The organism is Neptunomonas sp. XY-337 (assembly GCF_004959845.1).
GTDB lineage: Bacteria > Pseudomonadota > Gammaproteobacteria > Pseudomonadales > Balneatricaceae > Neptunomonas > Neptunomonas marina.
The window spans coordinates 505207-600440 of sequence record NZ_SPLL01000003.1 but is presented as its reverse complement, the minus strand read 5'-3'; the positions used below and the strand labels follow the sequence as shown (position 1 = coordinate 600440).

The following is a 95234-nucleotide window of genomic DNA, read 5'->3' as shown; positions in this document are numbered from 1 at the left end:
TCCAGCTCCAGCTCCAGCTCCAGCTCCAGCTCCAGCTCCAGCTCCAGCTCCAGCTCCAGCTCCAGCTCCAGCTCCAGCTCCAGCTCCAGCTCCAGCTCCAGCTCCAGCTCCAGCTCCAGCTGTTGTGGAAAGCGCCGCCCAAAAAGCACCAACTAAGACTAGCTCTAAAGTCGAACAGACAAAGCTGGATGTAGTTAAATATCCTGATTTGAAGGATGATTCAGATAAAATCAAGGGCATAAGTCCCTGGTTGAAGGAAAAAGAACTGCTTAATTGGCCTGCGTCGGCTTTCACATTGCAGGTGCTAGGTGCCAGATCAGAAGAAAGTGTCGAAAAATTCATCGCCTCACTCGATAGTAGAGACCGCCTCTACTACTTCAAAACCGTCTTAAGCGGTAAACCTTGGCATGTTGTGGTCTATGGCCAGTATGCGAGTAAAGCGGCTGCATCCCGCGCAATTACTGGACTTCCGGAAGAGCTGCGCAAATTAGGACCATGGCCGAGAAGCGTGAAAGGGGTTCACCAAGACATACAAAAGAAATAGCTTTTGGTCTTTCGAAAAAACAGTAAAATTTATTAAAAAAGCGGCATTTTGCCGCTTTTTTTCTGTCTTAGGTCACTTTTTGATCGCTTAAAATTTGTCCCAATTTGCTCCTGTGTGTAGAATGTCCGTCCATTTTTGCCTGCTAAGATATTGTTCAGGCAACAGGATATGATGACAAGTATCTGATTTACAAAGAACTTTTTGAGTGAGAATGACTTATGAGCACAGGTCTGTATCGCCCCGGTGAGTTTAAGGATAACTGTGGCTTTGGTCTGATGGCGCACCTGGAAGGGGAAGCCAGTCATGATCTATTACAAAAAGCAATCGAAGCACTCGCTTGCATGACCCATCGTGGCGGTATCGCTGCGGATGGTAAGACAGGTGATGGCTGTGGATTGTTGATGCAAAAGCCAGATAGTTTCCTTCGTTCAGCAGCTAAACAAGAGTTGGGTATTGAGCTTGGTGAGCTGTATGCGGTGGGTATGGTGTTCATGTCCCGTGAACCAGAGCAGGCAGAAGCCGCTCGTCAAACCCTGAACCGTGAACTATCAGCACAAGGACTTTCAGTCGCCGGTTGGCGTATTGTTCCGACCGACGAGTCGTGCCTTGGCCCGATTGCAAAGGATACATTGCCACAAATTGAACAGGTCTTTGTTGAGCCAACTAGCCAATCTGAGCGTGAGTTCCAAGTTAGCCTATTTACAGCGCGTCGCAAGGCTGAAATCGCACTTGCAGGCGATACCGATTTCTACATCTGTAGTTTGTCCGATAAGGTCATCTCCTATAAAGGTCTGACGATGCCGGTTGACTTGCCGGTCTTCTACAAAGACCTTGCCGATGAAAGCCTGACAACTGCGGTTTGTACATACCACCAGCGTTTCTCTACGAATACGGCACCGCGCTGGCCGTTGGCTCAGCCATTCCGCTTCCTAGCGCACAATGGTGAGATCAACACTGTCGAGGGTAACCGCAACTGGGCGCGTGCGCGCTCACGCAAGTTTGCGACAGACATGTTGCCAGACCTTGATGCGTTGCAGCCAGTCGTAAATACAACCGGTTCTGACTCTTCAAGTATGGACAACATGCTTGAGTTCCTAATGGTCGGCGGCGTCGATATCTACCGCGCTGTACGCATGATCGTTCCGCCTGCGTGGCAGAATGTTGATACGATGGACACCGAGCTACGTGCGTTCTATGAGTACAACTCGATGCACATGGAACCATGGGACGGCCCAGCAGGTATGGTAATGACCGATGGTCGCTTTGCCGTATGTATGCTGGACCGAAATGGTCTGCGTCCATCGCGTTGGGTGATGACTAAGCAGGGTTATATCTGTACAGCGTCTGAGATTGGCGTCTTTAGTTACCAGCCAGAAGATATTGTCGCTCAAGGCCGTGTTGGTCCGGGCCAGATCTTGGCAATCGATACGCAGTCTGGTGAAATTCTTCACACGGCAGATGTCGATAATAAGCTTAAAAAAGCGCAACCATACAAAAAGTGGCTGAAAGAGAATGCGCTGCGCCTAGAGCAGACGATGAACCTCAAAGAGGAGTCGCAATCCTTCCGCGACATGTCTGCGGACGAGGTCAAAACCTGCATGAAAATGTTCCAGGTGACCTTCGAAGAGCGTGATCAGATTATCCGTCCACTCGGCGAGTCGGGTATGGAAGCGGTTGGCTCGATGGGTGACGACAAACCGATGGCGGTTTTGTCGAACCGCATCCGTGCACCTTACGATTACTTCCGTCAGCAGTTTGCTCAGGTAACAAACCCACCTATCGATCCGCTGCGTGAAGCGATCGTTATGTCGCTAGAGACATGTCTGGGGCGTGAGCAAAATGTCTTTGAAGAGACGCCACAGCATGCTCGCCGTGTGATCTTAACAACGCCGGTTCTCTCTGCGTCTAAGTTCCGCCGCTTGCGTGATAATACGGTTGAGGGCTTTGAGGTCGCGACGATCGATCTTAACTATGACCCGAACGAGAAGAGTCTCAAGCAAGCCATTGAAGCGGTTGCTGATGAAGCTGAGCAGTTGGTTCGCGATGGCAAGGTTATCATCATCCTGTCTGATGCTAAGCTGGAACAGGGTAAGCTGCCTGTTCACGCGGCGATGGCAACAGGTGCAGTACACCACCGTCTGGTAGATACGGGCTTACGCTGCGATGCCAACATCGTTGTAGAGTCTGGCACCGTGCGTGATCCGCACCATTTTGCTGTGCTATTCGGATTTGGTGCGACAGCGGTCTTCCCATACTTGGTATACCGTGTATTGAACGACCTATGCGCCTCTGGCGAGATCAAACTTGAGCCGCTTGATAGTCACGAAAACTATCGTAAAGGCATCAATAAAGGTCTGATGAAGATCCTATCGAAGATGGGGATCTCGACAATTGCCTCCTACCGTGGTGCACAGTTGTTCGAAGCGGTTGGCTTGAGCTCTGAGATCGTCAACTTGTGCTTCAAGGGGGTCATGAGCCGCATCGAAGGTGCTCGTTTTGAAGATTTCGAAACAGAGCAAGCGTTGCTGGCCAAAGAAGCATGGACGGCACGTAAGCCAATCCAGCAGGGTGGTTTGCTGAAGTACATGCACGATGGTGAGTACCACGCATACAACCCAGATGTTGTGCGTACTATCCATGAAGCGGTCGAATCCGGTGATCCAGCCAAGTACCAAGAGTACGCGGATCTGGTGAATAACCGCGGTGTGGCAACGATTCGTGATCTGTTAGCACTGCGCACTGATCTACAGCCTATCTCGATCGACGAAGTTGAGCCGGCATCTGAAATCCTAAAACGCTTCGACTCTGCTGCGATGTCGCTTGGCGCGTTGTCTCCTGAAGCGCACGAAGCGCTTGCCGTTGCGATGAACGAATTAGGCGGCCGCTCTAACTCCGGTGAGGGTGGTGAAGATCCAGCCCGTCACGGCACCATGAAACGCTCTAAGATCAAGCAGATTGCGTCGGGCCGCTTTGGCGTCACGCCAGAGTACTTGATGAGTGCTGATGTCATGCAGATTAAGGTGGCTCAGGGTGCGAAGCCGGGTGAAGGCGGTCAGTTACCAGGTGGCAAGGTAAACGATCTTATCGCTCGTTTACGTTACTCGGTACCGGGTGTGACGCTTATTTCACCGCCGCCGCACCATGATATCTATTCAATCGAGGACTTGGCTCAGCTCATCTTCGATCTTAAGCAGATCAACCCTGAAGGTTTGGTGTCGGTGAAGCTGGTATCACGTCCTGGCGTAGGTACGATTGCGTGTGGTGTTGCTAAGGCCTACGCGGATCTGATTACTATCTCCGGTTACGACGGCGGCACAGCTGCATCGCCACTGACGTCGATTCACTATGCGGGATCGCCATGGGAGCTAGGCTTGGCGGATGCACATCAATCTCTGCGCGGTAACCAATTGCGCGGTAATGTGCGTTTGCAAACAGATGGTGGTTTGAAAACGGGCCTTGATGTCGTGAAAGGCGCAATTCTGGGTGCTGAGAGCTTTGGCTTCGGTACAATGCCGATGGTTGCCTTGGGTTGTAAGTATCTACGTATTTGCCACTTGAATAACTGTGCGACCGGTGTAGCGACGCAGAATGAGAAACTGCGTGAAGAGTACTTCCGCGGTACCGTCGAGATGGTGAAAAACTTCTTCACATTCGTTGCTGAAGAAGCGCGTCAGTGGATGGCTCAGATGGGCGTTCGTTCCATGGAAGAGCTTGTTGGCCGCGTTGATCTGCTGGAAATTGCTGAAGGTAAAACACCGAAGCAACGCAATCTGAATCTTGAGCCAATTATCAGCACCGCAGGTATTGCACCTGAGTATCCAAATACGTGTCAGAAACCGAAGAATGATCCGTATGATGCCGGTGACCTAAACACGAAGATGGCAGAGCTTGCTAAAGCGGCTATCGACGCAAAAGAGGGCGGCATGTGGGATCTCGAGATCACCAGCTGTGACCGCTCTGTGGGTGCACGTACGTCGGGTCTGATTGCTAAAGCACATGGCAACTTGGGCATGGAAGATCAGCCAGTTACCTTTAACTTTAAAGGTCATGCTGGTCAGTCGTTCGGTGTTTGGAACGCGGGTGGCCAGAACTTGATCCTTGAAGGTGATGCGAACGACTACGTCGGTAAAGGCATGGCTGGTGGTCAGGTGGTGATCAAGCCATTCAAAGAGGTGACGTTCGAGTCGAATAAAACATCGATTCTGGGTAACACCTGCTTGTACGGCGCGACGGGCGGTAAGCTATTCGCGGCAGGCCGTGCTGGTGAGCGCTTCGCGGTACGTAACTCAGGTTGTCACGCCGTTATCGAAGGTGCGGGTGACCACTGTTGTGAGTACATGACTGGCGGTTTGGTAACAGTACTTGGCCAAACAGGCTACAACTTTGGTGCGGGCATGACCGGCGGTTTTGCTTATGTTCTGGATCAGGACAACACCTTTGTTGATAAGTACAACCATGAGCTGGTTGAGATTCACCGTATCCACACGGAGCAGATGGAAATTTACAAAAACCATCTGCGCTCAGTGATCATTGAATTCACAAAAGCGACGAACAGTGCTTGGGGTTGGGAGTTGATCGAAAACTACGAAGACTACCTAGCACGCTTCTGGCTTGTGAAGCCAAAAGCAGCATCGCTGAATGATCTACTGAATAGTGTTCGCATCCGTCCAGAGTAAAGACGCGCGAAAGAAGTTTAACGTGCGCCCGCAGTGCGGGCGCTAAGAACGAGGTGGGGACCATGGCTGAACGTCTTAACAACGATTTCCAGTTCATCGACGTATCCCGAAAAGGGCCTGAGAAGATCGAGGCCAACGTTCGTAAGCAGCAATTTGCTGAAATCTACGAGCCTTTTGAACAAGAAGATGCATCCGACCAGTCACATCGTTGTCTGGAATGCGGTAACCCTTACTGCTCTTGGAAGTGTCCTGTACATAACCATATCCCCAACTGGCTTAAGCTGGTGTCGGAGGGGAATATCCTGAAAGCCGCGGAGCTTAGCCACCAAACTAACTCTCTGCCAGAGGTGTGTGGCCGCGTTTGTCCACAAGATCGCTTGTGTGAAGGCGCATGTACACTGAATGACGGTTTCGGTGCAGTCACCATCGGGTCTGTGGAAAAGTACATCACAGATACCGCATTTGCGATGGGCTGGAAGCCTGATATGTCTGCAGTGCCGGAAACAGACAAGCGTGTTGCCATTGTTGGCGCAGGGCCTGCGGGCTTGGCGGCAGCGGATATTTTGGTACGTAATGGCGTAAAGCCGGTCGTCTTTGACCGTAACCCCGAAATTGGTGGCTTGCTGACGTTTGGTATTCCAGAGTTTAAGCTCGAGAAAAATGTGATGTCGCGTCGCCGTGAGATCTTCACGGAGATGGGTGTTGAGTTCCAGCTTAATATGGAAGTCGGTAAAGATGTCACGATGCAGCAATTGGTTGATGAGTACGATGCTGTATTCCTTGGTATGGGTACTTACACCTACATGAAGGGCGGCTTCCCAGGCGAAGAGCTCGAAGGCGTTTATGATGCGCTGCCATTCTTGATCTCAAACGTAAATCACTGTTTAGGGTTCGAGAAAGATCCGTCTGAGTACATCAGCATGGAAGGGCAGCGAGTTGTTGTGCTGGGTGGTGGTGATACCGCGATGGACTGTAACCGCACATCGGTACGTCAGAGCGCGCAAAGCGTGATCTGTGCATACCGTCGTGACGAGGCAAATATGCCGGGTTCTAAGCGTGAGGTTGAGAATGCACGCGAAGAGGGCGTCCAGTTTATGTTCAACCGTCAGCCTGTTGAGGTGGTCGGTGAGAATGGCAAAGTGACCGGCGTTAAACTGGTGACAACGCAGATGGGGGCGCCGGATGAAAACGGCCGCCGCCGTGCTGAAGTTGTAGCGGGCTCTGAAGAGATCCTGCCTGCAGATGCAGTATTGGTTGCGTTTGGCTTCCGTCCTAGCCCTGCGCCGTGGTTTGCTGATTTTGGTATCGATATGCACGATGATGGCCGCGTAAAGGCGCCGGAAGCGGGCAGCTATCCATTCCAAACAACCAATCCAAAGATCTTTGCTGGTGGTGACATGGTACGTGGCTCCGATCTGGTGGTAACAGCGATTGCTGAGGGCCGCAAGGCTGCTGAAGGTATTCTTGATTACCTAGAAGTTTAAAAGTAGTCACTTCGCTGTAAAAAAGCCGCGCTTATGCGCGGCTTTTTTGTGCGTGCTGGACTAGATCCTTGATGCTTGGTAAGCGCGATAGAGACGAGCAACGCCGGCGGTTATTTGCTCGGCAGTGGCATGGGTGAAATTGAGCCGAGCCGCATCACTGAACTGCTCTGCGTTTGGGCAAAAAGCCTTGCCCGGCACAATCGCGACACCTTCCTCTAGGCCCCGTTTTGCGAGAATCTCGGTATCACAATGGTGAAAGACAACCCAGAGAAACATGCCGCCACTGGGAACAGTAAAACGGACCTTGTCGCCAAACGTATCTTGCAGTGCATTGACGAGTCGATCACGTTTATTCGCATACGCTGCGCGAATGGCTGGTAGGTGCTGGCTTATCGTCGTTTGGCTTAACGTGTTGAGCACCAGTTGCTGCATCGGTAGGCTGGAGTGCAGGTCGGTCGCTTGCTTGACGCGTAACAGAGCCTTGTGGCTTTCTGGATCGCAGACAACGTACCCGATACGAACGCCGGGGGTGACCGTTTTTGAGAACGAGCTGAGAAAAAAATGTGGCCCAGAGCAGAGCGATGTCACGCTTGGCAGCAACTCGCCGTCGTAATTTAGCTCGGCATAGGGAGCATCCTCAATTAAGCGAGTATGGCTGTGGCTTAGTATCCGTGCGACTTGTTGGCGTGTCTCCGCCGGCCAGCGGTTACCCGTTGGGTTATGAAAATCAGGAACGGCGTAGAACAGCTTTGGCTGGTGCTCGTCGATCAATTTGGCAAGCAGCGCGGTATCAATTCCGCTATCTGTTTGCGGTATCAGGATAATTTGGGCTTCTGCGAGCTGGAACACCTGCAATGCGCCAAGGTAGCTTGGGCTTTCGACAAGCACTGTATCGCCAGGGTTTAAATAAGTACGTGCGATTAAGTCCAGTGCTTGCTGCGAACCTGTTGTGATCAGCACATCGTTATTTTTACCGCAATGATGGTGTTGTTTAATCCAGTCGCGCAGCGGCTCTAGGCCTGCACTAACACCGTATTGAAAGGCGGCTCTATCGTCAGCTAGCTGTGTTGTTGCTAGCCCCAACTGGGTCATTGGAAACAGGCTCGCATCCGGTAAGCCGCCCGCAAATGAGATCATCTCCGGCTGCTGTGTTGCTTGCAGTATTTCGCGGATATAAGATGGTTTTAACCGCTGTGCTCGTGTCGAAATCATATCTTCCCTCCTTTTTGAACCAAGATACGGGCTTCTGGCTTTCGATACTGTTGGCTGTGTGCGGGCTTAGTTGTCCATTTGTGCGAAATCTTTACAGGGCGGGTAATGACGGTGTCGAGAGGCCAGCAGTTACATCAAGGGCGCATCAATGAAGTGCTGTATAAAATTCATCAGGACATCCGTGTTGCACATACTGCAAAGTCTTTAGCGGATGTAGCCGCGTACTCGCCGTTTCATTTTCAACGGGTGTTTAAAGAGGTCACTGGTGAGAACTTAAACGACTACCTACGCCGCACGCGCTTAGAGCAGGCGGCGAATAAGCTCTTATTTGAACCGGAGAGCAGTGTCGCTGATGTGGCGCATAGCTGCGGCTTTCTATCCCATGCATCCTTCAGCCAAGCCTTTAAGCGCCACTTTGGCGCCTCGCCAAAAGTGTGGCGTAGCGGTGGTTATGCAGGGTTTACCCAAGCTAATTTTGATACACAGCAGCGTGATATTGCCGCTGCCGGAGCGCAAGTAGAACTGCCTAACATGCAGCTGCGTCAGATGCCAGAGCGGCGCGTGGCGTATGTGCGCCATCAAGGTTACGATCGCAGTATCAGTATTGCATGGCATCGTCTATTGCAGTGGGCAAAGACTGAGGAGGTCGATACTCAAACGGCGACTATGCTAGCGCTGCACCACTCTAATCCAAGCTTGGTCGCGCTGGCGGATTGCCGATATGTGGCATGTTTAGAGGTGCCAGAAAATGTATGGCGTAAAGGTTCCGTGGGGATTTTAACCATCCCGGGAGGGTTGCATGGTGTTTTTTCAGCGCGTGGCCGTATGGGGGATTTGCTGCCGTTAATTTACGCGTTTTATCATCGCTGGCTACCCGGCAGTGGATATCATCTTGCCAATACGCCTGCTTATGCGATCTATCAACGAAACCAGTTTTTAGACCCAGATGAGCGATTTGAACTGCAGTACGCAGTGCCACTCTCAGTGGTGTAGGGGGAGAGCGCTAGCCCGCACAGCAGGCCAGCGCGGATGTTCTTACAGCTTGCTTAAGTAGCTATCAAAGCGCGCTTTGATTGAGTCAGAAGGCTCGCTGGTTGCCAAGCTAACCACCACAATCGCCACCGTTGCGAAGATCATACCTGGTACGATCTCGTAGAGATCAAACAGGCCGCCGCTCAGCTGCTTCCAAACCACAACCGTGATACCACCGACCAACACACCAGCCAGCGCACCGAAGCGGTTCATGCGTTTCCAGTACAGGCACAACACCAGCGTCGGGCCGAAGGCCGCACCAAAGCCTGCCCAAGCGTAGGACACCAGCCCCAGCACAGAACTGTCTGGCGTCATCGCCAGCATCAGCGCAATAATCGATAACAGGATGACAGCAACACGGCCAACCAGCACGATCTCTTTTTGGGATGCGTCTTTGCGGAAGACTTGCTTGTAGAAATCTTCAGCAAGCGCAGAGGACGATACCAACAGCTGTGAGTCCGCTGTACTCATGATTGCTGCCAAGATAGCAGCCAGCAGAATACCTGCCACAACAGGGTGGAACATGGCGTTTACCAGCACCATGAAGATCTTTTCGCCATCGCCTAAGTCGCCACCCAATTGGTTGTCGACATACAGGATGCCCACTAAGCCAACGAGCATCGCACCAGCCATGGAAAGGCCAGACCAAACCACAGCGATACGGCGAGCTGTACCGATATCTTGGTTGCTACGTACCGCAGCAAAACGCGCCAAGATATGCGGCTGGCCAAAGTAACCTAAGCCCCACGCGGCCAACGAAATAATCGCAATTGCCGTTAGAGGTTCACCACTTGCGTCATTCCAGATGGTTAAGAGTTCAGGGTTTTTCGCTTCCAAGACAGCAGCCAAGTTACCGAAACCACCCTCGGTTTGGATTGCGATGATCGGCACCAATAGCAGTGCCGCAGCCATCAGCAGGCCCTGCACTAAGTCAGTCCAGCTAACAGCGAGGAAACCACCAAACAGCGTATAGGAAACGACACAAACTGTGCCGATGATCACGGCCAACGTGTAATCGAGACCAAACACTGTTTCAAATAGCTTGCCGCCAGCAACTAAGCCAGAGCTGGTGTAGAACAAGAAGAACAGCAGGATGAAGAAGGCGGAGATCACCTGTAGCAGGTTGGACTTATCTTCGAAGCGCTTGGCGAAGAACTCCGGCAGTGTCAGTGCATCATCTGCTTCAATACTGTAAGTACGCAGACGTTTGGCAACTAACAACCAGTTCAGCCATGTGCCTAGCAGCAACCCGCCGCCTAGCCAAATTGATTCCATACCGGATGCAAATGCATAGCCTGGTAGACCCAAGAGTAGCCAGCCACTCATGTCAGATGCACCCGCGGATAAAGCCGCTGGCCAAGGCCCTAGGGAACGGCCACCCAAAAAGTAATCAGATGAGTTTGCGGTGCGTCGATACGCGTACACACCGATGGCCAACATCAGCGCCAGATAGACGAGAAAGGTGCCAATAATGGCCACGTTGTTTTCGATCATGGTGATACCTCATGCTTATTTTTAGAACTGATCGGGTGGGTAACAGGGTGGAGCTCCCGATCAAAAAGCGCCAAAGGTTATACGACTTTTGGCTAGTGTGCGAGCCGCTTATCCCACTCAAAAAAAATGGCACCGAAAATCCTCTTCGGTGCCAGCGAGTGAAAACTTAAATATCCTCGCGGCCTCCCAGCTCCAGAAGAGAGGCGTTACCGCCCACAGCGGTGGTGTTGATAGTGATGGTTGCTTCGGTGACAAAGCGCCATAGGAAGTCTTCGGTCAGTTGATGCGCTAATGGCTCGTCAGTGGATAGCGCAACCAGTTGGGCAAGACAGCCGTCGCGCTGCGCTAGGTTGCGATTCAAAGCCAGAGTATCGCGTGGCTCGCCACAGAACGCGTACAAGCTGATCGGCTCACACGCAGCAAGCGCCTCAAGAGGGGCTTCTACCGCGACGAGTACATCAGCGAAATCGGCTGCAGTGAGTGCCGCTTGCAGGTGCTGCACCACGGGGTGGTCAACAGCCGCCAGTACCACATTGCCTGTTAGCAAAGCGGTGACGAGTTGGGCGATCAAGGCATCATCCGCGCCCTTCGTTTGTGCACACACCGCTACAACGCCACGGCCTTCCCAGATCAGTGTATTTGATTCACCGGTTGGGCCGGGCAGCTCAATGCTGGGCGTCATTACATCCAGCGCCTGCTTGATTAACCAAGGAGCCACTGGCTGTTGCAGCGTTTGAGTCGCTTGGCGCAGAATTTCGGCGCGCGCGGCGATTCCGTGTTGGTTCCAGCGCTCCCATGCAGACAGGGCGCGTTGACCTGCTTCGATCAAGTTAGAGTGCGTCATGTTGAGCTCCTTAGTCATGCTTGGGTGACACGAACGGTTTTCGTGAAACGCTTCAAATAGTGCGGCCCGCCCGCTTTCGGTCCGGTGCCGGATAAGCCCTGACCACCAAATGGCTGTACACCCACAACCGCGCCCACTTGGTCACGGTTGACGTACATGTTGCCGGCGCGCACGCGCTGGGTAATGTGCACCGAGGTGGTTTCATTACGTGAATGGATGCCCAGCGTAAGGCCGTAACCTGTTGCATTGATACGATCAATAATTTGGTCTAGCTCGCTGGCCTTGTAGCGCACCACATGCAAAATTGGCCCAAACTGCTCGCGGCCTAGTTGGTCGATGCTGTTGATCTCAAAGGCTGTTGGCGCGACGAAGGTGCCCTGTTCTGCGTTATGTGGCAGGGGCGTTTGGGCGATCAGTGTCGCTTCTTGTTGCATACGTTCGATGTGTGCCAGCAAGCCCGCTTGTGCCTCACGGTCGATCACCGGGCCGACATCCGTTTGGTGTAGGCTCGGGTCGCCAACCACTTGCTCAAGCATCGCGCCACGAATCATTGGGATAACACGTTCGGCGATATCTTCCTGCACAAAAAGAACGCGCAACGCCGAGCAGCGCTGCCCCGCTGAGGCAAATGCAGAGCGTACGACATCGCGTACCACCTGTTCAGGCAGTGAAGTGGAGTCGATGATCATGGCGTTTTGGCCGCCCGTCTCAGCGATCAGTGGTGCCGGTGCCGTGTTGCGGTTTGCCAGCGATCGGTTGATTAGGCGGGCTGTCTCGGTCGAGCCTGTGAAGGCAACACCCGCAATACGCACATCGCTGGTGAGTGGTGCGCCCACTGTTGCTCCATCGCCCGGCAGCAGTTGAATTGCACCTGCCGGTACGCCTGCTTCAAGCAACAGCTCGATGGCGCGGTAAGCGATTAAACTTGTTTGCTCTGCAGGCTTCGCAATCACAGTGTTACCCGCTGCTAACGCTGCTGTTACTTGACCGAGGAAGATCGCCAGTGGGAAGTTCCATGGTGAGATACAAGCAAATACACCACGGCCTTGGCGTTCAGTGACAAAGCTTGTGCCATTGAAGTCTTGGCTCGTGTGCGGCGTGGTTAGGTGCTCTTGAGCCTGTACGGCATAGTAGCGGCAGAAGTCGACCGCTTCGCGGATCTCATCGATGCTGTCTTGCAGGGTTTTACCCGCTTCACGATGGCAAAGCGCCATCAACTCACCGTAGTTTGCTTCGAGCAGATCGCCCAACTTCGCGATCGCGGCAGCACGCTCTGCAACGGGCGTTGCACGCCATGTTGGGTAGAAGTCGGCAGCGGCGGCAATGGCTGTTTGTACGGTATCTGCATCGGCCCAGTAAACCTGACCCACGGTTTCGCTGTGCTGGTAAGGCGCAGTTACGCTGTGCTGTTCACCAGTCTGGCATAGCTGGCCATTCACGATGGGGCCTGCCTGCCATTGGGTGCCCATAAACGGCTTGATGATGGCAGCGAACGCTTCCCAATCGGCTTCGATATCAATATTAACGCCTTGCGAGTTGGTGCGTGTATCACCGTAAAGCTGCCCAGGCAGTGGAATATAGGGATTTGCTAAGCTTTTACGAGCGCTCAAGACGTCCACGGGATGGTGGACAAGATCAGCTACCGGGCAGCGTGCATCCACCAAACGGTGCACGAATGAACTGTTGGCGCCGTTCTCAAGCAGGCGACGCACCAAGTAAGGTAGCAAGTCTTTATGGTTGCCAACCGGAGCATAGATACGCACGTTAACATCGTGCTGCTTGATAACCGTGTTGTAGAGCGCATCACCCATGCCGTGTAGGCGCTGGAATTCGTAATCATCGTGCGCTGTCATGGTAACAATGGCGGCAACGGTGTGCGCATTATGGCTGGCGAACTGTGGATAGATATTGCCGCGAACATCTTCACTCAACAGGAAGCGTGCACAGGCCAAGTAAGCGGTATCAGTGGCTTCTTTGCGTGTATAAACCGGATAGCCCTGCAAACCCCGTTGCTGACAATTCTTGATCTCGCTATCCCAGTAGGCGCCTTTTACGAGGCGCAAAGGAATGCAGTCACCTTGTGCTTTCGCAAGAGCGGCTAGCCAAGCAAGTACTGGCAGTGCCCGTTTTGAGTAAGCTTGCACGACAAGGCCAAACTGCCCCCAGCCCTTGATTGCGGTGCTGGTATAAAGCTTTTCGAATAGCTCCAACGATAGTTCGAGGCGGTCGGCTTCTTCTGCATCAATGGTGATGCCCACATTCAAAGCACGTGCTTTTTCTGCCAGTGCGATGACCTGTGTGTACATCTCTTCCATTACGCGTGCTTTTTGCGCCACTTCATACCGTGGGTGCAACGCCGAGAGTTTAATGGAGATCGTTGGTCGCGGAGCGTCGCCGGTGAATGTGTTGTTACCCACCGCTTCGATCGCGCTTAAGTAGTCATCGAAGTACTTCTTCGCATCAGCTTGGGTCAGTGCCGCTTCGCCTAGCATGTCAAAGGAGTAGGTGTAGCCTTTCTCGCGATAGCTCTTACCGCGTTTCAGGGCTTCATCGATTGAGCGGCCCAGTACAAACTGGTGACCCATAATTTTCATCGCTTGGTACATCGCCTTACGGATCATAGGCTCCGACATCTTGTTAACCAAGCGGTTGATCGCACTAGACGCATTGCCCTCGGTGTCTTTGTCCATCGAGACAACTTTACCGGTCAGCAGCAATCCCCATGTGGATGCATTAACAAAGAGCGAGTCTGATTTGCTCAGGTGAGCTTTCCAGTCAGCCACTGATAGTTTGTCGCGGATCAGAGCGTCGGCGGTATCAGCGTCTGGGATACGCATCAAGGCTTCGGCAAGACACATCAGCAGAATACCCTCTTGGGTATCAAGGCTGTATTCTAGTAACAGCGCATCCACCATGTGAATAGCGTCATCGTCTGCGCGAACCTGTTCGATTAGGGCCGTGGCACCTTGTGTGATGGTGTTGCGCTCGTCGTCTGAAGGTGCGGCAAGCGGCAATAACTCTTTCAACCAGGCCGATTCATCCACCGCATAAAGAGGTGAAATTTTTTCCCACAACGTATCGCGTGGCTGGTCGATATATCCCGGTATTAGGACATCAGTGGCTTTGAACATAGCTATGCTCCCTAAACAATCGTGACGGCGTACGATGCGCGGTCTTCGTATTTGGACTCGACACTGTAGGGGAGTGTTCAATGAGCGTCTTACATGATCCTCTGGTTTGTTTGCGAAATACTCTGATTTGGCGAGTATTTGAATAATTTTCATGATGCTGTCATCAATTTCCTGACTCAAAAAGCAGCTTTTTCCGCAGCGGAGGGGTGCGTATTTTTGCGTGAGAACAGGCGAACGCGAGCTAGTTTTTTGCTACAATGCCGCTTTGCTATTTTCAAGCCCCAGCGAGCGATCATTCGATGCTGTGCCGGGCCTACCGTAAATTGGATTGACGTTATGCAAGCAAGTGTTGCCATCATCATGGGTTCTAAAAGTGATTGGGAAACCATGAAACCTGCCACCGAAATTCTTGATCAACTGCAAGTGGGTTACCACGTGGAAGTTGTGTCGGCGCATCGCACGCCGGGTAAGTTGTTCAGTTTCTCTGAAACCGCAGCTGAAAATGGCTATCAAGTGATCATTGCTGGTGCTGGTGGCGCTGCGCATCTACCTGGCATGGTTGCTGCGAACACGCGTCTTCCTGTGCTGGGTGTTCCGGTACAAAGCAAAGCCTTAAGCGGTATGGACAGCTTGCTATCGATTGTTCAGATGCCAAAGGGCGTTGCCGTTGGCACGCTTGCGATTGGTTCGGCAGGTGCTTTTAATGCCGGTTTGCTAGCGGCTCAAATGCTGGCTAACCAAGATGCTGAGTTAGCAGCGCGTATCGAAGCTTTCCGCGCTGCTCAGACTGAAACTGTTCTTGAAAATCCAGATCCACGAGAAGCTTAATGAGTAAAGTTTGGGTATTAGGCGCCGGTCAACTCGGTGCAATGCTACGACATGCGGCCATGCCTTTGGGTGTTGACGTCGAACCGGTTGATATTGAACAACCGTTCGCTGTTGAGATGTCACCAAATGATGTTGTGACAGCGGAGCGAGAGCAATGGCCAGAAACTGGCGCAACGGTCCAGTTGGCGAATCATCCGCACTTTTTGAACCGTGAAGTATTTCCGCGTCTCGCTGATCGCTTTACACAAAAGCAGCTACTGGATGAGCTTCAGATCGCAACAGCGCCATGGCAGCTGGTCGGGCAGGATACCCAAGCGGCAACACTTTACGAACGCCTCGGTGATACGGTGCTGTTGAAGCGCCGTACGGGCGGTTACGATGGCCGTGGGCAGTTTTGGCTCAAGCAGGCTGAAGGCACCAAAGTGCCTGAAGGTTGGCACAATGAAGCGATTGCTGAGAAGAAAATTCCGTTCGATGAGGAAGTATCGTTAGTCGGTGCCCGTGATGCCGAAGGTAATCTGTACTTCTATCCGCTAGCGTTGAATCTACACGTCAACGGTATTCTGATGGCGTCCGTGGCGCCACTCGCACGTCTGGAAGCGCTGCAAAGTGAAGCTGAGCAGATGCTGGGTAAGCTGCTTGACTCATTGGATTACGTGGGTGTGATGGCAATGGAGTGCTTCCGTGTTGGCGATCACTTGATGGTTAACGAGCTAGCACCACGCGTACACAACAGCGGGCATTGGACGCAAGCCGGTGCGAGTATCAGCCAATTTGAGTACCACGTGCGCGCAGTTGCAGGTCTGCCGATGGCGCCAGCTATCGTGAAGGGCCAGTCTGTGATGATCAACCTGATCGGCGTTGAGAAGCAGGATGCTTGGTTATCAGTACCGAGCGCAGAGCTTTACTGGTATGGGAAAGAGGTGCGTGTTGGCCGTAAAGTGGGGCATATCAATCTGACTAATTCAGATCTACCGGCGCTACAGCAGTCATTGCAGGCACTTCAACCGATGTTCCCTGTGCCGTATCCACAGGTCTTTGAATGGGTTGAAAATGCGTTGAACAACGCCACCTAAACGCCCTTGGTTTGGTTAATCAGCCTCTGCTTGTGCAGGGGCTTTTTTATGGGTGGCCTGAATGCCCAACCAGAACGTATAAGAGGTGTTAAAGCCTTGCGCAAGGCGATAGGCAAGTTGGTAGTTAAGCGCCTGCTGACCCGAAAGTATCGCTTCAAACACAGCGCAATCTAGACCGCATAAGTCAGCGGCTTCTTGGGCGCTCATCTGAGTGGGGTGCAGATACATTTCACGAATAACATCACCTACGGTAGGATGAGACGTAAATTTTTTCATAGCGTTAACAGAGAGTAGCTCGCGTGTCAGAAACAGTTATCTACAGTTTAATAGCGATAGGTGTGATCGCCATTATCGGTTTGTCGATCTATATATACCGACAGTACCGCTTTATTAAAACGAAGCAAGCGCAACAACGTGAGCAGCTCGCGCGTTTGGAAGCTCAGCGCCAAGAAAAGTACACCTATGTTGTGGATAGCCTAAAAATTCTTGCGCATGCGCTGCAAGAGGAGCAAGTGGGTCCGGTTGAGGCCTCGATCCGCATTCGCTCGCTGCTCGATTACTATGATGCGTCACTTCATCAGCAAGCTGAATATCAGGTATTCGATGAGGTTTTCCGAGAGACCGAACATATTCCAATTCTAGAGGCCTGGAAAGCGCTGGATCGTAAGACACGACGCAAATTTGAGCGTGATATCGAGCAGATTGAGCAAGCACGCGGTGATGCCGTCAAAGCCGCGGCGAAGCAGTTACTCGTGCTATTGAATCAGCCTCGGCATTAATCGCTGATCACGCGGCAAGAACGAGGAGAACCCAATGGAATTTATGCTGGTGTTTTTTGTGTGTCTCGTCGTTATGTTGGCGTTAACAGGTGCGCTTCTGTTTGGCCGTGCGCCTGTGTATCGGCCTAAGCGCGCTGATATCTATGAGATGATGCAAGCACTGCAAACCGGTCAACTTGAGCATGATCGCTGGTCGTTGTTTATTGGCATTCCTATCGTCCATGATCCTGACTTGGAAACGATTCGCCAGCGGTGTTACGACCTAGAATTGGAGGCGGAGGAGGGTAGCGGTGAGGTGCGTTTTGGTATTGGGCGATGCCGTTACAACCCTGCAGGTATGGCACAGCTACAGCGTATTGGTGAGCGGCTCAAAAAACTGATCGATACATCGCCTATTGTGCGCACGTTTTAGCTTTCTACCTCTGTCCCTTCAAAGCGCTCGTTGATATGTCCTACGATCGCCTCATCAGAACCTTTCAACAGGCGCTTCAAGCGCCAGCTTAGTTTCCATAATTCAGACCAGTCGACCGGTGTCGCATGGACAATCGTATGGATATCTGCGGTGCAGCACTCCACCTCTGGCAGCTCGTACAACCCCGCCAATCCCGCTAGTTGGTGGTTGGTTTCGCGTAGGGCAATTTTATCCGTGCGTATCACCGCCGCTTCTAGCTGGTTTGCTAAACGCAGCAGCTCTTCAACCAGTTGGTCTTTCAAGTCGTATTTAGCGACATCGAGTACCGGTGCGGCAGGGGTATTTTCCAGGTGATCTAGGTGTTTTGGTCGATCCCGCTCCTGCTCTTGTGTGCGGCTTACGGTGGTTTCGATATGTTTAATGAGCTGCTTATCATTGATGGGCTTGAGCAACACTTTTGATACGCCTGCGTTGTAAAGCGAGAGATGTTCACTCTCTATAACGTTGGCCGTCAGCGCGATAATGGGCAGCTTTGGTAATATTTGGCGAATGCGAGTGGTGGCCTCTAGACCATCCATGACCGGCATATGCACATCCATCAAGACAAGATCCGGTACTTCACTCTCGGCCAGCTGAATCGCTTCAAGACCATTGTTAGCCGTGATGGTTTCCATATGGTGTGCGTTGAGAATTTTGCTAATAAGGAGCTGGTTATACTCATTGTCTTCAGCAATCAGGACGCGTACTGTGCGCCTGATTGTGGGTTGTGGTGCAGTGCGCTGGGGGGTAGGTGATTGCGCCAGTAGCTCCAGCAATTTCTCGAGCCGTGCAGGCTTGGGTGTTGCAACGGCGTTCGTCAGGTGGGTAGGTAGCTCGTAGCCACAGGGTGTTAGGCAGATTAAACGTGTTTTAGGTTTGATGCCGGCCAGTGCGTGGGAGACCTTAGGTTCACTAAATCGATCCACGGGAATACCCACCAGCGCTACATCGTAGTGTTCCGCTAAAGCTAGAAACTCATCGAGATCATGCGTGACTTTGATGTTATCCCGCGAGGAGGAGAACAGGTGCAAGGTTGACTCTGCTACAGCGGGGTCTTGGTCAAAATAGAGCAACGGCCGGTCTAATTCAGGCGCCCGTTTTAGTAGATTACGAGTTTGTTCAGACATACGCAGAGGAATGGATACCTCCACCTGCGTGCCCTGATTAACCTCGCTATACATCGACAGCTTACCGCCCATCAGCTCTGCGAGCTTTTTCGATATCACCAGTCCAAGGCCAGACCCGCCAAAACGCCGGGTAATTGATGTATCGGCCTGCATAAAGGCTTGGAACAGTTGGTCGAGGTGATCCTTTGGAATGCCGATGCCGGTATCGCTCACATAGATAGAGAATAAGCTCTGCTGGGAGTTGATACGCTCGACGCCCAACGTGATGTTGATATGCCCTTTTTCCGTGAACTTAATCGCATTAGATACGAGATTCGCGATGATCTGAGTCAGTCGAGTTGGATCCCCTACGACTCGTGTATTGGCTTTTGCAGGCAAGTTTACCAGTAGCTCTAACCCCTTATCGTGGGCATGGGGGGCTTGCATCTCGAGTACGCTATGGATGCTCTCTTCAAGGTTGAAGGAGATACGTTCAAGCGCAATGGCGTTCTCTTGTAACTTGGAGAAATCTAAGATGTCATCGATGATCGACATCAGCATTTGCGCAGTTTGGTTGATGATACGAATATGCTGTAGTTGATCGGCAGTGCAGGGCGTTTGGCTTAATAAACGCGCGAAGCCGACCACCGATGTCAGTGGTGTACGCAGCTCATGGCTCATGCGTGCAAGGAAGTCATCTTTCGCCTTGTTAGCATCATCAGCGTGCTGGCGGGCTTTGGCGAGCGCCTCATTTTGTTGCTCTAGGTGGCGCAGTGTGGCGGTGAGTTTGCGCGTTGATAGGTCAATGCGTATCGCTTGGTTCTCCAGCGATTTTTGTACCGCATCCGCCAGTTTATTTAACCCCTCGGCAAGATCACTGAACTCCGCGGAATATTGCTTACCCAAACGGTAGTGCTGATCACCGGCTTGGATACGCTGCATCGCTTCGGTAAGTTCCAGTACGGGCGTACTGATCTGTTTACCGAGTCTGCGCGCCATGAGGAAAGTGATTAAGAAACCAACGAACAGTAGTGCGCAGCTGGTAATCACGATCTGCCGCTCTTGAGCGATCTTCTCCGCGTCCGATATCACCACAACCGCCCAGCCAATGACATCCTCAAGTGCCTCGGTATTTTGGTACTCTGGGTTATCCACAACGCTCAAGCCAGTGCGTTTGATCGGTTGAGAGAAGAACCATTTGCCTTCGCTTTTAAACAGCGGTTGGCGTGTGACTTTGTAAGGATCAAAGGGAAACTGCGCATTGCGCAGCAGCAGTTTCAGCTCATCATTGAGGAAGATGGCATCTTCGACGCCTTGCTCCATAAAGGTGCCTTTACTGATCTTTTTAAGCTCGGCGTTGTTATTGGTGAGATAGATAAACTCGGTTGACGATGCCATGAGCCGTGCTAGTAGCTCGCCATGTTCGGTTAAATGGCGTTCCGTATCTTGGAGGCGGGTGTAGATAAAGTAGCTACCAAGTAAGAGCGAAATCAGCAGCAGCGGGATCAGCGTTAATAGCAGAATGCGTTGGCGGATATCGAGGCGATGAAACAGCGAGGGCGTCATTGCATCCACTCCTGTAGCTGACGCGTGAGCTGCTCGGCATTGGGTATCGGCCAGCCAATCAAGCGCGCAGTACTGTCATTGATCTTGACCGTAAAATAGCGCGGATGGGCTGGCGCTGGGAAAATTCCGTTTTCGAGGTAGTTGTCCACAGCTTCCGCCGTTTGTCGTCCGATCTGCTCCGGGGTTGAATACACCGCCGCCAGCGCGCCGGCATCAACATATTTTTCTGAAAAACCAATGAGCGCTTTGCGAGCGCGTAAAGCGATAAATAATGACCATTTGGCGCTTGCTCTATTAAATGCCGATTGATCAGGTATCGCAAGAAAAAGATCAGACTGCTCGATAATGGGCTGCAGAACAGCAATCGGGTTGTCGTCTGGGTTTAAGGCAACGGTATGCAGTTCTAAGTCTTGTTCGTAAGCGGCACTATAAAGGCGCGCGCTGTCTGCTTGCGAAGAGGGACCAAATACTGAACCAATGGTTTTAGTGTGCGGCGCTAGCTGCTTAATCAACCGTAGCTGGAGCGCCATCGATTGATCTAAGTAGACGGCACTGATATTGCCGTTATGGTTAAAGGATTGCTGAGTTTCTTCGTAACTACGGCGCGGTAAAAAACTGGCCAGCATGGGTTGTTGTAGATTTCTCTGCAGGAGCGTTTTGAGTGCTTTGGTGCCTATTGCAACAAGCAGGTCATCCTCAGGTAGTGCTGCTGGTAACGTATCGGCTTGCCATTCATGCAGCGATACTGAGGGGGCTAGCTGTTGTTTAATCGCTTCAGCTACGGTGCTGTAGCTGGGGTGCTCAGAGCTAAGAACCACCGAGACCCCAATCGCATGGGCTGGCATTAAAGTGCTCAGCCACACCAGCAGCCAAACACCCAGCCAGAGGCGCAGTGTAAAGCTGATGAGTGGTTTGAGCAGGCTATCCATGCGTTGGCCCGATGACTTAGAAGTCTAAACTCAGGATTAGGTAGATTTTTCTCTCCTGCGCATTGTTGCGGTGGAACTCTGAATATTTAGCATCCCAGAGATTTTCGATCATCAGTGTTGCACTCACGCGCTCTCCGCTGGAGGTCGGGAATTGTTGAGTGAACTTGACATCTAATGATGTGAAATCGTCGTGTAGGCTTGAACCTTCCCACTGAACTTTGGACATATGGGTCAATATGAAGCCCGCATCAAATGTTGGGCTGAAGCGGCGATTATAGAGCAAGCTTAATGTATGCTTTGGAGCGGCAGCAGAGAGGTCACGATCTGGCTTGTGGTCGCGAATATCGCCGCGCTGCAGCACACCGCTAATATCGTTATAGCTGTAGGCTAGGTTGATAAGATCTTTCGGTGTCGGTTGTAAGAACGTCTGTACTTCAACGCCGCGGTTGCGATAGTCCTTCGAGTTGCGCAGTTGTCGCTCCTCATCGGGATAACCTTGCGCCAGCGTGGCAAGGTCCAGATCGCTGTAATAGAACCAGCCTTCAATGCCATCGCGCGAGTCCTCAAAAAAGAGCTTAATATCAGTAAAACCGTGCAGAGTCGGGTGCTTTAAAAAGAGGCCCAGCTCAACGGCATCGAGCTTCTCTGACTTGAGCTGATCACTTTTCTTCAACTGATAGTCAAACGGAACACCTTCTGGAAAAACATAGGCTGTCTCGGCGTTTTGCTCCAATAACGAGGGGGTGCGGAATGCCTGAGTCAGTGATGCGCGAACGGTGGTGGTGTCATCAATATGATAGTTGGCGCCGCCACGAACCGAGATGGCGGGGTCATCCGTCGTCGTTTTGAACTCCGCCATGACGCCTAGGTTCCAGAGTAATTTGGCTGTTTGCTGCCACTCGATATTTGAAAACGCGTAGTAGTTCTCTTCGTGTACACTTTTCGCTTCGGGAATAAAGCTATCGCTGCGTGCATCTTCGTAACGAAAGCCGACACCTGACGCTAGGGTAAGCTCAGTGGTTGGGCGCTGGGTGAGTTGTAGCTCGCCGCCGTACACATGGACGGAACCGTTCTCGCCCTTTGTTAGGGTGCGAAAGTCGGAAACATGACTGCTTGGGAACGGGTATGCGTCACCGTACTGTTGCTCTAGATACGCGAGTTGTGCATTGAGCTGCTGTAAGCCCGGGTCGCCCAATAGGTCTGAGGCCCAGTAACTCGGTGTTTTGAGGCTTAGAAAGTTATGAAAAAGTTGCAGGGTGTATTCGTTGAAAGGATCGGATTCATGTTTCCACTGTAAATGTTGATAGCTGGAGATATGGTCACGATCATCGTATTGGGATAACTCGCCTTGCCCAGTAACGATAGAGCCTTGACTGAAACCTGCACTGAAATCGAACGTGTCATAGAGTGTTGGTGTTAATGTGACCTGCAAGCTGCCCTGATACACCTCTTCGCCATCGCGCTGGAAGTCGAATCCGTTGTTTTTCTGCCCTGATAAACTCAAGCGGTATTGAGCGTTTTCATGCTGGTTACTCAGTGTTGCGGTGTAGTCGCGGCGTTTATCGGGGCCTGCGGTAAACGTCACTCTATTCTGCGGTTGGCTAATGGGTGATCGCGTGACGATATTGATCGCGCCCATCAGCGCATTTGATCCATAAGAGGGTACATTCGAGCCGCGTACGACTTCGATATATTCGATGTCGTCCAGCGTGATGCCAAGAGAGTTCCAATCCACAGTGGAGAGCATCGGCACATAGACTGGGCGGCCATTAATACGCACTTCTAAGTCATTGGGAAACTCAGACGATTCGCCGTGGTAGGTCACGGCATACTTATTGTGGTTGGTTGGGTAGACCTGAAAACCTGGCACTAAACGCAGCAATTCGGGAATTTCTATCATCCCGGACGCCTCTATCATCTGACGGGTGATCAGTGATGTGGCGACGGGGACATCGTCCAGCGGCTGGCTGATACGTGTAGCAGAGGCGACCTCGGGGATATCGCTAAGAAAGTCCTCTTCGCTAAACGCACTGGCATACGATGACAACAATGTGGCGGCGATTGCGAAGGCAAAGGGAAAATAGGTACAAGGCAGTGTTGGCATGACTAATCCTTTACAAGCAACTGTCTTTCTTGATTTTAGATACGTGTTCCAACGTAAATAATGATGGCTAACATCACGATTGCTTCGATGATGAAGCCGTTCGTACTGAGAATCCAATCAAGCATAAAGATAATATTTTAAGGTTTAGGATAATGAATTTTAGAGGTGCAGAGTAGCAGTGCAGAGGGCCGCTGCAAAACGCTATTTGATTTGTAGCAAGAAAGGGTTGGATCGCTTGTGTAGAGGAGTGTGCAAAGCCGATATCAGCGATCGGCTTTGCTGGGAGCGGGTTCAGATCTTCTTCGGCGCAAGAACCGCGAACGCTGCGAAAAGCCCACCTAAAACGAGTGCGACAAGCATCGCAGAGGGTGTGGCAATTAAAGCGCTGTACTCACCTGTTGCCGCAAGTGTTACTTTGCCTCCACCAATGGGACTGAAGAGCCAACTATCGGCGATTGCGCCATAGCTTAACGTGTAGAGAAAAGCGCCAGCTAAACCGCCGAGTACATAAACAAAGGCATCCGGTTTCCCTTCACCCATGGCTGCAACACCGGTACCGGGGCAGTAGCCAGCAATTGCCCAACCTAGCCCGAGCAGCATACCGCCCACAATAACACCGTTGTAACTGCTCTTAACCGAGAGGTGGCCTGCGTCGATAATGCCGATGCTCATACCGGCAAACAGCACGATTGAGCTTACGCCTATGGCAAAGAGTATCGCTTTTGCCAGATGTAGATCTCGAAGCGTTAACATGCCCCAAATTTTGCGTGAATCTGTGGCACCAACGCGTTGTAAGACAAAACCGAAGAGCGTGCCAAGGATGAGTGCGAGAATAATTTTCATCTTAAAGCTCCTTAGCGACGGCCATATAGAAAGATTGCAGTAGGTACAGCAACCGCGAAGGCACCTGCTGCGAACAGATAACCGCTGAGTGATGTCTGCATCATTCCACTCATCATATGGCCACTCGTGCAGCCGCCAGCAAGACGCGCACCAAACAGGACAATCGCACCGCCAACAAACGCCCGCAGTAAGCGTGCTGAGCGTTGATCGCCTAATCGACAAACCGGTTGTGAGGCAGTATCGGCGGGAGTGGTTGGGCGGTTAAAGCGGCTCGCTAACCAAGCGCCAAAGATCATCGCTAAGACGAATAAAAAGCTGTAATTAATGGGATTTTCAACAGCGGCTGCATACTTACCACCGCTTTTACCTAGGTAAGCGTTGGTACTTGCATAGCCAGACTTGCTGTCTGTATCGGTTGTGATCAAGCTGTCATCAAATAATGACCACAAAACACCATCGGCGATCACAAACTGGGTTGATACACCGATTGGTTTGACAAGTATGACCGCCAGTAAAAAACAGATTGCCAGCGTGGTACCGCTGGTTATCCAGCTCCAGTATTGCCTCATAGTCCCACCATATTAGTAATTATTTATATAAGTAAATATTAATATAGTAATGGATGCCGGTAAAGCGTACTGCCTGGAGTGTTGCTACTTTTAGTAGGGTAGCGGTATGCAATCAGTTTTTTGCAGTGCAAAAAAGTGGTACGGTGGAAGGACTGTCGGCATGTAGATAGATGTGCCATTTTAGGATCGAAAAGGGGAGCTTTTGAGCATGTTAAAAGGTAAAAATGCACTGGTTACAGGATCAACATCAGGTATTGGTTTGGCGATGGCGCGCGCGTTGGCGGAGCAGGGTGCGAATGTCATGATCAACGGCTTGGGCGACCCTGCTGAGAACGAAGCGATCCGCGCTTCTATTGAAGCGGACTTCGGCGTGAAAGCGCTTTTTTCGCCAGCTAACATGCTCAAAGCAAATGAAATTCAAGCGATGGTCCAAGAAGCTCAAGCGCAGTTTGGTTCGGTGGATATTCTGGTTAATAACGCCGGTATCCAGTTCGTATCGCCGGTTGATGAGTTCCCTGAAGAGAAGTGGGACGCCATTATTGGTATCAACCTGACGTCGGCCTTCCATACCACGAAGGCTGTGCTGCCAGGCATGAAAGAGAAGGGCTGGGGCCGTATTATCAACACAGCATCGGCTCATGCGTTGGTAGCGTCGCCATATAAATCAGCTTACGTGGCAGCCAAGCATGGTATCGCAGGTTTAACAAAAACGGTGGCCTTAGAAGTTGCAGAGCAGGGAATCACTGTCAATGCCGTGGCTCCGGGTTACGTTTGGACGCCGTTAGTGGAAAAGCAGGTTGGCGATACTGCTCGGGCGCGTGGCATTACTGAAGAGCAAGTTAAGCAGGATGTCATGCTTAAAGCGCAGCCAACGAAGCAGTTTGTAACGGTTGAACAAGTGGCCGCCGTAGTGACCTTTTTGGCTGGTGATGCTGCTGCATCTATCACGGGTGTCACTATGCCTGTTGATGGTGGCTGGACTGCCCAATAACTCAGCTGTCTAAAATCGAAGAAAGCACACACTTAGTGTGCTTTTTTTTTGCATTAGCCGCTACACTTATAAACAGAACTGATGGTAAAAACATACATTTATTCAGAGCCGAGTTAACCTTGTAATACAACTGCCACTCGGCATGAGAGTACACAACGCGCAAGGATGTCGTGTGGGAGATCAGTCAATGCATAAGCATAAGAGGTGGATAGCAGGGAACGTCCTTATATTATCATCAACCCTGTCAGCGGCAGGCTCTACGATAGATACCTACCAGCAGACCTTGGTGTTGGGCACAGAGCGGTTTACGGTAACCGTCCCGCAAGGCTATCAGCTATCGGTGTTTAGCACAGATATACCTAGCCCGCGGATGCTATCGCATGGTGAAGTTGCTGGTGAAGTCTTAGTCGGCTCAGGTGCCGGTGCTATCTATCGCTTAACGCCTCCGGATTATAAGGCGCAGCGTATCACGCCGCAGTTTCGTTACCCCCATAGCGTGCTTTGGCATGAAAATGCGCTTTGGGTGGCCTCTAGTGAAGGTGTTTATCGTACCCAGCTCAACCGCCAGGAAAATCGGCTCGAAGCGATAGAAAAGGTATTTGCGATGCCCGCGAGTGGTGGGCATAGCTCACGTACGCTGGTAGCCGGACCTGATGGCAGCCTTTATGTCAGTATTGGTATCAGTGGTAATTGCTCGAACCAATACCTGAGTGAGACCTATGCATTTAATGAACGCCGTGGCGGCGTTTGGCGCTTGCAGAAAAAAGCAGGCCGCTGGCAAGCTGACGTGTTCTCAAGCGGGTTACGCAACCCGGTAGGCTTAGCGTGGTCGCCACATGAGCAGCGGCTCTATGCAACCAATAATGGCCCTGATCATCTGGGCTTTGAACAGCCCCCGGAACAACTTGTTGCGCTCTCTGCAGGCTCTTTTCATGGTATGCCATGGTATCAATATGATGGCGAGCAGGTGTTTCGTGATCGTTGTCAGCGCTCGCAGCCGCCTCAGCGTAAAGATCAGGTGGAACACCCTGTTACAACCTTTCCCGCACGACAAGCACCGCTGGGCCTCGACTTTGTTCCAGAGCAGTCTGTTTATGGGAGCCTGAGCGGTCAATTGCTGGTGGCGTTTCATGGCTCTTGGGCGGTGGATGCAACAGGCTCTGCTGCAAGCCGACGGCCCCCAAAAATAACTGCCTTACATCTAGAAGATGGTGCTGTTATTACGCAGCAGGATATTGTTTCGGGCTTTCAGTTAGATGATGGGCAGCGTTGGGCGCGGCCTGTGGATCTGCTGGCATTGCCCGATGGGAGAATTCTGTTTAGTAGTGACGGGCCAACATCTGCCATTTTTAAATTAACACCTATTCCGTAGTTAGCGTGAGATTCTGCCCTTTCATGGGCTGTGTGAGTCCGTTTAGCTTATTAGTATCTGCCTTTGAGGTTTTAGACAGAGTATGGCTCGGTTAGCTTATCAACACCTTCCATCCGCATTTGGTGCATTGAGCGTCAATAACTCGTTAAATCGTAATTTGGAAGCGGTTTTGAATGTTGTGCAGGGACGTTACCGCGATATTGTGCGCATTAACTTTGTGGGCTACGAAGCACAAACAAACACGCTGAAAGCGTATTTAACAACCGCGGGTGCAGAGGAGCCCATGTCGCACCATGAGGCTAAGATGACGGCTGACAACCCGCTCTACCCGCTCATGCAGGACCCCGCAGCGCGCTTGATTCGCGAGCTAGACGAGCTGCCACACAGTGATAGCGCCCAACGGTTACTGAAGCTGGGTATCAAAAGTAGCTATGCCGTACCGATCTTTGATCAGAAACGCTTTCTGGGGCTGCTCTTCTTTGCTTCCTCGATGCCTAAACGCTTCTCCTCGGTGGTGATTCGTACTCAGTTAGATGTGATCGCCAAACTTATGGAGGTGGTATTAATCGCAGAGAGCTATGCCGTACAGGGTGTTATTGGTACCGCTAAAACACTGAAAGATGTCGCTTCTCTAAGGGATAACGAAACCGGCCAGCACCTTGAACGTATGGCGCGTTATAGCCGAGTGATTGCGCGTAAGTTAGCACGGGATACGCCCCTTAGTGATGAGTATATCGAGGATATATTCACCTTTGCGCCCCTGCATGACATCGGCAAAATTGCCATTCCAGACAGCATCTTGCTGAAGGCCGGGCCGCTCACGGAAGAGGAGTACACCACCATGAAGGAGCATACGGTGCGGGGGCTCGAAATTATCGATCAAGCACTCACAAACCTGCGCTTGGAAGAGAAAAGCTACAGCCAAATTTTGCGCCATATTGTGCATCTGCATCATGAAAACTGGGATGGCTCAGGTTATCCATGCCAGTTGGTTGCGGAGGCGATCCCTTTAGAAGCGCGCATTGTACGTGTGGCAGATGTCTACGACGCACTGACTAGCGAGCGCCCCTACAAAGCAGCTTGGTCGAGCGAAGATGCCCTTGCATTCTTGCGCCAAGAGAGTGGCATACAGTTTGATCCTGCTTGTGTGGCAGCGTTAGAAGCCTCCATCGAAGAGGTGTTAGAGATCGCGAAAAGCTTTGCAGATGAAGCGGATGCCACCACAGGGTGTGTTATTTCATAAGCGCTTTTACCCTGATCAACAGGGAGCGTATGACAGCCTGTAGCAACGATCTTTGCATCCCCGGCTTGCACTTTGCCTTAAACTGCATAAAAATACTGTATAAATAAACAGTATTTGTTGGTGCGTTATGGGTACAACATCGCTCAATCAAATGATCCACTCCGGCGTGCTATGGCAAGGCCAGCAAGCATCGGTGGATAACTTTGTGAGTACTGGCTTTCAGCAGTTGGATCAGCAGCTAGGTGGCGGCTGGCAGCTAGGGAACTTGGTGGAGTTGCTATGTCAGCAACCCGGCTGCGGCGAGTTACGGCTCTTGCTGCCGCTGCTGTTAGAACGCCAAACGCCTGAAAAATGGCTGCTCTGGGTGGATCCTCCATGGTTGCCTTATGCGCCGGCACTGCGTGCTTCGGGGCTGAATCTTGATCACATTCTCGTGGTGCATACACGTCAACTTAAAGAAACCGGTTGGGTACTCGAGCAGGCCCTGAAAAGCGGCTGCTGTAGTGCGGTACTCGGTTGGCTCCCCTCAGGGCAGGAAAAAATGGTGCGCCGATTACAAGTGGCGGCAAATGAGACCGGTACACTCGGCTTTTTATTGCGTCCTTGGGCTGCGCGTGAACAAAGCTCTGCCGCACCCTACCGTTTACAGCTGGAGCCGGCTTCGCAGGGTATTTCGTTAACGCTACTCAAGCGCAAAGGCGGTTGGGCACAACCAGAGATCAACCTTGCGGTGGGCGAAGATCAGCTCTTGCCCGCGCTACAGGCTGTACCCACACTTCATGCAGTAGGTTAGCACGATGGCTGGGTCACTGTGGTGTTACCTGCACTTTCCGCTACTCCCGCTGGAGGCGCACTATACCGATCAAGCATGTTCGCAAGCGGCAGCACTGCTAGATGAACGCGGTACCCACGTGTTGCTGTGTAATGCGGCAGCGACGGCGCAGGGCGTCTCTGCTGGGATGGCAATAGCGACCGCCTACAGCTTAGCGCCAGAGCTACGTTGTTATACGCGTCACCCTGAGCAAGAGCCGAGTAGCTTAGAGGCACTTGCCATGTGGGCCGGGCGGTTTAGTGCGCAAATTAGCCTCTATCCGCCCTATGGCCTTTTGCTAGAGGCCGGTTCAATGCTGCACTATTTTGGTGGTTTATCGCCCTACTTAGCACAGCTGCACAGTGCGTTGGATACGCTGCACTGGAGTGCGGAGATCGCCACAGGGCATACACCTTTAGCGGCTAAAGTGTTGGCTGAAACAGGAGGTTTTACCGCTGAAGAGGCAAGCGCGCATTGTACACGCCTTGAGCGCTTACCCATTCGTGGATTGAATCTTGAGCAGAAGGTGGTACAGCGCTTAGAAGGGATGGGTATTCAACATGTGAAGCAATTGCGCGCGCTGCCAAGCGATGCATTAACACGGCGTTTTGGTAAAACGCTACCGCGCTATCTGGCGCAGCTGTTTGGTGAACAGCCAGATCCACCGCGCTACTTTACGCCACCGAAGCATTTCACCCGCCATCTTATCTTGCCCCATGAGCTTGAGCATAGCGGTGGTTTGCGCTTTCCGCTGCGACGCCTGCTTGCCGAGATGGAGGGGTATCTACGCCAATGTCAGTTATCTGCGCAAGAGACTACACTCACATTGCGCCTGCGTGACCTTGAGACTCAGGAACTTCAAGTGCGGCATAGCCGTGCGGAGTTGCAAGCGTCTGTGTGGATGTCGTTGTGGGAACTGCGCCTAGAGCGGGTACGTTTAACCCAGCCGGTTATCGAGATCACCCTGCGTGCACAGGGTTTGGCACCACTCGAGGTGATGACAACTGACCTGTTTAATTCAGCCGCCGCAGTGGATACCCCTGAGCACTTGGTGAGTAAACTACAAACCCGTTTAGGGATTGATGCTGTGCAACGGATGGTGATGGTGGCAGATCACCGCCCTGAAAAGAGCTATCGTTGGGTGCTACCCGACAGCCGTTGCAAAGAGGTCCACCTTCCCCCTTCAGGGGCTAGGCCGCACTGGTTGCTGCCCAAACCCGCAGACTTAGCGGCAGCAGAGATCACCCAGTGGCAGCCATTATGTGGCCCTGAGCGTATTGTGGGAGGCTGGTGGGATACTTTGCCCGTCCGGCGTGATTACTACATCGCCCGCAGCCCCGATGGACGTTTGGGGTGGATCTTCCGTGATGCGAACCGCCAATGGTATCTGCATGGGTGGTTTGGCTAGTGGTGGCGCCATTTCCCTATGCTGAACTGCATGTGCTGAGCAATTTTAGCTTTCTGCGTGGTGCCTCCCACCCTGAGGAGCTGGTCGCACGGGCGGCTGAGTTGGGTTATCAAGCGCTTGCCTTGACCGATGAGTGCTCTGTCGCAGGTGTGGTAAGGGCGTGGGAGGAAGCCAAAGCACAGCAGATTAAACTCATTATTGGCAGTGTCTTTCGCCTCGATGATGAGCAAGTGATTTTGCTGGCATGTAACCGGCGCGGCTACGGGCAGCTATGCGAACTGATCACGCAAGCGAGGCGCCGTGCAGAGAAAGGTAAATATCAGGTCACCTGGGATGATTTTGTTCACCAATCTGACTGCCTCTTACTCTACTTGGCAGGTGATGACTTAAACAGCGCGCGCCGGCGTATGGCGCATCTGAAAACGCTATTTCCCAAACGTCTTTGGTGGATGGTCAGCCGTTTACTGAGCGGTGATGATCAGTGGCGTTTTCAGCAGCAGTGCCGTATTGCCAATCAGCTGGGTGTGCCGCTGGTATGTGGGAATCGTGTTGAGATGCACAACCCTGCACGTCAGCCGCTGCACGATGTATTAGCGGCTATCCGCGAACAAACGTCTATCCAGCAAGCCGGTTATCTTTTAGCAGCCAATGGTGAGCAGCATCTACGCTCGTTTAAAAAGCTCACCTCGCTATATCCGGCGGATATGCTGGCCTCCACGGTAGATATTGCCGCCCGCTGCTGCTTTGAGCTCTCTGAGCTGCGCTATGAATACCCTGCTGAACTTGTGCCTGAAGGGCGCAGCGCTGCTGAACATCTGCGCGCTTTAGTGCTGCGTGGCCAACAACTGCGCTTTCCTGAAGGGGTACCAGATGCCATTGCACAGCAGATTGAGCGCGAACTTCACCTGATCGCTGAGCTGGGCTATGAACACTATTTTCTAACGATTGAAGATATTGTGCGCTTTGCTCGCCAGCAGGGCATCCTCTGCCAAGGGCGCGGTTCAGCGGCGAACTCAGTGGTATGTTATTGCTTGCATATCACCGAGGCAGACCCGCGGGAGGTTAGCTTGCTAATTGAGCGCTTTATCTCCAAAGAGCGTGATGAGCCGCCCGATATCGATGTGGATTTTGAGCATGAACGCCGTGAAGAGGTGATTCAGTACATTTACCAACGCTATGGCCGTGAACGAGCAGGGCTGGCAGCCACGGTAATTAGCTACCGTGCCAAAAGTGCCATTCGTGATGTGGGTAAAGCACTAGGCATGGATGAGAGTTATCTGAGCTGGATTATCGCTCAGTTAGAGCGTCGCGAAGGGCGTGAGGTTTGGCTAGCGCAGTTGGCTGAGCTAGGTGGCGAGGAGCCATCGCCCTTATATCGCCACTTTGTCGCGCTGGTGGAGGAGATTCTGGGATTTCCGCGCCACTTGTCACAGCATGTGGGCGGTTTTGTGATTGCCGCGCAGGCGCTTTGCCAATTGGTACCGATCGAGAATGCTGCGATGACAGACCGTACTGTGATTCAGTGGAATAAGGATGATCTGGAGTCGCTAGGGTTGCTCAAAGTGGATGTGCTGGCGTTGGGAATGCTCACGGCGATACGCAAAACGCTATGCCTGCTGGCAAAGCAAGGCGAGCCCGTGACACGGATTCAGGATATTCCGCGCGGCGATAGCCATACCTATGACATGCTTTGTCGTGGTGACAGCATGGGAGTCTTTCAGGTGGAGTCGCGGGCGCAGATGAATATGCTGCCGCGCTTGCGGCCACGCAGTTACTACGATCTAGTGATCGAGGTGGCGATTGTGCGGCCAGGCCCCATTCAAGGGGATATGGTGCACCCCTATCTAACACGCCGCCAGCAACAAGCGCCGATTAGCTATCCAAGCCCTGAGGTGGAGCAGGTGCTAAAGCGCACGTTAGGCGTGCCCATTTTTCAGGAGCAGGTGATTCAACTGGCGATGGTAGCGGCCGGTTTTAGCGGCGGTGAAGCCGACCAGTTACGCCGCGCGATGGCTGCATGGCGGCGCAGCGGTTATATCCGCGAGTACCAACAAAAACTGATGGAGGGGATGCAAGCACGTGGTTATGAGCGCGAGTTTGCGGAGCGTATCTGCCGCCAGATTGAGGGCTTTGGCGAGTATGGCTTCCCTGAATCACATGCAGCCAGCTTTGCCTTGTTGGTGTATATCTCAGCGTGGTTGAAATGCCACTATCCCGTGCAGTTTTGCTGTGGGCTACTGAATAGTCAGCCGTTAGGTTTCTACTCCCCTGCACAGTTAATACAGGATTTACAGCGCCACGGCGCAGAGGTAGAAGGTGTCGATATTAACCTGAGCACTTGGGATTCGTCGGTTGTGGTGGACGGAACCAAGCTGCGGCTAGGCTTTCGCTTGATTAAAGGGTTGCGTTATGACGCTGTGGCAGCGTTATTAAGCGCTCGGGAGCAGGGGGCATTCCGGTCATTGCAAGACGCACGCCGACGCTGCCAGTTGCATCAGCAGGATTGGGATGCGCTGGCAGCAGCGGGGGCGCTGAATAGTATTGCGGGCCACCGTTTTCAAGCTCGTTGGGAGTTATTGGCGCCGCAACATGCTATGGCATTAGATCCGCTGACTCATGTGGCCGAGTCCCGCTTGGCATTGGCTGCACCGGATGAAAAGCAAGATGTTGAGGAGGACTATCGTCACCTTGGTTTAAGCCTTGGCCGCCATCCGCTAGCGCTATTACGGGCGCAAGGTGAGCTACAGGGCTGCAAGCAAGCGGAACAGTTAATGGCATGTCGGCATGGCCAGCTAGTGACGGTAGCGGGCTTGGTAACAAACCGCCAACGGCCGGGTACAGCAACCGGCGTTACCTTTGTCACGCTTGAGGATGAAACGGGGCAGATGAATCTTGTCGTGTGGCGGGATACGGCCAAAGCGCAGCGCAAAGCGCTCCTGACCGCCCAACTGTTGCAGGTGACTGGCGTGTTGGAGTGTGAAGGTGATGTGATCCATGTGGTGGCGGGTAAACTACGGGATATTAGCGAGCAGTGGCGCACGTTAACGGTGAAATCGCGTGATTTTCACTAGCTGATGTCTACTAGTTCACTATGAGCACGGGGCTGTGTATCAGCATGAAACGCGTGATCCCTACCCGCAGCTTTCGCTTGATAGAGCGCCTTATCTGCCGCTTGTAGGAGCTGTTTGTAAGGTATGCGCTCGTCGCTTTGGCGTGTTGCGATACCAATACTGAGGGAGAGACGGTGGCCATGAAAAGTGTCTAGTTGACGCACACGATCTTGCAGCCGTTTAGCAAATGACAATGAATCGTCGCGGCCTAACTCGGGACATAGAATTAAAAACTCATCGCCGCCCCAGCGGCCAATGTGATCGTATGCTCTGGTGTGCTCCAGCAAGTGATGTGCGACGATCTTAATGGCTTCGTCGCCTTGTTGATGGCCTAGCGAGTCATTAATCTGCTTAAAATTATCGATATCAATCAACATCAGAGATAGCGGTGCTTTCATCCGATTACTGCGCTCAAACTCCTTGGCTACGATCGCCTCGAGTGAGCGGCGGTTATAAACTGATGTCAGATGGTCGCGCTCGGCAAGGTCCTTCAGTTCATTTTGCTCCGTTAGGTCGCGCAAGATGCAAACACAGTGCATCTGGTTATTGATCTGACGTGTTGAGATTGCAATATTTAACTCAATAATACAGCCGCTCTTCGTCTGACCGCGCATGGCGGGGCTACGGCTGCTCATATGGCGGGTTTGCTCGCGTTGTGAAAAGTTATGTCGATAGTGACAGTGATTTTCACGCATGCTTCCCTCCATCAAATCTTCTACGCGAAGCGTCCTCAATTCACTCCTCGAGTACTCAAACATATCGGCAGCGGCTTGGTTGGCGCGCAGGATGTGACCGCTTTCATCGATAAATAAAATGCCATCCGGTGACATATTAAAGATGGTGGCATACTCGGTTTTTAGGTGCGTAATCGTGTTGATTAGACGCACTGAAAAGATACTGGAAAGGATAAACGTCGGCAGAAGAACGAGCGCTGCGGCCACGGTGTTGGTTTTGTGTTGTGTGACCAACTCGTCAGTGATTGATGCACTTTGTTCAAGCTGCGGAAGAAGCTTCTCACGCAGCATGATGAGTGATAGTTGGGCGGAGGAGTCATCCACACGTACTGTGCTGTCCAGCGCTTGTGTTGCTAACTGATCATAGTTCTCTCGCACAACATGCAGCTTTGCATAGTAGTCATCTAGCGTGCTTTGAATGAGCTTGGTGTGTGCAATATCTTCTGGATCCTGCGCTTGTGCTTGGAACGTTTGGAGCAGCAAGCTGGTTTGCTGGTAGCTTTCCTCAGCTTGCTGGTAATAGAGGTCAGTGCCTCGGATGACATAGTTTTTAAAATGGTGGATAAAGCCGACATAGCCCATGTTGCGCTCTATCTCGGCCAATTTCGTAGCATGGTTGATGTTTTTAGTGGCTAAGCCTCGCCATGTCTCATCAATGACCTGAATACCAAAAAAGAGCTTGGCAACAAAGAAGAAGAGTAGGGCGTTAACCGCTATTGCCCAGATGATAATTGCTAGCTTAGCGCTTTTAGGGTCTCGGCTTCGGAGCATAGAGAATCCGTCTCAGTTCGAGTCACTACCTGTGTTACATCTTTAACAACGAGGATATTTCAGTGGTACGGCTTATGTGAGCCTATAAAGCAAAAGCCAGGCAGCGTAAGCACACATCTCTACACTTAGTCTAAATGTAGCTGAAATGGCCGTCGAATCAAAAAATAGGTATTTCCAGTCGCGGGCATTCTAACGGAAATATTCACAAAGAAGATGCCTGTTAAGGAGCGTTGAGTGAAATGTTTGCGCTAGCGCAAGTTTCGTTAAATGCTCACGCTATGGGGCGCTGATGTCTGTTTGTATCTGCGTTAATATGCGTGCCGCAACAGCTAAAAAACTAAAGGATGAGTAATGAAGTTAACAGCTTTCACAAGGACTGTGATGCTGGCGCCTTTGTTCGCGAGCTCGCTCGTGCATGGCGCAGTGCAGTCACATAGTTTTACGCTCTTAGGGAATAACGGTGAGGTCGGAAGTGGCTCTTTTACATGGGATGATGTCACTGTGCCCAACGGTGGGAGCGTCGGGTACGACGATCTCCTTTCTTTCTCGCTGACTCTCAATGGCGGTAATGTTGTTGGTGGCAGCGTGACATTTGAGAAAGTCGACTGCGACGACGTTTTATTGCTACCCGCCCCTGATTTTACAACCTCCCTGAATGTGTCAACATGTAGCAAAGGCGGGAATTCGCTGATGGGGGAAACACCGCTTGAGGGTAGGCTTGCAGGTATGGGACCTAGTGTTATCTCCTTTTATCCGGGCTCCACATCGCTGGTAAATACGTCAACTTCCAACGCTCAGTCTATTCCTACGTTGCCCTTTATCGGGCTTGCTTTGCTAGGGGGGATGCTGGGGGTTAGCGGTACGCGAAAGCTACAGCAACCTCTTCGTTAATATAAGTCTGCCACTAACCTTGCGTCGTGCAGGCGTTAGTGGCAGTGACTTTAAACGCTGAACAATCGTTATCTTCTCCTTCCCGAATCCAACCCCTATCAATGGCAGAAATGTGCTGATCTAACAGCGTTGTCTATTAGGTCCAGGCCTGAGCTAGAGCCATGTAACGAAGCGCTCGCTGTATCGCGTGTTAAACATCGAGTGATGATGCTTTGCGTAGCCATCAGTTCCGCTAAGGGAATGGCTGGCTGTTATGCACCATGTTATGTGATGTTCAGTCGATAAGGCGGCTGCGTACTTTTTACTGACCCGGCCCAGCAAATCACTGTGGAGTGCCACTCTACTATCGAAAAGGTATTGATAAATCTGTAGCCATTCTGCAGCATTACTGTCTTTTGCGAGGCTCCAGTGCTTTGTAAAACGGTGGTAGCTGTCAAGGTACATCGCGTGATGCATCGCGCTTTGAACTTGTGCTGTTTTGCGATGTGAATAAATTTTACGCAGATCAAATAGCCCAGAAGGATATTCAGCAACCCAGCAATGACGGGTGAGGTAAGTCCCAAATCATGCAGAGAAATGGCTTTACGCTCATTGAGTTAATTGTAGTAATTGCGCTATTAGGCGTGCTATCGGCGGTGGCTCTGCCGCGTTTGTTAGATCTGCAACAGTCGGCTCGCGTAGCTTCTATAAACAGTATTGCCGGCTCAATGGAGAGTGCTATAGCGCAAGTGCGATCCAAAGCGTTCATTGAAGGGCTAACGCCCAGTGCGCGCAACCCAAGCGGTTCGGCCCAAGCAGACTATCTCATTGATTTTGGTTTTGGATCAGTTGAGGTTGATTGGGGGACGTTATGCCCCGAAAGCCGAGGAGAAGTAGGGGATGCACTATCTATGTTCGATTTTCTCAACCTGACATCTGCAGGCGAGCTGACGACTGCCTTTGGAAATCGCCACACTGTGATTGGTTATCAGCATGCGTTTACGAATGGGCAGTTGGCAAGTCAGAGCTTAACCACGCTACCATCTGGCTGTTATGTGATCTACGATTCGTTCGGGCGATCTGGTAGTACATGCCCTGCGCAAGGATGCCAGTGCACGGTGAGAGTGGTCACAGACGGTTGTTGAGACGCTATCTAGGCAAGACAGTATCACTAGACCCAACCTAAACGCTCAGCATCTCGTGATATAAAAAGGTGGTGGAGGTGGCGGGTTTCGAACCCGTTTCTTTAAATAACTATTATTAAATATTTAATATAAACAAAGGTTTATGGTTTGTTCTGGTACGCATTTTCTAATGGTTACTAGGCTGCGTTATCTTTTCGTTATCACTTCACCATAGGATTTAGGGTTAAAACCTCTGATAAATGGTCGGGTGCAAGGTGTGCATAGCGCATTGTCATCTTCAAGCTCGAATGTCCCAATGCCCTTTGTAGAGTTAAGATGTTTCCACCGTTTATCATAAAGTGGCTAGCGAAGGTGTGGCGCAAAACATGGCTTGCTTGCCCATCAGGTAGTTCTATCGATGTTTTTTCCAATGCGCGCCTAAATGCAGATAGAGAAAATCCAAAAAGCTGGCTTTTCGGAATGGCTAATAGCTCTGCTTCAAGCTCTGGGCTGATCGGAATATTGCGGTTCTTGCTGTTTTTCGTCTTGGTAAAGTGAATCTGACTATTTCTGATTTGGCGTTTCTTTAAGCTCTCGGCTTCTCCCCACCTGCAACCGGTTGCTAGGCATATTCTAGCGATTAGGTTTGCATCATGGTGCTCAATGGCAGATAGCAATTCCGTGATCTGGTCATGCGTTAAATACGCGAGCTCAGTTTCATCGACCTTTAGCGGCTTAATAGAAGCCAAAGGGTTGTCATAATCGATAATCTTGAGGCTTCTTAATTCATTGAATAGCGATTTTGCGTACGTCAGCTCGTTGTTGCAAGTTTTCGGTTTGATCCCATCGCTCATTCGTTTGGAACGGTATTTAACGTATTGGCTAGCATCCAGTTTCTGGCCTATAGGGTTTCCTAAAACGTCGCAAATCGCGGTTAATGCCGTTCTTCTCCTGAGTCCATCTTTGAGGCTTTTTCCGTGATTGTCATACCATAGCTCGATTAGGTCTTTTAATCGGGTCTGGTCTTGGTGTGGGTTCCACTCCCCGACATTAGCGGCGTTTAAAATCCAGTTTTTGAAACGTGTAGCTTCGCCTTTGGTTTTGAAAGTCTTTCTAACCTGCTTGCCTGTTCGTCCCCCAGGCTTTACATAGACTCGCCACTCTCCTTTTTCTGTCTTGGTGATGCTCACTTCAAAAACCTTTGCTCAAACGCTTCGATATACTGGGAAACTTTGTGATCATGCTTCCATAACGTATGGATGAATTTTCCAGAAACGAAGTTAAGCGCTAACGAGATCATGAAAAGGTAAAACCACTTATTGGTTCTCCTCGATCGGCTGGGTGGTTTTCCATTACCTTCTGCGTTTACAAACTTCTGAGCATCCCACTCTCCAACCCTGCCGTATTTCCGGTCTCTATTTTTTCTATCTTCCCAGTACCAGTCTCTGTCTTGAATTCCCATAAAAGCCTCCTTGCTAGCGCTCCCTCACACGTACCACGCATCCCGTATCCTTTGCGCTATTTGGTATCCGTCCCTGTTTTTCCGTAGTCGCCTGCTATGTCTTCGACCTCTGGGCTAATTTGGCCTGCTTCTGGGCATACTTTTCCCGTCATCAGCCACAAAGTGTACTTTTCAAGCCTTGGGTTGCTTGTTACCAGATGCAAGTTTGGGCTGCTTATTTCCTTTTCTCTGTGTTCGTAGCCTTTGATCGTATTGATTGATATTCCGGTTAGCTCGGAGAAGTCTTTCTGACTTAACCCCTCACTAATCCTGATTAATTTCACTTTCTCACTGAAAATTATTGACATGGTGTCTCATGGGATACTAGTATCCACTCCAGTGTCTTGCAGGACACTAATATTTAGTTTTTCGGTAACTCATCAATATATCAGGTGTTTGATATGAGTAAAAAGCAGCAAACACAAGAAAAGCTCCTGCCTCTCTCGTCTGACGCCCTGTACGCAATAGAGCGGGCAATTCTTGTTGAATCGCCTTTAGTTACTCCTGCTGAGTACGCCCGTCGCTCTGGTCGTACTCTTTCATCCGTTCGCAATCGCATCGCTACTGGTGACCTTCCTGTATTTCGTGAACACCCGTCATCAGCACCAATGGTCAACATGATGTTAATTGCTAAGCGTGCGCTTGAGGCTGAGTAATGACACCTGCCGTTATCTATTACGAAATCATCAACGGCGAGTTCTACGCCAGCTTTGAAGATGGGCTTTTTAACTATCCATCTTACGAGGCGATGGTTTTTGATTTTGATAGCGGCGTTCAATTTGAAGAAGTTACGCCAGATACATGGCAGCAACTTTTTGAGCAGGGAGCGTTTAACTAATGCAGTCTAGCTTCTCTAAGGTTTTCCATGATTATTTCTCCTTCACTTGGGTTCCTGAAGAGCTTCAAAGCCTTAAAAAGCTCGCTAAGTTCCATGCAACACAGGCGGGTGCAGCTCAGTATGTTCAACAAGCGCTAGATAAGTATCGTTCTGGCGGCTCTCGTACACCTGAGCAGATAGAGAAATTCAGCCAAGAGCTGCTTAAAAAAGAGCATATCGGCCGTCGCACCACGTTTTCTAAATACCTTTCCAACGAGAAAACCACTGAAGAAATCCAGCTTTTGGACGAAAACTGCCGCCAAGTGGTGTTGGAGTTTTTAACTACAGCAGCTAAGCGATTTTTCCCTGATGATGAGCTACTCGACGCCTTTGATGATGTGCTTCAAGTTAAAGATCGCGGCGCAGGTCTCTTTAACTATAAAAACTCATGGGACATCATTTTTTCTAGCCGCAAAATCGGCGTTTGTGCCTCTGGTGCGCGCAATGGTGGTTGTTACGTTAGTTTCACTGGGCAAGGCTGCGAACTGCTTGATCTTGAGCGTCTGCACGGTGCGTTATCTGAATTGCCTAACGTCAAAATTACTCGTGTCGATCTCACGCTTGATAGCTATGAGTCTCCGTTCTCTTATGACTGGGCCATTGATCAATACGAATCAGGGCGTTTCTCTACCGGTGGCCAATATCCGTCATTCCATGAACACATTTCTGGCCGCTTAGTTCGTGAAATCAACGAATTCGGCGTTGTAAAGATGGTTCGCGATAACTCAGAAGGCCGCACTTTCACTGTTGGAAAGCGCCACAACGGCAAGTGTATGCGCGTCTATGAGAAGGGCAAGCAACTAGGCGATCCTAACAGTCCTTGGGTGCGTTATGAGGTCGAGCTACGCGACAAAAAGCGCCACATCCCATTAGATGTTTTGCTCAACCCAGCGGACTACTTCGCCGGTTCTTATGACGTATGCGCTGACGTGTTAGCGGCTTCTAAAGAAGCTGTTAATCCCGTTCGCGTTCGCACTCGAACCAAAGTGGTTCAACTCACTTATGACAGTGCAGTTCAGAATTCAAAACGCATCGTCGGCGCCTTGATCAACGTCATGCGCGGGGCGGTGCAACTTTCAGATACGGAAATCGTTGATGAGTTAATAGGGCATCCAGACAGTTGTCCTACTCGCCTGCGGCGTTCCGTCGTACCAACACCAAGGGAGTACATAAACCATGCTTAAGGTAGAAATTACATCAACGGAATTCGACCAGCGCTCTGGAACGTCTAAAAAGACAGGCCAACCGTGGGAGATTCGCACTCAAGCCGCCTATATCCATAAACAGGGCCAGCCATACCCTGAAAAGGTAGGGCTTACGCTTCAAGATGGGCAGCTACCGTATCAGGTCGGCGTTTATACCTTAGACCTCAACCAGTGCTTCAAGGTTGGTGATTTTGGCCGTCTCACTCTTGATGAGCGCAACTTTGTGCTGAAGCCATACGTTAAGCAGCAATCCACCGCTAAACCTGCCGCATAGGTGTAGTCATGGAATTAAGCCAAGGACAGGCCCGCGATATGGGCGATACAGCAAAAGCCGACTTTCTGCACTGGTGGTATAGCGTCCCTGTAGTTACCCGAATCGTGCTGGCCGTTAGCTTGGTTTTAATCATTTTCTCGTTGTACGGCTCGCTCGTCGCTCCGTACATCGGCTGGGAGCTTCCGCTAGTTTTCGGGGCGTTCCTTCTCGGCAAGAAATACACGGACAGTTCCAAAAATGTTTTGGATTGAAGTGGTTGCATTCTATGTCTTTGCTTCGTTCGCACTCTCGGGTCTCGTCGTATTTGCTATTTACATGCTGGATTTATAGGTGATTTTTATGGGTCAAGCGAAGCGTCGAGGTTCTTACAACGAAAGGAAAGCAGCAGCTATTTCTGCCAAACGCGAACAGGAGCGTTTAGATAAATGGTTTCTTGATCGAGAACCAGCACCCAAAAAACACCCATCAGAGTTACTGGCTTATGCAGTTTTAGTGGCTGGTTTAACCTTCCAGCCTTGGGGCAGTTTTAAATGACTAAAGATTTTCTGGTTCAGGTGTGTAATCCCGATCAAACGGTGTGCAACTGGGTACGCCTTGGCGATCTGCCTTACACAGCTTTACCAGAATTAAAAATCGATGATGCTTTGCTGATCTCTGGGGCGTATGCGCTCGTTATGGCTACGGCTTGGGGTTTCCGCAAACTTCGCGATGTTAACGACACTATAAATCCATAAAGGAGATTGGATATGTCTTTCGATGCAGCAGATGTAGTAACCGTAATTGCAGCGGTAGGTGTAGCAGCAGCAACAATTGGTGCGGCTGCGCTCGCACTTGATGCGGGTATCAAAGGCTGGAAACGCATGCGCTCTGCGATGTAATTCAGCTGGTTACACAGAGGGGGCTTCGGCCTCCTTTTTTATTTGGAGGATAAGAGGTGGAAGGATGGCTCGTTTTATTTTGTTGCTTCTCTGCAATCTGGTTGCTTTTCAAGTAGAAGCAGGGCAGAGCAGGCATACTTGGCACCGTCTCGATAAGGTCGATTCAGGGCGGGAAACCTATGATGATTACTTCTATGAGTTCAGGAAGCGGCGCAACTCTGGCGATCTGCCGGGGGGGCCTGTTTATGACACCATTCCTGATAACTTTCGCGTCATTCCTCATCCAGCCCCGCATAAAGAACGCTGGATCGATAAGCTCAAGAGATATGATTTTAAGCCGGGCAAAGTTGACGGTTTAAGTATTGCTGTAGGTGTTGCCACAACTGCGGCCGGTTGGATCATTGATGAGCTGACTGATCAGGTAATGAACCCTGTTTCTGTTGATTCAGAAGGAGACTATTACTATCACGCAGATCGTGTTTCTCGCCAAGTTACAGGTGTCGCGCCTTCAGGGTCTTCTGTCGTTCCAGAGCATACGTGTTTTGCCGGTTCTGGTCGTGGTGCCCCATCGGGTTATGCGGTTTCTGATGGCGTTGAAACGCCCGGTGGTTACGGTGTTTTCTGTCAGGGTGCTGTTCAACAGGGTAGCTGTAAAGCTCCTCATAATGATAATGCTAAGTCTATTTGTCAGGACAATTACTTAGAGCCAGTTCCTTGGCCTGATGTTGCCGACGAGATGTGGAACAACCCTGTAACGCCTGACCCTGACGGTTCAGTTATTCGTGAACTGTTTAAGAACGATCAGGGTGATTGGGTTTTAGATCAGGAAGCCTTCGATAAGTACAACCAGTGGCTAGAGGAGTGGGCTGCTAATACTCCGGGTTATGATTTTGATCCTGATAACCAGCGGCTTACATATACTGATCCGAATGGTGGGACGGTTGTTGTAAATCCTGACGGCACGATGTCACCTTGGGAAAATCCAGATGATGGTAGCAACCCAGATGACGACACAGGAAGTGGCACTAATCCAGATGATGGTACCGGCACAGGTACTGACACTGGAACCGATACAGGTAGCGGCACCGGCTCGGGTATTGGTTCAGGCTCGGGCTCAGTCACCAATATCACCAATAACTACAACACCACCAATAATAACGCCGCTGAGCTTCCTGCCTTCTGTCAGTACGCAGAAAAGCTGTGCGAGTGGATCAACTGGACACAGGAGGAGTTTGAAGAACCTGAGCCAGAAGAGTTCCCCACTAATGAGGTTTCCGCTCTTTCGTATTACGAAGATTGGGACGCTGGCTTAGGAGGCGGTGCTTGTCCACCCGATTTGAATATCTCTTTTATGGGTAAAACAGTGACCGTTCTTCCTTCTGAACCTATCTGTGTTGGCCTCAAGGATTATGTAAAGCCGGTAGCGATTCTTTTAGCCAGCTTTATAGCGGTGGCTATCTTGGCTGGGAGGAACATGACTAATGCTTAATGCTTTTTTCGTTATGCTCCAGCACGTAGCCAAGGGCGGAATTACTAGCTGGATGATTCAGGCGGGCTTGGTAGCTACTGTTTTAACAGGCGTTGATCTGCTTGTATCGCAAGCACTTAACTACGTCGTAAGCACAGCCAACGGTATTCCTCAAAACGTTCTCAATTACTTTTTGCTCGGCGGTCTCAGTGAGTGCCTCTCTATCATTGGCTCCGCCATGCTAACTCGCGTTGCCATTACCACAGCTATGAAAACCTTAAACATTGGTTTATCCAATAAGGCGGTATCATGATCTATCTGATAACGGGTGTCCCTGGTTCGGGCAAGACGCTATACACCGTTAACCTTTTGCTTGAGTGGATCAAGGAGAACCAACGCATTCTTCAAACGCCAGAAGAGGAGAGGAAGGAAGGGGAGTTTGTTCGTGATATCTATGTTGGTATCGATGGTTTTGATCATGATCAGCTCGGAACTCAGGAACCGCCACAGGATTGGAGAGATACACCAGACGGCTCAATCGTCGTTTATGATGAGTGCCAGAAATTCTATGGCCCTGATGGCAGCTCTCGTGCTAAGCGAGAGGATATTCAAGCGATGGAAACGCACCGCCACAGCGGCCATGATTTGGTTTTGATCACCCAGCGCGAACGCCTCTTACATCCAAACATTCGAGACCTCGTTAACCGGCACTATCACATACAACGCCTCCATGGTTCACATAACGTGAATATCTTCACTAAGGAGGAGGTGATTAACACGTCCTCGGCGACGGTTCTCAATCGCTGTGATCGAGACTCTTGGCGATACGACAAAAAGCTATTCAAGTACTACAAGAGCGCTACGGTTCACACTCACAAGCTCAGCTTGCCGAAGTGGCTTAAAAGGCTCTTCGTTATGGCTCTTTTATTGCCGCCGCTGATCTTCGGAGGCGCTTACTTTGTGTACGACAAGTTCTTTGTCGTCTCTGACGTTGGTGCCGTTGAAACACCTCCAGATCGTCAACCTCAACAAGCTTTTGAGCCAGTGCAGCCGCCTAAGCCTGTTGTTTATGAGCATTCGGGCGTTATGGGGTGTGTCGTTTGGAAGGAAGGCCAAGCCTGTCGATGTTACGGCCCAGACCTCCAGATCCTAAAGCAGCCATTGGCCGTTTGTCTCCAAGCTGCTGACCAACCCGTTTTTACGTTAACGCCACAAAGTGAGTTGGATGATGCGAGCAAGCGAAGCGCGCGCGGCAACCGGCTCACTGGTGGCGCAAGTTCCTAGGGATAAGCAAAGGAGATAGACTATGGCGCTTTTGATTTTGCGTTATGTATGGATACCGATAGTTGCATTCGTTTTAATCGGCTTCTCGTTGGACTCGAATGCGCAGACAAAGCTACAGCGTTGCATCGAGCTGGAAAAAAAATCGATTGAGGTCACGTTTCTTAAGCGGCAGCGAATCACTGCCCAGCAGCAAAACCGCTTGCGTAGAGAGCGTAAATGGATACGTGATCAGCAAAGCGACAGCCAGTGTTATCGATACTTTACGCAGGTGAGGAAAGCGACGCGCTACTATGATCCGCGTAAGAGTCGGCACTAGAACCGCACAGCCTGTCATCTGACGGGCTTTTTGCTTTTAACGCTGCAGCGTTGATTACCAGTCCTGTAGACCTTGTGTCGGAAGGAGTAGCCCTTTGGGCTATCGGGTGTGAGCGAAGCGAAGGAAGGGCGGCGCCCTTGATTACCTTTACACCCGAATACTAAAAGGGGGGTAAAGTTTTAACCTTGAAATAGGCTTTTTCCTGACTGGTGTTATCACTTCGTTATCTCTTAAAGATCAATGCTTTTCTATCTCATTGATTTTCAAGATTAAAGTTGGTGGAGGTGGCGGGTTTCGAACCCGCGTCCGCCAATCCGCTGCCCTAAGATCTACATGCTTAGACACCTCTATTGAGTTAACCCATAACGGCCCGAGGGTCAGGGCGTATAGGGCGAGCCTTTTTAGTTTTAACCGTTCAGCTTAAGGCGAAGCTTCCGGGCGATCCCATCTCATATGACACCGCGAACCTCTGAGTTATAGGCACCTCTGAGTGCGGCGTAGCAGACTTATGCTGCTAGTGCGTAGTTATCGTCGTTAGCAACTATAACTGTGTAGTAATGGATTTACGTGATTCACTACACTCACGACATGCACCTAAGGTTTTGTAACCGGCGTCGAAGCCAAGTCACCCCCCAAGTAGCCCAATAGTATGCGGCTTATTACCTGAAATTAAAAGGCTTTATGCGAAATATAGATTAATGAGCAGCCATTACGCGTTGCTTTTGGCGATTCCAGTCGCGCTCTTTTTCAGTCTCGCGTTTATCATGGAGCTTCTTACCTTTCACAAGCGCTATCTCGCATTTGATGCGGCCTTGCTTCCAATACAGAGAAAGCGCCACGCATGTGTAACCTTTCGCTTCTGTCTCGGCGGTGAGGCGTTCGATTTGGCGCTTGTGCAGTAGGAGCTTTCGATCCCGGCGCGGCTCTGTGACAAAGTGAGTGCAGGCCTGTGTTAGCGGGGTGATGTTCGCGCCGACTAGCCAAGCTTCACCATCCTTGATTAGGACGTATGAGTCCACAAGCTGAGCACGGCCCTCTCGAAGGCTCTTAACTTCCCAACCGGATAACGATAGCCCCGCTTCGATCTTCTCTTCAATATGATATTCGAAACGCGCGCGTTTGTTTTGGCAGATAGTACTGCTGTTATTCTGTGCTTTTTTCTTTTTAGCCATAGCGACGGATTATAGCGATGGCTGACCATTGCAAACAAGCATTGTTCGTTGGTGTGGCACATTCTGTTGCGGTAAATGCGATGTGATTAAAACTTTACGAAAAATCTGAGCTATGACGTTGTCAGCGCTATGAAATGTGTGAACAATGCCGTGCTTTACAGCGAACTTGAGTGTTAAGAGAGCAGTTATGCAAGAAAAGTTATCCATGCATGGATCTTGGACGAGCCGTTGGATTTTCGTATTAGCGGCGACAGGGTCGGCAGTTGGACTGGGTAATATCTGGAAGTTTCCTTATATCACGGGTGAAAACGGCGGTGGTGCGTTTGTGCTCGTTTATCTTGTATGTATCTTGCTGGTAGGCGTGCCGATCATGATCTCTGAAGTGCTGATCGGTCGTCGTGGTCGCCACAGTCCGATCAATTCGATGAAAGATGTCGCCGTTGAGTCCGGGCGCAGTCCGCGTTGGTCCGCAGTGGGCTGGGTTGGTGCTCTAGCTGGGGTGATGATCTTCTCCTTCTATTCGGTTGTGGCCGGTTGGGTGCTCCACTACATTGCCGGTATGGTGCGGGGCGATTATATCGACATTGGTAGCGCCATGGCGTCGCGCCAGTTCGAGGCCTTATTGGCTGACCCTAAAGTGCTGTTAATGTGGCACTCGATCTTTGTTGTCATGGTTTTGGTTGTTGTCGCGGGTGGCGTAAGTAAAGGACTAGAGCGTGCTACGCGAGTGATGATGCCTGCGCTGTTTGTCTTGTTATTTGTCTTGTTGGTATACGCGATGACAACCGGTGCATTCATGCAAGGCGTTGAGTTCCTGTTTGCTTTTGATCTTTCCAAGCTAACGATGGAGGCTATTTTAGTCGCCCTTGGCCATGCATTCTTTACGTTGTCATTGGGGATGGGCGCGATCATGGCATACGGCTCCTACATGCCGAGTAAAGCCAGTATTGGTAGCACGGTTTTAATGATTGCAGCGTTGGACACGTTGGTGGCTCTGGTTGCCGGTTTAGCGATATTTCCGATCGTATTTGCGAATGATCTGGACCCCGGTGCAGGCCCAGGCTTGATGTTTATTACACTACCGGTGGCGTTTGGGCAGATGCTTGGTGGCCAAATCTTTGGGTTTTTGTTCTTTCTGCTGATCGGTGTGGCGGCTTGGACCTCCGCAATCTCGCTGATGGAGCCTGCAGTCGCTTGGTTGGTGGAGAAGTTTCCGATATCGCGGGCCAGTGCATGTATGATGCTCGGTTTGCTTGTGTGGCTGCTGGGTATCGCTTGTTTGGGGTCTTTCAACGAAATCTCAGATATGACCGTTGCGGGGATGACTCTCTTTGACTTAATGGACTTCGCCACCGCGAACATTATGCTGCCCTTAGGAGGGTTGATGATCTGCCTTTTCGCTGGCTGGCGTATGAAGCGCGTAGCCCTCGAAGAGGAGTTGTCATTATCCAAGCCGTGGCTATTTCTTGCTTGGTATTTAGCGATTAGGTTTGTCGCCCCGGTCGCGGTTGCAGCAATCTTCGTTGTAAATTTGTACAATAAGTTCGCAATCTAGAGCGGAAGTTAAGCATGACTCAAGTTGATCGCAGCGCATTGGTTCTTCACAGTGCGCAGCAAATGTTCGATATCGTGAACGATGTGAAGGCGTACCCGGCATTTCTGCCTTGGTGTGAATCGACAGACCTATTATTTGCCGATGACCACAAGATGGAGGCAACGCTGCATCTTGCCAAGGCGGGGCTGAGGTACAGTTTTTCGACACGGAACGCTTTGCAGCGTCCTGAGCGTATCGAAATCGAACTATTAGAAGGCCCGTTTTCCCGTTTATCGGGTGTATGGACGTTTGAGCCTCTAAGCGATGAAGCCTGTAAAGTGAGCTTGAGCTTGGGCTTTGAGTTTGCCAACAAGCTTACCGGCATGGCGATGAGTAAAGTCTTTAACCAGGTGGCCACGACAATGGTGGATGCCTTTGTACAGCGAGCAGATGAAGTTTATGGATAATCCAATAACCGTTGAGGTAGCTTACGCCCTACCTGATAAGCAAAAGATTATCGCCGTGCGAGTTGAAGAGGGCTGCTCAGTTTATGATGCGGTGATCGCTTCAGGTATTACGAACGAATTTCCTCAAATTAACCCTGATACCGATCCGATGGGCGTTTTTGGTAAAGCGGTAAGAAACCCGCGGGATCAAGTACTTAAAGCAGGGCAGCGGGTAGAGATTTATCGCCCGCTGATTGCGGATCCGAAAGAGGCGCGTGCGCGCCGTGCTGCGAAGATGAAAGCCAAGAAAGATGCGGAGCAAGGGTAGATAACGCTCCGCACTGGCGTTTTCATGCAGCTAAGTGCCGCATTCGTGGGGCTGCAAAGGTTTAGTTACTTGGCGATGGGCGATAGTCGCCAGATACCTTTACCAGTTTGCCTTGTTCAAAAAATACCGAGAAGCGCTCACGGGAGTAATCGCCGTTACCTTTCTTGATTGTGTAGACGTAGTCCCAGCGGCCATCGTGGAAAGTATCGGTGATTAACGGTGTACCAAGGACGTAGCGCACTTGGTTGTGGTTCATGCCGGGACGCAGTTGATCAACCATTTCTTGTGTTACGATGTTGCCCTGTGGAATGTCTATCTTGTAGACGCCCGGAAATTCAGAGCATCCCGAGATCACTGTAGCCGCGATAATACTGATAAGAACCTTTCGCATCTTTATTTGGCTTCACTTTGTGGTGTAAATAACGATAATTAGAGTCTAACATTCACTTGTTGGAATCAATAGAGAAAAGATCATGTCCCTCGAAAATCAAGAGTTAAGAAAGGCTGGCCTCAAGGTTACGCTGCCGCGCGTTAAGATTTATCAGATTCTGGAGCAGGCAAGTGAGGGAGATCACTTTAGCGCAGAGGATATCTACAAACTCCTTATGGAGATGGGTGAAGATGTCGGCTTGGCAACGGTTTACCGTGTCCTTACTCAATTTGAAGGCGCTGGCTTAGTATCGCGTCATCACTTTGAAGGCGGCCACTCGGTATTTGAGCTAGCCCGCGATGAACACCACGACCACATGGTCTGCGTTAAGTCTGGCGTTGTGAAAGAGTTTAACGATCCGCGCTTGAACGAACTGCTTAATGAGATCGCAGAGACGATGGGCTTTGAGATTACTGATCGCACGATCTACCTATACGGCGAATACAAAGGGACTGATAAGTAATTCGCGCTTTGGTACGCCCGGTGTTAAGCCGTGTGCGTACCGGCTCTAGCCTAACCCTAGCATTTCTCTTGCATGCTCTCTGGAGCGCTGTGTCACATCAATCCCGCCTAACATACGGGCGATCTCTTCAATTCGATCCTTCTGCTGTAGCGCATTTATCTGAGTTTGAGTATTAGAGCGGCTGGCTTTCTTGCTAACGAAAAGATGCTGATGCCCTTGTGAGGCCACCTGTGGTTGGTGCGTTACGCACATCACTTGTGAGCGTTCGCCAAGTTGGCGTAATTTCTGGCCTACCACTTCTGCAATGGCTCCCCCGATACCCACATCCACCTCGTCAAAAATGAGTGTTGGCGTGGTTGCTGTTTGAGCGGTAATAACTTGTATTGCAAGGCTGATACGGGACAGTTCGCCACCTGATGCGATCTTGCCTAGAGCGCGTGCGGGTTGACCTCGGTTGGTGGCGATTAAAAACTCAATCTCCTCTAAACCATAAGGCGTTGGTTTAGCGGCTTCATTCAGTGTGGCGATGAATGACGCTGCAGGCATACCCAGTTCGCTGAGTTCTGTATCGATCAGAGCATTGAGCTTTTTGGCAGCTTTTTGGCGCGCCTTGCTGAGCTTATCGGCATGTTGCTTGTAGCGTTCAAAAAGCGCTTTCACCTCGGCTTCTAGTGATGCAATTGCCTCATCTGAGCTATTAAGTGATGCTAGCTCCTCGGCTAACTGAGTATGCAGCCTAGGGAGTTCTTTGGCGGATACGCGGTGTTTACGTGCCATCTCGTAGATGCTTGATAGGCGCTCTTCAACTTCGGTGAGCCGAGCTGGGTTGATATCGACACGGTCTAGGTAGTGGCGTAGCTCCTGATTGGCTTCTTCGATCTGAATTTGGGCGCTACTGAGCAGGTCAATAACTTGCTCTGTCGCTGCGCCTTTAGGAAGCTCGATGAGCTGGTGAATCGCTTGATGCAATAACTGATAGCAGTTGTCTTGCTCACCATCGGCTGTAAGCGATAGTGCATGATGGCCATTTTGTAAAATCTGCCCCGCTTGGCTCAGTTCTTGGTGTTCCACCTCGAGTGTGCTCAGCTCGTCATCGCCAAGTGCAAGTTGGTTGAGTTCCTCAACTTGATAACTCAGCAGTTGTAAGCGCGCTTGTGCTTCATCATCAAGTGTTTGCAGGCGTTCAAGGTGCTGCTTTTGCTCATGCCATTGGGTATATAGTTGGCGCACTTTAGAGGCCAAAGACTGTTGTTGCGCGAACTGGTCGAGCAGCTCGCGATGGTGCTCTTTCTTCATCAGGCGCTGATGTTCGTGCTGTCCATGAATCGCGATCAGGTGCTCTCCTAGCTCTTTAAGACTGCTAAGTGGGCTAGGTTGACCGTTGATGTAACCGCGAGAGCGGCCCTCTTTGGTGATCACGCGGCGGACAATGCAGTCCCCATCCAGATCTAGCTCTTGCTCTGTTAACCACTGATGGGCGCTTGGTAACGCTGAGATATCAAAGCTGGCAATGATCTCAGCGCGTTCGGCGCCTTGCCTTACGCTGCCACTATCGGCGCGATCGCCCAAAGTCAGCCCTAGCGCATCGAGCATAATCGATTTGCCAGCACCGGTTTCACCACTAATGGCGGTCATACCTTGGCTAAGTTCAAGGTCTAGCGATTCAACGATGGCGTAATTGCGGATGGTCAGCTGAGTTAACATATGCAAGCCCGTATCTGTGTTTTTATACAGTGTTTTATGTATAGGTTATTTCTGTACGCGATGCAATCAATTCGTGGTCGAATAATTTGAAAAAATCGCCTTCGCAGGGGTTGAATAGCCATCCCTATATCCCCATTTACCAAGCAGTTATTTTTTATTTTTGGCAGCGCTAATGGGAGATATCTCGATGTCATCTGAACACACTCAAAACGAACAGGTTGAATCACCTGAGGCAGAAGCAAAACAGGTTGAGGCCGCACCCCAGGAAGAGATCTTAGATGAGTCTGTTGAGACACAGGACGAAGCCGGGCTCGAAGCAGAACTTGCCGCAGCACAGGACGAGGTTGCACAGCTAAAAGATCAAGCGTTGCGTGCCGCAGCAGAGCTGCAAAATGTACGTCGCCGCGCAGAGCAAGACGTCGAGAAAGCGCATAAGTTTGGTCTGGAAAAGTTTGCTAATGAGATGCTGCCAATCGTGGATAACCTCGAGCGTGCCATTGAGTCGTGCGGCGATGAAGAGGCAACAAAGGCGATCCGAGAAGGCGTTGAGATGACGTTGTCGATGTTCTTAAGCGGCCTTGCGAAGTTCGACATTGAGCAGCTTGATCCGCAAGGTGAAGCTTTTGATCCAGCGCTGCACCAAGCGATGTCGATGGTGGAGGCGCCTGATGCAGAGCCGAATACGGTCGTAGCGGTTATGCAAAAGGGTTATAGCTTGAGCGGCCGCTTAATGCGCCCTGCAATGGTTATGGTCGCTAAAGGTTAAAAAAACCTTATTAAAAGCCTTGAAATTGCAAAACATGCAGCCATTAACAAGGCAAGTAGTTAAAAAACAGATTTTTAGCCCGTCCGAGCGGGTAACAAATATCGGAGTAGACAGGCATGGGTAAAATTATTGGTATCGACCTTGGCACAACGAACTCTTGTGTCGCGGTATTGGAAGGCGAAAAAGCACGCGTTATTGAGAACGCAGAAGGCGATCGCACAACTCCATCTGTAATCGGTTATGCAGATGATGGTGAGGTATTGGTGGGTCAACCGGCAAAACGTCAGGCGGTGACAAACCCAGACAATACGCTGTTTGCGATCAAGCGTCTGATCGGTCGTCGTTTTAAAGACGATGTCGTGCAAAAAGACATCACAATGGTGCCGTACAAAATTATCGAAGCAGACAATGGCGATGCTTGGGTAGAAGTTAAAGGCCAGAAGATGGCTGCACCGCAGGTATCTGCTGAAATTCTTAAGAAGATGAAGAAGACAGCGGAAGATTACTTGGGTGAGTCTGTATCAGAAGCGGTTATTACCGTACCTGCTTACTTTAACGATGCGCAGCGTCAAGCAACTAAAGATGCCGGTAAAATCGCGGGTCTAGATGTTAAGCGTATCATCAACGAGCCAACAGCTGCGGCATTGGCTTACGGTATGGATAAGTCGTCTGGCGACAAAACAATCGCTGTGTATGACCTAGGTGGTGGTACATTCGATATCTCCATCATCGAAATTGCAGAAGTTGACGGTGAACACCAGTTCGAGGTTTTGGCGACTAACGGTGATACTTTCTTAGGCGGTGAAGACTTCGACCTGCGCTTGATTGAATACTTGGCCGCTGAGTTTAAGAAAGAGTCTGGTATCGATCTGCACAATGATCCACTGGCGCTACAGCGTTTGAAAGAAGCTGCAGAGAAAGCAAAAGTTGAGCTGTCTTCTGCTCAGTCAACTGACGTTAACTTGCCTTACATCACTGCCGATGCGACAGGTCCTAAGCACCTTAACGTTAAAGTGACACGTGCGAAGCTGGAGTCTTTGGTTGAAGATTTGGTAACTAACTCTATCAACCCTTGCCGTACTGCGTTGCAAGATGCGGGCTTGAGCACATCGGAAGTTGATGAAGTGATTCTTGTGGGCGGCCAAACACGTATGCCGCTGGTACAGCAAGTGGTTGCTGACTTCTTCGGTAAGGAAGCACGCCGTGACGTGAACCCTGATGAAGCGGTGGCGATGGGTGCAGCGATTCAAGGCGCGGTACTGTCTGGCGATGTGAAAGATGTCCTGCTATTGGACGTAACACCGCTAACGCTAGGTATCGAAACGATGGGCGGTGTGGCAACACCGGTTATTGAGAAGAACACTACCATTCCAACGAAGAAATCGCAGATCTTCTCTACGGCTGATGACAACCAAAACGCTGTAACGATCCATGTTGTTCAAGGTGAGCGTAAGCAAGCATCACAGAACAAATCTCTGGGCCGCTTCGACTTGGCTGATATTCCGCCAGCACCACGTGGTGTGCCGCAGATCGAAGTAACATTCGACTTGGATGCCAACGGTATCTTGAACGTATCAGCGAAAGACAAAGCGACAGGTAAAGAGCAGTCTATCGTGATTAAAGCATCCTCTGGTTTGAGCGATGACGAGATCGAGCAAATGGTACGTGATGCTGAAGCTAACGCTGATGCAGATAAGAAGTTCGAAGAGCTAACCAGTGCGCGTAACCAAGGCGACGCGATGGTTCATTCAGCGAAGAAAACGCTGAAAGAAGCAGGCGATAAAGCTACAGAGGAAGAGAAAACGAGCATTGAAGCGGCGATCTCTGCACTTGAAGAAGCACTGAAAGGCGACGATAAAGACGCTATCGAAGCGAAAACTGAAGCCTTGACTGAAGCGATTTCTGGCTTGGCTCAGAAGATGTACGCCGAAGCTGCTCAAGCGGAAGGTGCTGCACCTGAAGGAGCTGATGCTCAGCAGCAAGGTCCAGCAGACGACGCAGTTGATGCTGAGTTTGAAGAAGTGAAGGATGACAAGAAGTAAGCTTCGCGCTTGCCCTTATCATTACTGAAATGTGGCAACGCGGGCGCTAGCCCGCGTTGTCGTGTCCGGCTCCCGGCGGGAGCTAGCCGCGGAACGAAAGAAGAACCGGATATATGTCTAAGAGAGATTATTACGAAGTACTAGGTGTTGATCGCGGCGCTAGTGATCGCGACATTAAAAAAGCATTTCGTCGTATGGCGATGAAATACCACCCTGACCGTAATCCAGACGACCAAGAAGCCGAAGATAAGTTTAAAGAGGTGAATGAGGCCTACGAAATCTTATCGGATGCCCAGAAAAAAGCGGCGTATGACCAGTACGGTCACGCTGGCGTTGACCCCAATTCGGGGATGGGTGGCGGTGGCTTCGGCGGTGCTGAGGGCTTCTCTGATATCTTCGGCGATGTTTTCGGGGATATCTTTGGCGGCGGAGGCGGTGGCCGACGTCGCAGCTCGGTGCAGCGTGGTGCAGATCTGCGTTACACCATGGACCTCACTCTGGAAGAGGCGGTGCGTGGTGTCGAGAAGAAGATCACCGTACCAACGCTAGTGGGTTGTGAAGTCTGTGATGGCAGCGGTGCGAAACCGGGTACGAGTGTTAAAACGTGTGGCACATGTGGCGGTGTTGGTCAGGTACGCATGCAGCAAGGCTTCTTTGCCGTACAGCAAACGTGTCCGACGTGTCGTGGTGAAGGTACCGTTATCAGCGATCCTTGCGATGCTTGTCATGGCCAAGGGCGTGTCGAGAAGACCAAGACACTATCCGTTAAGATCCCAGCAGGTGTGGATACAGGAGACCGTGTTCGTCTGTCTGGCGAAGGTGAAGCGGGAACGCATGGTGGCCCTGCGGGTGATCTGTATGTGCAGGTTAACGTACGAGAACACGCAATTTTTGAGCGCGATGGTCGCCATCTATATTGTGAAGTACCAATTAGCTTTATCGATGCGGCGTTAGGTGGTGAGCTTGAAGTGCCAACCTTAGATGGCCGTGTTAAGTTAAAAGTACCCGCTGAAACACAAACCGGTAAACTGTTCCGCTTGCGTGGTAAAGGTGTTGCACCGGTGCGGGGTGGCGGTGCTGGGGACTTGATGGTTCGTGTCGTGATCGAGACGCCAGTCAACCTCACCAGCCGACAAAAAGAGCTGCTGCGAGAGTTCCAGCAAACCACCGACGAAGGTCAGAAGAAACACAGTCCTAAAAAGGATTCTTTCTTCGACTCGGTGAAAAAGTTCTTTGAAGACTAGTTTAACGGGCCGCGATGCGGCCCGGTTTTGTTTACCGTGGAGCGTCCATGTTGAGAGAAAGATGTATCGCGTCGGATGAGTTGTGGGCTAGCCTGCAAGAGGAAGCTAAAGCTGAAGTGGCTAAGGAGCCATTCTTAGCGAGTTTTTATCATTCGAGCATTATCAATCATGCTGAGATCAAGGCGGCGCTATCTTACATTCTCGCTAATAAACTAGCGGACGATGTTATGCAGCCGGTGTTGCTACGTGAGCTAATTGAGCAAGCGATGGATGCGGACCCGCGCATTATTGATGCGGCCTGTTGCGATATTCTCGCAGTCAAAACTCGTGACCCTGCGATTAGTCTCGCCTCAACCGTGTTGCTTTACCTGAAAGGCTTCCATGCACTGCAAGCTCATCGCGTTGCGCATTGGATGTGGCAAGAGGGTCGACGTTCTATGGCGCTCTATATTCAAAGTCGCGTGAGTTGCGTTTTGCAGGTGGATATCCATCCAGCCGCACAGATTGGCCAAGGCGTAATGCTTGATCATGCGACAGGTGTTGTGATCGGCGAAACCTGTGTGATCGAGAATGACGTTTCCATTTTGCAGAACGTCACGCTGGGCGGTACCGGTAAAGAGAGTGGTGATCGTCATCCTAAGATTCGCGAAGGTGTTTTGATCGCCGCCGGTGCGAAGATCTTTGGCAACATTGAAGTCGGTAAAGGTGCCAAGGTTGGCGGCGGTAGTGTCGTATTAGATAATGTACCACCACATACCACCGTGGTTGGTGTGCCTGCTAAAGTGGTCGGTGCTGCGGGTTGCGAAACCCCCGCGTTCGATATGGATCACAAGCTGGGCTAAATGATTTTGCAGGAGAGACAAATAATGAGAGTTGCGGTAATGGGCGCTGCTGGGCGCATGGGTAAAACACTAGTTGAAGCGGTAACCCAAGCGGATGGTGTCGAGCTAACAGCAGCGACGGTCTTGCCTGATTCTAGCTTGATTGGTGCTGATGTGGGCGAGCTTGCCGGCGTAGGCAAGTTGAATGTCGCGTTGGCTGGCTCTTTGCAAGATATCGTTGACGATTTTGACGTGCTGATTGATTTTACGCAGCCAGAGACAACGATGGAAAACCTGACGTTCTGTGCTGAGCATGGTAAAAAAATGGTGATCGGCACAACAGGTCTAACTGATGATCAGAAAGCGCACCTAGCTGCGTGTGCTGAAAAAACAGCGGTGATGTTTGCGTCCAATATGAGTGTGGGTGTGAACTTATGTTTCAAGGTGCTCGATATGGTGGCTCGCACACTTGGTGATGACTATGACGTTGAGATCATTGAGACACACCACCGCCACAAAGTTGACTCACCATCAGGCACAGCGCTTAGTATGGGTGAGGCGGTAGCGGGTGCCTTAGGTCGCGATCTTAAGAAGTGTGCCGTCTACGGGCGTGAAGGCCAAGTGGGTGCACGGACGCGTGAAGAGATCGGTTTTGAGACGATTCGTGCCGGTGATGTGGTTGGTGATCATACGGTGCTGTTCGCCAATGAGGGTGAGCGGATTGAAATTACCCACAAAGCGAGCAGCCGAATGACGTTTGCTAAAGGTGCAGTGCGCGCATCCAAGTGGCTCGAAAGCCACGATAAAGGCTTGTTCGATATGCAGGATGTGTTGGGCCTGCGTTAATTGGTACTTGTGCCGAACGCTTGATAAAAAGCCGCTTTGAAGCGGCTTTTTTGTTTTCGCGACATGAGTCAGGTGAGGCTGACTTTTCTATTTGCTTTGCCGAGTATTTCAGCTAGTCTGCGTTATACTTTTGTATATAACGAAACGCTATTCAGGAGCAGTAGGGCTATGTCAGAGGAAAAATTCCCCACATTAACTGAAATGGGTATTGAAGAACCTAGCGATATCGAACGTTACACTTCGCGCATTGAAGGCGATGTTGATGTCCTAAAAATCTACTTCCATCGCCACCAAGGTGAGTGGATGGCGAAGAGCAAAAAGTTCAAGTTCAAGCGCATGCACAAGAATATGCGTGTGAACGAAGGGCGTGTGCCGTACATCGCGACTACAGAGTCATCGCCTTATTTCTTGCGTGCAGTTGCAGAGCTGGATAGCTTGGTTGCCGCTGAGCGTACGAGCCAAGATCATAAGCAGCGGCTGCTTGATGACATTGAGCATCTCGAGAAGGTTGTTTCACGTAAGATTGAGGATATGCGTCGCCAGATCGAAGAGATGTAACGCTCTATTTAGTGATATTTTTGATCGGCTCACGATGTTTTGCCGCCTTTCATAAGGAGAGCTAAGTGTATAAATTAGCGTTTTTTGTCCCTGAATCTCATCGTGAGCTTGTCAAAGAGGCCCTTTTTGCTGCCGGCGCTGGTCGAATAGGTGACTATGAGGCGTGTTGCTGGCAAACCTTAGGCGAGGGTCAATTCCGTCCTAATGAACAGAGTCAACCGTTTATAGGCCAGCATGGTCAGCTCGAGACCTTACCTGAGTGGAAGGTCGAAATGGTTTGCAGCGATGAGCTCATCAAATCTGTCATCGCTGAGCTACGTCATACTCACCCCTATGAAGAACCCGCCTTTGACGTATGGAGACTTTCTGACTTCTAAATCAGTATATAGAATATTGTTTTTCTATTGGTCTTACTAAAGAACTGATATAGTAGGCGCCTTCAAAAGTGTTGTCGCTTTATGCAAACAGGTTTTGGTTTGTAAAGGCAGATTTGGCCCTGATTGCAGAGGGCTTTGTTGGTGGGAGTCGTTTGTAACCCGTTATGTCACTCAACATTGATACGCAATCTATCCCGCGTTACCTAACAGCAGGTATGCTAGGTGCAGTATTATTACTGCTCGCGACAACAATCGTTTTCTTTTTCTCTCGACTCTATGATGACACATCACGTTTGGAAGAGTTGCATGTCGATGTGGTGGAAGCACAGAAGAAGCGTCTAACACACGAGTTAAACTCCTTGCATGATTATATCCGCTTTACGTCAACACAAGCGGAGATGGAGTTGGAGCAACAATCGAAAGAGGTTGTTGATCTTGCCTACCACCTTGCCCATTCCTTATACCAACAAAATCAGCAGCGTCTAACGGAGGCGCAGCTCAAAACTCAGATAATTGAAGCGTTGCGTGGGCCGCGTTTTTTTAGTGGGCGCGGTTACTATTTTATTGATGATATGGCCGGGCAGTGCATATTGTTGCCGACTGCACCCGACTTAGAGGGGTCGTCGCTACTCGATAATCGTGACGATACTGGGCATTACATCATGCGTGGTCTGATTGACGTAGTAGAGCAAAGTGAAACCCACTCGGGGTATAGCCGCTATCGTTGGTATGCGCCGGACTATCCCGATCAGATGCGTAATAAAATTGCTTACGTGCGCTTATTTGAGCCGTATGGCTGGATTATTGGCGCTGGAGACTACCTATATCAATTCGAGAATGATCTCAAAGAGGTTGCTCTCACACGGATACGTTCTCTGAGATTCGGCGATAATGGATATTTTTCGGTACTCGACCGAGAGGGAAATGTTCTCTATGCACCTAAATCGAGTGCGCAGTTCCCCGTTCATGTGGACAACATCCCATCCAAAATGGAGCGTGATGTTGTGCATAAAGTGTTGGCGGTGGCTGAACAAGGCGGCGGCTTTGTGCAATACGATTGGTTCACGCCCAATACTGATGAGCCGCGGATAGCACGCAAGCTCTCGCTGGTGCAGAACGTTGATGAGTGGGGTTGGGTGCTGGTCGCTGGGGTGTATCCCGAAGAGATTGAAGCCGTATATCGTGATCTGGTGTTACGCCAGAAAGAGAATGACCGAAGTGACTTTATCAAGCTGGTGATCGCACTGTCTGTGATCGGGGCGGGTGTGCTGGTCTGTGCTTGGTTATATGGCAGTTGGCTGAAACGTTTGTTCTATGCCTATCAGAAGAGTATCGAAACGCAGCAGTCCAAAATTGAAGGTGATGCCAAGGCGTTACGGATTGCATCGCGTGTTTTTGACACTGCGAGCGAGGGTATCATCGTCACGAACCCCGATAACCAGATTGTAGCGGTTAACCGATCCTTTACTGCCATTACTGGCTACCAAGAGGAGGAAGTGGTAGGGCGCTCGCCATCCATTCTCTCCTCTGGAAAGCACACACGCGAGTTCTACGACAGCATGTGGCGTGTGCTGCAAGATGAAGGACGATGGGCGGGTGAAATCTGGAACCGGACCAAGTCAGGAGCGGTTTACCCCGAGCAGCTATCTATCGCAGTTTCGCGCGATGAAGATGGCAACGTCGTGAACTATATTGCGACTTTCAGCGATGTGTCGGATCAAAAGAAAGCGGAAGAGCAGCTACGTTATATGGCTGATTATGACGAGCTGACGGGGTTACCTAATCGACGCCACCTGATGGCGCAGGTTGCGCGTCTTATCAATGAAGTGGATCAGAGTGAGTTGCACCAGTTCCACCTGCTATTTATGGATCTTGACCGTTTTAAAGTGATCAATGACTCCTTGGGCCACTGGGTTGGTGATAAGGTTTTGCAGGAGATCGCGCAGCGCTTACGTCAAGATGTGACTGATATCGATATGATCGGGCGCTTGGGCGGTGATGAGTTTGTTATCTTGTTGAGAGAACGGCCTGAAATAACAGAGAGTGCCGGTACTTATGCCCAGCGCTTGATACACATCGTTGCCGAAGCGATCAAAGATAAAGACTTTGACCTCGTTATCACGCCAAGCATCGGTATCTCATCTTACCCCGATGATGGGGCTGACTTCGGCGAGTTGGTTAGCAGTGCTGATGCAGCGCTTTATCACGCTAAATCTCAGGGGCGCAACAACTATCAGTTTTATCGCCGTGACCTTAATGCGAAAGCGTCTCGTCGTTTATTGATGGAAAGCGCGTTGCGTATGGCATTAGAACGCGACGAGTTAGAGCTCTATTATCAGCCGCAGTACAACTTACTAGATCGCAGCATCGTTGGCTGCGAAGCCTTGCTTCGCTGGAAACATGATGGTCAGTTTATCTCGCCTGCGGAGTTTATCCCGCTGGCAGAGGACTCTGGACTCATCCTCTCAATCGGTGATTGGGTGCTGGAAGAGGGCTGTCGCCAAGGCGCTGAGTGGTTAAAGCAAGGGTTTGATCTGCCCTGTGTGGCGATTAATGTCTCACCGGTGCAATTCCGCGAAGGCTTCTTCGAAACCGTAATGGATATTCTGGAGCGCACCGGTTTCCCTGCATCCCATCTAGAGTTGGAGCTTACGGAGAGCACGCTAATGAACGATGTGAATCGCGCTCAGCAGCTACTCAGTAGCTTTCGCGCGATCGGTGTACGGACGGCTCTCGATGACTTTGGCACCGGATATTCTAGTCTGGCCTATCTTAAAAAGTTCTCTCTTGATAAGCTCAAAATCGATCGTGCCTTTATCGACGGCTTGCCTGATGATAGCGATGATAACGCGATTACTGCCTCAATCTTGGATGTGGCCCGCCACTTAAGCTTGGAAACCATCGCGGAAGGCGTTGAAACCGAAGCACAGCTCAACTTCTTGGGTGCTTACGGGTGTGATCAAGTGCAGGGCTTCTACTTCTCTAAACCGCTGACTTCTCAAGACTTCGTGCGTCTATTGCATAAGGTCCACTAAAGCACTAACAGCAAAAGGAATAACGCTATGTTGCTTCGTTGGTTGCCAACGCTGAGCTTGTTTTTCGCGATGGCGTTGTGGGCAAGTTCATTTATTGCGCTCAAACTGGCTTTTATGCATTACGATCCGATGGTGGTGATCTTCGGGCGCATGGTAATTGGGGCCTTGTGTTTTATTCCGTTTTATAAACTTTGGTGCCGCTTTGAGTATCGCCGTGGCGACTTGCTTTGGCTTGCCGTGATGGCTATTGCTGAGCCTTGCTTGTACTTCGTATTTGAAGCAAATGCACTGACTTATACCTCGGCCGCACAAGCTGGGATGATTACCGCAATGGCCCCGCTGCTTGTGGGTATTGGTGCGTTCTTTGTATTGAAAGAGCGGATGAGCCGCTCGGCGCTGTTTGGGTTTTTAGTGGCGGTGGCCGGTGCGCTATGGCTTAGCCTCACTGCTGAGGATTCGGCACATGCTCCTAACCCGCTACTGGGTAACTTTTTAGAGTTTTGTGCCATGGTCTGTGCAGCGGTTTATTCGTTGGCTCTTAAGCATCTGAGTGAGCGTTATTCGCCGTGGTTTTTGACAGCCCTGCAAGCCTTTTGTGGTTCGGTGTTCTTTTTCCCGCTGCTGTTTTTACCGCAAACGACACTCCCAACTGAGTGGGCAGGCTCTGGCGTAATGGCTATTCTCTACCTCGGTGTATTCATCAATATCGGCGCGTATGGGCTGTATAACTTTGCCGTTTCTAAAGTTAAAGTTTCTCAGGCATCAGCATTTATTAACTTGATTCCGGTCATTACGCTCTTACTTGCGTTTATCATCTTGGATGAACGTATGACCTTCGAACAGTTGCTTGCCTCTGGCGTGGTGCTGGCCGGGGTTATTCTGAGCCAGCAGCGCAGCTCAGAGTCTGCGCCAGAAACCGCTAGCGCTTAGTTTTTAGGGTCAGTGTAGACGCCCGGTGGTGTGTTAATATCGACGCAGTGCAGAGGGAACTCCCCACGGGCTAAATCCTCTATATAAAAGCGCAGTGCGTTTCGTATCGTCTGAAAAGCCAACTGATCCCACGGGATCTCATCGAGGTGGAATAGGCGTACTTCAGACGATTCTGAGCTGATATCAAACTCAGGTTTTGGCAGGTCAGCAAGGTAGATCAACTGCACTTGGCTGACATGTACGATGGATGTGAGCGTGTAGAGCTTACGTATATCAACCTGTGCGTTTGCCTCTTCTGCGGTTTCGCGTAGGGCAGCTTGCTCGGTGGACTCGTTGTTTTCCATGAAACCTGCGGGAAGTGTCCAGTAGCCGAGGCGCGGCTCAATCGCACGTTTGCACAGTAAAACGTATGTATCTTGGTATACGGGAAGGCAACCGGCAACAATCTTAGGGTTGCTATAATGAATCGTAGCGCAGTGCTCGCAGACGAAGCGCGGTAGGTTATCGTTCTCGGGTACTTTTAGGGTGACGGTGTGGCCGCATACGCTACAGAACTTCATCTATCTCACTCTCCCTTTTTGAGAGCTATTTTGAGATAAGAGGCGATAGACGACAAGCGGTTTTCGCGCTCATATCCAGCAAGTTTAATCGATACGAGGATTTATGCTCGAACAACTACGAGAGCGTTTACAGCAGTACTCCCCATACCAGTTCAGAAGCGCACAGCCCCAAGCAAGTGTGCTCATTGCGCTGACGGACGCAGCCGATCCCGAGGTGATTTTAACCAAGCGCTCCTCGCGCTTGTCTACGCACCGGGGGGAGGTGGCGTTTCCGGGCGGTAAGCAAGATCCAACAGATCCTGATCTTTTGTTTACGGCGCTGCGCGAGGCTGAGGAGGAGATCGGCTTATCACCGAATGCGGTTGATGTGCTAGGCAATCTTGGTCAGGTAATGTCCAAGCACCAGTTACAGGTGACACCGTGGGTTGGTATTGTGCCCACAGGGCTGAGGCTTGAGGCTAACCCGGATGAGCTGGAAAGTATTTTTACCGCACCGCTATCCTTCTTTTTACAGGATCATCGCGCGCGTACGGATAGTATTCGCTTTAAAGGTTTAACGCATTACGTTCCCGCATACGAATATGAAGGGCATATCATATGGGGGTTAACCGCTTATATGCTTGTAGAACTGCTGAACGTTGGATTTGACGCTAACATCCCAATGAAACCACGACCGGAGCACGATAGTGAGTGTTGAGACTAACGAAGATAAGCCTGTGAGGAGTCCGTGTGTCGGTGTTTGTGCACTGGATGAGCACGATCTGTGTATTGCTTGCCGCCGTCACGGGATCGAGATTGGCGAGTGGGGTGTGCTAACCAATGCGCAAAAGCGTGAGGTGCTCGAAAAAGTCGCGCGCCGCCATCAAGGCGAGATTTGTTGAGGAGCATGTGATGAAGGTGATGATCGACTTATGTGTGGTGCCGATGGGTGTTGGTGTATCGGTATCGTCCTATGTGGCCGCCTGCCAGCAGGAGATCGAAGCGGCCGGTTTGTCCCACCAGATGCATGCCTACGGAACTAATATTGAAGGTGAGTGGGATGAAGTATTTGCCGTGGTGAAGCGTTGCCACGAGGTGGTGCATGAATTAGGTGCTCCGCGAGTCACAACCAGTATGCGTATCGGAACACGCACTGATCGCGACCAAACCATGGCTGATAAAGTACAAAGCGTAACTGAGAAGTTGACGACGAGCTAGCCCGTTACAGGCTAGCTCGGTAAGTGCTATGAGCGTTGAGGAATCGCTACTAGGCGTGCGGACTTAATCAAGTTGTCAGTGATTTGTAGCGTCTCAATACGATACTGGCCGATGGTCAGGCAAACGTTTGCATCGGGGATCGATTCAAGCGTCTCAATAATAAGGCCGTTGAGTGTTTTCGGCCCATCAGTAGGGAGCTCCCAATTGAGCGTCTTATTGATCTCGCGAATATAAGCAGAGGCTTCGATGAAGTAGCTGCCATCTTCCTGCAGGTGAATATCAGAGTTCTCCTCCTTGTGATCTGCAGAGAGTTCTCCAACGATCTCTTCGAGGATATCCTCAAGCGTTGCAATACCCTGTACATCACCGTACTCATCCACCACTAACCCAATGCGGCGGCTCTCCTTTTGAAAGTTCAGAAGTTGAGTTTGCAGCGGTGTGCTTTCTGGAATGAAATACGGCTCTGCGATCACCTGCAAGATAGCGGCTTTTGTCACCATGCCCTGCTGGATCAGTTGTGCTAGGTTGCGCATGTGCAAAATGCCAACCACTTTGTTCACATCACCATTGTAAACCGGCAGACGAGTGTGGGCGGTTTTGGATAGCTTATCGAGGATATCATCCAGTTCAAGATCAAGGTCGATGCCTTGAATCTCATTTTTCGGGATCATGATGTCGTCAACGGTCACATCATTGAGCTCTAAAACGCCCAACAGCATCGACTGCTTGCGCTTTGGCAGCAGGGCGCCTGCTTCATTGACCAGTGTGCGCAGCTCTTCGGTGCTGAGATGGTCCTCGTTCTGGCTATCAACGTTAACGCCAAACACCTTCAAGATGCTATTTGTGATTCCGTTAACGATCCAAACGAGTGGATAAAGTAGCTTGAGCAGAGGCGTTAAAACAAATGAAGCTGGAAATGCGATGCGTTCTGGAAATAGCGCAGCCATTGTCTTTGGCGTGACTTCAGCGAAAATTAGGATCACCAGTGTCAGCGCAGCTGTAGCGATGGCAATACCGGCGTCTCCCCAAATGCGCACAGCTAGCACGGTAGCAATTGAGGTGGCTAAGATGTTAACGAAGTTGTTGCCGATCAAAATAACGCCGATGAGGCGATCTGGACGGTCTAAGAGGTTGCTCGCTCTGCGGGCCCCCGCATGTTTCTGTTTTACTAAATGCTTTAGTCGATACCGGTTGAGCGACATCATGCCGGTTTCAGAACTCGAGAAAAAAGCAGAACAACAGATCAGAAAAACGAGAATTCCGAGAAGAAAACTTATCGATGCTTCTTCCAATGTGGGAGGCCTTAGATTACTTAGTGGAGCTCCATTTTCAAGAGCGGGCCACGAGGTGTCAAGAGGTACTCACCATCTAAAGGTTTAATACCTCAATCACCATCTTTGAGCCGAAGAAGCCGATCATCAGCAAGAAGAAACCACTGATCGTCCAACGCACGGCTTTTTGGGCTCGCCAACCCTGTACTTTGTGCCCCCACAGCAGCACTGCGTAGAGTAGCCAAGCGAGCATAGTGAATACGGTTTTATGCACGAGATGTTGGGCAAAGAAATCATCAACGTAGATGAAGCCGGTAATTAGCGACGCGGTCAGCAAGCTGATGCCAATCCATAGCATCTCAAACAGCAGGCGCTCCATGGTCTGGAGCGGCGGCAGGGAGGATACAAGACCACGTGTGTGGTGCTGTTTTAGCGCTTGGTCCTGCATCGATAGCAAGAATGCTTGAAATGTTGCGACCGTAAAGATGCTATACGCCAAGATAGACAGCAATATATGTAACAACAGACCGCCACTGTAGAGTTTGGTTGTCCCCAAATTAGGCAGCCAAATCGCGGTGAGTGCGGCGAGGGCAGCCATCGGTAGTACACCGATATAGAGGTTATCGATTTGCTGGCGCAGGCTGCTGATAACCACAACGCCGGCAACTAACCACCCAACTAAAGAACCTGCGATAAAGGTGCCAAGGTTGATGCCATCGGGGCGATGCAGCACCAAATATAGCGCAAAAGTGTGCATCAGCATCCCTGCAATGGCGCACCCTTTGATAATGCTGCCATTTAACGTGATACGACGTTTAAGTTTTAGAAACTGTATAGATGCTGCGGCAAAGTAGAAAACAACGGCCAGCAGTGTCGAGATGGTTAGCATCATGCCCTCCTGATAAGAGTCTAAGTGTGTCACAAATGCTGCACGCTGAAAATATGGGTGGGGGGATAAAGATCGCTGAGTTATAATGCTGCAAATTTATGATTTCAAGACGCTTCTTAGATAATGTTGGATAACCGGTAAAGCGGATTTCAACACAGCAAAGAAGCGCATTAGAGGTAACTATGTTTGAGAATCTGTCAGATCGCTTAACGAAAACGCTACGCTCTGTTACCGGACAGGCAAAACTCACAGAAGACAACATCAAAGGCACACTGCGTGAAGTCCGTATGGCGCTTTTGGAAGCGGATGTTGCGTTACCCGTCGTTAAAGAGTTTGTAAATGGCGTTAAAGAGCGCGCGATTGGCCAAGAGGTGAGTTCTAGCCTAAAGCCGGGCCAAGTCTTCGTTAAAATTGTCAACGAAGAGCTTGTGCGCGTAATGGGTGAAGCCAATGAAGAGCTAAACCTCTCTGCTCAACCGCCTGCCGTTGTTCTTATGGCGGGTTTGCAAGGTGCGGGTAAGACCACGTCTGTTGCGAAGCTGTCGCGCTTTTTGCGTGAGCGCGAGAAGAAAAAAGTTTTGGTTGTTTCTGCTGACGTATATCGTCCTGCAGCGATCAAGCAGCTAGAAACATTAGCGAGTGAAGTGGGTGTCGACTTTTTCCCTTCAACCACTGAGCAAAAGCCGATCGATATTGCGAGTGCAGCGATCAACCATGCACGTATTCAGCACTACGATGTGCTGCTAGTGGATACGGCAGGCCGTTTGCATGTTGATAGCGACATGATGGACGAGATCAAAGCACTGCATGCTGCCATCAACCCTGTCGAAACACTATTTGTCGTTGATGCAATGACGGGTCAAGATGCGGCTAACACGGCTCGAGCGTTTAATGATGTTCTGCCGCTCACCGGTGTCGTGCTGACGAAAGCAGATGGTGATGCGCGCGGTGGTGCTGCGTTATCTGTGAGACACATCACAGGTAAGCCGATTAAGTTCATCGGTATGGGTGAGAAGGTTGACGCACTCGAGCCATTCCACCCGGATCGTCTTGCATCACGCATTCTGGGTATGGGTGATGTTCTTTCGCTTATTGAAGAAGCTGAGCGCAAGATCGATAAGACTAAAGCGGAGAAGTTCGCCAAGAAGATCAAGAAAGGGAAAGGGTTTGATCTTGAAGACTTCCGTGAGCAGATCCAGCAGATGAAGAATATGGGTGGCATGATGGGAATGCTGGATAAGATGCCCGGTATGGGTCAGCTTGCGCAAGCTGCAGACGCTGCGAAAGCAGAGAAGGGCATTGTGCAGATGGAGTCGATTATCAACTCTATGACACCTGCGGAACGCCGCAACCCGGATATCATTTCCGGCTCACGCAAAAAGCGTATTGCAGCGGGTTCAGGAACTCAAATTCAAGATATCAATCGTCTGCTAAAACAGCATAAACAGATGTCTAAGATGATGAAGAAGTTCTCGGGTAAAGGGGGGATGTCGAAGCTGATGCGCGGTATGAAGGGTATGATGCCGCCGGGCATGGGTGGCGGCCCTGGTGGCTTCCCAAAACTGTGATGGTTTTTTGACCACAAAGTAGCATATATGCTTTCAAATAGGGGGCGGTTCTAGTAGAATCCGCCCCCTATTGTTTTATCAGTACCGCAATTGAAGCGTGTTTTAGTTATTTTGAATAACAAATACGGACTGAAGGCGGCAAGCTAACGCTAGGCGATACCAAAACCTAGCACAATAAAGGGATCATCGTATGGTCACAATTCGTTTGTCTCGTGGCGGCGCAAAAAAGCGTCCTTTTTACCAAATCACTGTTGCTGATTCTCGCAATGCGCGCGATGGTCGTTTTATCGAACGCATCGGTTTCTTCAACCCAGTTGCTCGCGGTCAGGAAGAGAAGCTACGCATTGATTTAGAGCGCGTTGAATACTGGACTGGTAAAGGCGCGCAACTATCTGAGCGTGTCGCTCAGCTAGTGAAAGAAGCTAAAGCTGCACAGTAATCGCGACTAAGCTTACCGGGATAGGTTATGAGCCGTAATACAACTAATAATATTGCTGTACTCGGCCAACTGACGTCGGTCTATGGTGTGAAAGGGTGGCTTAAGGTCTACTCACATACCGATCCGATGGAAAATATCCTCTCGTACTCGCCTTGGTTGTTAAAAATCGAAGGTCAGTGGAAACCGGTAGAGGTCGAGGCTTCTAAGAAGCACGGCAAGGGCTTAATAGCGAAACTGGCTGGTGTAAGTGATCGCGATGTGGCACGACAATTTTGTGGTGCTGAGATCGCTGTTGATCGCTCGTTGTTACCTCAATTGGAGGCAGGCGAGTACTACTGGAGCCAGCTGGAAAAACTGTCAGTTTATACACTGAATGGCGAATTGCTAGGACGTGTAAGTCACTTGATTGAGACGGGTTCCAACGATGTGTTAGTTGTTCGTGGGAATGCCGAGAGTATTGATCGTAAGGAACGTATGATTCCTTATTTGCCTGATCAAGTGATTAAAGAAATTAACCTGGAAGCAGGTACGATGCGGGTCGATTGGGACCCAGAGTTTTAACGCGTGCAATTTGGCGTTGTATCGCTCTTCCCTGAAATGTTTGATGCGATTACTAAGCATGGTGTTTCAGGGCGTGGAGTAAAAGAAGGCTTAATCTCTGTTGCATGCTGGTCTCCACGAGACTTTGCATACGATAAACATCGCACAGTGGATGATCGCCCTTATGGTGGTGGTCCTGGTATGTTGATGAAGGTTCAGCCTCTCAAAGATGCAATCCATGCAGCGAAGGCAGCACTGGGTGATGACACCCAGGTTGTTTATCTTTCGCCGCAGGGACGTCGCTTTGATCACTCTATTGCTCAGGAGTTTGTTGCCTGGGATAAAATGATCTTAGTAGCGGGCCGTTACGAGGGAATAGACGAGCGCTTAATTGAAACGGAGATCGATGCCGAAATCTCTTTAGGGGATTTTGTTCTCAGTGGTGGTGAGTTACCCGCCATGGCGATTATCGATGCCGTATCAAGGTTAGTGCCGGGTGTTTTGGGCCATCAAGCGTCTGCAGTCGAAGATTCATTTGCAGATGGTTTGCTGGACTGCCCTCATTACACTCGTCCAGAAGCAATCGATGAACTGCGCGTACCTGATGTGCTGTTAAGTGGTAACCACGAAGAGATTAGACGCTGGCGTCTAAAACAGCAGCTAGGCCGAACATACGAAAGGCGGCCTGAATTGCTGGATCAGATCGAGTTGTCCGCAGAGCAGCAAAAGTTGTTAACAGATTATATCCATGAGGCTAAGACGCCTGATGGTGGAAATTAGGAGCGAGCGATGAGCAGCAAAAAACCAATCATTCAGCAGCTTGAAGCTGAACAGATGACTAAAGAAGTCCCTGCATTTGGTCCTGGTGACACAGTTGTTGTGCAGGTACGTGTAGTTGAAGGTAACCGTAGCCGTCTGCAGGCGTTTGAAGGCGTTGTTATCGGTAAGCGTAACCGTGGTCTGAACTCAGCTTTCACTGTGCGTAAAATTTCTCACGGTGTTGGTGTTGAGCGTACTTTCCAAACGTACAGCCAAACAGTTGAAGAGATTCACCTGAAGCGTCGTGGTGACGTTCGTCAGGCTAAACTATACTACCTACGTGAGCGTAGTGGTAAGTCTGCTCGTATTAAAGAGAAGTTGAGCTAAGCTCTCTTTAAGCGGCAGTAAAGAAAAAGGTGACTATGGTCACCTTTTTTGCGTTATAGACTAGTATATTTTCTTACGGTATCTGTATAACTACTGCCTGAGTGGTCACTTCAAAAGAGGGAAAGCATGAAGCGTTGGCTTAAGTGGGCTGTTTACCCGTTAGTCTTAATTTCGATCGTAGCAGCGATACAGGGTTACTATTGGGTAAAAGCTACCGATGCCGTCAATGCGCTGATTCGCCCGTTTAAAGGTGTCGCTAAGGTCGATTATCAAGAGGTTTCAGCGTTCCTATTCTCTCCGGTGGTGGTGTCTGATATCACGGTTAGAGATCAGCAGAACAATCCGCTACTCTCAATTGATAAGCTAAATATAGCGGGAAATAGCTGGCACTTTTTTCTTACCGCGCATGATCAGATGTATAGCGGTCGTCTCACCGAACCTTTCTCTCTGCAAGCGTCTGGACTCTCGATAAACTTACCGAGTATCTCCAAGGCTTACTCTAAAACAGATACATTGCCTGATCAGCTCTGTTCACTACAAGACGACCTGCTGCCAGCAGCACTGCTTGCGTACGGTTACGGTGCGCAACCTGGAGAGGTTAAAATTGCATTTGAGCCTTCTGCAAACCGTCAGCAGTTAAAAATCAGTTTAGATGGTGATATGACTGGTATAGCGACAGTAGAGCTTCAGTTATGGCTAGGCAACGTCAACGGCGTCTCTTTGTTGCGTAAAGATCTGGCTCTCAGCCGCGTGGCATACAGTCGTTTACGGGTGCGCGACAAAGGAATGAATATTCGCCGCTTAAACTATTGCTTGCCTGAGTCTGCATCACGTGAGGGGCAGCAACGCTATTTGGCGGAGCGTGTTGATCAATGGGCTTTAGAGCATGATATACAGCCCTCTAGGTTGCTAAAGCAGGCGCTAGTCGCGATTGAAATGTCAGGCTCAAAAGCCGAACTATTACTTGAACCTGCCGTGCCGGTATCGCTTGAGGCACTGCTACGGACTAAGGTTGCCAAAGACTCCCTTATTACGCCATCGGAGGTCGCATTGACCATCAATGCGGAACAGGTAAAGCTCAGTGAGGGTGATTGGGTGGTGATCAATAGTGTTGCAGAGAAGGCGCCAACCTCAGAGCTTGCGAGTGACTCAGAAGAGGATGTACCGCCAGTATTGCCGATTGTAGAGGCGGTTGAGGTTATTGAGGAAGAGGTGGTTGAGGAGAAGCCCGCTAAGCGCTTGAGAGAAATTATCCCCGGTGTTGTGGCGCTGGAGCACAGCGATGTATCAGTCGCTTATATGAATACAGCTGTAAGTGAGCTGCCTGCTTATATCGGGCGTGAGGTGAAGATAAAAACACGCTTTGGCAAAGAGGTGATGGGGCGCTTAGTGGCAGTGAACAAAGAGCGTGTGAGCGTGCAACATCATCTAGAGCAGGGTAATATCACCTTTCCGATCTATCGCGAAAATATCGCTAACGTCAAAGTGCTGCGTTAAGAGGTTGCCTTGGATCAGCGGTTTACGCAAAGAGCACCCACGGCGACTAATCTTGTACTTATCAACAACTTTGTTGATGCTTTATGGTTAGAAGATGGGTTGAGCCGAAACACTCAGCTCGCTTATCGGCGTGATCTCTCGCTTTTCGCCAACTGGCTGCAGGATCATGGTGTCCTATCCTTGTCTGACGCCGCTAAACCCGACGTGCAGCGCTATCTTGTTTGGCGCGTGAGCGAGCAGTTTAGCGCAACGTCAACGTCCCGGTTTCTCTCCGCAGCGCGCCGCTTTTATCGCTTTTTGGTGCGTGAGCATCATATCGTTAGTGATCCTCTTATAGATATTAAGCTGCCCAAAAAAGGGCGGCGTTTACCCAAAACGCTGACCGAAGATGATGTGGAAGCGCTCTTAAATGCCCCGGATACCTCTACGGCGTTGGGGGTGCGGGATCGCGCTATGTTGGAGGTGTTATACGCCACCGGTTTGCGTGTGACCGAGCTGGTTAGTTTAGAGCTTAGTCAGATTAACCTGACACTAGGTGCTATTCGGGTCGTGGGTAAAGGTGACAAGGAGCGCCTTGTCCCGCTGGGCGCTGAAGCGATCGAATGGATTCAGCGATATATGGATCAAGCGAGGCCTGACTTGGTGAAGGGGCATAGCCTAGAGGTATTATTTCCAAGTCAGCAAGGGCGCGTGATGACTCGGCAAACATTTTGGCATAGGGTGAAGCGCTATGCGGGCGAGATTGGTATCGATAAGACGTTGTCGCCACACGTTTTGCGTCATGCCTTTGCCACGCATTTGATAAATCACGGTGCAGATCTTCGCGTTGTTCAGATGTTGTTGGGCCACAGTGATCTATCTACTACGCAGATATATACGCATGTCGCGCAGGAGCGGTTGCAGCAGCTGCACCAAGCACATCATCCGCGTGGCTAAATTGGGAACTTAAATGGGTCAGGTTCGTCTGACTATCTAAATTCAAGAGAGTTGAGGGATACATGTCTAGAAGTTTAATCGCAGCAGGTGCTTTGGCGCTGATGGCTGTTAATGTGAGCGCGGATGCGACGACAGACCTTATCGAGTCACAGATCCGTAAAATCGATGCGCGCATCCCGATCAACTCGATCAAGCCTGCATCTATCGGAAACTTGTATGAAGTAGAGCTGGGCTCTGGTGAAGTTCTCTACTCTGATGCCAAAGGTGAATACTTTGTATTGGGGCAACTTTACCAGCTGAGCGATGACAAGGGCTTCGTCAACCTGACAGAGCAGCGCGCAAATGGCCAGCGTAAAGAATTGCTTGAAGCGGTTGCCGCGGACGATAAAGTGACGTTCCCAGCTCAGGGGCCAGTGAAAGCATCAGTTTACGTGTTCACAGATGTTGACTGCCCATACTGTCAGAAGCTGCACCAAGAGGTGCCGAAGCTTCAAGAGATGGGTATCGCTGTGGAGTATCTAGCGTTCCCTCGCCAAGGCGCCGGCTCGCCTGCACATCAGAAGATGGTAAGCATCTGGTGCGCGGATGATAAGCAAGCTGCGATGACAGCGTCTAAAGCGCGTCAAACACTAGAGAATAAAACATGCGAAAACCCAGTTCTTGAGCAATATGCACTTGGCCAAGAGGTAGGTGTTACAGGTACGCCTGCAATCGTCACGCAAGAGGGTCAGTTGATCCCGGGTTATGTGCCAGCAGAGCGTCTCGCTGCAATGTTGGGTATCACTGCGGAGTAATATACTCGCTAAGGCAGCCGCGAGCATTGCGGCTGCCACCGTTTTGCATGCTGCTCATTACATAGCAGTGTTTTTCGTCTGCTTTTTCCTGCAAAAAACGGCCTTTTAAACCTTTTTTCCTCGCCTAGTTTTTCTTACTTATCCCCTCTCGTTCAATAGAGAATACTCAGCTTATCGGATATACTGTTTGCCCATTTTTTGTTCGCAACCTCTTATGGCGGCGGATTGGCTTGTAAAACGCGAGGTATTGGTTTGAAACCGGTAAAAGTTGGAATTTGTGGCCTAGGGACCGTAGGCAGCGGTACCTTTAATGTTCTGCACCGCAATGCAGAAGAGATTTCTCGTAGAGCTGGGCGTCGAATTATTGTGGAGCAGATTGGTGCTCGTCGCGATAATCCGAACTGCAATACGAAAGGTACACAGGTGACACGTGACATTTTTGATGTTGCGAAAAATCCGGAAATCGACATCGTTGTTGAGCTAATCGGTGGCTATGACGTAGCACGTGAACTCGTGATGACAGCAATCGAAAACGGCAAGCATGTCGTAACGGCAAACAAAGCACTGATTGCTGTTCATGGTAACGAGATCTTTGAAGCGGCTCAAAAGCACAATGTCATGGTGGCGTTTGAAGCAGCAGTTGCTGGTGGTATCCCGGTTATTAAAGCGATCCGTGAGGGGCTATCGGCAAACCGCATCAACTGGCTTGCAGGCATCATCAATGGTACGGGTAACTTTATCCTGACAGAAATGCGCGAAAAGGGCCGTGACTTTGCTGATGTATTGGCAGAAGCACAGGCGCTTGGTTATGCCGAAGCGGATCCGACCTTCGATGTGGAAGGTATTGACGCAGCGCATAAGCTAACGATCCTGTCATCGATCGCCTTTGGTATTCCGCTGCAGTTTGATAAAGCGTTCACAGAAGGTATCAGCAAAGTGACACCGGAAGATGTGACATACGCTGAAGAGCTCGGCTATCGCATCAAGCATCTAGGCGTTAGCCGTCGTACAGAAGAAGGTGTCGAACTGCGTGTTCACCCAACCTTGATTCCGGAAGCGGCTCTGCTGGCTAATGTGAACGGTGTGATGAATGCTGTGCTGGTTGATGGCGATGCTGTTGGCCAAACGATGTATTACGGTGCGGGTGCAGGTGCTGAACCGACCGCTTCTGCTGTGGTTGCTGATGTAGTCGATGTGGTTCGTACACTCACAGCTGATCGCGATAACCGTGTGCCGCACTTGGCGTTCCAGCCGTCGTCGCTTTCTGATGCTCCTGTTCTACCTATCGAACAGACTGAAACCGCTTACTACCTACGTATGCAGGCGCAAGAACAGCCTGGCGTGCTCGCAACGATCGCGCAGCAGTTAGGTGATCAAGGTATCAATATCGAGGCGATCATCCAGAAAGAGACAAGCGAAGAGCAGGTACCAGTTATTATCCTGACGCAGCGTGTTCAAGAAGGAAAGATGAACGCAGCGATCGCAGCTATCGAAGCGTTGGACGCGGTCCACGGTCAAGTGACACGTATTCGAGTAGAGCAGCTTTAAGAGATAAACGTCATGAAATATATTTCGACGCGCGGCACAGCGCCAGTTTTGAACTTTGAAGAGGTCTTGCTAGCGGGCTTGGCGAGTGATGGTGGCCTGTATGTTCCAGAAACGCTGCCATCTTTTAGCAAGGAAGAGATAGCAAACTGGGCTAGCCTAAGCTACGCCGAGCTAGCGTTTAAAGTGATCTCGCCGTTTGTTAGTGATAGCGTTGCAGCTTCTGACCTGAAGAAAATGATCGACGAGACCTATGCAGGTTTCAATCATTCTGCTGTTGCGCCGCTGAAAGAGCTAGGCACCAATGAGTGGGTTCAGGAGTTATTCCATGGCCCAACCTTGGCGTTCAAAGACTTCGCGTTGCAGTTACTAGGCCGTTTGATGGACTATGCCCTAGCGAAACGTGGTGAGCGTTTGGTTATCATGGGGGCTACATCGGGCGATACAGGCTCGGCTGCGATTGAGGGCTGCCGCCATAGTGACCACCTGGATATCTTTATTCTGCACCCTCACAACCGTGTATCAGAGGTGCAGCGCCGCCAGATGACGACGATTTTGGAAGACAATGTCTTCAATATCGCGCTGGAAGGTAACTTTGACGATTGCCAGCAGATGGTCAAAGACAGTTTTGCCGATCAAAGCTTCTTGAATGGCCGTAAGTTGGGCGCAGTTAACAGTATCAACTGGGCGCGCATTATGTCCCAGATCGTTTACTACTTCTCTGCAGCGCTAGCACTGGGCGGTCCACATCGTGAAGTGAGCTTCTCTGTACCAACAGGTAACTTTGGCGATATCTTTGCCGGTTATTTGGCGAAGCAGATGGGCTTACCTATTAAGCAGTTGGTGGTTGCAACGAACCGTAACGATATTCTGCACCGTGTGATCAGCGGTAACGATATGTCTAAAGGTACGCTGGAGCATACCCTATCGCCGTCGATGGATATTATGGTCTCTTCTAACTTCGAACGTCTGCTGTTTGATGTGTATGGCCGTGATGGTGCAGCGATTGCTGATCTGATGGATCGCTTTAAGTCGGGTCCTGTCAAACTCGATGGTGCGCGTTGGGATAGCGTACGTGAGCTGTTCGATAGTGCCGCGGTTAACGATGAAGACACCTGCGCAACGATTGCCTCTGTTTATGAAGAGACCGGCTACCTGCTAGATCCGCACACAGCGATTGGTGTGAAAGCGGGCCGTGAATGTAACCGTGATGCGTCTGTACCTATGATTACATTGGCAACCGCTCATCCGGTTAAATTCCCAGATGCGGTGCTAAAGGCGGGCTTAGATGCACCGCAATTACCATCACATATGGCAGACCTCTTCGAGCGTGAGGAGCGTGTATCGGTGATCGATAACGATATCGCGCAAGTACAAGCCTTTATGGCTGGCCATATGCACGATTAAGCGATGGTTGCTTAGCTGTGAAAAAGCCCGATTCTTATCGGGCTTTTTTGTCTGATCAGAGTTTTCAAGGACAATACGTGAAACAGGTGACGATAACACGGCGGCAAGTGAGTGATACTCAACTGCCGATCTTTTCTGAAGTGCCCTCTGCATTAGCACGTATCTATGCAGCGCGCGGTATTACCGCAACTGACCAGTTGGGCCGCAATCTCAAGGAGTTGCTTCCCGATTCTCAGATGAAAGGGGTTGATGCTGCTGTTGCCCGTTTGGTGAGTGCTCTCAAAGCGCGTGAACGCATCATGATAGTAGGTGACTTTGACTGTGATGGCGCAACAAGTACTGCTGTTGCGATAACAGGACTGCGTATGATGGGCTGCCGTGATGTCGAGTATCTAGTGCCCAACCGCTTTGAGTTTGGTTATGGGTTGAGCCCGGAAATCGTCGATGTTGCTGCCACGCAAAGTCCTCATCTCATCGTGACGGTTGATAATGGTATATCCAGCTGCGAAGGTGTGGCTCATGCTAAGCAGCATGGTATCGATGTGATCGTTACTGACCACCACTTGGCGGGGCGTGAGCTACCAAATGCTGCTGCTATCGTGAACCCTAATCAGCCAGGTTGCAGTTTTCCAGCTAAATCGACCTGTGGTGTGGGCGTCATCTTCTATATTCTGATCGCCCTGCGCCGTGAACTCATGGCGCAGCAATGGTTTGAACAGCAGGGAATAGCTGTTCCCAATCTGGCCAATCTGCTGGACTTAGTGGCACTGGGTACCGTCGCGGATGTGGTGGCCTTAGAGCACAACAATCGCACGCTGGTGTATCAAGGTTTGCAGCGTATCAAGGCGGGTCAGGCGCGGCCGGGAATTCTGGCGCTGATCGAGATTTCGGGGCGCCGCCGTGAGCGCTTAACGGCAAGTGATCTGGGTTTTGCTTTGGCGCCGCGGCTTAATGCGGCGGGCCGACTAGAGGATATGTCGATCGGCATTGAGTGCTTACTAGCGGAAGATGAAGAGTATGCCCGCGAGCTTGCACAAACGCTCGATGCGCTCAATCTTGAGCGACGTGGCATTGAGCAAGATATGCAGCAGCAAGCGCTACAGTGGCTAGGCCAACTGAGCCTTGAAACCGAAAACCTGCCGGTTGGGCTTTGCCTCTTCGATGAAAGCTGGCACCAGGGTGTCGTGGGTATTTTGGCGTCCCGTATTAAGGAGCGTACTCATCGCCCTGTGATCGCCTTTGCGCCCGGTGACAACGGAGAGATTAAAGGGTCCGCTCGCTCGATTCCAGGGCTCCATATTCGTGATGCTTTAGATCAAATTGCGGCATCCAATCCGGGCCTGATCAGCAAATTCGGTGGCCATGCAATGGCCGCAGGCTTATCGCTGCAGGCAGATAAGCTCGAGGCGTTTCGCCAAGCGTTTGACCGTGTCGTGCGGCAAACGCTATCGGATGAGGACTTAGAGCAGCGCATCGAGACTGATGGTGTGTTGCGTGGCGATGAGATGACACTCGCTTTTGCTGAACAGTTGCGCGACGCAGGCCCTTGGGGGCACCAGTTTCCCGAGCCGCTCTTTGACGGTGAGTTTCGGCTAGTGCAGCAACGAGTCGTGGGGCAAAAGCATCTAAAAATGGTGCTGATGGAGCGTGACACCGGTTATACCGTTGATGCGATTCACTTCAACGCCGATATGATGCTTTGGCCCAATGAAAGTGTGCAGAGCGTGCGTGCCGTCTACAAGCTAGATGTAAACGAGTTTCGGGGGCAGCGCACCGTGCAGCTGTTAATCGATCACCTCGAAGTGGTCGAAAATTAATACAATAGAAAGTAGGGGAAAGTTATGAACGATTTTACATTAGATGAGCTAAACGCTTTGGTTGCTATCTGTCAGCGCGCAGATGCAGAGCAAGGCAGTGCCATGGAGCAGGAGCTGTTTACACGTATTCAAGCGGCTCAAGCTGAACGCCAAGAGTTAGAGAGTATGGATTTTGATGACTGCTTAGGCGGTGCGTGTAAGCTCTAATGGCATTGAAACCCTATTTTATTGGTGCGCATGTCAGCGCCGCGGGCGGAGTCGAAAACGCTCCGCTCAATGCGCATGAGCTTGGGGCGAACGCCTTTGCGCTATTTACCAAAAATCAGCGCCGCTGGGAGGCTAAGCCCTTAACCAGCCGCAGTATCAAGCTTTTCAAGGAGCGCTGTGAGAAGCTTGGCTTTATGCCTGAGCAGGTACTCCCTCACGATAGTTACCTGATCAATCTAGGCCACCCCGATGCCGAAGCGTTAGAGAAATCCCGCCGCGCTTTTATTGATGAGATGCAGCGCTGCGAGCAGCTGGGTCTTTGCTACTTGAACTTCCACCCGGGGAGTCACCTGCGAAAAATACCAGAGAGTGAGTGTGTGGCGCGTATTGCGGAGTCGATTAACCTCGCGCTTGAGGCAACAGCAGGAGTTAAAGCGCTGATCGAAACAACGGCTGGACAGGGGAGCAATTTAGGCCATCGCTTTGAGCAAATAGCACACATTATTGCTCAAGTTGATGACCAAAGTCGGGTGGGGGTGTGTATCGATACTTGCCATATTCACGCGGCAGGCTACGCTTTGAGAACGGAGGCTGATTGTGAAGCGACGTTTAACTCCTTCGCGAAGATTATCGGGTTTGATTATTTGTACGCGATGCACTTGAACGATGCCAAAGTAGAGCAGGGAAGCCGTGCGGATCGTCACCAAAGTCTTGGCCAAGGTGAGATCGGCTGGCCCGTCTTCCAGTACATCATGCAAGATGATCGCTTCCGTGGCATTCCTTTAGTTTTAGAAACGATTGACGAGACTTTATGGAAGGAAGAGATTCAAGCGCTGCGCAGCTTTGCTCACTAGCTTGCTTGGTATCGTCGTTAATTAGCAACTAAAGTGTTTTAAGGTCTATCTGTTTTTTTAGCGATGAGAGTGTATGCGTTTAGTGTTCGGGAAGTTTGTCCAACTCATTGTCTGCTGTAGCGCACTTTTCGCTTTTCCAGCAGCGGCTCAACCCGTTTCTAACAATGATAGTCTTGTTCTCGTTATCGACTCCTATCAAACTGGCTTTGCTCAGTCTGAGCAATTCCTCACAGGATTAAATGCTGGGTTGAGTACGGTCAGTGACCTCTTTCCAGAACTGAAAATCATCAGTCTTGACAGTAACCACTATAACAGTGATGTGACAGCACCTTTGTTGTTGCAAGAGATACATCAAAAATCTCTCACAGACCCTGCCGTTGTCGTTCTGAATGGCATGCCCGCATTGACGTTCTTCGAACAACACCGTGACAGCCTGTTTGCTAACACGCCAGCGATACTGGCTGGGGTCTTTGCGGGCCAGTTAGATGAGAAGTCGGTGCGTGAAGACGCATTATTGACTGGCGTTATCTCTTTGGACCCTCTTGCTCGCACCATTGAGCTGGCTGCAAAACTGCATCCAGAGAGCACCCATATGCTGGTGGTGGGTGATAGCAGCGCGCAGGTCGCTCTAGAGCAACAGCGTACCGCGTCGGCAGAAGCTCTGCTAGCCCGGCCACTGCATGTTGAGTTCCTTTCCCATTGGGATGTACAACGCTTACCTAGACGCATCGCCGAGTTGGGAGAGTCTGGCGTGATTGTTTCAACATCGGCCGGTGGGCGAAATCAAACATCGCGTCTATCACCTACCGTGATGCTAAGTCTGCTCAGCATGGGCGGCCGCCCAGTATACACAACAGATATGCGGCTCGTTGAGCTCGGAGCTGTGGGTGGCTACACTGAAAACGCAGAACAGCGCGGTAAGCTGGTGGCAGGTTATATCAAGCGTATTATGCGGGGAGACTCGCCAAGTGAACTGCCTTACTTAAGCGATCAGGCAAGCCATGCTGTTTTTAATAAAATAGCGATGGATACTTTTAACATTGAGCTCCACCATGTTCCGCGAAGCGCAGAAATTAAGCAAGCTGGTGCGCCGGTCTCTGCATTTTTCTATTTATCCTTGCTACCTGCACTCGCTGTCCTCATCTGGTTGGGCTACTTCTTCCTAATCCGTCCAGGCTCCTCTATTTTCCGCCGTGGCCCATTATCGGGTATGGACGAAGCTACGTTGCTACGGATGCTACTCAATAGTAACCCCGATCTGATTTATGCCAAGAACCGGCGTGGGCAGTACATCGAGTGTAACCAAGCATTTGTTAGCTTTACAGGGCGTACCTATGGCTCTGCTATTGGCGAGATGGTCGGGCGGGTGTTTGGTGATGCCCATATCGATATGATCGTCGAACAAGATCAAGAGGTTTACAAAAAAGAGAAAACGATCTGTCGTGAAACTTGGCTCCAGAACGATGATGGTGAGCCCTTCCTCTTTGAAAGTGTGAAAACACCACTGCGTAATCATCGCGGTGAGATTGTCGGATTGTTGGGCATCGATCGTGATATTACCGGCCGATACTATGAAAATGCGCTGCTGAAGCAGAGTAATCGTATCCTCGATATGATTATTCGTGGTGTTGCACTGCCTGCTATTCTCCTCGAGGTGACCCGCAGCTTTGAGAAGGTGTGTCCTGATAGCCGTTGCTCTATCTTATTGATTGATCGTGAACAACGCCGTTTTTTGCATGGGGCGGCTCCGAGCATGCCGGACTTTTACAATGAAGCGATCAATGGCCTTGAGTTTGGCGTGGGCGTTGGGTCGTGCGGTACCGCGGCGGCTACCGGTAAGCAGGTCATTGTGGATGATGTAAACAGCCATCCATACTGGGCGCCCTATGTTGAGCTCGCTCACAAAGCGAACATTGGAGCGGTGTGGTCGCATCCGGTTATTGGTTCTAGTGGTGCGGTCATGGCGATCTTTACCATCTACCACGAGACACCGCGCTCACCAAACAGCGATGATCTTTCGCGCATGGAGCAGGCCGGGCGTTTGGTGAGCTTGGCGCTTGAGCGTAAGCAAGTTGAGGGTGACCTGCAGAAGCTTTCACGCGCCGTTGAGCAAAGTCCGACTATGGTGCTGATTACCGATGCGCACGGCACCATCGAGTATGTGAACGAAGAGTTCACCGAGGTGACAGGATACAGCCTTGATGAAGTCCGAGGGTTAACTCCTGCCGTGTTAAATGCCGGTGAGATGGAAGGCGACTTCTACAAGGACATGTGGAAAACCATCAAAGCGGGCCACGATTGGCACGGTGAAATACGCAACAAAACGAAATCGGGACAGCCTTATTGGTCGATGCTCTCGATCTCGCCAATCTTGGATGAGTCGGGCGATATTACGCACTATATCGGTGTTAGCGAAGATATTTCGGCCCAGAAAAAAACGCAGGAGCAGATCGAACAACTTGCGTTCTACGACCCGTTAACGCGCTTAGGGAACCGTCGGCTGTTCCGTGAGCAGCTCGAAGGCGAAATCAGAAAGGCCGTTCGTAGCGATACCCTGTTTGCGCTTTTCTACCTAGATCTAGACAACTTTAAGCAGGTTAACGACACATTAGGGCATGATGTTGGGGATAGGCTACTACAAACCGTAGCGGACCGTTTACGCTACGTGCTGCGTAACTCCGACTTCATTGCACGCCTTGGCGGTGATGAGTTTATTGCGTTGCTGCCGGATGTGAGTGGCCCGATAGAGGCTCAGGTCGTTGCAGATAAGTTGCTGAAAGCTTTGTGTCAGCCGATCTATCTGGGCAACACTGAGGTAGATGTGACGGTTTCATTGGGTATCACGCTAGCGCCATTGGATGGCGATGATTGGTCGGTTCTGATGAAAAATGCTGATCTCGCTATGTACCGTGCTAAGCATGAGGGGCGCAATAACTATAAATTCTTCACACCGGAAATGAACGAGGAGGTGCTGCGCCGCGTTGAGATGGAGCAGCAGTTGCGCCGAGCCATAGAGAACAATGAGTTCCGTCTCTATTACCAGCCCCAGTGGAATATTCTTAGTGAGTTGCGGCCGGTGTGTCTTGAGGCCCTAGTACGTTGGGAGCATCCGAAGCGCGGCCGCATCCCTCCCTCTGAGTTTATTCCCATAGCTGAAGAGCTAGGTCTGATCGTTGAATTAGGCGACTGGATCTTGCAGCAAGCATGTGCAGACGGTCAGCAGCTATTGCAGGGTGGCCATAATATCAGTGTGGCGGTAAACCTCTCTATGCGGCAATTCTTCGACCCACAGTTACTTGTTAAAGTGAGTGATGCGCTAGCGCAGAGCGGTTTCCCAGCTGAGCACCTGGAGCTTGAGATCACCGAGTCGATGTTAATGGATGATGTTGATTTAGTGCGCTCCACGTTGGAGCGTTTGAAAGAGCTAGGCGTTTCACTGGCGATTGATGACTTTGGTACCGGCTACTCGTCGCTAGGTTATCTTAAAGCACTGCCGTTTGATCAGCTGAAGATCGATGCATCTTTTGTGCGTGATATTCCCCATGACAAAAACGATATGGAGATCACCGCTGCGGTTGTCGCTATGGCGCATAAACTTGGCCTTAAGGTGGTGGCTGAGGGGATTGAAACACAAGAACAGTTGGCGTTTTTGCGTGAAAACCGCTGTGAAATGGGGCAGGGCTACCTGCTTGCCCGCCCAGCTCCGTTTGACGAGGTACTGTCATTACTAGATGTTGAGTTTGATTCGGACATTGGTTAAAGGTAAACGACAGTAGGCTACCTGCTGTCATTTTTTTGTCATTATTTGAACATAATCTAACCAATCCTAAGCTTGTTTATCGCTCAGTAAAATGCCGTTACTTCAAGAAGCTCGCTCGTTGTCCGAAGCAGAACAGGTGTTGTCGCAGATTATCGATAGTGAAGCGATAACGCCCTACTTTCAGCCGATCTTTGACCTTTTAACAGGCGATGTAGTGGGGTATGAAGCGCTGTCCCGAGGCCCAGAAAATAGCCTGTTATTCACCCCAGATGCGCTCTTTCAGACCGCCATCGCCATGGGGCGACTACATGAGCTTGAGCTGGTATGCCGCAGCCAAGCATTGAGTCGGTTCGCCGCGCTCAAACTGCCTGGCAAGCTGTACCTAAATATTAGCGCTTCGCTGTTGGCTTCACCCGATCATCAAAAAGGGATGACGTTAGCGCTGCTCAAAAAGATGCAAATCGAGCGTGAACGTATTGTTATCGAGCTCTCGGAAAAACAACCCTACGACCATTTTGGCCTCTCCCGAGCAGCGGTGGATTACTACCGTGAAATGGGCTTTCAGGTGGCCATAGATGACCTTGGTGTTGGCTATTCTGGTTTGCGTATGTGGTCGGAGTTGCAGCCTGAATGCGTCAAGATCGACCAGCATTTTGTGCGTGGTGTTGATCGCGATATGGTGAAGCGGGAGTTCATCTTGGCGATTGTCTCCATTGCGCAGAAGTTGCAGTGCGAACTCATCGCTGAGGGGATTGAGACGAAAGAGGAGCTAGATACGCTCATTGAGCTGGGAGTCAGCCGCGGGCAGGGTTTTCTGCTCGGTAAGCCGCATCCGGAGCCCAGCCGTTTTCACAGCGATTTTCTCTCCAATCGTGCGCGCCGCATGGAGGAGAAGACACGCATGAGCGAGGACGAAACGGTGCTTTCGCTCTGTCGCACCATGCCAGCTGTGAACGAAACGCAGATGCTGCATGAGGTTGATCGGCTCTTTAAAAAGACGCCCGAGCTCGATGCAGTCCCGGTTTTGAACAACGGGATACCTGTAGGGATTGTGCGCCGCCAAGATCTGTTAGAGCTGTTCTCCGCCCAATATGGTCGGGCGCTCTACGAGAAAAAACCTGCATCCAGTGTGATGTCACAAGATATGCTGGTGGTGGAGAGCTATGTCGGGCTATCGAAGGTGTCCTATCAGTTAACGAACCAAGATACCGCGCAGCTGACTAGCGAAATCATCATTGTTCAAGATGGCGTCTACCTTGGTGTTGGTAGTTTGCGTGACCTGCTCAAGCGTATTACTGATCTCAAGATTCAAAACGCCACCTATTCAAACCCACTCACGTTGCTGCCGGGGAATGTACCGATCAATAGAGAGATCGATCGCCGCTTAAAGCAAGCGCTGGAGTTTCGGGTTGCCTATTTTGATCTCAATGACTTTAAGCCCTTCAATGACTACTACGGTTACGCCAAGGGTGATCAGGTTATTCAGCTATTAGGGCGGATCATTAAGCGCTGTATTACCTCGAGTGACTGTTTTGTAGGGCATATTGGTGGGGATGACTTCGTGGTGATTTTTGGGTGCCTTGATTATGCCGCACGCTGCCAGCAGATCCTTGATGAGTTCGCTGATGAGGTGCGGGAGTATTATGCGCCAAAAGAGTTGCAAGAGGGGGGTATTTGGGCAGTGAATCGTGCCCAAGAGCGCAGTTTCCACCAGATATTGAGTCTCGCGATTGGTATTGTTTTTCCAGACCCTTACGCCTGTGAAAGCTACCATGAAGTTGCCGAGCTTGCTGCTGAGGCGAAGAAGCAAGCAAAGAAAGAGGGCGGCAACACCTTATTTATTTCGCGCCGCCGCAAAGTTCGCCTCTCTTAGTGGCGCGCGGCAATAGGTGCTGTGCTTACAGAGTTAACACCGCGTTTCAAGTTGCCTGACGCCCTCATCTGTGGTGAAGAAGATCTCGCCATAGGCTAAGTGCTCGGCAAATTTTACCCGCTCCAAACGGTCCATTACCGGGCCTTTAATCTCTGAGAAATGTAGGCAGATCCCTTCGCTGTGCAGTTGATGGCTAAGGTTTTCGAGGGTCTCAAGCGCGCTGGCATCGATATCATTCACAGCCGCACAGTTGATTAGGGTGTGTCTGATGCTCGGGTGCTGGGCGATGTGCGCCAGAATAAACTGCTCGACATAGCGTGTGTTCGCGAAAAATAAGCTCTCATCAACCCGCAGAATCAGAATATCAGGGTGAGTGGAAACATCATGGCGTTCAATGTTACGAAAATGCTCCGATGCGCCCACGCGACCAATGATCGCGATATGTGGTTGGCTCGTACGTTTAAGTAGGATCGCAATCGAGAGTGCAATACCCAACACAATGCCCAGCTCTACGCCCAGTAAGAGCACCGCAATAAAGGTGGCGACCAGCGTTAGCGCGTCGCCTTTGTTATAGCGCCACGCTTGGCGCAAACTGCTGATATCGATCAGCGGCAAGACCGCCAGTAAGATAATTGCGGCCAGTGTTGCGGTGGGTAGGTTGGTGAGCAGTGGCGTAAAAAATGCAACGACCAGAGCAACGAGCACCGCCGTGATCAACGAAGCGATAGTTGTTTGTGCGCCTGCAGTAAAGTTAACCATCGAGCGGCCAAAGCCCCCAGCAACCGGAAACGTGCCGCTAACGGCTGCACCAATATTAGCTGCCCCCAGTGCCAGGAGTTCTCGGTTTGGATCGATGCGCTCGCGGCGTTTACTGGCCAGCGCGGTACCCACTGATACGCTCTCCACGTAACCAATCAGCGCGATAAGCAGCGCGGGCATCCATAGATCTTGCCATAAAGTTGGGTTGATGAAGTTTAAACTGAGAGCGGGGATGCCACTCGGTATTTCACCCACAATCGCCACTGACGCGCTATCTAGCCACGTGACCAGCACCATACCTGCAATGATGGCGAACATCGGCCCGCCCTTGCAAACGGCTTCGGCTAACCAGCTTGGCGCTGCTGCGCGCTTGAGCAAACAGCATAGCGGTTTTTTGGTGATGAGCAGCACTATAATCGAGCTGATACCCACCAAGAGCGTATCAGCATCGAAGTTCGGCAGTGTATTAGCTGTTTGGGTTAGCGAAGCGAGAAAGTCGCCCTGTTCAATCTCTAATCCGAGTAGATGTTTGAGCTGGCTGAGTGCAATGATCACGGCAGCCGCGCTGGTAAATCCAGATATGACGGAGTGGCTCATAAAGTTCACGACACTGCCGAGCTTTAGCAGGTGCATCAGTAATAGGAACAGCCCAACCAGCAAGGCGAGATTGATAGCCGCTTGGATATAAGCCGCAGAACCTGGTGCAGCGAACTCGCTGAGTGCGGATGTCACCATCAGTGATGCGATCGCAACCGGGCCTACCGCAAGGGAGCGGCTGCTGCCTAGCAGTGCATAACAGAACAGTGGCAGCATGCTGGCATAAAGCCCATATTCTGGAGGCATACCTGCCAGCAACGCATACGCCATACCTTGGGGGATGATTAGGATAGCCACAACGATGCCAGCCATCAGATCATTGAAGAGGCTGCTGCTATCGTAGTGCTGTAGCCAGCGAACCATTGGTTGCGTGGCTAAGATGTCGTCTATTTTGCGGCGCCGAAGCGTTATTTTCATATTCTATTATCGAATAAATATATATTTATAGATTATAAATAATACCATAGGGTTCGCCAGTGCCGTGGTATATTTTCTCACTCTTAAGGAGGACCTATGCAAAAGAGTTGGCAGCCTCAATTCTGCAATAACGATCTGCAGATTGAGCGTGACGAGGTGATTTGCGAAAGCTTCTATCAGATGCGAGAGCTTGAAATCACTTTACCAAAATTTGAGGGCGGCAAGATCACGATTAAACGCGATCTGTTTTGGCGCCCCGATGCCGTGTGTGTGTTGCTGTTTGATCCGCGACAGGATGTTGTGGTGCTGGTGGAACAGTTTCGTATTGGCACGATTGATCATCCGCATAGTCCTTGGTTGCTGGAGCTGGTTGCAGGTGTTGTGGATGAGGGGGAGACGTTAGAAGGCGTGGCCCGTCGCGAGAGCATCGAAGAAGCTGGCGCTGAGATTGAGAGAATCGAGCATCTCTATCGCTTTAGTCCAAGCCCCGGTGGTGCGCGTGAGTATATTGATATCTTCTGTGCTCAAGTGGATGCGGCTGTGTTAGGTGGCTGTCACGGGCTTGAAGAGGAGGGCGAGGATATCAAGGTTCATCAGTTTAAGACGGCAGAAGTGTTCACGATGTTGTCGCAGGGAGTTATTGATAACGCCCCCGCTATTATCGCTCTGCAATGGCTGCAGTTGCACCGCGAGCGCTTGATTCGCGAGTGGAGCTAACTTGATGAGGCGCAAATACGTTCCGGATCTTACGCGACAGATGTCGATCTGCGAGGCAAACTACGCACGAGTGAATAAACTGATGCCCGACCTAGAACATCAGGATGCGCGTGAGTTCTCGATCAGCTCACAAGAGCAGCAGTCTGCGGTACGCATTGAGGTCATGGAGCGTTTTACCTATACAACGACGCTGCGAGTCTCACAAAGCAGCGCAGTTACACCGTGGCTTGATGCACCAACACTGTTGGTACGTCTTTACCACGATGCAGGCATGGCGGAAGTTATCCACACGGAACGGCGCCAGTTTTCAGGTGCGTATAGCTATCCGAATCATCAGATGTTTCAACCGGATGAAAAAGCGCAGTTGAACCATTACTTAGGTGAATGGCTTAGCCACTGTCTGCGCTATGGGCAGCATCACGAGCCTATCTATCTGGCCTATCCTGCGTCATGAAACTCATTCAAATTACCGATTTTCACCTCCAAGAAACGCCTGATACATTGCACAATGGCGTCGATCCAGAGGTGCGCTTTGATGCGGTACTGGCCGCCATTAGAGAGGAACATGCTGATTGCGATCTGTTGTTGATGACAGGGGATTTAGCCCATCACGGCTACGAGAGTGCCTATCAGCGGATTGAAATGGCAACCCGCCATCTTGCCAAGCAGCGTTGCTGGCTGCCGGGCAATCATGACGATGCTAGCAAGATGCAGCGCTTTACTGAGCTTGCTCAGCAGCGGCTTATTATGGCGCCGTGGGATATTTTGCTGCTCGACTCCACAAGCCAACCCGATGGTGTGGGTAGCGGCTCACTTGCAGACGCCGAATTGGAGCGGCTAGCAAACTTTTTGCAGGCCCCAAAAGCGCCCTTTCAGATGGTGGCGCTGCACCATCCGCCGCTACCGGTAGGTAGCCGTTGGCAAGATGAGATTCGCTTGGGTAACAGTGCTGAATTTCTCTCCATCGTTGAACGTTACGCCAGCAATGCACTGAAATTAGTTGTATGTGGGCACTTACATCAAGCCCATGAACTGGCACTGGCCGAGGCGCAGCTGATCTCTACGCCAGCCACTGCCGCACAATTTGTGAGCTTTCAAGCAACACCGCAGATTGAGCTTCGTGGTGATGCATCTCTTCCCGCCTATCGCTGGTTTGAACTAGACTCAAACGGTTGCTTCAAGAGCGCGGTGCAGCGCGTCCCACTCGCCTAGCGTTATCTGGGCTTGCATCGTGCCAAGAGCTTCGGTAGTTTTCAGTTAAAATGCTGTAAGGATAACCAGTATGTCACGCCACATGATCATCTACGTGCACGGCTTTAATAGCTCGCCTGACTCTATCAAAGCACGCTTGTTAGGGCAGTACTTGACTGCCCAGCACCCAGATATCGACTATCGCGTGCCTGCGCTATCCCATTGGCCGAGTGAGGCGGTTGCCAGTGTTGAGGTGCTGATTGAAGAGGTGCCCGACCAGAAAGTAACACTGGTAGGTAGCTCACTAGGTGGTTTCTACAGTATTTGGTTAACTGAACGATATAAACAGTGCCGTGCGGTACTGGTGAATCCAGCGATCTATCCACATCGTTTACTGGCTGACTGGTTGGGAGAAAATGAAAATCTCTACACCCATGAGCGTTACACATTGACCCCCGCGCATCTTCACCAGCTCGAAGCGCTGGCGCTACCATGCATTAAGCAGCATGAGCGGTTTTTGCTGCTGACCCAAACGGCAGATGAAACGCTCGATTATCGTGAAGGTGTGGAGTATCTGGACGGTGCAGAGCAGTTTGTACAGCGTGGAGGCAGCCATGGTTTTGATCGCTTTGAGGATCTTATGCCAGCCATTGTGGCCTTTGGCCGCGGCACGGTGGCACTGCCACCGGCGACTGAGCTTGCTGCCAGTCAGTAAATCATAGAATCGACAACGTTTTAGCTACAGGAAATTTCCATCCATGTCGACGCAATATAATGCAGACGCGATTGAGGTGCTCAGCGGGTTAGATCCCGTCAAGCGCCGCCCGGGCATGTATACCGAAACGGATCGCCCAAACCACCTAGCTCAGGAAGTGATCGACAACTCAGTCGATGAAGCTTTGGCGGGCCACGCCAAGCAGATCGACGTTACGCTGCATAAAGATGGCGCGCTAACGGTATCTGATGATGGCCGCGGAATGCCTGTTGATATCCACCCAGAAGAGGGGGTGAGTGGTGTTGAGCTGATCCTTACACGGCTCCACGCAGGGGGTAAATTTAACAACGACAACTACAGCTTCTCCGGTGGTTTGCATGGGGTTGGGGTGTCCGTTGTTAATGCGTTGTCGAAGTTACTCGAAGTACAGATCAAGCGCGAAGGAAAGGTCTACCAGATCGCCTTTGCTGATGGTGAAAAGGTATCCGACTTGGAAGTGGTCGATACCTGCGGAAAGCGGGCCAGCGGCACGAGCGTACGCTTTCTTCCTGACCCGCAATATTTTGATTCGCCCAAATACAGTGTTTCGCGCTTAAAGCACAACTTAAGAGCAAAAGCTGTACTGTGCCCCGGTCTTAAAGTCACTTTCACCGACCTGAGCAGCGGTAAGAAAGAGCAAGAAACTTGGTACTACGAAGATGGCTTGAGCGCGTATTTAAAAGGCCTTACGCAAGTCTATGAAACACTACCTGCTGAGCCTTTTGTGGGTGCTCTGACGGGCGATGAAGATGCCGTAGAGTGGGCAGTGCAGTGGTTGCCAGAGGGCGGAGAGCTAGCGTGTGAAAGCTTTGTTAACCTGATCCCTACTGCGCAAGGCGGCACGCATGTTAATGGTTTTCGTACCGGCTTATTGGAGGCGATGCGGGAGTTTTGCGAGTTCCGCAATCTATTGCCGCGCGGCGTTAAGTTGACGGGTGATGATATTTGGGAGCGCTGTTCTTATATTTTGTCGGCGAAGATGCGTGACCCACAGTTTGCTGGACAAACGAAGGAGCGGCTCTCCTCCCGTCATATTGCGGCTTTTATCTCTGGTGTGACAAAAGATGCTTTCTCGTTGTGGCTTAACAGCCATGTTGAGGAGGGAGAGAAGCTAGCCGAATCGGTGATCGCCAACGCACAGCGCCGTTTGCGCTCTAGTAAAAAAGTGGTGCGTAAGAAGGTGACTCAGGGGCCTGCGCTACCGGGTAAACTCGCCGATTGTGCAGGTTCTGAGGCGATGCGCTCTGAACTATTCCTTGTTGAGGGTGACTCTGCTGGCGGTTCAGCTAAGCAAGCGCGCGACCGCCAGTTCCAAGCGATCATGCCCTTGCGCGGTAAAATTCTGAACACTTGGGAGGTGGACTCTGGTCAGATTCTCTCTTCCCAAGAGATCCATGATATTTCTGTTGCCGTGGGTGTGGAGCCGGGGTCCGCCGATCTAGAGGGGCTGCGCTACGGCAAAATCTGCATTCTTGCCGATGCTGACTCTGACGGCGCCCATATCGCTACGCTGATCTGTGCGCTGTTCCTGCGCCACTTTAAACCGCTGGTGGATGCCGGTCACGTCTTTGTGGCGATGCCGCCGCTGTATCGGATCGATGCTGGCAAAGAGGTCTACTACGCTCTGGATGATGATGAGCGCGAAGGGGTAATGGAGCGTCTGCGTGCCGAGCGTAAAAATGTGAAGATCAACGTACAGCGCTTTAAAGGGTTGGGCGAGATGAACCCCATGCAACTGCGCGAAACAACCATGGATCCTGATACGCGCCGCTTAGTGCAGCTTACCGTGTCTGCAGAGGACGATGCGCATGAAATGCTGGATATGCTGTTGGCGAAGAAACGGGCGGCAGATCGTAAGAGTTGGTTAGAAAGTAAAGGTAATCTGGCGGAGCTATAGGCGGGCGGATAAAGAAACATGAGTGAACTAATTGTAGATGACAGCATCGAGCGCCTGTCGATAAAAGCCTTTACCGAAAAAGCGTATCTGGATTACTCCATGTACGTAATTTTGGATCGCGCACTACCGCATATCGGTGATGGCATGAAACCGGTGCAGCGCCGCATTGTGTACGCTATGTCGGAGCTGGGCCTCAAAGCGGCAGCAAAATATAAGAAATCTGCCCGCACCGTGGGCGATGTGCTGGGTAAATATCACCCTCATGGCGATAGCGCCTGTTATGAGGCGATGGTGCTGATGGCGCAGCCGTTTAGCTATCGTTACCCATTGATTGATGGGCAAGGTAACTGGGGTTCGCAGGACGATCCTAAATCCTTCGCCGCGATGCGTTACACCGAAGCGAAGTTGGCAAAGTACGCCGAAGTTTTACTGAAAGAGTTGGGGCAGGGAACCGTTGATTGGCAGCCAAACTTTGATGGCACGCTATCTGAACCGGTAACGCTACCCTCGCGCTTGCCCAACGTATTACTCAACGGCGGTACCGGTATCGCTGTTGGCATGGCAACTGATATCCCGCCGCACAACCTGCGCGAAGTAGGGCAGGCGTGTATCCACTTGCTTGAAAATCCGCGTGCTGACCTAGCTGAGCTATGTGAATTTGTGCCCGGGCCAGATATGCCTACCGATGCTGAGATCATCTCCTCACGCAGCGATCTGCGTAAGCTTTATGAGACGGGGCGTGGCTCGGTAAGAATGCGCGCGGTTTATCAACGCGAACAAAGCGACATCGTCATTACGGCGCTGCCCTATCAAGTTTCCGGTGCCAAAGTGCTGGAGCAGATTGCCCAGCAGATGCAGCAGAAAAAACTGCCGATGGTGTCTGACCTACGGGATGAATCTGACCACGAGAACCCCACGCGCTTGGTGATTGTGCCGCGCTCGAATCGTGTGGATGTTGAGCAGTTAATGGCGCACCTGTTTGCCTCCACCGATTTGGAGCGCACTTATCGTGTCAATATGAACATGATTGGTGTAGATGGCCGACCACAGGTGAAGGACCTGCGCCAGATTCTCACTGAGTGGCTCAGTTGGCGTACACAAGTTGTGCGTCGCCGCCTGCAGCACCGACTCGATAAGGTGATGGATCGCTTACATATCCTCGAAGGCTTGATGGTGGCTTATCTCAATATCGATGAGGTGATCGCGATCATTCGCTACGAGGACGACCCTAAAGCCGAGCTGATGAACCGCTTTGGGCTAAGCGCCATTCAAGCCGATGCCATTCTAGATCTTAAACTGCGCCACTTGGCTAAACTGGAAGAGTTTAAGATCAAATCAGAACAGGATGAGCTAGAAGAGGAGCGTAAGCGTCTTGAGCTGATTCTAGGTTCTGATCAGCGTATGCGTACCTTGATCAAGAAAGAGATTCGCGAAGACATCGAAACATATGGCGATGCTCGCCGCTCCCCGATTGTTGAGCGTCAGGAAGCGCAAGCCTTCAGTGAGAAGGATCTGCTCTCGGCCGACCCGGTCACCATGGTGATCTCTAAGCAGGGCTGGGTGCGGGTTGCTAAAGGCCATGAAGTGGATGCCGCTGGGTTGAACTATAAATCAGGAGATGGTTTTAAGTTGGCCTGCCAAGGGCGTATGAACCAGCCGATGATCCTGCTTGACTCCACCGGCCGTAGCTTCACATTGGAAACCCATCAACTGCCCTCCGCGCGCGGTCAGGGGGAACCGGTAACCGGTAAAATCACCCTTGCGAAAGGTGCGACGATTGACGCTGCGGTATCGGGTAAATTGTCGGATAAAGTACTGGTCGCATCGGATGCCGGCTACGGCTTTGTCACCACGATCAACGATCTAACCAGCAAGACAAAGAACGGTAAAGCGGCACTGACGTTACCGAAAAAAGCACAGGTATTGCCGCCTATCCCAGTGACCAATGCGGATGCGTTACTCGCCGCGGTCACGAATGAAGGGCGCTTGTTGGTGTTCCCCGTTGCGGATTTGCCGGAGCTTGCGCGGGGTAAAGGCAATAAGATCATTAATATTCCTACCGTGCGTGCTGCAGCACGTGAGGAGTTGGTAACGCAACTTGCCCTGTTGTCACCAAGCGCAACCTTGCAGGTGAATGCTGGTAAGCAGCATCTGAAGCTGAAACCTGCTGATCTTGATCACTACCGAGGTGAGCGTGGCCGCCGGGGTAACAAGCTACCGCGCGGCTATCAACGTGTGGATAGTCTGGAAGTGATGGGTGAGGAGCAACCGGCTGATAGCTAGTATCAGCCGGTTGTGCAAACGGGCTTCCTTGCAGCCATCCTTTGGCTGTCCTTGCTGACTTGGCGTCCTGCCTGCAGCATCAACATCCGATAGTGCTCATCTTGCCGTTAATTTGTGACGGCAAGATGACGCTTTTATCCCTTAATCTTTGGGTGTTGCTGCTTTCTCTTTACGATTGAGTATATGGCCCGCCTGTTTCTTGAGAAGATCCTGATAAGTTTGGCCTAGCGACATAATCAGGACTTTATCTTCATCCTCGCGGCGAACTTCTGCGCCAGATAGGAGTGTGGATTTCAGTTTCTTCGCTTCGGTTAACGCTGTGTGGCTGATCAGATCGTTGGATTGTGTGGTGCGCGTTAGGAAGAGCGCTTCCTCTTTGATGCGGTTTATCTTTTCGCGGCTGCCGCGCACGATCGCCATGTGCAGATTAAGTACCGGCTTAAAGGCACGGATGCGCTGCTGATTAAAGGCGCGATAAAGCAGTGTGTATAGCTTGGCTGCGCACAGGCCGTGGATGCCGTGGCTGTCGTCGGCGCTTTGTTCATCAAAGAACAGTTGTAGGTCGCCGCTGGCGGTGACCTCTAAGCGGCCACCATAGATGGAAGCTACTTTGCGCATGAGCGCTTCATAGCTTTGTAGCAGGTATTCGTGCTCTTCCGGTTCGACATAGTCGGCGTGACCGGTTGTGGCATCAACCAAGAACAGGTAGGAAGCCTCCTCTGGCGCGATACTGAGTTCCAGTTCATGTTCCAGTGAGTAAAGGTCAAGTTGCTCCTCTTGGCGAGCTTTTTCATGTACCCGCAGCGGATTGGGCTGGTCAGCGGGTGCTGTTGATTGCTTCGGTGCTAGCTGAGGGGCGGGTTCCAGCGAGATCTCGGGTTGCTCCGCTTTGGGCTCAGGGTCGCCAAGCGAGGGCGTGAACTGTGGCATTGCTGGCACGGACTCAGGTTTTAGCAGGTCGATCAGGTCATGGTTATCCACAGCGGTGTTCTGTGGTTGAGCGTCAAGTGGCGATGGCTCAGGCTGATCTTCGGCTTCGGCTTCGGCTTCGGCTTCGGCTTCGGCTTCGGCTTCGGCATCAAGAGCGCTCTCTTCAAAATCGTGCAGTTTTTTAGCATGTTGTGGCGCGCTTGTTTCTGTCTGTTCAAGAGCTGCTTCCGGTTGGCGCTTTAGCAGCCACCACAGTGCGATAAGTGCAATGACAATCGATACCAAAGATAGCAGCGCAGCTTGCATCAGCAAGCGCTCCGTTTGCCCACGCACATTCGATGGGTCAAGGTGGACGGTAAGTGTGCCAATACTCAGGCTTGCTCCGCCAAGGGTGACTTCAATTGTTTGAGGGGAGGTGTCACCCGCTTGAGCCAAGCGTTGGTTGTTCTCATCGATCACCTCAGCACCGCTAATCCATGGGATCTCAAGGAGATTGGAGAGATAAAAATTCAGACTGATTTTATCTTCAGCAATAATGTAGGGCTGAATTGAGATCGCAGTTTGGCGTGCGATATGCTCGCCGGCATGCTGAGTTTGGGTTTGAATCGTTTTATCTGCCATCAAACTAAGGAAAACACTAACCACTGTCCAGCCACAGAGAAGGATCGCGGCCGTTACCAGTAACGGGCGTAGGGTCTTGAGTTTGGTGTTTGCGCGCATAGAGGTCCGCTTGGTTGGAATCAGGGCAGATATTCCGCGAATCATACCAGCAACCGCCACAGATCGTTACTCTCTGTGCGCAATTCATGACCGCGCACAAATAGCATTGTATAATGCTGGGTTCACTGAATGTGGAAGGGTGAGAAATGAACGTCGAAGAATACATGGTTAAGTTGGGTCAGCAGGCACGTCGTGCGGCTCGGCTGATCGCTCGTGCGGACTCGGGCCAAAAGAACCAAGCGCTGCTGGCAATGGCTGCAGCACTGGATGCTAACCGCCCCGCACTGATTGAGGCGAATGCGAAAGATCTAGCTGCGGGTGCAGCGAATGGTTTGGACGCAGCAATGTTGGACCGCCTTGAGCTTAAACCCGCGACGATCGATGGCATGATCGAAGGGTTGAAGCAGGTTGCGGCATTGCCTGACCCGGTGGGCGGTATTACCGACATGAACTATCTCCCCTCTGGCATTCAAGTGGGTAAGATGCGCGTGCCGTTGGGCGTCATCGGTATCATTTACGAATCACGCCCGAATGTGACGGTCGAAGCCGCAAGCCTTTGTTTGAAGTCGGGCAATGCAACGATCTTGCGTGGTGGCTCGGAAGCGATCCACTCTAACCAAGCGGTTGCAGCGTGCATCGCGCAAGGTTTGGAAGCGGCGGGTTTACCTGCTGAAACGGTACAAGTTGTTGAGACAACGGACCGTGCAGCGGTGGGCCAGTTGATTACGATGCCTGAGTACGTTGACGTGATCGTGCCGCGCGGCGGTAAGGGCTTAATCGAGCGTATTAGCCGCGATGCTAAGGTGACAGTTATCAAACATTTGGATGGTATCTGCCACGTCTACATTGATGCGCAGGCTGATATGTCGAAGGCGGTTAATATCGCCCTCAACGCAAAAACTCATCGCTACGGTACGTGTAACACCATGGAAACGTTATTGGTACACGAAGCAGCCGCTGCGGAGGCTTTGGCTGAGTTAGCGGTGGGCTTTGCGACAGCGGGTGTGGAGTTGCGTGGCTGTGAGAAGACACGTGAGCACTTACCAACGATCAATGCCGCGACTGAAG

At 50.9% G+C, this 95234-nt stretch carries 88 protein-coding genes and 1 other RNA gene (1 of these 89 running past the window's edge); 66 read left to right on the top strand and 23 right to left on the bottom strand.

The window, feature by feature from the left end; genetic code table 11:
* The first annotated feature begins 208 nt into the window (after positions 1-208).
* The 3 genes from E4L36_RS09960 (at position 209) to E4L36_RS09950 (ending at position 6704) form a co-directional block, all read left to right on the top strand.
* Positions 209-544 carry an SPOR domain-containing protein gene (locus E4L36_RS09960; protein WP_206064539.1) on the top strand — a complete coding sequence of 112 codons (336 nt, stop codon included), beginning with the start codon at positions 209-211 and terminating at the stop codon, positions 542-544.
* A gap of 218 nt (positions 545-762) precedes the next feature.
* Positions 763-5220: a glutamate synthase large subunit gene (gene gltB / locus E4L36_RS09955; protein WP_136680465.1), complete on the top strand. Its 4458-nt coding sequence runs from the start codon at positions 763-765 to the stop codon at positions 5218-5220.
* 62 nt (positions 5221-5282) lie between these two features.
* On the top strand, positions 5283-6704 hold the full coding sequence (locus E4L36_RS09950; protein WP_127693316.1) for an FAD-dependent oxidoreductase: 1422 nt from the start codon (positions 5283-5285) through the stop codon (positions 6702-6704).
* Between the two features lie 60 nt (positions 6705-6764).
* On the opposite strand, the gene E4L36_RS09945 is transcribed toward E4L36_RS09950, so the two are convergent.
* Complete coding sequence (locus tag E4L36_RS09945; protein WP_136680464.1) at positions 6765-7916, bottom strand: PLP-dependent aminotransferase family protein; 1152 nt, start codon at positions 7914-7916, stop codon at positions 6765-6767.
* Between the two features lie 105 nt (positions 7917-8021).
* Here E4L36_RS09945 and E4L36_RS09940 point away from each other — a divergent pair, with 105 nt between their 5' ends.
* Positions 8022-8909, top strand: a complete 888-nt coding sequence (locus tag E4L36_RS09940) for a GyrI-like domain-containing protein (protein ID WP_136680463.1) — start codon at positions 8022-8024, stop codon at positions 8907-8909.
* 42 nt (positions 8910-8951) lie between these two features.
* Here E4L36_RS09940 and putP read toward each other — a convergent pair whose 3' ends face one another.
* From putP to putA, 3 genes are all read right to left on the bottom strand, one after another.
* On the bottom strand, positions 8952-10442 hold the full coding sequence (gene putP / locus E4L36_RS09935; protein ID WP_136680462.1) for a sodium/proline symporter PutP: 1491 nt from the start codon (positions 10440-10442) through the stop codon (positions 8952-8954).
* Between the two features lie 166 nt (positions 10443-10608).
* On the bottom strand, positions 10609-11286 hold the full coding sequence (locus E4L36_RS09930) for a proline dehydrogenase (RefSeq protein ID WP_136680461.1): 678 nt from the start codon (positions 11284-11286) through the stop codon (positions 10609-10611).
* 14 nt (positions 11287-11300) lie between these two features.
* Positions 11301-14417, bottom strand: a complete 3117-nt coding sequence (gene putA, locus E4L36_RS09925; RefSeq protein ID WP_136680460.1) for a bifunctional proline dehydrogenase/L-glutamate gamma-semialdehyde dehydrogenase PutA — start codon at positions 14415-14417, stop codon at positions 11301-11303.
* Positions 14418-14753: 336 nt separating this feature from the next.
* On the opposite strand from putA, the gene purE reads away from it, so the two are divergent.
* A complete protein-coding gene (gene purE / locus E4L36_RS09920) occupies positions 14754-15245 on the top strand; it encodes a 5-(carboxyamino)imidazole ribonucleotide mutase (RefSeq protein ID WP_127693311.1) in 492 nt (163 codons plus the stop codon).
* Complete coding sequence (gene purK / locus E4L36_RS09915; RefSeq protein WP_127693310.1) at positions 15245-16321, top strand: 5-(carboxyamino)imidazole ribonucleotide synthase; 1077 nt, start codon at positions 15245-15247, stop codon at positions 16319-16321. The genes purE and purK overlap by 1 nt, the downstream gene beginning before the upstream one ends.
* Before the next feature lie 15 nt (positions 16322-16336).
* On the opposite strand, the gene E4L36_RS09910 is transcribed toward purK, so the two are convergent.
* Positions 16337-16597 (bottom strand): hypothetical protein, encoded by a 261-nt coding sequence (locus E4L36_RS09910; protein WP_127693309.1) that lies wholly within the window; start codon positions 16595-16597, stop codon positions 16337-16339.
* A gap of 23 nt (positions 16598-16620) precedes the next feature.
* Here E4L36_RS09910 and E4L36_RS09905 point away from each other — a divergent pair, with 23 nt between their 5' ends.
* Both E4L36_RS09905 and E4L36_RS09900 read left to right on the top strand, forming a co-directional pair.
* Positions 16621-17100 carry a DUF2489 domain-containing protein gene (locus E4L36_RS09905; protein ID WP_136680459.1) on the top strand — a complete coding sequence of 160 codons (480 nt, stop codon included), beginning with the start codon at positions 16621-16623 and terminating at the stop codon, positions 17098-17100.
* A 34-nt stretch (positions 17101-17134) separates the two neighbouring features.
* Positions 17135-17512, top strand: coding sequence for a hypothetical protein (locus E4L36_RS09900; protein ID WP_127693307.1), 378 nt, complete (start codon positions 17135-17137; stop codon positions 17510-17512).
* Here E4L36_RS09900 and E4L36_RS09895 read toward each other — a convergent pair.
* The 5 genes from E4L36_RS09895 to E4L36_RS09875 form a co-directional block, all read right to left on the bottom strand.
* Entirely contained in the window at positions 17509-20223 is a 2715-nt protein-coding gene (locus tag E4L36_RS09895) for an ATP-binding protein (protein ID WP_136680458.1), read from the bottom strand. The two genes, E4L36_RS09900 and E4L36_RS09895, sit on opposite strands and share 4 nt — an antisense overlap.
* On the bottom strand, positions 20220-21152 hold the full coding sequence (locus tag E4L36_RS09890) for an ABC transporter substrate binding protein (protein WP_136680457.1): 933 nt from the start codon (positions 21150-21152) through the stop codon (positions 20220-20222). Before E4L36_RS09890 ends, E4L36_RS09895 begins: the two co-directional genes overlap by 4 nt.
* A gap of 16 nt (positions 21153-21168) precedes the next feature.
* A complete protein-coding gene (locus E4L36_RS09885) occupies positions 21169-23256 on the bottom strand; it encodes a TonB-dependent receptor (RefSeq protein WP_136680456.1) in 2088 nt (695 codons plus the stop codon).
* Positions 23257-23547: 291 nt separating this feature from the next.
* The gene (locus E4L36_RS09880; protein ID WP_127693303.1) at positions 23548-24099 is read right to left on the bottom strand and encodes a DUF6691 family protein; all 552 of its coding nucleotides are present in this window, start codon (positions 24097-24099) and stop codon (positions 23548-23550) included.
* 11 nt (positions 24100-24110) lie between these two features.
* Complete coding sequence (locus E4L36_RS09875) at positions 24111-24668, bottom strand: YeeE/YedE thiosulfate transporter family protein (RefSeq protein ID WP_136680455.1); 558 nt, start codon at positions 24666-24668, stop codon at positions 24111-24113.
* Between the two features lie 208 nt (positions 24669-24876).
* Here E4L36_RS09875 and E4L36_RS09870 point away from each other — a divergent pair, with 208 nt between their 5' ends.
* The 6 genes from E4L36_RS09870 to E4L36_RS09845 all read left to right on the top strand — a co-directional run bounded on the left by E4L36_RS09870 (position 24877) and on the right by E4L36_RS09845 (position 33564).
* On the top strand, positions 24877-25659 hold the full coding sequence (locus E4L36_RS09870) for a 3-hydroxybutyrate dehydrogenase (protein ID WP_136680454.1): 783 nt from the start codon (positions 24877-24879) through the stop codon (positions 25657-25659).
* Between the two features lie 187 nt (positions 25660-25846).
* Positions 25847-27031, top strand: coding sequence for a PQQ-dependent sugar dehydrogenase (locus E4L36_RS09865; RefSeq protein ID WP_169051519.1), 1185 nt, complete (start codon positions 25847-25849; stop codon positions 27029-27031).
* Positions 27032-27113: 82 nt separating this feature from the next.
* Positions 27114-28274 carry an HD domain-containing phosphohydrolase gene (locus E4L36_RS09860; protein WP_136680452.1) on the top strand — a complete coding sequence of 387 codons (1161 nt, stop codon included), beginning with the start codon at positions 27114-27116 and terminating at the stop codon, positions 28272-28274.
* 127 nt (positions 28275-28401) lie between these two features.
* Entirely contained in the window at positions 28402-29067 is a 666-nt protein-coding gene (gene imuA / locus E4L36_RS09855; protein ID WP_136680451.1) for a translesion DNA synthesis-associated protein ImuA, read from the top strand.
* 4 nt (positions 29068-29071) lie between these two features.
* Complete coding sequence (locus tag E4L36_RS09850) at positions 29072-30493, top strand: DNA polymerase Y family protein (RefSeq protein WP_136680450.1); 1422 nt, start codon at positions 29072-29074, stop codon at positions 30491-30493.
* Entirely contained in the window at positions 30466-33564 is a 3099-nt protein-coding gene (locus E4L36_RS09845; protein ID WP_136680449.1) for an error-prone DNA polymerase, read from the top strand. The genes E4L36_RS09850 and E4L36_RS09845 overlap by 28 nt, the downstream gene beginning before the upstream one ends.
* Here E4L36_RS09845 and E4L36_RS09840 read toward each other — a convergent pair.
* On the bottom strand, positions 33561-35108 hold the full coding sequence (locus E4L36_RS09840) for a sensor domain-containing diguanylate cyclase (RefSeq protein ID WP_136680448.1): 1548 nt from the start codon (positions 35106-35108) through the stop codon (positions 33561-33563). The two genes, E4L36_RS09845 and E4L36_RS09840, sit on opposite strands and share 4 nt — an antisense overlap.
* A 351-nt stretch (positions 35109-35459) precedes the next feature.
* On the opposite strand from E4L36_RS09840, the gene E4L36_RS09835 reads away from it, so the two are divergent.
* Positions 35460-35999, top strand: a complete 540-nt coding sequence (locus E4L36_RS09835; RefSeq protein ID WP_136680447.1) for a hypothetical protein — start codon at positions 35460-35462, stop codon at positions 35997-35999.
* Between the two features lie 566 nt (positions 36000-36565).
* Positions 36566-37123, top strand: coding sequence for a type II secretion system protein (locus tag E4L36_RS09830; RefSeq protein WP_136680446.1), 558 nt, complete (start codon positions 36566-36568; stop codon positions 37121-37123).
* A 200-nt stretch (positions 37124-37323) separates the two neighbouring features.
* Here E4L36_RS09830 and E4L36_RS09825 read toward each other — a convergent pair whose 3' ends face one another.
* From E4L36_RS09825 to E4L36_RS09815, 3 genes are read right to left on the bottom strand one after another with little or no spacing between them, the layout of a single operon-like run.
* Positions 37324-38292 carry a tyrosine-type recombinase/integrase gene (locus E4L36_RS09825; protein ID WP_136680445.1) on the bottom strand — a complete coding sequence of 323 codons (969 nt, stop codon included), beginning with the start codon at positions 38290-38292 and terminating at the stop codon, positions 37324-37326.
* Positions 38289-38564 carry a hypothetical protein gene (locus E4L36_RS09820; RefSeq protein WP_136680444.1) on the bottom strand — a complete coding sequence of 92 codons (276 nt, stop codon included), beginning with the start codon at positions 38562-38564 and terminating at the stop codon, positions 38289-38291. Before E4L36_RS09820 ends, E4L36_RS09825 begins: the two co-directional genes overlap by 4 nt.
* 56 nt (positions 38565-38620) lie before the next feature.
* Complete coding sequence (locus E4L36_RS09815; protein ID WP_136680443.1) at positions 38621-38911, bottom strand: helix-turn-helix transcriptional regulator; 291 nt, start codon at positions 38909-38911, stop codon at positions 38621-38623.
* A gap of 93 nt (positions 38912-39004) precedes the next feature.
* On the opposite strand from E4L36_RS09815, the gene E4L36_RS09810 reads away from it, so the two are divergent.
* The 12 genes from E4L36_RS09810 to E4L36_RS09760 all read left to right on the top strand — a co-directional run bounded on the left by E4L36_RS09810 (position 39005) and on the right by E4L36_RS09760 (position 44905).
* The gene (locus E4L36_RS09810) at positions 39005-39259 is read left to right on the top strand and encodes a hypothetical protein (protein ID WP_136680442.1); all 255 of its coding nucleotides are present in this window, start codon (positions 39005-39007) and stop codon (positions 39257-39259) included.
* Positions 39259-39441, top strand: coding sequence for a hypothetical protein (locus E4L36_RS09805; protein WP_136680441.1), 183 nt, complete (start codon positions 39259-39261; stop codon positions 39439-39441). The genes E4L36_RS09810 and E4L36_RS09805 overlap by 1 nt, the downstream gene beginning before the upstream one ends.
* A complete protein-coding gene (locus E4L36_RS09800) occupies positions 39441-40664 on the top strand; it encodes a replication initiation factor domain-containing protein (protein ID WP_136680440.1) in 1224 nt (407 codons plus the stop codon). Before E4L36_RS09805 ends, E4L36_RS09800 begins: the two co-directional genes overlap by 1 nt.
* Positions 40657-40959, top strand: coding sequence for a single-stranded DNA-binding protein (locus E4L36_RS09795; protein WP_136680439.1), 303 nt, complete (start codon positions 40657-40659; stop codon positions 40957-40959). Before E4L36_RS09800 ends, E4L36_RS09795 begins: the two co-directional genes overlap by 8 nt.
* An 8-nt stretch (positions 40960-40967) precedes the next feature.
* Positions 40968-41210: a hypothetical protein gene (locus E4L36_RS09790; protein ID WP_136680438.1), complete on the top strand. Its 243-nt coding sequence runs from the start codon at positions 40968-40970 to the stop codon at positions 41208-41210.
* An 88-nt stretch (positions 41211-41298) separates the two neighbouring features.
* Positions 41299-41493: a hypothetical protein gene (locus E4L36_RS09785; RefSeq protein WP_136680437.1), complete on the top strand. Its 195-nt coding sequence runs from the start codon at positions 41299-41301 to the stop codon at positions 41491-41493.
* The gene (locus E4L36_RS09780) at positions 41490-41693 is read left to right on the top strand and encodes a hypothetical protein (RefSeq protein ID WP_136680436.1); all 204 of its coding nucleotides are present in this window, start codon (positions 41490-41492) and stop codon (positions 41691-41693) included. The genes E4L36_RS09785 and E4L36_RS09780 overlap by 4 nt, the downstream gene beginning before the upstream one ends.
* A gap of 12 nt (positions 41694-41705) precedes the next feature.
* Positions 41706-41837 (top strand): major capsid protein, encoded by a 132-nt coding sequence (locus E4L36_RS17985; RefSeq protein ID WP_240770700.1) that lies wholly within the window; start codon positions 41706-41708, stop codon positions 41835-41837.
* A 64-nt stretch (positions 41838-41901) separates the two neighbouring features.
* Entirely contained in the window at positions 41902-43326 is a 1425-nt protein-coding gene (locus E4L36_RS09775; protein ID WP_136680435.1) for a hypothetical protein, read from the top strand.
* Complete coding sequence (locus E4L36_RS09770; protein WP_136680434.1) at positions 43319-43618, top strand: DUF2523 family protein; 300 nt, start codon at positions 43319-43321, stop codon at positions 43616-43618. The genes E4L36_RS09775 and E4L36_RS09770 overlap by 8 nt, the downstream gene beginning before the upstream one ends.
* Positions 43615-44589, top strand: coding sequence for a zonular occludens toxin domain-containing protein (locus E4L36_RS09765; RefSeq protein ID WP_136680433.1), 975 nt, complete (start codon positions 43615-43617; stop codon positions 44587-44589). Before E4L36_RS09770 ends, E4L36_RS09765 begins: the two co-directional genes overlap by 4 nt.
* A gap of 22 nt (positions 44590-44611) precedes the next feature.
* Positions 44612-44905, top strand: a complete 294-nt coding sequence (locus E4L36_RS09760; protein WP_136680432.1) for a hypothetical protein — start codon at positions 44612-44614, stop codon at positions 44903-44905.
* Between the two features lie 276 nt (positions 44906-45181).
* Here E4L36_RS09760 and ssrA read toward each other — a convergent pair.
* Positions 45182-45538: a transfer-messenger RNA gene (ssrA, locus tag E4L36_RS09755) on the bottom strand.
* 62 nt (positions 45539-45600) lie between these two features.
* Positions 45601-46077: an SsrA-binding protein SmpB gene (gene smpB / locus E4L36_RS09750; protein WP_127693291.1), complete on the bottom strand. Its 477-nt coding sequence runs from the start codon at positions 46075-46077 to the stop codon at positions 45601-45603.
* Between the two features lie 187 nt (positions 46078-46264).
* Between smpB and E4L36_RS09745 the strand changes: the two genes are divergently transcribed.
* The 3 genes from E4L36_RS09745 to E4L36_RS09735 are packed head-to-tail and all read left to right on the top strand — an operon-like array spanning position 46265 to position 48385.
* Positions 46265-47632: a sodium-dependent transporter gene (locus tag E4L36_RS09745; RefSeq protein ID WP_136680431.1), complete on the top strand. Its 1368-nt coding sequence runs from the start codon at positions 46265-46267 to the stop codon at positions 47630-47632.
* A gap of 14 nt (positions 47633-47646) precedes the next feature.
* On the top strand, positions 47647-48078 hold the full coding sequence (locus tag E4L36_RS09740; RefSeq protein WP_127693289.1) for a type II toxin-antitoxin system RatA family toxin: 432 nt from the start codon (positions 47647-47649) through the stop codon (positions 48076-48078).
* Complete coding sequence (locus E4L36_RS09735; protein WP_136680430.1) at positions 48071-48385, top strand: RnfH family protein; 315 nt, start codon at positions 48071-48073, stop codon at positions 48383-48385. Before E4L36_RS09740 ends, E4L36_RS09735 begins: the two co-directional genes overlap by 8 nt.
* 61 nt (positions 48386-48446) lie before the next feature.
* On the opposite strand, the gene bamE is transcribed toward E4L36_RS09735, so the two are convergent.
* Complete coding sequence (bamE, locus tag E4L36_RS09730) at positions 48447-48776, bottom strand: outer membrane protein assembly factor BamE (protein ID WP_136680429.1); 330 nt, start codon at positions 48774-48776, stop codon at positions 48447-48449.
* A gap of 82 nt (positions 48777-48858) precedes the next feature.
* On the opposite strand from bamE, the gene fur reads away from it, so the two are divergent.
* Complete coding sequence (gene fur, locus E4L36_RS09725) at positions 48859-49278, top strand: ferric iron uptake transcriptional regulator (RefSeq protein ID WP_136680428.1); 420 nt, start codon at positions 48859-48861, stop codon at positions 49276-49278.
* A gap of 45 nt (positions 49279-49323) precedes the next feature.
* Here fur and recN read toward each other — a convergent pair whose 3' ends face one another.
* Positions 49324-50982, bottom strand: a complete 1659-nt coding sequence (recN, locus tag E4L36_RS09720) for a DNA repair protein RecN (RefSeq protein WP_136680427.1) — start codon at positions 50980-50982, stop codon at positions 49324-49326.
* 187 nt (positions 50983-51169) lie between these two features.
* Between recN and grpE the strand changes: the two genes are divergently transcribed.
* The 9 genes from grpE (at position 51170) to E4L36_RS09675 (ending at position 61601) form a co-directional block, all read left to right on the top strand.
* Entirely contained in the window at positions 51170-51748 is a 579-nt protein-coding gene (gene grpE, locus E4L36_RS09715) for a nucleotide exchange factor GrpE (protein ID WP_136680426.1), read from the top strand.
* Positions 51749-51864: 116 nt separating this feature from the next.
* Positions 51865-53790 carry a molecular chaperone DnaK gene (gene dnaK, locus E4L36_RS09710; protein WP_127693283.1) on the top strand — a complete coding sequence of 642 codons (1926 nt, stop codon included), beginning with the start codon at positions 51865-51867 and terminating at the stop codon, positions 53788-53790.
* A gap of 113 nt (positions 53791-53903) precedes the next feature.
* Positions 53904-55034 (top strand): molecular chaperone DnaJ, encoded by a 1131-nt coding sequence (gene dnaJ / locus E4L36_RS09705; protein ID WP_127693282.1) that lies wholly within the window; start codon positions 53904-53906, stop codon positions 55032-55034.
* 47 nt (positions 55035-55081) lie between these two features.
* Complete coding sequence (cysE, locus tag E4L36_RS09700) at positions 55082-55876, top strand: serine O-acetyltransferase (protein WP_136680425.1); 795 nt, start codon at positions 55082-55084, stop codon at positions 55874-55876.
* A gap of 24 nt (positions 55877-55900) precedes the next feature.
* Positions 55901-56701: a 4-hydroxy-tetrahydrodipicolinate reductase gene (gene dapB, locus E4L36_RS09695; protein WP_136680424.1), complete on the top strand. Its 801-nt coding sequence runs from the start codon at positions 55901-55903 to the stop codon at positions 56699-56701.
* 168 nt (positions 56702-56869) lie between these two features.
* Complete coding sequence (locus E4L36_RS09690; RefSeq protein ID WP_136680423.1) at positions 56870-57259, top strand: DUF3461 family protein; 390 nt, start codon at positions 56870-56872, stop codon at positions 57257-57259.
* Positions 57260-57324: 65 nt separating this feature from the next.
* The gene (locus E4L36_RS09685) at positions 57325-57636 is read left to right on the top strand and encodes a YqfO family protein (protein ID WP_136680422.1); all 312 of its coding nucleotides are present in this window, start codon (positions 57325-57327) and stop codon (positions 57634-57636) included.
* Between the two features lie 164 nt (positions 57637-57800).
* Positions 57801-60671 (top strand): cache domain-containing protein, encoded by a 2871-nt coding sequence (locus tag E4L36_RS09680; protein WP_136680421.1) that lies wholly within the window; start codon positions 57801-57803, stop codon positions 60669-60671.
* 27 nt (positions 60672-60698) lie between these two features.
* On the top strand, positions 60699-61601 hold the full coding sequence (locus E4L36_RS09675; protein WP_136680420.1) for a DMT family transporter: 903 nt from the start codon (positions 60699-60701) through the stop codon (positions 61599-61601).
* On the opposite strand, the gene E4L36_RS09670 is transcribed toward E4L36_RS09675, so the two are convergent.
* Positions 61598-62161, bottom strand: a complete 564-nt coding sequence (locus tag E4L36_RS09670; protein ID WP_136680419.1) for an NUDIX hydrolase — start codon at positions 62159-62161, stop codon at positions 61598-61600. The two genes, E4L36_RS09675 and E4L36_RS09670, sit on opposite strands and share 4 nt — an antisense overlap.
* A 103-nt stretch (positions 62162-62264) precedes the next feature.
* Between E4L36_RS09670 and E4L36_RS09665 the strand changes: the two genes are divergently transcribed.
* The 3 genes from E4L36_RS09665 to E4L36_RS09655 are packed head-to-tail and all read left to right on the top strand — an operon-like array spanning position 62265 to position 63358.
* Positions 62265-62858 (top strand): CoA pyrophosphatase, encoded by a 594-nt coding sequence (locus E4L36_RS09665; RefSeq protein ID WP_136680418.1) that lies wholly within the window; start codon positions 62265-62267, stop codon positions 62856-62858.
* Positions 62848-63042, top strand: a complete 195-nt coding sequence (locus E4L36_RS09660) for a DUF1289 domain-containing protein (RefSeq protein WP_127693273.1) — start codon at positions 62848-62850, stop codon at positions 63040-63042. The genes E4L36_RS09665 and E4L36_RS09660 overlap by 11 nt, the downstream gene beginning before the upstream one ends.
* A 10-nt stretch (positions 63043-63052) precedes the next feature.
* A complete protein-coding gene (locus E4L36_RS09655; RefSeq protein ID WP_136680417.1) occupies positions 63053-63358 on the top strand; it encodes an MTH1187 family thiamine-binding protein in 306 nt (101 codons plus the stop codon).
* A 26-nt stretch (positions 63359-63384) separates the two neighbouring features.
* Here E4L36_RS09655 and E4L36_RS09650 read toward each other — a convergent pair whose 3' ends face one another.
* Both E4L36_RS09650 and ccsA read right to left on the bottom strand, forming a co-directional pair.
* Positions 63385-64650, bottom strand: a complete 1266-nt coding sequence (locus tag E4L36_RS09650; RefSeq protein WP_136680416.1) for an HlyC/CorC family transporter — start codon at positions 64648-64650, stop codon at positions 63385-63387.
* Between the two features lie 76 nt (positions 64651-64726).
* Positions 64727-65518 (bottom strand): cytochrome c biogenesis protein CcsA, encoded by a 792-nt coding sequence (ccsA, locus tag E4L36_RS09645; protein ID WP_127693270.1) that lies wholly within the window; start codon positions 65516-65518, stop codon positions 64727-64729.
* 182 nt (positions 65519-65700) lie between these two features.
* Between ccsA and ffh the strand changes: the two genes are divergently transcribed.
* The 15 genes from ffh to E4L36_RS09570 all read left to right on the top strand — a co-directional run bounded on the left by ffh (position 65701) and on the right by E4L36_RS09570 (position 83901).
* Complete coding sequence (ffh, locus tag E4L36_RS09640; RefSeq protein ID WP_136680415.1) at positions 65701-67086, top strand: signal recognition particle protein; 1386 nt, start codon at positions 65701-65703, stop codon at positions 67084-67086.
* 190 nt (positions 67087-67276) lie between these two features.
* Positions 67277-67525, top strand: coding sequence for a 30S ribosomal protein S16 (rpsP, locus tag E4L36_RS09635; RefSeq protein WP_127693268.1), 249 nt, complete (start codon positions 67277-67279; stop codon positions 67523-67525).
* A gap of 27 nt (positions 67526-67552) precedes the next feature.
* Positions 67553-68086, top strand: coding sequence for a ribosome maturation factor RimM (rimM, locus tag E4L36_RS09630; protein ID WP_136680414.1), 534 nt, complete (start codon positions 67553-67555; stop codon positions 68084-68086).
* Positions 68087-68089: 3 nt separating this feature from the next.
* Entirely contained in the window at positions 68090-68845 is a 756-nt protein-coding gene (gene trmD, locus E4L36_RS09625; RefSeq protein ID WP_136680413.1) for a tRNA (guanosine(37)-N1)-methyltransferase TrmD, read from the top strand.
* A gap of 9 nt (positions 68846-68854) precedes the next feature.
* On the top strand, positions 68855-69211 hold the full coding sequence (gene rplS / locus E4L36_RS09620; protein WP_127693265.1) for a 50S ribosomal protein L19: 357 nt from the start codon (positions 68855-68857) through the stop codon (positions 69209-69211).
* Positions 69212-69337: 126 nt separating this feature from the next.
* Positions 69338-70708, top strand: coding sequence for a hypothetical protein (locus E4L36_RS09615; protein ID WP_136680412.1), 1371 nt, complete (start codon positions 69338-69340; stop codon positions 70706-70708).
* Between the two features lie 9 nt (positions 70709-70717).
* A complete protein-coding gene (gene xerD, locus E4L36_RS09610; protein WP_136680411.1) occupies positions 70718-71644 on the top strand; it encodes a site-specific tyrosine recombinase XerD in 927 nt (308 codons plus the stop codon).
* A gap of 62 nt (positions 71645-71706) precedes the next feature.
* Positions 71707-72438 (top strand): DsbC family protein, encoded by a 732-nt coding sequence (locus E4L36_RS09605; RefSeq protein WP_136680410.1) that lies wholly within the window; start codon positions 71707-71709, stop codon positions 72436-72438.
* A gap of 252 nt (positions 72439-72690) precedes the next feature.
* The gene (locus E4L36_RS09600) at positions 72691-73986 is read left to right on the top strand and encodes a homoserine dehydrogenase (protein ID WP_136680409.1); all 1296 of its coding nucleotides are present in this window, start codon (positions 72691-72693) and stop codon (positions 73984-73986) included.
* A gap of 12 nt (positions 73987-73998) precedes the next feature.
* Positions 73999-75390, top strand: coding sequence for a threonine synthase (thrC, locus tag E4L36_RS09595; protein WP_136680408.1), 1392 nt, complete (start codon positions 73999-74001; stop codon positions 75388-75390).
* Positions 75391-75467: 77 nt separating this feature from the next.
* Complete coding sequence (gene recJ, locus E4L36_RS09590) at positions 75468-77207, top strand: single-stranded-DNA-specific exonuclease RecJ (protein WP_206064538.1); 1740 nt, start codon at positions 75468-75470, stop codon at positions 77205-77207.
* Between the two features lie 24 nt (positions 77208-77231).
* Complete coding sequence (locus tag E4L36_RS09585) at positions 77232-77414, top strand: hypothetical protein (RefSeq protein WP_127693259.1); 183 nt, start codon at positions 77232-77234, stop codon at positions 77412-77414.
* Complete coding sequence (gene nfo / locus E4L36_RS09580) at positions 77414-78268, top strand: deoxyribonuclease IV (RefSeq protein WP_136680407.1); 855 nt, start codon at positions 77414-77416, stop codon at positions 78266-78268. Before E4L36_RS09585 ends, nfo begins: the two co-directional genes overlap by 1 nt.
* Positions 78269-78341: 73 nt before the next feature.
* The gene (locus E4L36_RS09575; RefSeq protein ID WP_136680406.1) at positions 78342-82028 is read left to right on the top strand and encodes an ABC transporter substrate binding protein; all 3687 of its coding nucleotides are present in this window, start codon (positions 78342-78344) and stop codon (positions 82026-82028) included.
* Positions 82029-82119: 91 nt separating this feature from the next.
* Entirely contained in the window at positions 82120-83901 is a 1782-nt protein-coding gene (locus E4L36_RS09570) for a GGDEF domain-containing protein (RefSeq protein WP_136680405.1), read from the top strand.
* Between the two features lie 33 nt (positions 83902-83934).
* On the opposite strand, the gene sulP is transcribed toward E4L36_RS09570, so the two are convergent.
* Entirely contained in the window at positions 83935-85674 is a 1740-nt protein-coding gene (gene sulP / locus E4L36_RS09565) for a sulfate permease (RefSeq protein WP_240770699.1), read from the bottom strand.
* A 96-nt stretch (positions 85675-85770) separates the two neighbouring features.
* On the opposite strand from sulP, the gene E4L36_RS09560 reads away from it, so the two are divergent.
* From E4L36_RS09560 to parC, 6 genes are all read left to right on the top strand, one after another.
* Complete coding sequence (locus tag E4L36_RS09560; protein ID WP_136680404.1) at positions 85771-86391, top strand: NUDIX domain-containing protein; 621 nt, start codon at positions 85771-85773, stop codon at positions 86389-86391.
* A 4-nt stretch (positions 86392-86395) separates the two neighbouring features.
* The gene (locus E4L36_RS09555) at positions 86396-86845 is read left to right on the top strand and encodes a DUF1249 domain-containing protein (RefSeq protein WP_136680403.1); all 450 of its coding nucleotides are present in this window, start codon (positions 86396-86398) and stop codon (positions 86843-86845) included.
* A complete protein-coding gene (locus E4L36_RS09550) occupies positions 86842-87603 on the top strand; it encodes a metallophosphoesterase (protein WP_136680402.1) in 762 nt (253 codons plus the stop codon). The genes E4L36_RS09555 and E4L36_RS09550 overlap by 4 nt, the downstream gene beginning before the upstream one ends.
* 70 nt (positions 87604-87673) lie before the next feature.
* Positions 87674-88297, top strand: coding sequence for a YqiA/YcfP family alpha/beta fold hydrolase (locus tag E4L36_RS09545; protein WP_136680401.1), 624 nt, complete (start codon positions 87674-87676; stop codon positions 88295-88297).
* Positions 88298-88340: 43 nt separating this feature from the next.
* Entirely contained in the window at positions 88341-90233 is a 1893-nt protein-coding gene (parE, locus tag E4L36_RS09540) for a DNA topoisomerase IV subunit B (RefSeq protein WP_136680400.1), read from the top strand.
* Between the two features lie 18 nt (positions 90234-90251).
* A complete protein-coding gene (gene parC / locus E4L36_RS09535; RefSeq protein WP_136680399.1) occupies positions 90252-92516 on the top strand; it encodes a DNA topoisomerase IV subunit A in 2265 nt (754 codons plus the stop codon).
* Between the two features lie 141 nt (positions 92517-92657).
* Here the strand turns inward: parC and E4L36_RS17835 are convergent, their stop codons facing one another.
* Entirely contained in the window at positions 92658-94226 is a 1569-nt protein-coding gene (locus tag E4L36_RS17835) for a hypothetical protein (RefSeq protein WP_169051497.1), read from the bottom strand.
* Positions 94227-94312: 86 nt separating this feature from the next.
* Here E4L36_RS17835 and E4L36_RS09530 point away from each other — a divergent pair, with 86 nt between their 5' ends.
* On the top strand, positions 94313-95234 hold the 5' portion of the coding sequence (locus tag E4L36_RS09530; protein ID WP_136680398.1) for a glutamate-5-semialdehyde dehydrogenase. 335 nt of this gene lie beyond the right edge of the window; the window shows 922 of its 1257 coding nt (coding positions 1-922); it begins with the start codon at positions 94313-94315; its stop codon lies beyond the right edge, outside the window.

Coding starts and splice junctions, on each gene's coding strand:
- dnaJ (WP_127693282.1), top strand. CDS start 53,904: ATGTCTAAGAGAGATTATTACGAAGTACTAGGTGTTGATCGCGGCGCT.
- ccsA (WP_127693270.1), bottom strand. CDS start 65,518: ATGCTAACCATCTCGACACTGCTGGCCGTTGTTTTCTACTTTGCCGCA.
- purK (WP_127693310.1), top strand. CDS start 15,245: ATGAGTAAAGTTTGGGTATTAGGCGCCGGTCAACTCGGTGCAATGCTA.
- E4L36_RS09740 (WP_127693289.1), top strand. CDS start 47,647: ATGACTCAAGTTGATCGCAGCGCATTGGTTCTTCACAGTGCGCAGCAA.
- E4L36_RS09780 (WP_136680436.1), top strand. CDS start 41,490: ATGACTAAAGATTTTCTGGTTCAGGTGTGTAATCCCGATCAAACGGTG.
- E4L36_RS09665 (WP_136680418.1), top strand. CDS start 62,265: ATGCTCGAACAACTACGAGAGCGTTTACAGCAGTACTCCCCATACCAG.
- E4L36_RS09785 (WP_136680437.1), top strand. CDS start 41,299: ATGGGTCAAGCGAAGCGTCGAGGTTCTTACAACGAAAGGAAAGCAGCA.
- rplS (WP_127693265.1), top strand. CDS start 68,855: ATGAGCAGCAAAAAACCAATCATTCAGCAGCTTGAAGCTGAACAGATG.
- E4L36_RS09615 (WP_136680412.1), top strand. CDS start 69,338: ATGAAGCGTTGGCTTAAGTGGGCTGTTTACCCGTTAGTCTTAATTTCG.
- E4L36_RS09865 (WP_169051519.1), top strand. CDS start 25,847: ATGCATAAGCATAAGAGGTGGATAGCAGGGAACGTCCTTATATTATCA.
- E4L36_RS09775 (WP_136680435.1), top strand. CDS start 41,902: ATGGCTCGTTTTATTTTGTTGCTTCTCTGCAATCTGGTTGCTTTTCAA.
- E4L36_RS09870 (WP_136680454.1), top strand. CDS start 24,877: ATGTTAAAAGGTAAAAATGCACTGGTTACAGGATCAACATCAGGTATT.
- E4L36_RS09745 (WP_136680431.1), top strand. CDS start 46,265: ATGCAAGAAAAGTTATCCATGCATGGATCTTGGACGAGCCGTTGGATT.
- E4L36_RS09950 (WP_127693316.1), top strand. CDS start 5,283: ATGGCTGAACGTCTTAACAACGATTTCCAGTTCATCGACGTATCCCGA.
- E4L36_RS09735 (WP_136680430.1), top strand. CDS start 48,071: ATGGATAATCCAATAACCGTTGAGGTAGCTTACGCCCTACCTGATAAG.
- fur (WP_136680428.1), top strand. CDS start 48,859: ATGTCCCTCGAAAATCAAGAGTTAAGAAAGGCTGGCCTCAAGGTTACG.
- E4L36_RS09555 (WP_136680403.1), top strand. CDS start 86,396: ATGAGGCGCAAATACGTTCCGGATCTTACGCGACAGATGTCGATCTGC.
- bamE (WP_136680429.1), bottom strand. CDS start 48,776: ATGCGAAAGGTTCTTATCAGTATTATCGCGGCTACAGTGATCTCGGGA.
- putP (WP_136680462.1), bottom strand. CDS start 10,442: ATGATCGAAAACAACGTGGCCATTATTGGCACCTTTCTCGTCTATCTG.
- E4L36_RS09795 (WP_136680439.1), top strand. CDS start 40,657: ATGCTTAAGGTAGAAATTACATCAACGGAATTCGACCAGCGCTCTGGA.
- E4L36_RS09815 (WP_136680443.1), bottom strand. CDS start 38,911: ATGTCAATAATTTTCAGTGAGAAAGTGAAATTAATCAGGATTAGTGAG.
- E4L36_RS09840 (WP_136680448.1), bottom strand. CDS start 35,108: ATGCTCCGAAGCCGAGACCCTAAAAGCGCTAAGCTAGCAATTATCATC.
- E4L36_RS09560 (WP_136680404.1), top strand. CDS start 85,771: ATGCAAAAGAGTTGGCAGCCTCAATTCTGCAATAACGATCTGCAGATT.
- E4L36_RS09945 (WP_136680464.1), bottom strand. CDS start 7,916: ATGATTTCGACACGAGCACAGCGGTTAAAACCATCTTATATCCGCGAA.
- E4L36_RS09805 (WP_136680441.1), top strand. CDS start 39,259: ATGACACCTGCCGTTATCTATTACGAAATCATCAACGGCGAGTTCTAC.
- grpE (WP_136680426.1), top strand. CDS start 51,170: ATGTCATCTGAACACACTCAAAACGAACAGGTTGAATCACCTGAGGCA.
- E4L36_RS09670 (WP_136680419.1), bottom strand. CDS start 62,161: ATGAAGTTCTGTAGCGTATGCGGCCACACCGTCACCCTAAAAGTACCC.
- E4L36_RS09585 (WP_127693259.1), top strand. CDS start 77,232: ATGAACGATTTTACATTAGATGAGCTAAACGCTTTGGTTGCTATCTGT.
- E4L36_RS09675 (WP_136680420.1), top strand. CDS start 60,699: ATGTTGCTTCGTTGGTTGCCAACGCTGAGCTTGTTTTTCGCGATGGCG.
- E4L36_RS09800 (WP_136680440.1), top strand. CDS start 39,441: ATGCAGTCTAGCTTCTCTAAGGTTTTCCATGATTATTTCTCCTTCACT.
- E4L36_RS09790 (WP_136680438.1), top strand. CDS start 40,968: ATGGAATTAAGCCAAGGACAGGCCCGCGATATGGGCGATACAGCAAAA.
- recN (WP_136680427.1), bottom strand. CDS start 50,982: ATGTTAACTCAGCTGACCATCCGCAATTACGCCATCGTTGAATCGCTA.
- E4L36_RS09845 (WP_136680449.1), top strand. CDS start 30,466: ATGGTATCTGCATGGGTGGTTTGGCTAGTGGTGGCGCCATTTCCCTAT.
- E4L36_RS09550 (WP_136680402.1), top strand. CDS start 86,842: ATGAAACTCATTCAAATTACCGATTTTCACCTCCAAGAAACGCCTGAT.
- purE (WP_127693311.1), top strand. CDS start 14,754: ATGCAAGCAAGTGTTGCCATCATCATGGGTTCTAAAAGTGATTGGGAA.
- putA (WP_136680460.1), bottom strand. CDS start 14,417: ATGTTCAAAGCCACTGATGTCCTAATACCGGGATATATCGACCAGCCA.
- E4L36_RS09820 (WP_136680444.1), bottom strand. CDS start 38,564: ATGGGAATTCAAGACAGAGACTGGTACTGGGAAGATAGAAAAAATAGA.
- E4L36_RS09575 (WP_136680406.1), top strand. CDS start 78,342: ATGCGTTTAGTGTTCGGGAAGTTTGTCCAACTCATTGTCTGCTGTAGC.
- rimM (WP_136680414.1), top strand. CDS start 67,553: ATGAGCCGTAATACAACTAATAATATTGCTGTACTCGGCCAACTGACG.
- E4L36_RS09885 (WP_136680456.1), bottom strand. CDS start 23,256: ATGCCAACACTGCCTTGTACCTATTTTCCCTTTGCCTTCGCAATCGCC.
- E4L36_RS09910 (WP_127693309.1), bottom strand. CDS start 16,597: ATGAAAAAATTTACGTCTCATCCTACCGTAGGTGATGTTATTCGTGAA.
- E4L36_RS09860 (WP_136680452.1), top strand. CDS start 27,114: ATGGCTCGGTTAGCTTATCAACACCTTCCATCCGCATTTGGTGCATTG.
- dapB (WP_136680424.1), top strand. CDS start 55,901: ATGAGAGTTGCGGTAATGGGCGCTGCTGGGCGCATGGGTAAAACACTA.
- E4L36_RS09930 (WP_136680461.1), bottom strand. CDS start 11,286: ATGACGCACTCTAACTTGATCGAAGCAGGTCAACGCGCCCTGTCTGCA.
- E4L36_RS09890 (WP_136680457.1), bottom strand. CDS start 21,152: ATGGATAGCCTGCTCAAACCACTCATCAGCTTTACACTGCGCCTCTGG.
- smpB (WP_127693291.1), bottom strand. CDS start 46,077: ATGGCTAAAAAGAAAAAAGCACAGAATAACAGCAGTACTATCTGCCAA.
- E4L36_RS09545 (WP_136680401.1), top strand. CDS start 87,674: ATGTCACGCCACATGATCATCTACGTGCACGGCTTTAATAGCTCGCCT.
- cysE (WP_136680425.1), top strand. CDS start 55,082: ATGTTGAGAGAAAGATGTATCGCGTCGGATGAGTTGTGGGCTAGCCTG.
- E4L36_RS09875 (WP_136680455.1), bottom strand. CDS start 24,668: ATGAGGCAATACTGGAGCTGGATAACCAGCGGTACCACGCTGGCAATC.
- ffh (WP_136680415.1), top strand. CDS start 65,701: ATGTTTGAGAATCTGTCAGATCGCTTAACGAAAACGCTACGCTCTGTT.
- E4L36_RS09680 (WP_136680421.1), top strand. CDS start 57,801: ATGTCACTCAACATTGATACGCAATCTATCCCGCGTTACCTAACAGCA.
- E4L36_RS09895 (WP_136680458.1), bottom strand. CDS start 20,223: ATGACGCCCTCGCTGTTTCATCGCCTCGATATCCGCCAACGCATTCTG.
- sulP (WP_240770699.1), bottom strand. CDS start 85,674: ATGAAAATAACGCTTCGGCGCCGCAAAATAGACGACATCTTAGCCACG.
- E4L36_RS09810 (WP_136680442.1), top strand. CDS start 39,005: ATGAGTAAAAAGCAGCAAACACAAGAAAAGCTCCTGCCTCTCTCGTCT.
- E4L36_RS09690 (WP_136680423.1), top strand. CDS start 56,870: ATGTCAGAGGAAAAATTCCCCACATTAACTGAAATGGGTATTGAAGAA.
- gltB (WP_136680465.1), top strand. CDS start 763: ATGAGCACAGGTCTGTATCGCCCCGGTGAGTTTAAGGATAACTGTGGC.
- E4L36_RS09880 (WP_127693303.1), bottom strand. CDS start 24,099: ATGAAAATTATTCTCGCACTCATCCTTGGCACGCTCTTCGGTTTTGTC.
- dnaK (WP_127693283.1), top strand. CDS start 51,865: ATGGGTAAAATTATTGGTATCGACCTTGGCACAACGAACTCTTGTGTC.
- E4L36_RS09570 (WP_136680405.1), top strand. CDS start 82,120: ATGCCGTTACTTCAAGAAGCTCGCTCGTTGTCCGAAGCAGAACAGGTG.
- E4L36_RS09765 (WP_136680433.1), top strand. CDS start 43,615: ATGATCTATCTGATAACGGGTGTCCCTGGTTCGGGCAAGACGCTATAC.
- E4L36_RS09830 (WP_136680446.1), top strand. CDS start 36,566: ATGCAGAGAAATGGCTTTACGCTCATTGAGTTAATTGTAGTAATTGCG.
- parE (WP_136680400.1), top strand. CDS start 88,341: ATGTCGACGCAATATAATGCAGACGCGATTGAGGTGCTCAGCGGGTTA.
- E4L36_RS17985 (WP_240770700.1), top strand. CDS start 41,706: ATGTCTTTCGATGCAGCAGATGTAGTAACCGTAATTGCAGCGGTAGGT.
- thrC (WP_136680408.1), top strand. CDS start 73,999: ATGAAATATATTTCGACGCGCGGCACAGCGCCAGTTTTGAACTTTGAA.
- E4L36_RS09850 (WP_136680450.1), top strand. CDS start 29,072: ATGGCTGGGTCACTGTGGTGTTACCTGCACTTTCCGCTACTCCCGCTG.
- E4L36_RS09900 (WP_127693307.1), top strand. CDS start 17,135: ATGGAATTTATGCTGGTGTTTTTTGTGTGTCTCGTCGTTATGTTGGCG.
- imuA (WP_136680451.1), top strand. CDS start 28,402: ATGGGTACAACATCGCTCAATCAAATGATCCACTCCGGCGTGCTATGG.
- nfo (WP_136680407.1), top strand. CDS start 77,414: ATGGCATTGAAACCCTATTTTATTGGTGCGCATGTCAGCGCCGCGGGC.
- rpsP (WP_127693268.1), top strand. CDS start 67,277: ATGGTCACAATTCGTTTGTCTCGTGGCGGCGCAAAAAAGCGTCCTTTT.
- parC (WP_136680399.1), top strand. CDS start 90,252: ATGAGTGAACTAATTGTAGATGACAGCATCGAGCGCCTGTCGATAAAA.
- E4L36_RS09770 (WP_136680434.1), top strand. CDS start 43,319: ATGCTTAATGCTTTTTTCGTTATGCTCCAGCACGTAGCCAAGGGCGGA.
- E4L36_RS09605 (WP_136680410.1), top strand. CDS start 71,707: ATGTCTAGAAGTTTAATCGCAGCAGGTGCTTTGGCGCTGATGGCTGTT.
- E4L36_RS09940 (WP_136680463.1), top strand. CDS start 8,022: ATGACGGTGTCGAGAGGCCAGCAGTTACATCAAGGGCGCATCAATGAA.
- E4L36_RS09835 (WP_136680447.1), top strand. CDS start 35,460: ATGAAGTTAACAGCTTTCACAAGGACTGTGATGCTGGCGCCTTTGTTC.
- E4L36_RS09760 (WP_136680432.1), top strand. CDS start 44,612: ATGGCGCTTTTGATTTTGCGTTATGTATGGATACCGATAGTTGCATTC.
- E4L36_RS09655 (WP_136680417.1), top strand. CDS start 63,053: ATGAAGGTGATGATCGACTTATGTGTGGTGCCGATGGGTGTTGGTGTA.